The sequence below is a fragment of the Pseudomonas sp. Ma2-10 genome (assembly GCF_054330215.1).
Genome location: NZ_JBTEYL010000018.1, coordinates 1 through 109,576, shown reverse-complemented (window position 1 = coordinate 109,576; position 109,576 = coordinate 1). Strand labels below are relative to the sequence as shown.

Annotated in this window: 104 protein-coding genes, 2 tRNA genes and 2 pseudogenes; 41 read left to right on the top strand and 67 right to left on the bottom strand. The window is 58.7% G+C overall.

The features are described from left to right. The 4 genes from ACXPVS_RS20000 to ACXPVS_RS19985 all read right to left on the bottom strand — a co-directional run. The coding region (locus ACXPVS_RS20000; RefSeq protein WP_458511470.1) for a beta strand repeat-containing protein at positions 1 to 4,935 on the bottom strand (4,935 nt) is incomplete at its 3' end. Continuing rightward, positions 4,932 to 5,789: a filamentous hemagglutinin N-terminal domain-containing protein gene (locus ACXPVS_RS19995; RefSeq protein WP_458511469.1), complete on the bottom strand. Its 858-nt coding sequence runs from the start codon at positions 5,787 to 5,789 to the stop codon at positions 4,932 to 4,934. The genes ACXPVS_RS20000 and ACXPVS_RS19995, both read right to left, overlap by 4 nt. A 25-nt stretch (positions 5,790 to 5,814) precedes the next feature. Further along, positions 5,815 to 7,521: a ShlB/FhaC/HecB family hemolysin secretion/activation protein gene (locus ACXPVS_RS19990; protein WP_458511468.1), complete on the bottom strand. Its 1,707-nt coding sequence runs from the start codon at positions 7,519 to 7,521 to the stop codon at positions 5,815 to 5,817. A 198-nt stretch (positions 7,522 to 7,719) separates the two neighbouring features. Next, entirely contained in the window at positions 7,720 to 9,066 is a 1,347-nt protein-coding gene (locus ACXPVS_RS19985) for a DEAD/DEAH box helicase (protein WP_458511467.1), read from the bottom strand. Positions 9,067 to 9,258: 192 nt separating this feature from the next. Between ACXPVS_RS19985 and ACXPVS_RS19980 the strand changes: the two genes are divergently transcribed. After that, entirely contained in the window at positions 9,259 to 10,557 is a 1,299-nt protein-coding gene (locus ACXPVS_RS19980; RefSeq protein WP_458511466.1) for a mechanosensitive ion channel family protein, read from the top strand. Positions 10,558 to 10,585: 28 nt separating this feature from the next. Here the strand turns inward: ACXPVS_RS19980 and ACXPVS_RS19975 are convergent, their stop codons facing one another. From ACXPVS_RS19975 to ACXPVS_RS19960, 4 genes are all read right to left on the bottom strand, one after another. Beyond that, positions 10,586 to 11,086 carry a MepB family protein gene (locus ACXPVS_RS19975; RefSeq protein ID WP_458511465.1) on the bottom strand — a complete coding sequence of 167 codons (501 nt, stop codon included), beginning with the start codon at positions 11,084 to 11,086 and terminating at the stop codon, positions 10,586 to 10,588. Beyond that, on the bottom strand, positions 11,083 to 11,961 hold the full coding sequence (locus tag ACXPVS_RS19970) for a carboxylate/amino acid/amine transporter (RefSeq protein WP_458511464.1): 879 nt from the start codon (positions 11,959 to 11,961) through the stop codon (positions 11,083 to 11,085). The genes ACXPVS_RS19975 and ACXPVS_RS19970 overlap by 4 nt, the downstream gene beginning before the upstream one ends. Before the next feature lie 211 nt (positions 11,962 to 12,172). After that, the gene (locus ACXPVS_RS19965) at positions 12,173 to 12,772 is read right to left on the bottom strand and encodes an FMN-dependent NADH-azoreductase (RefSeq protein ID WP_458511463.1); all 600 of its coding nucleotides are present in this window, start codon (positions 12,770 to 12,772) and stop codon (positions 12,173 to 12,175) included. Between the two features lie 150 nt (positions 12,773 to 12,922). Then, positions 12,923 to 13,252, bottom strand: a complete 330-nt coding sequence (locus tag ACXPVS_RS19960; RefSeq protein ID WP_458511462.1) for a 3-phosphoglycerate kinase — start codon at positions 13,250 to 13,252, stop codon at positions 12,923 to 12,925. Between the two features lie 49 nt (positions 13,253 to 13,301). Here ACXPVS_RS19960 and ACXPVS_RS19955 point away from each other — a divergent pair, with 49 nt between their 5' ends. The 4 genes and pseudogenes from ACXPVS_RS19955 to ACXPVS_RS19940 all read left to right on the top strand — a co-directional run bounded on the left by ACXPVS_RS19955 (position 13,302) and on the right by ACXPVS_RS19940 (position 17,521). Then, a complete protein-coding gene (locus tag ACXPVS_RS19955; protein ID WP_458511461.1) occupies positions 13,302 to 14,225 on the top strand; it encodes a LysR family transcriptional regulator in 924 nt (307 codons plus the stop codon). 14 nt (positions 14,226 to 14,239) lie between these two features. Further along, positions 14,240 to 15,045: pseudogene (locus ACXPVS_RS19950) on the top strand (alpha/beta fold hydrolase). Positions 15,046 to 15,048: 3 nt separating this feature from the next. Beyond that, entirely contained in the window at positions 15,049 to 15,606 is a 558-nt protein-coding gene (locus ACXPVS_RS19945; protein WP_458511460.1) for a peptidylprolyl isomerase, read from the top strand. Between the two features lie 82 nt (positions 15,607 to 15,688). Beyond that, complete coding sequence (locus tag ACXPVS_RS19940; protein ID WP_458511459.1) at positions 15,689 to 17,521, top strand: ABC transporter ATP-binding protein; 1,833 nt, start codon at positions 15,689 to 15,691, stop codon at positions 17,519 to 17,521. Positions 17,522 to 17,536: 15 nt separating this feature from the next. Here the strand turns inward: ACXPVS_RS19940 and ACXPVS_RS19935 are convergent, their stop codons facing one another. Further along, positions 17,537 to 18,661, bottom strand: coding sequence for a GNAT family N-acetyltransferase (locus ACXPVS_RS19935; protein WP_458511458.1), 1,125 nt, complete (start codon positions 18,659 to 18,661; stop codon positions 17,537 to 17,539). A gap of 280 nt (positions 18,662 to 18,941) precedes the next feature. On the opposite strand from ACXPVS_RS19935, the gene ACXPVS_RS19930 reads away from it, so the two are divergent. Beyond that, positions 18,942 to 20,258: a putative porin gene (locus ACXPVS_RS19930; protein ID WP_458511457.1), complete on the top strand. Its 1,317-nt coding sequence runs from the start codon at positions 18,942 to 18,944 to the stop codon at positions 20,256 to 20,258. A gap of 145 nt (positions 20,259 to 20,403) precedes the next feature. Here ACXPVS_RS19930 and ACXPVS_RS19925 read toward each other — a convergent pair whose 3' ends face one another. The 3 genes from ACXPVS_RS19925 to aceK form a co-directional block, all read right to left on the bottom strand. Further along, positions 20,404 to 21,525, bottom strand: coding sequence for a beta-ketoacyl-ACP synthase III (locus ACXPVS_RS19925; protein ID WP_458511456.1), 1,122 nt, complete (start codon positions 21,523 to 21,525; stop codon positions 20,404 to 20,406). A 209-nt stretch (positions 21,526 to 21,734) separates the two neighbouring features. After that, positions 21,735 to 25,646: an ATP-dependent RNA helicase HrpA gene (hrpA, locus tag ACXPVS_RS19920; protein WP_458511455.1), complete on the bottom strand. Its 3,912-nt coding sequence runs from the start codon at positions 25,644 to 25,646 to the stop codon at positions 21,735 to 21,737. Between the two features lie 113 nt (positions 25,647 to 25,759). After that, entirely contained in the window at positions 25,760 to 27,478 is a 1,719-nt protein-coding gene (aceK, locus tag ACXPVS_RS19915; RefSeq protein WP_458511454.1) for a bifunctional isocitrate dehydrogenase kinase/phosphatase, read from the bottom strand. 129 nt (positions 27,479 to 27,607) lie between these two features. Between aceK and ACXPVS_RS19910 the strand changes: the two genes are divergently transcribed. Further along, positions 27,608 to 28,516 (top strand): DMT family transporter, encoded by a 909-nt coding sequence (locus ACXPVS_RS19910; RefSeq protein WP_458511453.1) that lies wholly within the window; start codon positions 27,608 to 27,610, stop codon positions 28,514 to 28,516. A gap of 137 nt (positions 28,517 to 28,653) precedes the next feature. Here the strand turns inward: ACXPVS_RS19910 and ACXPVS_RS19905 are convergent, their stop codons facing one another. The 3 genes from ACXPVS_RS19905 to cysK all read right to left on the bottom strand — a co-directional run bounded on the left by ACXPVS_RS19905 (position 28,654) and on the right by cysK (position 32,086). Next, a complete protein-coding gene (locus ACXPVS_RS19905; RefSeq protein WP_458511452.1) occupies positions 28,654 to 29,517 on the bottom strand; it encodes a DMT family transporter in 864 nt (287 codons plus the stop codon). A 435-nt stretch (positions 29,518 to 29,952) separates the two neighbouring features. After that, complete coding sequence (locus ACXPVS_RS19900; protein ID WP_458511451.1) at positions 29,953 to 30,891, bottom strand: aspartyl/asparaginyl beta-hydroxylase domain-containing protein; 939 nt, start codon at positions 30,889 to 30,891, stop codon at positions 29,953 to 29,955. Positions 30,892 to 31,111: 220 nt separating this feature from the next. Further along, a complete protein-coding gene (cysK, locus tag ACXPVS_RS19895; protein WP_458511450.1) occupies positions 31,112 to 32,086 on the bottom strand; it encodes a cysteine synthase A in 975 nt (324 codons plus the stop codon). 125 nt (positions 32,087 to 32,211) lie between these two features. Here cysK and ACXPVS_RS19890 point away from each other — a divergent pair, with 125 nt between their 5' ends. The 3 genes from ACXPVS_RS19890 to ACXPVS_RS19880 all read left to right on the top strand — a co-directional run bounded on the left by ACXPVS_RS19890 (position 32,212) and on the right by ACXPVS_RS19880 (position 35,467). Next, a complete protein-coding gene (locus ACXPVS_RS19890; protein ID WP_458511449.1) occupies positions 32,212 to 33,288 on the top strand; it encodes a DUF748 domain-containing protein in 1,077 nt (358 codons plus the stop codon). 143 nt (positions 33,289 to 33,431) lie between these two features. Continuing rightward, positions 33,432 to 34,277 carry an AAA family ATPase gene (locus tag ACXPVS_RS19885; protein ID WP_140677330.1) on the top strand — a complete coding sequence of 282 codons (846 nt, stop codon included), beginning with the start codon at positions 33,432 to 33,434 and terminating at the stop codon, positions 34,275 to 34,277. An 11-nt stretch (positions 34,278 to 34,288) separates the two neighbouring features. Then, positions 34,289 to 35,467 (top strand): vWA domain-containing protein, encoded by a 1,179-nt coding sequence (locus ACXPVS_RS19880; RefSeq protein ID WP_458511448.1) that lies wholly within the window; start codon positions 34,289 to 34,291, stop codon positions 35,465 to 35,467. Between the two features lie 35 nt (positions 35,468 to 35,502). On the opposite strand, the gene ACXPVS_RS19875 is transcribed toward ACXPVS_RS19880, so the two are convergent. From ACXPVS_RS19875 to ACXPVS_RS19860, 4 genes are all read right to left on the bottom strand, one after another. Then, on the bottom strand, positions 35,503 to 36,429 hold the full coding sequence (locus ACXPVS_RS19875) for a 5-oxoprolinase subunit C family protein (protein ID WP_458511447.1): 927 nt from the start codon (positions 36,427 to 36,429) through the stop codon (positions 35,503 to 35,505). Next, on the bottom strand, positions 36,426 to 37,130 hold the full coding sequence (locus tag ACXPVS_RS19870) for a 5-oxoprolinase subunit B family protein (protein ID WP_458511446.1): 705 nt from the start codon (positions 37,128 to 37,130) through the stop codon (positions 36,426 to 36,428). The genes ACXPVS_RS19875 and ACXPVS_RS19870 overlap by 4 nt, the downstream gene beginning before the upstream one ends. Then, positions 37,127 to 37,879 carry a 5-oxoprolinase subunit PxpA gene (locus ACXPVS_RS19865; protein WP_134422161.1) on the bottom strand — a complete coding sequence of 251 codons (753 nt, stop codon included), beginning with the start codon at positions 37,877 to 37,879 and terminating at the stop codon, positions 37,127 to 37,129. The genes ACXPVS_RS19870 and ACXPVS_RS19865 overlap by 4 nt, the downstream gene beginning before the upstream one ends. Before the next feature lie 75 nt (positions 37,880 to 37,954). Further along, a complete protein-coding gene (locus ACXPVS_RS19860; RefSeq protein ID WP_458511445.1) occupies positions 37,955 to 39,241 on the bottom strand; it encodes an MFS transporter in 1,287 nt (428 codons plus the stop codon). A gap of 158 nt (positions 39,242 to 39,399) precedes the next feature. Between ACXPVS_RS19860 and ACXPVS_RS19855 the strand changes: the two genes are divergently transcribed. Next, a complete protein-coding gene (locus tag ACXPVS_RS19855) occupies positions 39,400 to 40,329 on the top strand; it encodes a LysR family transcriptional regulator (protein ID WP_458511444.1) in 930 nt (309 codons plus the stop codon). Positions 40,330 to 40,512: 183 nt separating this feature from the next. Here the strand turns inward: ACXPVS_RS19855 and ACXPVS_RS19850 are convergent, their stop codons facing one another. Genes ACXPVS_RS19850 through ACXPVS_RS19840 form a run of 3 tightly spaced genes read right to left on the bottom strand, consistent with a single transcriptional unit; the run spans position 40,513 to position 42,371 of the window. Further along, entirely contained in the window at positions 40,513 to 41,055 is a 543-nt protein-coding gene (locus ACXPVS_RS19850) for a DUF2937 family protein (RefSeq protein ID WP_458511443.1), read from the bottom strand. Positions 41,056 to 41,067: 12 nt separating this feature from the next. Further along, on the bottom strand, positions 41,068 to 41,844 hold the full coding sequence (locus ACXPVS_RS19845; RefSeq protein ID WP_458511442.1) for a class II glutamine amidotransferase: 777 nt from the start codon (positions 41,842 to 41,844) through the stop codon (positions 41,068 to 41,070). A gap of 32 nt (positions 41,845 to 41,876) precedes the next feature. Further along, on the bottom strand, positions 41,877 to 42,371 hold the full coding sequence (locus tag ACXPVS_RS19840; protein WP_458511441.1) for an MFS transporter: 495 nt from the start codon (positions 42,369 to 42,371) through the stop codon (positions 41,877 to 41,879). A gap of 100 nt (positions 42,372 to 42,471) precedes the next feature. Here ACXPVS_RS19840 and ACXPVS_RS19835 point away from each other — a divergent pair, with 100 nt between their 5' ends. Together ACXPVS_RS19835 and ACXPVS_RS19830 are read left to right on the top strand one after the other, a co-directional pair. Next, on the top strand, positions 42,472 to 44,526 hold the full coding sequence (locus tag ACXPVS_RS19835; RefSeq protein WP_458511440.1) for a S9 family peptidase: 2,055 nt from the start codon (positions 42,472 to 42,474) through the stop codon (positions 44,524 to 44,526). A gap of 126 nt (positions 44,527 to 44,652) precedes the next feature. After that, positions 44,653 to 45,126, top strand: a complete 474-nt coding sequence (locus ACXPVS_RS19830; protein ID WP_458511473.1) for a cyclic nucleotide-binding domain-containing protein — start codon at positions 44,653 to 44,655, stop codon at positions 45,124 to 45,126. Here ACXPVS_RS19830 and ACXPVS_RS19825 read toward each other — a convergent pair. Continuing rightward, entirely contained in the window at positions 45,123 to 45,413 is a 291-nt protein-coding gene (locus ACXPVS_RS19825) for a hypothetical protein (RefSeq protein WP_458511439.1), read from the bottom strand. The two genes, ACXPVS_RS19830 and ACXPVS_RS19825, sit on opposite strands and share 4 nt — an antisense overlap. Before the next feature lie 98 nt (positions 45,414 to 45,511). Here ACXPVS_RS19825 and ACXPVS_RS19820 point away from each other — a divergent pair, with 98 nt between their 5' ends. The 4 genes from ACXPVS_RS19820 (at position 45,512) to ACXPVS_RS19805 (ending at position 47,663) form a co-directional block, all read left to right on the top strand. Beyond that, positions 45,512 to 46,198 carry a spermidine synthase gene (locus ACXPVS_RS19820; RefSeq protein WP_458511438.1) on the top strand — a complete coding sequence of 229 codons (687 nt, stop codon included), beginning with the start codon at positions 45,512 to 45,514 and terminating at the stop codon, positions 46,196 to 46,198. A gap of 49 nt (positions 46,199 to 46,247) precedes the next feature. Further along, on the top strand, positions 46,248 to 46,622 hold the full coding sequence (locus ACXPVS_RS19815) for a YajD family HNH nuclease (RefSeq protein ID WP_458511437.1): 375 nt from the start codon (positions 46,248 to 46,250) through the stop codon (positions 46,620 to 46,622). A 100-nt stretch (positions 46,623 to 46,722) separates the two neighbouring features. Then, on the top strand, positions 46,723 to 47,193 hold the full coding sequence (locus ACXPVS_RS19810) for an RNA methyltransferase (protein WP_007944014.1): 471 nt from the start codon (positions 46,723 to 46,725) through the stop codon (positions 47,191 to 47,193). 92 nt (positions 47,194 to 47,285) lie between these two features. Then, positions 47,286 to 47,663, top strand: coding sequence for a YgaP family membrane protein (locus ACXPVS_RS19805; protein WP_046046102.1), 378 nt, complete (start codon positions 47,286 to 47,288; stop codon positions 47,661 to 47,663). 47 nt (positions 47,664 to 47,710) lie between these two features. Here the strand turns inward: ACXPVS_RS19805 and ACXPVS_RS19800 are convergent, their stop codons facing one another. Both ACXPVS_RS19800 and ACXPVS_RS19795 read right to left on the bottom strand, forming a co-directional pair. Further along, entirely contained in the window at positions 47,711 to 48,940 is a 1,230-nt protein-coding gene (locus tag ACXPVS_RS19800) for a hypothetical protein (protein ID WP_458511436.1), read from the bottom strand. A gap of 36 nt (positions 48,941 to 48,976) precedes the next feature. Then, positions 48,977 to 49,426, bottom strand: a complete 450-nt coding sequence (locus tag ACXPVS_RS19795; protein ID WP_007898698.1) for a YcgN family cysteine cluster protein — start codon at positions 49,424 to 49,426, stop codon at positions 48,977 to 48,979. A 165-nt stretch (positions 49,427 to 49,591) separates the two neighbouring features. Between ACXPVS_RS19795 and ACXPVS_RS19790 the strand changes: the two genes are divergently transcribed. Beyond that, complete coding sequence (locus tag ACXPVS_RS19790) at positions 49,592 to 50,185, top strand: nitroreductase family protein (RefSeq protein WP_458511435.1); 594 nt, start codon at positions 49,592 to 49,594, stop codon at positions 50,183 to 50,185. 51 nt (positions 50,186 to 50,236) lie between these two features. Here the strand turns inward: ACXPVS_RS19790 and ACXPVS_RS19785 are convergent, their stop codons facing one another. The 6 genes from ACXPVS_RS19785 to ACXPVS_RS19760 form a co-directional block, all read right to left on the bottom strand. Next, positions 50,237 to 51,169, bottom strand: coding sequence for a D-2-hydroxyacid dehydrogenase (locus tag ACXPVS_RS19785; protein WP_458511434.1), 933 nt, complete (start codon positions 51,167 to 51,169; stop codon positions 50,237 to 50,239). A gap of 120 nt (positions 51,170 to 51,289) precedes the next feature. Next, a complete protein-coding gene (locus ACXPVS_RS19780; protein WP_007898694.1) occupies positions 51,290 to 51,583 on the bottom strand; it encodes a YcgL domain-containing protein in 294 nt (97 codons plus the stop codon). Then, positions 51,580 to 52,713 (bottom strand): ribonuclease D, encoded by a 1,134-nt coding sequence (gene rnd / locus ACXPVS_RS19775; RefSeq protein WP_458511433.1) that lies wholly within the window; start codon positions 52,711 to 52,713, stop codon positions 51,580 to 51,582. Before rnd ends, ACXPVS_RS19780 begins: the two co-directional genes overlap by 4 nt. Before the next feature lie 123 nt (positions 52,714 to 52,836). Further along, positions 52,837 to 53,499 (bottom strand): class I SAM-dependent methyltransferase, encoded by a 663-nt coding sequence (locus ACXPVS_RS19770; protein ID WP_458511432.1) that lies wholly within the window; start codon positions 53,497 to 53,499, stop codon positions 52,837 to 52,839. Between the two features lie 74 nt (positions 53,500 to 53,573). Beyond that, positions 53,574 to 55,223 carry a phosphoethanolamine transferase gene (locus tag ACXPVS_RS19765; RefSeq protein ID WP_458511431.1) on the bottom strand — a complete coding sequence of 550 codons (1,650 nt, stop codon included), beginning with the start codon at positions 55,221 to 55,223 and terminating at the stop codon, positions 53,574 to 53,576. 179 nt (positions 55,224 to 55,402) lie between these two features. Next, positions 55,403 to 56,785: a glutamine synthetase family protein gene (locus ACXPVS_RS19760; protein ID WP_458511430.1), complete on the bottom strand. Its 1,383-nt coding sequence runs from the start codon at positions 56,783 to 56,785 to the stop codon at positions 55,403 to 55,405. 405 nt (positions 56,786 to 57,190) lie between these two features. On the opposite strand from ACXPVS_RS19760, the gene ACXPVS_RS19755 reads away from it, so the two are divergent. The 3 genes from ACXPVS_RS19755 to ACXPVS_RS19745 all read left to right on the top strand — a co-directional run bounded on the left by ACXPVS_RS19755 (position 57,191) and on the right by ACXPVS_RS19745 (position 60,377). Then, entirely contained in the window at positions 57,191 to 58,375 is a 1,185-nt protein-coding gene (locus ACXPVS_RS19755; RefSeq protein WP_458511429.1) for a cyanate transporter, read from the top strand. A 16-nt stretch (positions 58,376 to 58,391) separates the two neighbouring features. Next, on the top strand, positions 58,392 to 59,309 hold the full coding sequence (locus ACXPVS_RS19750; protein WP_458511428.1) for a DMT family transporter: 918 nt from the start codon (positions 58,392 to 58,394) through the stop codon (positions 59,307 to 59,309). Between the two features lie 132 nt (positions 59,310 to 59,441). Next, a complete protein-coding gene (locus ACXPVS_RS19745; RefSeq protein ID WP_458511427.1) occupies positions 59,442 to 60,377 on the top strand; it encodes a LysR substrate-binding domain-containing protein in 936 nt (311 codons plus the stop codon). 3 nt (positions 60,378 to 60,380) lie between these two features. Here the strand turns inward: ACXPVS_RS19745 and ACXPVS_RS19740 are convergent, their stop codons facing one another. The 4 genes from ACXPVS_RS19740 to ACXPVS_RS19725 form a co-directional block, all read right to left on the bottom strand. Beyond that, positions 60,381 to 60,746, bottom strand: a complete 366-nt coding sequence (locus tag ACXPVS_RS19740) for a 5-carboxymethyl-2-hydroxymuconate Delta-isomerase (protein WP_458511426.1) — start codon at positions 60,744 to 60,746, stop codon at positions 60,381 to 60,383. A 54-nt stretch (positions 60,747 to 60,800) separates the two neighbouring features. Continuing rightward, the gene (locus tag ACXPVS_RS19735; protein WP_458511425.1) at positions 60,801 to 61,727 is read right to left on the bottom strand and encodes a LysR substrate-binding domain-containing protein; all 927 of its coding nucleotides are present in this window, start codon (positions 61,725 to 61,727) and stop codon (positions 60,801 to 60,803) included. 171 nt (positions 61,728 to 61,898) lie between these two features. Further along, entirely contained in the window at positions 61,899 to 62,090 is a 192-nt protein-coding gene (locus ACXPVS_RS19730; RefSeq protein ID WP_008074435.1) for a YegP family protein, read from the bottom strand. A 239-nt stretch (positions 62,091 to 62,329) separates the two neighbouring features. Beyond that, positions 62,330 to 62,662 carry a hypothetical protein gene (locus ACXPVS_RS19725; RefSeq protein ID WP_458511424.1) on the bottom strand — a complete coding sequence of 111 codons (333 nt, stop codon included), beginning with the start codon at positions 62,660 to 62,662 and terminating at the stop codon, positions 62,330 to 62,332. Between the two features lie 222 nt (positions 62,663 to 62,884). On the opposite strand from ACXPVS_RS19725, the gene ACXPVS_RS19720 reads away from it, so the two are divergent. Beyond that, positions 62,885 to 64,051: an MFS transporter gene (locus tag ACXPVS_RS19720; RefSeq protein WP_458511472.1), complete on the top strand. Its 1,167-nt coding sequence runs from the start codon at positions 62,885 to 62,887 to the stop codon at positions 64,049 to 64,051. A 145-nt stretch (positions 64,052 to 64,196) separates the two neighbouring features. Here ACXPVS_RS19720 and ACXPVS_RS19715 read toward each other — a convergent pair. The 5 genes from ACXPVS_RS19715 to dapA all read right to left on the bottom strand — a co-directional run bounded on the left by ACXPVS_RS19715 (position 64,197) and on the right by dapA (position 67,886). Next, positions 64,197 to 64,286: transfer RNA gene (locus tag ACXPVS_RS19715), tRNA-Ser, on the bottom strand. Positions 64,287 to 64,369: 83 nt separating this feature from the next. Continuing rightward, positions 64,370 to 65,083 (bottom strand): phosphoribosylaminoimidazolesuccinocarboxamide synthase, encoded by a 714-nt coding sequence (gene purC / locus ACXPVS_RS19710; RefSeq protein WP_458511423.1) that lies wholly within the window; start codon positions 65,081 to 65,083, stop codon positions 64,370 to 64,372. A gap of 28 nt (positions 65,084 to 65,111) precedes the next feature. After that, a complete protein-coding gene (locus ACXPVS_RS19705; protein WP_008153089.1) occupies positions 65,112 to 65,870 on the bottom strand; it encodes an MBL fold metallo-hydrolase in 759 nt (252 codons plus the stop codon). A 4-nt stretch (positions 65,871 to 65,874) separates the two neighbouring features. After that, positions 65,875 to 66,990, bottom strand: a complete 1,116-nt coding sequence (bamC, locus tag ACXPVS_RS19700; protein WP_458511422.1) for an outer membrane protein assembly factor BamC — start codon at positions 66,988 to 66,990, stop codon at positions 65,875 to 65,877. Between the two features lie 17 nt (positions 66,991 to 67,007). Beyond that, positions 67,008 to 67,886, bottom strand: a complete 879-nt coding sequence (gene dapA, locus ACXPVS_RS19695) for a 4-hydroxy-tetrahydrodipicolinate synthase (protein ID WP_458511421.1) — start codon at positions 67,884 to 67,886, stop codon at positions 67,008 to 67,010. A 329-nt stretch (positions 67,887 to 68,215) separates the two neighbouring features. Between dapA and ACXPVS_RS19690 the strand changes: the two genes are divergently transcribed. Together ACXPVS_RS19690 and ACXPVS_RS19685 are read left to right on the top strand one after the other, a co-directional pair. Further along, positions 68,216 to 68,776, top strand: a complete 561-nt coding sequence (locus tag ACXPVS_RS19690) for a glycine cleavage system transcriptional repressor (RefSeq protein ID WP_017336973.1) — start codon at positions 68,216 to 68,218, stop codon at positions 68,774 to 68,776. Positions 68,777 to 68,786: 10 nt separating this feature from the next. Then, the gene (locus ACXPVS_RS19685) at positions 68,787 to 69,260 is read left to right on the top strand and encodes a peroxiredoxin (RefSeq protein WP_033054060.1); all 474 of its coding nucleotides are present in this window, start codon (positions 68,787 to 68,789) and stop codon (positions 69,258 to 69,260) included. Positions 69,261 to 69,297: 37 nt separating this feature from the next. On the opposite strand, the gene ACXPVS_RS19680 is transcribed toward ACXPVS_RS19685, so the two are convergent. Beyond that, on the bottom strand, positions 69,298 to 70,368 hold the full coding sequence (locus tag ACXPVS_RS19680) for an AI-2E family transporter (protein ID WP_458511420.1): 1,071 nt from the start codon (positions 70,366 to 70,368) through the stop codon (positions 69,298 to 69,300). Between the two features lie 31 nt (positions 70,369 to 70,399). After that, the gene (locus tag ACXPVS_RS19675) at positions 70,400 to 70,639 is read right to left on the bottom strand and encodes a sulfurtransferase TusA family protein (protein ID WP_458511419.1); all 240 of its coding nucleotides are present in this window, start codon (positions 70,637 to 70,639) and stop codon (positions 70,400 to 70,402) included. 98 nt (positions 70,640 to 70,737) lie between these two features. Here ACXPVS_RS19675 and ACXPVS_RS19670 point away from each other — a divergent pair, with 98 nt between their 5' ends. Continuing rightward, positions 70,738 to 72,171, top strand: coding sequence for a M48 family metalloprotease (locus tag ACXPVS_RS19670; RefSeq protein WP_458511418.1), 1,434 nt, complete (start codon positions 70,738 to 70,740; stop codon positions 72,169 to 72,171). Positions 72,172 to 72,248: 77 nt separating this feature from the next. On the opposite strand, the gene ACXPVS_RS19665 is transcribed toward ACXPVS_RS19670, so the two are convergent. The 4 genes from ACXPVS_RS19665 to rpoE all read right to left on the bottom strand — a co-directional run bounded on the left by ACXPVS_RS19665 (position 72,249) and on the right by rpoE (position 76,025). Next, positions 72,249 to 73,679 (bottom strand): DegQ family serine endoprotease, encoded by a 1,431-nt coding sequence (locus ACXPVS_RS19665; RefSeq protein WP_458511417.1) that lies wholly within the window; start codon positions 73,677 to 73,679, stop codon positions 72,249 to 72,251. A gap of 181 nt (positions 73,680 to 73,860) precedes the next feature. Further along, positions 73,861 to 74,817 carry a MucB/RseB C-terminal domain-containing protein gene (locus tag ACXPVS_RS19660; RefSeq protein WP_458511416.1) on the bottom strand — a complete coding sequence of 319 codons (957 nt, stop codon included), beginning with the start codon at positions 74,815 to 74,817 and terminating at the stop codon, positions 73,861 to 73,863. Positions 74,818 to 74,825: 8 nt separating this feature from the next. Beyond that, complete coding sequence (locus ACXPVS_RS19655; protein WP_458511415.1) at positions 74,826 to 75,413, bottom strand: sigma-E factor negative regulatory protein; 588 nt, start codon at positions 75,411 to 75,413, stop codon at positions 74,826 to 74,828. Positions 75,414 to 75,443: 30 nt separating this feature from the next. Beyond that, positions 75,444 to 76,025 carry an RNA polymerase sigma factor RpoE gene (rpoE, locus tag ACXPVS_RS19650; protein WP_007944079.1) on the bottom strand — a complete coding sequence of 194 codons (582 nt, stop codon included), beginning with the start codon at positions 76,023 to 76,025 and terminating at the stop codon, positions 75,444 to 75,446. Positions 76,026 to 76,581: 556 nt separating this feature from the next. On the opposite strand from rpoE, the gene nadB reads away from it, so the two are divergent. Then, positions 76,582 to 78,198 carry an L-aspartate oxidase gene (gene nadB, locus ACXPVS_RS19645; RefSeq protein WP_458511414.1) on the top strand — a complete coding sequence of 539 codons (1,617 nt, stop codon included), beginning with the start codon at positions 76,582 to 76,584 and terminating at the stop codon, positions 78,196 to 78,198. On the opposite strand, the gene ACXPVS_RS19640 is transcribed toward nadB, so the two are convergent. Together ACXPVS_RS19640 and ACXPVS_RS19635 are read right to left on the bottom strand one after the other, a co-directional pair. After that, positions 78,167 to 78,619: a protein YgfX gene (locus ACXPVS_RS19640; RefSeq protein ID WP_458511413.1), complete on the bottom strand. Its 453-nt coding sequence runs from the start codon at positions 78,617 to 78,619 to the stop codon at positions 78,167 to 78,169. The two genes, nadB and ACXPVS_RS19640, sit on opposite strands and share 32 nt — an antisense overlap. Next, positions 78,603 to 78,857, bottom strand: a complete 255-nt coding sequence (locus ACXPVS_RS19635) for an FAD assembly factor SdhE (RefSeq protein WP_169353350.1) — start codon at positions 78,855 to 78,857, stop codon at positions 78,603 to 78,605. The genes ACXPVS_RS19640 and ACXPVS_RS19635 overlap by 17 nt, the downstream gene beginning before the upstream one ends. Before the next feature lie 149 nt (positions 78,858 to 79,006). Here ACXPVS_RS19635 and ygfZ point away from each other — a divergent pair, with 149 nt between their 5' ends. Both ygfZ and ACXPVS_RS19625 read left to right on the top strand, forming a co-directional pair. Continuing rightward, entirely contained in the window at positions 79,007 to 79,948 is a 942-nt protein-coding gene (gene ygfZ, locus ACXPVS_RS19630) for a CAF17-like 4Fe-4S cluster assembly/insertion protein YgfZ (protein WP_458511412.1), read from the top strand. Between the two features lie 34 nt (positions 79,949 to 79,982). Next, the gene (locus ACXPVS_RS19625; protein ID WP_458511411.1) at positions 79,983 to 80,804 is read left to right on the top strand and encodes an HDOD domain-containing protein; all 822 of its coding nucleotides are present in this window, start codon (positions 79,983 to 79,985) and stop codon (positions 80,802 to 80,804) included. 60 nt (positions 80,805 to 80,864) lie between these two features. On the opposite strand, the gene ACXPVS_RS19620 is transcribed toward ACXPVS_RS19625, so the two are convergent. Together ACXPVS_RS19620 and ACXPVS_RS19615 are read right to left on the bottom strand one after the other, a co-directional pair. Continuing rightward, entirely contained in the window at positions 80,865 to 82,253 is a 1,389-nt protein-coding gene (locus ACXPVS_RS19620) for a sensor histidine kinase (RefSeq protein ID WP_458511410.1), read from the bottom strand. Then, positions 82,246 to 82,917 (bottom strand): response regulator, encoded by a 672-nt coding sequence (locus ACXPVS_RS19615; protein ID WP_123366793.1) that lies wholly within the window; start codon positions 82,915 to 82,917, stop codon positions 82,246 to 82,248. The genes ACXPVS_RS19620 and ACXPVS_RS19615 overlap by 8 nt, the downstream gene beginning before the upstream one ends. A gap of 220 nt (positions 82,918 to 83,137) precedes the next feature. On the opposite strand from ACXPVS_RS19615, the gene ACXPVS_RS19610 reads away from it, so the two are divergent. From ACXPVS_RS19610 to ACXPVS_RS19590, 5 genes are read left to right on the top strand one after another with little or no spacing between them, the layout of a single operon-like run. Further along, on the top strand, positions 83,138 to 84,430 hold the full coding sequence (locus tag ACXPVS_RS19610) for an OprD family porin (protein WP_458511409.1): 1,293 nt from the start codon (positions 83,138 to 83,140) through the stop codon (positions 84,428 to 84,430). 39 nt (positions 84,431 to 84,469) lie between these two features. Next, positions 84,470 to 85,447, top strand: coding sequence for a Bug family tripartite tricarboxylate transporter substrate binding protein (locus tag ACXPVS_RS19605; protein ID WP_458511408.1), 978 nt, complete (start codon positions 84,470 to 84,472; stop codon positions 85,445 to 85,447). A 58-nt stretch (positions 85,448 to 85,505) separates the two neighbouring features. After that, positions 85,506 to 85,964: a tripartite tricarboxylate transporter TctB family protein gene (locus ACXPVS_RS19600; protein WP_458511407.1), complete on the top strand. Its 459-nt coding sequence runs from the start codon at positions 85,506 to 85,508 to the stop codon at positions 85,962 to 85,964. Between the two features lies 1 nt (position 85,965). Further along, positions 85,966 to 87,480: a tripartite tricarboxylate transporter permease gene (locus ACXPVS_RS19595; protein WP_458511406.1), complete on the top strand. Its 1,515-nt coding sequence runs from the start codon at positions 85,966 to 85,968 to the stop codon at positions 87,478 to 87,480. Then, positions 87,473 to 88,513 (top strand): AbrB family transcriptional regulator, encoded by a 1,041-nt coding sequence (locus ACXPVS_RS19590; RefSeq protein ID WP_458511405.1) that lies wholly within the window; start codon positions 87,473 to 87,475, stop codon positions 88,511 to 88,513. The genes ACXPVS_RS19595 and ACXPVS_RS19590 overlap by 8 nt, the downstream gene beginning before the upstream one ends. Positions 88,514 to 88,556: 43 nt before the next feature. Here ACXPVS_RS19590 and ung read toward each other — a convergent pair whose 3' ends face one another. Then, the gene (gene ung / locus ACXPVS_RS19585; protein WP_458511404.1) at positions 88,557 to 89,249 is read right to left on the bottom strand and encodes a uracil-DNA glycosylase; all 693 of its coding nucleotides are present in this window, start codon (positions 89,247 to 89,249) and stop codon (positions 88,557 to 88,559) included. A gap of 132 nt (positions 89,250 to 89,381) precedes the next feature. Here ung and ACXPVS_RS19580 point away from each other — a divergent pair, with 132 nt between their 5' ends. Continuing rightward, positions 89,382 to 90,485: an enoyl-CoA hydratase/isomerase family protein gene (locus tag ACXPVS_RS19580; RefSeq protein WP_458511403.1), complete on the top strand. Its 1,104-nt coding sequence runs from the start codon at positions 89,382 to 89,384 to the stop codon at positions 90,483 to 90,485. Positions 90,486 to 90,544: 59 nt separating this feature from the next. On the opposite strand, the gene ACXPVS_RS19575 is transcribed toward ACXPVS_RS19580, so the two are convergent. After that, positions 90,545 to 90,940, bottom strand: coding sequence for a hypothetical protein (locus ACXPVS_RS19575; protein ID WP_458511402.1), 396 nt, complete (start codon positions 90,938 to 90,940; stop codon positions 90,545 to 90,547). A 341-nt stretch (positions 90,941 to 91,281) separates the two neighbouring features. Between ACXPVS_RS19575 and ACXPVS_RS19570 the strand changes: the two genes are divergently transcribed. From ACXPVS_RS19570 to ACXPVS_RS19545, 6 genes are all read left to right on the top strand, one after another. Next, a complete protein-coding gene (locus ACXPVS_RS19570) occupies positions 91,282 to 92,769 on the top strand; it encodes a sensor domain-containing diguanylate cyclase (protein ID WP_458511401.1) in 1,488 nt (495 codons plus the stop codon). Positions 92,770 to 92,775: 6 nt separating this feature from the next. Next, the gene (locus ACXPVS_RS19565; protein ID WP_458511400.1) at positions 92,776 to 92,991 is read left to right on the top strand and encodes a cysteine-rich CWC family protein; all 216 of its coding nucleotides are present in this window, start codon (positions 92,776 to 92,778) and stop codon (positions 92,989 to 92,991) included. After that, positions 92,981 to 93,673 (top strand): pseudouridine synthase, encoded by a 693-nt coding sequence (locus tag ACXPVS_RS19560; RefSeq protein ID WP_458511399.1) that lies wholly within the window; start codon positions 92,981 to 92,983, stop codon positions 93,671 to 93,673. The genes ACXPVS_RS19565 and ACXPVS_RS19560 overlap by 11 nt, the downstream gene beginning before the upstream one ends. Positions 93,674 to 93,986: 313 nt before the next feature. Continuing rightward, complete coding sequence (locus ACXPVS_RS19555) at positions 93,987 to 94,871, top strand: alpha/beta fold hydrolase (protein WP_458511398.1); 885 nt, start codon at positions 93,987 to 93,989, stop codon at positions 94,869 to 94,871. A gap of 180 nt (positions 94,872 to 95,051) precedes the next feature. Beyond that, positions 95,052 to 95,125, top strand: a tRNA-Gly gene (locus ACXPVS_RS19550). Positions 95,126 to 95,371: 246 nt separating this feature from the next. Then, positions 95,372 to 95,899 carry a DUF1523 family protein gene (locus tag ACXPVS_RS19545; protein ID WP_458511397.1) on the top strand — a complete coding sequence of 176 codons (528 nt, stop codon included), beginning with the start codon at positions 95,372 to 95,374 and terminating at the stop codon, positions 95,897 to 95,899. A gap of 61 nt (positions 95,900 to 95,960) precedes the next feature. Here ACXPVS_RS19545 and ACXPVS_RS19540 read toward each other — a convergent pair. The 15 genes and pseudogenes from ACXPVS_RS19540 to tam form a co-directional block, all read right to left on the bottom strand. Further along, positions 95,961 to 96,107: pseudogene (locus ACXPVS_RS19540) on the bottom strand (IS4 family transposase); the annotation flags it as partial. A 91-nt stretch (positions 96,108 to 96,198) separates the two neighbouring features. Further along, positions 96,199 to 96,777: a TerD family protein gene (locus ACXPVS_RS19535; RefSeq protein ID WP_458511396.1), complete on the bottom strand. Its 579-nt coding sequence runs from the start codon at positions 96,775 to 96,777 to the stop codon at positions 96,199 to 96,201. A 30-nt stretch (positions 96,778 to 96,807) separates the two neighbouring features. Then, positions 96,808 to 97,383, bottom strand: coding sequence for a TerD family protein (locus ACXPVS_RS19530; protein ID WP_458511395.1), 576 nt, complete (start codon positions 97,381 to 97,383; stop codon positions 96,808 to 96,810). A 32-nt stretch (positions 97,384 to 97,415) separates the two neighbouring features. Next, complete coding sequence (locus ACXPVS_RS19525) at positions 97,416 to 98,414, bottom strand: TerC/Alx family metal homeostasis membrane protein (RefSeq protein ID WP_458511471.1); 999 nt, start codon at positions 98,412 to 98,414, stop codon at positions 97,416 to 97,418. 44 nt (positions 98,415 to 98,458) lie between these two features. Beyond that, positions 98,459 to 98,908, bottom strand: a complete 450-nt coding sequence (locus tag ACXPVS_RS19520; protein ID WP_458511394.1) for a tellurite resistance TerB family protein — start codon at positions 98,906 to 98,908, stop codon at positions 98,459 to 98,461. A gap of 46 nt (positions 98,909 to 98,954) precedes the next feature. Continuing rightward, positions 98,955 to 100,130, bottom strand: a complete 1,176-nt coding sequence (locus ACXPVS_RS19515) for a TerD family protein (RefSeq protein ID WP_458511393.1) — start codon at positions 100,128 to 100,130, stop codon at positions 98,955 to 98,957. Then, a complete protein-coding gene (locus ACXPVS_RS19510) occupies positions 100,130 to 100,714 on the bottom strand; it encodes a TerD family protein (protein ID WP_458511392.1) in 585 nt (194 codons plus the stop codon). The genes ACXPVS_RS19515 and ACXPVS_RS19510 overlap by 1 nt, the downstream gene beginning before the upstream one ends. Positions 100,715 to 100,716: 2 nt before the next feature. Beyond that, positions 100,717 to 101,475: an HAD family hydrolase gene (locus ACXPVS_RS19505; protein WP_458511391.1), complete on the bottom strand. Its 759-nt coding sequence runs from the start codon at positions 101,473 to 101,475 to the stop codon at positions 100,717 to 100,719. Continuing rightward, complete coding sequence (locus tag ACXPVS_RS19500) at positions 101,472 to 102,422, bottom strand: HpcH/HpaI aldolase/citrate lyase family protein (protein WP_458511390.1); 951 nt, start codon at positions 102,420 to 102,422, stop codon at positions 101,472 to 101,474. Before ACXPVS_RS19500 ends, ACXPVS_RS19505 begins: the two co-directional genes overlap by 4 nt. Continuing rightward, positions 102,422 to 103,516 (bottom strand): cysteine protease StiP family protein, encoded by a 1,095-nt coding sequence (locus ACXPVS_RS19495; RefSeq protein ID WP_458511389.1) that lies wholly within the window; start codon positions 103,514 to 103,516, stop codon positions 102,422 to 102,424. The genes ACXPVS_RS19500 and ACXPVS_RS19495 overlap by 1 nt, the downstream gene beginning before the upstream one ends. Beyond that, entirely contained in the window at positions 103,509 to 104,267 is a 759-nt protein-coding gene (locus ACXPVS_RS19490) for a trehalose phosphatase (protein ID WP_458511388.1), read from the bottom strand. Before ACXPVS_RS19490 ends, ACXPVS_RS19495 begins: the two co-directional genes overlap by 8 nt. Then, the gene (locus tag ACXPVS_RS19485) at positions 104,257 to 105,384 is read right to left on the bottom strand and encodes a phosphoribosyltransferase domain-containing protein (RefSeq protein ID WP_458511387.1); all 1,128 of its coding nucleotides are present in this window, start codon (positions 105,382 to 105,384) and stop codon (positions 104,257 to 104,259) included. Before ACXPVS_RS19485 ends, ACXPVS_RS19490 begins: the two co-directional genes overlap by 11 nt. A gap of 72 nt (positions 105,385 to 105,456) precedes the next feature. Next, the gene (locus tag ACXPVS_RS19480) at positions 105,457 to 106,590 is read right to left on the bottom strand and encodes a trypsin-like peptidase domain-containing protein (RefSeq protein WP_458511386.1); all 1,134 of its coding nucleotides are present in this window, start codon (positions 106,588 to 106,590) and stop codon (positions 105,457 to 105,459) included. Between the two features lie 85 nt (positions 106,591 to 106,675). Further along, positions 106,676 to 107,674, bottom strand: a complete 999-nt coding sequence (locus ACXPVS_RS19475) for an ATP-grasp domain-containing protein (protein WP_458511385.1) — start codon at positions 107,672 to 107,674, stop codon at positions 106,676 to 106,678. A 340-nt stretch (positions 107,675 to 108,014) separates the two neighbouring features. Continuing rightward, positions 108,015 to 108,785 (bottom strand): trans-aconitate 2-methyltransferase, encoded by a 771-nt coding sequence (gene tam / locus ACXPVS_RS19470; protein ID WP_458511384.1) that lies wholly within the window; start codon positions 108,783 to 108,785, stop codon positions 108,015 to 108,017. A gap of 446 nt (positions 108,786 to 109,231) precedes the next feature. Here tam and ACXPVS_RS19465 point away from each other — a divergent pair. After that, positions 109,232 to 109,576 (top strand): transposase (locus ACXPVS_RS19465; RefSeq protein ID WP_458511383.1); only part of this gene is annotated, 345 nt, incomplete at its 3' end.

Below are 109,576 nucleotides of genomic sequence, written 5' to 3'. Positions count from 1 at the left end.
GTTGGCGTTGGCCAGGTACAGCACTGGCACCAGCACTTGCTCGCCGTTCACTTCGGCGTTTTCCATCCAGACAATGTCGTGGGTCAGGGCCGCGACTTGTTCGGAGGTCAGGCTGACGCCCAGCGACAGGTTGAGTTCCTGTTTGCTGGCGATGGCGTTGTTCATCAGGTATTTGAACAAGCCTTCGTCGCTGGTCTGGCCGTCGATGAAGCGTTGGCCGGTGCGGGCGACCACGGCTTGCTGGATCAGGCGTTGTTCATAAAGGCCATCGCCCAGGCGCTTGGCGCTTTGGTCGGGGTCGTAACCCAGGTTCGACAACAGATAATCCGAGCTCATGAATTGCTTGAGGTCGGTGAGTACCGGGTTGGTTTCGATCAGGTACTTGTGTGGCTGGGATTTGCCGGCATTGCTCGGCAGGCCCTGCACGCGATTGATGGTGAATGGGGCACTAGCAGATGAGGTGACGGTGGCCCCTGTGAGGTTCCAGCTCTGCGGGCCGGTACCGGTCGGGTTTGCACTGCCTTCCTGACTCAAACGGAACAGGCCGTTCTGGCCGGTGGGCAGGCTGAAGCCGGGCAGGCTGACCGGGTTGACCTGCTGTTGCGCCAGGTCCGGCGGTAGTTGTTGGTTCAGGGTGATGCGGGTGGAGAACTGGCTGCCCGAAGCACCGGTGCCCGTGCGGGGACCACTGCCCACGTAGGTGTAGCCAGGGCGTACGACGCTGTTGTCGATGTTGTTCTGGGCGTTGATGTTGACCGCACCGGCGGCCTGGATCACGGCGGCGTAGCTTTGGTCGCCGGAGGAAATTTTTGTGGTCGTGCCGAACTGAGGCAGTTCAGCTTCGGTCATGCCGATAAAATTGGCCATTCCGGCCTCAAGACCGCCCAGATCATTGGGGGTGTAGCCCGCGCTTTCGAACCAGTACTGGTCGGTAAAATTACCGGCCGCGTTGTACAACCCGCCTGCGTTGCGGGTTCGTTCGGAGCGAAATACTCGGGTGGTTTCGGTTTCGCCAGTCTGGATACCGCTGTTGGTCAGGTTGACCAGCGAAGCCGTCAGATTGCCGCCGGAGGCGATGGTGCTGCTCTGGTTCAGCAGGTCGCCGCCGTTGACGCTCAGATTGCCGCCCGCCGTGATACTTGAAGCGGCACTGGCAGCGGTGACTTCAAATTTGTCGCGCTGCACGATCTCCCACACGTGGTTTTGCTTGCCGCTGCAGTCACCGGCATTGACCCCTTCGATACACTCGATCTCACCAATCCGGGCGGTGTAAATGCCCTGGTTGTTGGTAGTCAGCACGGCGCGGATGTTCTGAATCGTGCTCGCCGCCAGGCTCATGCTGCCGTCGCTTTGAATCGACGCCGAACTGTTGACGATGCTGTCGGCCTGGGCGCCTTGCCCGTTACGGTCAATCGTGAGGTTGCCCAGGCTGTAGATGTTGGCGTAGCTGTTGTTCAGCGCATTGACCCGCAGGCCCATGTTGCCGCCGCTGAAGATCAGCCCGTGATCATTGACCAGCGAGCCGGTGGTCACGGTCAGCGCTTGACCACTGCCCAGGGTTCCCGTGTTATAGAGGCCGCCGGCGTTCACGGTCAGGTTGGCAGCCGACGTCAAGCGACCGGCGTTGTTCAGTTGGCCACCCACTGATACGGAGGTGTCCCCCCCACCGGCAATGCTGGCGACCGCGCTGAGGTTCAGTTGTGCAGCACTTACGCCGAGCGCGCCCAGGCTACTGACCCGGCCATTGCCCGAGTACGTGCCACCGAGCGTCAGGTTCAGTCTGCCGTCACTCGCGATCAGGCCATCGTTGTTCCAGTTACCGCCGCTACCGGTCAGTCGGCTGACAGCCAAGAGCTGACCATTGGCCGTCTGATTAAGGTTGTTGATGTTGACGGTCAGGCGATCAGCCTGAATCACGCTGCTGTTGGTCCAGCCGTCAGCGCTCAGGGTCAGGCCACCGCGAGTGACGAAGCTGCCGCCGGCACTGCCCAGTTGTCCGGTAGCAATGTCGAAGATACCGGTGCCGACGTGCAGCACGTTGCCGCCGACGTTCAGCAAACCACCGGCGCCGAGGCTCAGGTCGCTGTTGGCGCTTTCAACGATCCCGTTGCGGTTGTCGAACACGCCGCCGATGGTGAAGGCGGTTTTGCCAGTGCTGCCCAATGCGCGCAATTGGCCAGTCTGGTTGTCGAGGCTCGCTGCCGTGATGGTCAGGGTGCTTTCGCTTTCGATGATGCCCAGACGGTTGTTTAATGCACCGCGCAGGCTCAAGTCGATTTGTTGCCCGGCAATCTGCCCATCGGCATCGCCGCTGTTGTCGAAGTCTTTGCCGGTGACGCTGACCCGGCCCTTGGCGTAAAGGCCGCCGTTGCGGTTGTCGAAGTTGCCGTTCGTGCCCATGTCGACGATGGCGTCACCGGTTTGCGCAGTGATCCGTCCGCCATAGTTGTCGATACCGGCCAGTGCCTTGAGGTTCAGACTCTGGGCCTGAATCACCCCGCCCTGGCGGTTGTTGTTCAGGTCATAGCCGTTGCGCAGTACGCCAGTGATGTGACTGCTGAAGGCGCCTTGCAGGCTCGAGAGCACACCGCCGCGGCTGTCGAGGCTGGCGGCGGTGATGTCGAGGTTGCCTTCCTTGGCGACGATGCGCCCGCTTTGGTTATCGATGGCAGTATTGGTTTCGACAGTCAGATCGCCTTGGCTTTGCAGAGTGCCCTTGGCGTTGTCGAGGCTGGCCGCGCTGAGCGTCAGGCCTGCATCGCGACTGAAAATCAGACCGTCCGCGCTGTTTTGCACAGCGCCGCTGGCCGTGATCGTCAATAGATCGTTGGCAGCGACGGTGCCGCCATTGCGGTTATCGAGGCCGCCCGTTACCAGGCTCAACACCCGCTGGCTAACCAGTCGGCCGCCCTGGTTGTCGATCTGCAACGCGCGTTGAATCACCAGCGGGCCGTTGCTCGCCAGTTGGCCGCTGGTATTGGTCAGGGTACCGAGTAGGTCAAGGGTGACGGCGCCATTGCCGGCCAGAGTACCGGCACTGTTGTTCAGATCGGTGCCGGAGAAGCTGATGGTCTTTTGCGCATTGATGGTGGCGCTGGCGTTGCGGAGAGTTTTGGCCTGGATGTCCAGACCGTCACCGCTGTCGATCAAGCCTCCCTGACTGTTATCCAATGTCCCGGCAATAACGAAGGTTTGCGCATCGCCGCTGGAAAGAATGCCTTGGTCACTGTTGTCGAGGCTGTCCGCCGTGACCTTCAGCGTGCCGTGACTGACCAGCGCCCCGGCGTTGCTGTTACGCAGCGCGCCAGTGAGGTCTACCAGCACGTCACCGTCACGGCTCGATAAGGTACCCTCGTTACGGTTGTCCAGGCTTGCGCCCAGCAGGCTCAAACCCTGCCAGCCGGAGATCAGGCCATTGAGGTTGGTGGTGGTATCGGCAGTGAGGTCCAGTTGCTGACGGCTGATGAGTTTGCCGTTGCTGTTGTCCAGGTTACGCCCCACTAGCGTGTAGCTCTGACTGCTGGAGAGTTCGCCGCCCTGGTTGTTCAAGTCCCGCAGGTTGCGGATGCTCAATTGTCCGGTGGTGGTGATCAGGCCTTTGGCGTTGTTCAGGTCGCCCATGGCGCCACTGAAATCGATGGCAATCGCGCTACCCAGCAACGAACCACCGTTCTGGTTGTTCAAACTCGCGGTGTTGATGCTCAGGTTGTCGGTGGCGTTGATCAGCCCTTGGTCCTGATTGTCGAGCTGGCCATTAACCCGAAGGTCGAGGCCAGTACGACTGGTGAGGGTGCCGCCGTTGTTGTTCAGGCTGCCGGCCTGTACGTCGACATTTGCCGCAGCGATCAGGCCTTTGATATTGGTCAGCGCCTGCTGCACGCGTAGGGTCACTGCCTGATTGCCGAGCAGTTTGCCGTTGCTGTTGTCCAGGCTGTCGGCCGCCAGCGTGAAGGCCTGGGCGCTGGAAATTTCGCCATGTTGGTTATCGACCTGCTGGAGGTTTTTCAGCACCAGCAAAGGAGCATTGATCAGGCCACTCTGGTTATTCAGGGCTCCGTGGTTTAGATCCAGGGTCAGGGACGTGCCACTGGTGAGTTGCCCGCCGTCGTGCTGATCGAGACTGCTGACGCTGGCCGTCAGGGCCTTGTTGCTGGCGATTCGGCCGTTGCCGCTGTTATCGACCGCCCCGGCGTTGAAGCTCAGGCTGTCGAGGCTGGTCAGCTTGCCGCCCTGGTTGTTCACCGCCCTCGTGGCGGTGATGCTCAAGGCCTTGCCGGCGTTCACCAGCCCAGCCACGTTATCCAGCGTTTGCATGCGCAACGTCGCGGCGGCCAACGTCGACAGTTCGCCATGACTGTTGTTCAAGTGGCCGACGGTCGCGCTGAGTGTGCCGGTACTGGTGATCAAACCTTTCGAGTTCACTACCTGATCAGCAATAACGTTCAGAGCGCCACTGCTCAACACCCGGCCCTTGTTCTGGTTGTCCAGGGTGGTGACGGTGAGGTTGGCGATCTGTCCAGCGCTCAACGTGCCGCCCTGGTTGCTCAGGGTCTGGCTCGTGTTCACCGTCAGGCTGCGGCTGGCGATCACGCTTTTGCCGGTGTTGTTGAAATTCTGCGCCGTCAGGCTCACATCGCCGCTGGCATTGCGACTGGTGTCAGCGTTGACTCCGGCTTCGATGATGCCGTTGTTGGTCAGAACCCCACCGGCCGTCAGCGCGATGCTGTCCCTTGCGGCAAGGGTTTGCTGGTTGGTCAGGTTGCCTTGGGTTTGCACATTCAGGGCAGAGCCGGCATAGACCGGTCCCTGGGCGTCGAGGCTGGCTGCTTTGACATTCACCGCGCCCGCAGCAGAAGTCTGCGCCAGGCTGAGATGCCCACTGGCGTCAATCTGGATATCACCGCCGCTGGCGGCCAGGTTGCCGGCCAGTTTCACCCCGACCCCGGCTTCGGTCCCACCAGTTTGATCGCCCCGGCATACATGCCGCCCAACGCCGAGCTGTCGATGGCCAGTTGCGGTTTGACACTGCCGTCATCGGCGCGCGCGGTAGCATTGAGGGTCTGTGCGTTGACGTCGTTACGACCAGCCACAATCGTCAGGTTCTTCGCCTGAATCTCGGCATTGATCTTCGCGCTGCGGGTGATGATTTCGAAGCTGTCGACGTTGTTGGCATTCAACCCGGCACCGTCGATGGACACGCTGCCCTGATCCACCTGAAAGCGGTCCAGTCGACCGTTGTCCAGCACTGGCTTGCCGGTGGTCAACGTCACGCGCGGGGTGTTGATGAAGCCGCAACCGTTGCAGCTGATGCCATACGGATTGGCGACGATCACCCGCGCCGCCTGCCCCGCCACTTCGGTGTAACCGCGCAACTGACTCGGGCTGCCACCGATGACTTCGTTGAGTATCGTTTGCGCCGCGATCCGGTTGGTCAGGTTGGGGTTGCCGACGATGATGCCGCCTAACTGCGTCGCGCCGGTCTGGTTGGCGACGTTGTTGAGGATCACGCCCTGATTGCCGACGTTGTAGTCGTGAAACTGGTTGTGCGACAGCCCGGTGCCATTCGGCGTAGCGATTTGGATAATCGGTACACCGTTGCCCGCCTGGCCGAGGCTGGTGCCCGGCGTGGCGACCACAATCCCGTCGGCCTGGGCCCATATCGGTTGCCAGAACATGACGTTCGCCAACAGGAACGCCAACCCGCGTTTGGGCATGCCCCAGAAGTGTTCGCGGGTTTTCAGGTCCGCAGAAGGCTGGCGCGCGAGGAAGGCGTGATGGCGAACGTCCATGATTTGAATCTCGCTAGAGCAGAATTTAAAGGAAGAAATCCACGCGGAAATAAATCGGTGCTTCGCGCTCGGCCAGGGTGTCCGGGCGTTCCAGGGAATGAGCAAAGGTCACGCTGGCGGCCACATGCTGACCGCGAGCAAACAGCTCCACCGCGTTGCTGGACATGCGCCCGTGCTGATCGCCGTTGTAGCGGTCGCCACGGATCACGCCCTGGTCGTAGCCGAGGCTGGTGCCGTATTCGGCGAACGCCGGACGCAGCCATTCCAGGGTCACCGGGCGGGTCCAGCGCAGGTCGTTGCGCCAGTAACCGCCGCTGTCGCCGGACAAGGATTGATCCTTGTAACCGCGAATCGACGACTGCCCGCCGAGGCTGGTGCGCTGCGGGCTGAACAGCACGTCTTCACTGCGCTGGCCGGTCATCAGGCTGCTGAAACTGAACGACTCACCCCACACCTTGAACGGTTGCAGGTAGCTCGCGGTGGCGGTGTATTTGCGGTAGCGCGCGTTCGGTTCGCCGGGGCCTGGATCGCCGTTGCCCTGAGCGTCGAACGCGCCGATGCCTTGCTGCATACCGAGGTCAATGTTGACGAACGCGCTGCCAACTCGCCGACCGTGGTTGATGCCGAACTGCGCTTCGCTGATGCGGTTGCTGCTCAGCTTGAGCTTGCTGTCTTCGATGAAGTTGTTGGTGCGCAGGTAAGAGACACCAGTGCTGAGGGAGGTCTTGCTCACGGCGTCGCGATGGATCACCCGCTCGGCGCGCAACTGATGGTTCTGGCTATCGCCGGTCTGCTTGAAGTTGTAACCGTTGGCCGCGACCTGCGAGCGGTATTCGCTCTGGCTGTAGGTGTAACTGAAGTTCCACCAGCCCCATGGCAGGTTGTAATAGAGCAGCGCGTTGTTGGACGTGTGCTGGTGATCAGTCATAGCATCGCGACCGCCGCGCAACATCAGTTGATCGGCCAAACCCAGCGGGCTGTCCCAATCAAACGTCGTGCCCCACTGCTGCTCGCCGGTGCTGCGCTGGCCATCGTTGCTGCGGGACAACCCGGCACGCCAAGGCTTTTGTGGGGTGTTCTTGACCAGCACCTCGCTGCCACCGACGTTCTTGCCCGGCGCCAACTCCATCTGCGCCTGATTCGATGGCAAACGGTTGAGCTGATCGACCAGTTGCTCGATTTCCCGCAGGTTGACCAACTCGCCGGTCTTGCCGGGAAAAGTCATGCCCAACTCGCGGTCCGACAGCTGGCTGCCCTCCGCGCCTTTCAAGCCTTCGAGCTTGCCTTCGACCACCAGCACCTGCAAATGCCCACCGGACAAATCCTGCTGCGGCAAGTAGGCACGGCTGGTGACCAGGCCTTTTTCGATGTAGTGGTCGGTGATGACTTTCAGCAACTCGTTGAGCTGGGTGACGCCCAGGCATTGGCCGATGTAAGGCTTGAGCAGACGATTTTTCTCGCTCTCGGAGAGACTGTCGGCACCTTTGAGTTCGATGTCCTTGATGGGGAAGCAACGCGCGTCGGCCGGGGCCGCCGGTTGCGTGGGTTTGGCTTCCTTGCCGGGTAATTCCTTGAGCTCTTCAAGACGCCGGCGCTGCTCTTCGAGCAGGCGATCCTGACGTTCGCGGATCAGATCGGTTTCACCGGGGGTGGGGGCGGCGTGAGCAAGATTCAGCGGAGAAAGGCACAGCAAAGCCAGGCACAACCTCGCCACGAGGGCGGGTGGGTACATGTTCGATCCCTCGAAATGGAGACTGATAGCACAATAGTGGCGCGATATTAGATGGCCATTATTCTGGCGTCAATGAATGATTGGATCCAGAAAGCGCAATCGACAAGGGGCAACACCTGAACCGGATGATCACGAGGAATCCCAGGCATAAAAAAACCGGACATTTTTGTCCGGTTTTTTATGGGTCGCTACAACGGCTTATTCAGCAGCCGGCGCTTCCGGCTTGCGGCGCTTGAGCGGCGCCATGCCGTCCTTGCTGACCAGCGACAGGGCGTCGGTCTTCGGACGGTTGGCGATCTTGCGCTTGGTTGGCGCCTTGGCGCCGGTTTTCTTCTTGTCGCCTTTGGCGTCGACCTTTTTCTTCTTCACGCCAACCGCTTTGCCCGAAGCCTTGACCTTTTTCGGTCCGCCGTAGGTGCCTTTGATTTCCTTGATGGTGCGGCGCTCGAAGCTCTGCTTGAGGTAGCGCTCGACGCTCGACATCAGGTTCCAGTCGCCGTGGCAGATCAGCGAGATGGCCAGGCCATCGTTGCCGGCGCGACCGGTACGACCGATGCGGTGAACGTATTCGTCGCCGCTGCGCGGCATGTCGAAGTTGATCACCAGGTCCAGGCCATCCACGTCGAGGCCGCGAGCAGCGACGTCGGTGGCGACGAGGATTTTCACGCCGCCCTGCTTCAGGCGGTCGATTGCCAGTTTGCGGTCCTTCTGGTCTTTGTCACCGTGCAGGACGAACGCTTTGTAGTCCTGCGCCACCAAGCGGCCGTAAATACGGTCGGCCATGGCCCGGGTGTTGGTGAACACGATGGCCTTCTGATAGGTCTCGTTAGCCAGCAGCCAGTTCACGATCTGTTCTTTGTGCTGGTTGTGGTCAGCGGTGATGATCTGCTGACGGGTGGTCGCATTCAGATCGCTGACGTTGTTGAGCTGCAGGTGCTCAGGGTTGTTCAGCACCTTGGCGACCATCTCGCGCAGGCCCGAACCACCGGTGGTGGCGGAGAACAGCATGGTCTGCTGACGGTTGGTGCACTCTTGCACCAGACGCTGGACGTCTTCGGCAAAGCCCATGTCGAGCATGCGGTCGGCTTCGTCGAGGACCAGTACTTCAACTTCTTTTAGGTCGAGGTTGCCGGCGTTCAGTTGCTCGATCATCCGGCCCGGCGTACCGATCAGGATGTCCGGCACCTTGCGCAGCATGGCAGCCTGGACCTTGAAGTCTTCACCGCCGGTGATCAGGCCGGACTTGATGAAGGTGAACTGAGCGAAACGCTCAACTTCCTTGATGGTTTGCTGGGCCAGCTCGCGGGTCGGCAGCAGGATCAGGGTCTTGATGCTAACGCGGACTTTAGCCGGGCCGATCAGACGGTTGAGGATCGGCAAAACGAACGCAGCGGTTTTGCCGCTACCGGTTTGCGCTGTCACCCGCAGGTCACGCCCTTGGAGCGCCAGCGGAATAGCCGCTGCTTGCACAGGCGTTGGCTCGACAAATTTAAGCTCGGCCACGGCTTTGAGCAGGCGTTCGTGCAGGGCGAATTGGGAAAACACGGGTGCTACCTCGAAGAAATACAAAAAAACAGCTGCATAGGGTAACGGTTTCGAGCGCTGAGGCCGAGTTTCTTTATACAAACGGCGCTAAACAGTGGTTTTTTTGTTGCCTCTTTTTTCTTCAAGCGTCATCCAAAGCGTCTTAAATGCTCTAATCGCCCGTCGCGTCCTACAGAAGAACCGTTTTCGCCCATGGATATCAAACAGCTCTGGCTCAACGTCCAAGACCTCTGGGGTGCCCTTGATCAGCACCCGCTCCTGCATTCCAGCCTGGCATTGGTGCTATTGCTGGTGATTGCGCTGGTCCTCGGACGGGTGGCGCGCTACCTCATTCTGCATGCGACCAAAATGCTCGGTCGCCAGCCCGCGTTGCATTGGGTCAACGACTTGCGGCACAACAAGGTCTTCCATCGCCTGGCACAGATGACCCCGTCGCTGGTGATCCAGTTCGGCTTGCACCTGGTGCCGGAGTTGGGCAAGACCAGTCTGATCTTCCTCGGTAACGTCGCGCTGGCGTTCACCATTCTGTTCCTGATGTTGGCGGTCAGTGCCCTGCTCAGCGCCCTGCTCGACATCTACGCGCGCACCGAACATGCCCGCACCCGCTCGATCAAAGGCTATGTGCAGTTGACGAAAATGGTCTTGTACGTGTTGGGCGCGATCATCATCGTCGCCACGCTGATCGACCGTTCGCCGCTATTGCTGCTGTCGGGGCTGGGCGCCATGTCGGCAGTGATTCTGTTGGTCTACAAAGACACCCTGCTGTCGTTCGTCGCCAGTGTGCAGCTGACCAGCAACGACATGTTGCGGGTCGGCGACTGGATCGAGATGCCGCAAGTCGGCGCCGATGGTGACGTAGTCGACATCACGTTGCACACGGTCAAGGTGCAGAACTTCGACAAAACCATCGTTTCGATTCCGACCTGGCGCCTGATGTCCGAGTCGTTCAAGAACTGGCGCGGGATGCAGCAGTCCGGTGGGCGACGGATCAAGCGCTGCCTGTTCATCGACGCCAGTGGCGTGCGGTTCATCCGTGATGACGAAGAGCTGAAGCTATCCCAGGTGCATCTGCTGACCGACTACATCAGCCGCAAGCAGGCCGAACTCAAGGCCTGGAACGAAGCCCAGGGCAATGTGGCGGCAATGTCGACCAACCGTCGACGGATGACCAATATCGGGACCTTCCGCGCCTATGCACTGGCGTATTTGAAGAGTCACCCGCAAATCCAGCCGAACATGACCTGCATGGTCCGCCAGATGCAGACCACGGCACAGGGCATTCCGCTGGAGCTCTACTGTTTTACCCGCACCACGGCATGGGCCGATTACGAGCGGATTCAGGGGGATATTTTTGATTACCTGCTGGCGGTGTTGCCGGAATTTGGCTTGAGCCTGTATCAGCAGCCCAGTGGCGGTGATTTAAGGTCCGGGTTGGTGCCGGCGCTGCTGGGTGCAAGCCACATCCCCCAAGCCGAAAAACACATCATGTAGCACCACATCTCCCACAGGGGTCAGTTGTCTACTTTCCAAAAAGTCGGCCTACCTGAACCGCATCGGCGCTCCCGTTCTGTTCAAGTGCGAGGAAATACTTCAGCTGCCATTGCTGCGTCCTGATCGCCTGTTTTGCGACAGGCCTGACCCAGGGCGGATAGACGCGAATGGCGCGTTTGCCGCCGTCACCGTCAATCGACATGACCCCTTTGGCCGCCAGTATTTTCTGGTCAAACACAAACTGTCCCCAGTGCGTTTCATCAGCAACGCTCACCACCACAAAGGCAACCCCATCGCCGGTGTCTAGCGGTGCAATTTCGCCGGCCGGCGTCGGCCGTTTCCACAACGTGACGAACTGGCCGATCTTGGTCGGCGTGGTTTTCGCCACACGGTAGACAATCGTCTGGCCATCGAGGCCAAAACGGCAGGCGCCGTATTCGGCACTCTCCTCCTCACGCCGAACTTCATCCGTTAATGTCATGCCTGCGGGCTTGTAGATCCGCTCGATGGCGGCGATCAGGTCCGTCATGGCCGTTCCCGCAACGGCAGCACTTCTCGCCTGACACCCAATCGGCTGATCCACACCGCCAGCAAAATCACCGACCCGCCGAGGAACAACCGCCCCAGCGCTTCATGCTGATTCCAGATCAGCAGATTGATCAGCAACCCAAGCGGCACATGCAGGTTGTTCATCACCGCGAGCGTCCCTCCATTCACCAGGCACGCGCCTTTGTTCCACCAGTACAGCCCCAATGCGGTCGAGACCAGGCCGAGGAACACCAGCACGCCCCATTGCAGTGGTGCTTCGGGCAGGAAGTTCTGTTTGCCGAACAGCAGAAACGCTGGCAACGCCACCGCCAATGCGCCGAGATAGAAGTAACCGAAGCGTCGATAATGCGGCAGATCGCTTGGATGACGGGCGACCAGATGTTTGTAGAGCACCTGCCCGGCGGCGTAGGTGAAGTTGGCCAGTTGCAGCAGCAGGAACCCCATGAGGAAATCCGGGTTGATCCGGTCGTAGCGAATCACGGCCGCGCCCATCACCGCCACCAATGCTGCGATCAATGCCCAGGGGTTGAAGCGTCGGTTCAGCGCGTCTTCGATCAAGGTCACGTGCAGCGGCGTGAGGATGGTGAACAGCAACACCTCCGGCACTGTCAGCACCCGAAAGCTCAGGTACAGGCAGACGTACGTCACGCCGAACTGCAATGCGCCGATCAGCAGCATGCCGCGCATGAATGCCGGTTCAACCGAACGCCAGCGGGTCAACGGAATGAACACCAGCCCCGCCAGCACCACTCGCACCAGCACCGCAAAGTAACTGTCGACATGACCGGCCAGGTATTCGCCGATCAAGCTGAAGGAAAACGCTTGAATCAGCGTGACAAAAAGTAGATAGCCCATGCTCGCCTCGTTTCGAATGGCGGCGACGATAGCGGTTTTTGTCGGCCTTCGCTAAATCACAGGCAAAAAAAAGCCCGATCTCGCTAAAGCGTTCAATCGGGCTACAGCACTCAGGAGCAATAAGTGCAAAGGGAGGTTTGATGCGCGTAAAGCCTTGAAGGGGTTGCGCCAGGACACTTGAACATCAAGGGATTATCTGGCGATTAAAGCCTCAGGCGACGAGGAAAAGCTTTGCATTAGCCTGGCTCAGGCCTTTCGCCTGGAAGTCACCGCCCAGGTTCATGCCTTCGGCATGAATGAACGTGACGTCGTGGATCCCGATGAACGCCATCACCTGACGCAGGTACGGTTCCTGGTGATCCGCCAGGCCGCCGGCGTAGATCCCGCCGCGGGCGGTCAGCACGTAGGCACGCTTGCCGCTGAGCAAGCCTTGCGGGCCGGTGTCGGTGTACTTGAACGTCACGCCGGCACGCAGCACATGGTCGAGCCAGGCTTTGAGGGTGCTCGGGATGGCGAAGTTGTACATCGGCGCGGCCATGACCAGTACATCCGAGGCCAGAAGCTCGTCGGTCAACTGGTTGGAGCGCTCCAGGGAGGTCTGTTCGATGTCGTTGCGCTGCTCGGCAGGTTTCATCCAGCCGCCCAGCAGGTTGATATCCAGATGCGGCACCGGGTTGACGGCCAGGTCACGAACGGTGATGGGGTCGTTCGGGTGCGCGGTTTGCCACTGGCTGATGAAGGTCTGGGTCAGTTGACGCGAAACCGAGTCTTGCTGACGAGCGCTGCTTTCGATGATCAGAACGCGGGACATGGGATGTAGCCTCCATCTGAGAATGCTGTAAGTCGATGGAGTGAAGGTTAAACAGAGTCAAATCGATGAAAAAGCGCAAATAACTGCTATAACCCATCAACAAATTCGTTTACAAGCGGAGCATGCCTGGCGGGCGTACTCCGCTGGAGGTCATTTGGGGGTGCACGTCAGTTTGATACGCATCTTGATGATGCTTCGGTTGAACTTGGCGGTGGCATTTCGGTGTTTACCAGCGGCCACTTCGATATTGCGGGTGCGCGGCGCTTCCGGGCCATTGTTGAAAACCACCTTGCAGGCCGCATCGGTGGTGCCGTAGTTGTTCACCCGAAGGGAGGCGATGTCGCTATCCGTGTCATACGCGTTGTAGTCGATGCTCAAGCCGTTCAGCTGTTTTTCAACGTCGATCGGATAGGCAAACGCCGTCAGCGGCAGCATCGCCAGCAGCACACAACCCGATACCACACAACAAAGCTTTTTCATTCAGCAGTCTCCAGAAAGGACTGCCAGCTTAGGACAAGAGGAGCTATTCATGAAAGCGCCCCGCGTGACCCTTGATCAATGGCGAACGTTACAGGCCGTGGTCGACCACGGTGGTTTCGCTCAGGCCGCCGAAGCGCTGCACCGCTCTCAATCATCGGTGAGCTACACCGTGGCCCGCATGCAGGACCAACTCGGCGTGCCGCTGTTACGCATCGACGGCCGCAAAGCGGTGCTGACCGAAGCCGGTGGCGTGCTGCTGCGCCGTTCGCGGCAACTGGTGAAACAGGCCAGTCAGTTGGAGGACCTGGCCCATCACATGGAACAAGGCTGGGAAGCGGAAGTGCGGCTGGTGGTTGACGCCGCCTACCCGAGCGCCCGCCTCGTTCGCGCCTTGACCGCCTTCATGCCACAGAGCCGTGGCTGCCGGGTGCGTCTGCGTGAGGAGGTGTTGTCGGGCGTTGAAGAAGTACTGCTCGAAGGTGTGGCTGATCTGGCCATCAGTGGTTTCAGCATTCCGGGTTATCTGGGCGCGGAATTAAGCGACGTCGAGTTCGTCGCGGTCGCCCATCCCGAGCATCCCTTGCATCGCCTCAATCGCGAACTGAATTTCCAGGACCTGGAAAGCCAGTTGCAAGTGGTCATCCGCGACTCCGGTCGCCAGCAACCACGGGACGTCGGCTGGCTCGGCGCGGAACAGCGCTGGACCGTCGGCAGCCTGGCCACGGCGGCAACTTTTGTCAGCAGCGGTCTGGGTTTCGCCTGGTTGCCTCGGCACATGATCGAACGGGAACTCAAGGAAGGTCTGCTCAAACGGCTACCGTTGGACCAGGGTGGCAGCCGCAACCCGAGCTTCTACCTGTACTCGAACAAGGACAAACCCTTGGGTCCGGCCACGCAGATTCTCATCGAACTGCTGCGCACTTTCGACACGGCGCCGCTGGATGCACCTTTCGCCGCCCCTGAACAAGCCTGACACGGAGAGCACGCATGGCCTATTTCGAACACGAAGGTTGCAACCTGCACTATGAGGAATATGGCCACGGCACGCCGTTGCTGCTGGTCCACGGGCTGGGTTCCAGCACCCTGGACTGGGAAAAGCAGATCGCGGCGTTGTCGGCCCGCTACCGAGTGATCGTTGCGGATGTACGCGGCCACGGTCGCTCCGACAAACCTCGCGAGCGCTACAGCATCGCCGGCTTCAGCGCCGACCTGATCGCCCTCATTGAACACCTGAACCTTGGCCCCACTCATTACGTGGGCCTGTCCATGGGCGGCATGATCGGTTTTCAACTGGCCGTGGACCAGCCGCATTTGCTCAAAAGCCTGTGCATCGTCAACAGCGCGCCCGAGGTCAAACTGCGCAGCCGCGACGATTACTGGCAGTGGTTCAAGCGCTGGAGCCTGATGCGCGTCCTCAGTCTCGGCGCCATCGGCAAGGCCCTGGGCGGCAAACTATTCCCCAAACCCGAACAGGCCGACCTGCGTCAAAAAATGGCCGAGCGCTGGGCAAAAAACGACAAATATGCTTATCTCGCCAGCTTCGATGCAATCGTTGGCTGGGGGGTTCAGGAACGACTTTCGAGGGTTTCCTGTCCAACCCTCATCGTCAGCGCCGACCGCGACTACACACCGGTCTCGCTGAAAGAGACCTACGTAAAACTGCTGCCCGATGCGCGGCTGGTGGTGATCGCCGATTCGCGTCACGCCACCCCGTTGGATCAACCCGAAATTTTCAACCAAACGCTGCTCGAGTTTCTAACCGCAGTCGACACCACCTCACTCAGGATCACTGACCCATGCTGAAAAAAATCGCCCTCGTCGCTGGCTCCGTGCTGTTTGCCGCCAACCTGATGGCCGCAACGCCCGCCAAGGCGCCGCACGTGCTGCTGGAAACCACTAACGGCCAGATCGAGATCGAACTGGACCCGGTCAAAGCGCCGATCAGTACCAAGAACTTCCTTGAATACGTCAACAGCGGCTTCTACAACAACACGATTTTTCACCGTGTGATTCCAGGTTTCATGGTCCAGGGCGGCGGTTTCACTCAACAAATGCAGCAGAAAGAAACCAAAGCACCGATCAAGAACGAGTCCAAAAACGGTCTGCATAACGTCCGTGGCACGCTGTCCATGGCCCGCACCTCTAATCCTGATTCGGCCACTAGCCAGTTCTTCGTGAACGTCAAAGACAATGACTTCCTCGACAGCGGTGATGGCTATGCGGTCTTCGGTAAAGTCGTGAAAGGCATGGACGTGGTGGATGTCATCGTCAACTCACAAACCACCACCCGTGGCGGCATGAAAGATGTGCCAGCCGACCCTGTGTTCATCAAGTCGGCCAAAGTCATCGACTAAGCTACACAGGAAGTCTTGAGCGGCTGCCGGACTGCGCCGCTCACACTGTTCAAAGGAGAGCCCGTGCGCGGGCGGAGAACTGATGCTTTATCGCCGTTTTGAGAAACTGATCGATATTTTCCGCGATGCCCCGACGGCCGCTCCGCCGGATCGGGTTCTCCCTTTCTATACCTATTACCTGAAACAGGTCTGGCCGAGTTTCGCCGTCCTGCTGTTCGTCGGTCTGATCGGTGCGCTGATCGAAGTGGCGCTGTTCAGTTACCTGAGTCGCATTATCGACCTGACCCAAGGCACGCCTAACGTCGATTTCTTCAAGGAACACGGCATCGAACTGGCCTGGATGGCAGTGGTAGCCCTGGTTTTCCGACCGATTTTTGTTGGCCTGCATGACCTGCTGGTGCACCAGACGCTGAGCCCCAGCATGACCAGCCTGATTCGCTGGCAGAATCACAGTTATGTGCTCAAACAGAGCCTGAATTTTTTCCAGAACGACTTCGCCGGGCGCATCGCCCAACGCATCATGCAAACCGGTAACTCACTGCGCGATTCGGCCGTACAAGCCGTGGACGCGCTGTGGCACGTGCTGATCTACGCGATCAGTGCGCTGGTGCTGTTCGCCGAAGCCGACTGGCGCCTGATGATCCCGCTACTGACCTGGATCGTGGCCTTCCTGAGTGCCCTTTGCTACTTCGTGCCACGGGTCAAGGAACGCTCGGTCGTGTCCTCCGATGCGCGCTCCAAACTCATGGGGCGGATCGTCGACGGCTACACCAACATCACTACCCTGAAGCTGTTCGCCCACACCAACTTCGAGCAGCAATACGCTCGCGAAGCGATCAAGGAACAAACCGAAAAAGCCCAACTGGCCGGCCGAGTGGTCACCAGCATGGACGTGGTCATCACCAGCATGAACGGCTTGCTGATCGTCGGCACCACCGGCCTGGCTCTCTGGCTGTGGACGCAGTCGCTGATTACCGTAGGCGCGATTGCCCTGGCTACCGGCCTGGTGATCCGTATCGTCAACATGTCCGGCTGGATCATGTGGGTGGTCACCGGGATTTTCGAAAACATTGGCATGGTTCAGGACGGTTTGCAGACCATTTCTCAACCGGTCAGCGTCACCGATCGCGAGCAGGCCAAACCGCTGGCGGTCACCCGTGGTGAAGTGCGTTTCGAGGACGTGGATTTCCATTACGGAAAGAAGCGCGGGATCATCGGCGACCTCAACCTGAGCATCAAGCCCGGTGAAAAAATCGGCCTGATCGGTCCGTCCGGTGCCGGCAAGTCAACCCTGGTCAACCTGCTGCTGCGCCTCTATGACGTGGAGGGCGGACGCATCCTCATCGACGGCCAGAACATCGCCGAAGTCGGCCAGGAAAGCCTGCGCGAGCGCATTGGCATGATCACCCAGGACACGTCTTTGCTGCATCGCTCAATCCGCGACAATTTGCTGTACGGCAAACCCGACGCCACCGACGCAGAACTCTGGGAGGCAGTGCACAAGGCCCGCGCCGACGAGTTCATCCCGTTGTTGTCGGACGCCGAAGGCCGCACTGGTTTCGATGCCCACGTCGGTGAACGCGGGGTGAAACTCTCCGGCGGTCAGCGTCAGCGGATTGCGATTGCTCGCGTGCTGCTCAAGGACGCGCCGATCCTGATCATGGACGAGGCCACCTCAGCGCTGGATTCAGAGGTCGAAGCAGCGATCCAGGAAAGCCTCGAAACCCTGATGCAAGGCAAAACCGTGATCGCCATCGCCCACCGGCTCTCGACCATCGCCCGCATGGACCGGCTGGTGGTGCTGGAAAAAGGCAACATCGCCGAAACCGGCAGCCACGCCGAACTGCTGGCCCATGGCGGGTTGTATGCGCGGTTGTGGCAGCACCAGACGGGTGGATTTGTCGGGATCGATTGAAGCGATCTTGCCCCCTCAGCCTTGCCGGTAAGGCAAGGCCGTCCTCGCTTCCTCGGCGTACGCCAACACGCCAACGCGCTCTTGTCGCAGGAAGTCTTTGACGGCGGCTTTCAGCCCGGGATGACGCAAATAGTGCCAAGAGTGAGTAATCACGGGTTCGAACCCGCGAATCAACTTGTGCTCGCCCTGGGCACCGGCATCGAAACGCTGGAAGCCATTGGCAATCGCGTAGTCCATGCCCTGGTAGAAACAAGTCTCGAAGTGCAAACGGTCGAACTCCGCCAGACAGCCCCAATAACGGCCGTAAAAACTGTCGCCCCCCATCAGACTGAACGCCATGGCCACCGGCCGTGAGCCTTGCTTGGCCAGCACCACGCGAATCGACTCTGGCATGCGCTCGGCCAGCAAACTGAAAAACTCCCGCGTCAGATACGGCGCTTGCCGACGCACTGCGTAGGTGTTGGCGTAGCAGGCATAGACAAAATCCCACTGCGCCTGATCGAGTTGCCTACCTTCAAGCCATTCGAAATCAATGCCCTGGCCCGCTACGTGTTCGCGTTCCTTGCGCATCTGCTTGCGCTTGCGCGAACTGAGAGCGTCGAGGAAGTCCTGAAAGTCCCGATAGTCACGATTCTGCCAGTGGTACTGACAGCCGATTCGCTGTAACCAGCCTGGCTGCTCGGCCAAGGCGGCGTCAGTGAACGGGTCGGTGAAGTTGATGTGGGCACTGGAGAGTTGTTCGATTTCAAGGTAGCCCGGCAGGCTTTTCAACAGTTCGAAACCGTCCTCGCGCGTGGCCGCCAGCAAACGCGGGCCGCTGACCGGACTGAACGGCACAGCCGTCAGCAGCTTGGGGTAGTAATCGATACCGGCACGCTCACAGGCATCGGCCCAGGCGTGATCGAACACGTACTCGCCATAGGAGTGCCATTTGCGGTAACTGGGCAGCGCGGCAATCAGGCGGTCGCCTTCGATGTGCAGCAAATGCTCGGGTTGCCAGCCCGAATGAGGGCCGACGCTGCCGCTGTCTTCCAGTGCGCTGAGAAAGGCGTGGCGCAGAAAGGGTTGATTCTCGGGTACCAGGGCATCCCACGTCTGCGACGCGATTTCGGACAGGCTTTCCAGACGTTGCAGCGGCATCAGTTCTTCCCTACTTCTTTGTGTGAAAGCCCGGCGAGTATCGCCCATCGCCAAAAAATCCACACGAGCAATCCGCCGACAGGGCTCTGGATAAGGGTTTACCCCATATTCATATCGTCATCGAGACGCCATCACTTTGCCACTGCCCTGTCATAAACCATCGCGATACTGGCGTCTGTTTTTAGAACGTCGGGTTCTAGCCCGGCCACTGCTTTCCGCCCATAAAGGTCGGTTGTGTCCTGGATGGCTCAGTCATCCTCTTTCATCTTCGGAGATTGATATGCGTCTTGCTTCCACGAAAACTGCGGCGGCCTTGTGTGGTGGGTTGCTGCTGGCCATGAGTGTTCCGGCCAGCGCCGCAGTCGACGCCAAACTGCTCGATATGCTCAAGGCAAACGGCTCGATTTCGCCTGCGCAGTACACCGAACTGCAAACCGAGCTGGCCAGGGATCAAAAAGACCAGCAAATCGCCCGCCAGGCTCAACAAGAGACCAACGAACAGATCGCGGCGACCGCGAAAAAAACCAATGAACTGAGTACCTTCGACCAGAAACTGGCGTGGGCTGCCAAGACCCAATTCAAGGGTGACGTGCGCTTCCGTCAGGAAAACGTGCACAACGATGGCGTCTCAAACAACAAAGACCAGGATCGTCAGCGCATTCGTGCCCGCCTGGGTGCCTACAGCGAGATCAACCCGCAAGTCGACACCGGTATCCGTATCGCCACCGGTAACAACGACGACGCTCGCTCCACCAACCAGAGTCTGGACAATTACTTCGACAAGAAGCAGATTTGGCTGGATCAGGGTTACGTCGACTACCACCCGGACGCCATCAAGAACCTGCACATCGTTGGCGGCAAGATGCCGCAGCAATGGGTGAGCATGGGCGACATCATCTGGGATAGCGACATCAGCCCGGAAGGTCTGTCGGTGGCTTACAAATACCCGCTGGGCGCCAGCACCGAGCTGTTCGGTAGCGCCGGTCACTACACCCTCAAGGACAACGTCGACGGCGACGGCGTGCAGTTCAAACACGACTTGCGCCTGTACGCTGGCCAGTTGGGTGCGCGCTTCGCTATCACCGACAACCTGAAACTGACCCTGGGTGGCAGCGTCTACGGCTACGACAACGACGACGACATCAGAGCCGGGGGCACCAGCATTCCAGCTGCACTGGCCATCAACGGCAACAGCCCGAACGAGCAATTCAAACTGTACGAAGGCTTTGGTCAGCTCGACATCGGTGGCCTGCCGATGCCGCTCTCGCTATACGGTCAGTACGTGAACAACAAAGACGCCAGCAACGATCAGGACTCTGCCTGGTTGGCCGGTGTAAAGACCAAGTTCTACGGCTTCGCCGTGGACTACAACTACCGCGACGTGCAGCGTAACGCAGTGGTCGGCGCCTTCACCGACTCCGACTTCGCCAACGGTTTCACCGGTTCGCGTGGCAGCAAGTTGAAAGTGAGTTACGAACTGGACAAGAACTTCGCCCTGGGGGCGACGTATTTCATGGCTAACTCTGACTACACTAACGCCACTCTCAGGGATTCGGACATCAACACCCTGCAACTGGATGCCGAAGCGAAGTTCTGATTCCCCGCTACACGACTCGGGCAAGGAAGCCCGAGCCGCTTTTACAAACTCGCGCTGTGGTATCGGTCCCCATCATCCGTCCGATACTGCAGCGCGAGTTTTTTTTGGCGCAAAAAAAAAGATCGTAGCTACTGCGACAAGCAGATCAGCGCTTGCGCAGAATCACGCTGCCAATCGAGTAACCGGCGCCGAACGAGCTGAGGACGGCCAGCGAACCGGCGGCCAGATCGTCCTGGTTCTTGTGAAACGCAATCACGGAACCGGCGGAGCTGGTGTTGGCGTAGGTGTCGAGAATCACCGGGGCTTCTTCTTCGCTGGCTTCGCGGCCCAGCAGCTTCTTGACGATCAGGTGGTTCATGCTGAGGTTGGCCTGATGCAGCCAGAAGCGTTTCACGTCGTTGATGTTGAGCGTGTTCTCTTCCAGGTGCGTAGCGATCAGCTCGGCGACCATCGGGCAGACATCGCGGAACACCTTGCGGCCTTCCTGCACGAACAGTTTGTCCTTGGCACCGATGCCTTCTTGCGCCGCGCGGTTAAGGAAGCCGAAGTTGTTGCGGATGTTGTTGGAAAACTTGGTCAGCAGCTTGGTGCTGACGATGTCGAACTGGTACTTGGACGTTGCCAGGTCAGCACGCTCGATGATCACCGCAGTCGCGGCGTCGCCGAAGATGAAGTGGCTGTCACGGTCGCGGAAGTTCAGGTGACCGGTGCAGACTTCCGGGTTGACCATCAAAATCGCCCGGGCCTGGCCCAGTTGCACGCTGTTGGCCGCAGCCTGAATGCCGAAGGTCGCCGAGGAGCAAGCGACGTTCATGTCGAAACCAAAACCCTGGATGCCCAAGGCTTCCTGGACTTCGATGGCGATGGCCGGGTAGGCCCGTTGCAGGTTGGAGCAGGCGACAATCACGCCGTCGATGTCCGCGGCGGTTTTGCCGGCACGCTGCAAGGCTTGCTCAGCGGCGCCGATGGCCATTTGGCAAAGTACCGACCACTCGTCATTCGAGCGTTCCGGCAGGCGTGGCGCCATGCGTTGCGGGTCGAGGATGCCTTCCTTGTCCATGACAAAGCGGCTTTTGATGCCCGACGCCTTTTCGATAAACGCCGCGCTGGACTCGGTCAACACTTCGATTTCGCCGCGCGCGATGGCATCCGCATTGTCGGCGTTGAATTGCGCGACGTAAGCGTTGAAAGACTGCACCAGCTCTTCGTTGGAGATGCTGTTGGCCGGGGTGTACAGGCCGGTGCCGCTGATGACGACGTTATGCATGGTCGTTTCTCTAATCTGTTCAGGCAGAAAGTATTGGTACCGACGTACCAACACACAAAGGATCTGCTCCCGTCAGGGGACGCAAACCTGGCATCGCTTTATTCCGATCCGCCCAGACCTGCGAAGGCTCAAAACCACGGGACCGGCGTTTATAGGCGCGAAGTTTGCCATAAACATTGGGTTTTGGCGCCTTCTGCGAGATCGAAGATCTACGGCTCCACGAGTGTCCATTGTTTGTTCAGGCGCTTGTCGGAGATCGGCACCTTGGTCCCCAATTGTTGGGCGAACAGGGAAACCCGGTATTCCTCCAGCCACCAGCGATAGAGTTCCAGCTGCGGATCGCGTTTGCCTTCCTGGGCATGTTTGTTGGTGCGGGTTTGATATTGCGTCCACAGCCCAGTCAACTCCCCGCTCCAGACCCGGTCCCTCTGCACCTGAGCGCCGATTTTCTCGAAGCGCTGCTCGACCGCTTTCAGATAACGCGGCAGGTCTTTGAGCCACTGCATCGGGGTTTCCCGGACGAAACCCGGATACACCAGATGACTGAGCTGCTGCTTGATGTCATTCAGGGCCACGGCTTGCGCCAGATCGATCTTGCCCTTGAAGCGTTTTTGCAGGCCGTGCCAGAGTTTGAGAATCTCCAGCGTCAGCTTGGCCAAGCGCTCGGCGTGCTCGGTCCAGCCACCGCGTTTGCGTTCGGCCAGTGACGCCAACCCGGCGCCATCCCGTGGCAACGGGTCTTCGCCGTCGAGAATGCAGCTGTCGAGGCTGGCCAGCAGAATGTCTTCGACCAGACTGTCGATGCGGCCCATGTCGCGGTACATCAAGCCCAATTCGGTCAGCCCCGGCAACTTGCTGCGCAGAAACTTCGCCGGTTCGGCCAGTTGCTGCATCAGCAAACGCTGCAAGGCGCGGCGATGTTGAAACTCTGCCTCGGCCGGCGTCGAGAAACGTCCTTCCTTGACCGTGCCGCTCTCTTCCACCAGCGCCGGATACACCGTCATCGATAGCCCGGCGATCTTCTGCTGGGTTTTCTCGGCGACGGCGGCAAACACTTTCGGCTCCACCGGGTGCTGGTTTTTCGCGGTTTGCGGCACGGCCAACGCCGCTTGACTGGCTTGGGCAAAGCGTGCGGTCAGTTCCGCCAGATCACGCCCTTCGCCCAGGAACTTGCCTTGGCCGTCGACGATTTCCAGGTTCATCCGCAAATGACTGTCGACCTGCTGCGACGCTTCGGCCCAGGCTTCATCGCTGACCCGCGCACCGGTCATGCGCAACAGTTCACGGCCCAGCGCTTGAGGCAACGAGCCCTCGGCGAAAGTCATGCGTTGCAATGCGGCTTTGACGAAGTCCGGCACCGGTACGAAGTTCTTGCGCAGGACTTTGGGCAGGTTGCGCACCAGCGCGATGCACTTGGCCTCGATCACGCCCGGCACCAGCCATTCCAGGCGCTCCGGCGGCAGCATCGGCAACAACGGCGCCGGCACACGCAGGGTCACGCCGTCACGCGGGTGGTTCGGCTCGAAGTGGTAGCTCAGCGCCAACTCCAGATCACCGATGTGCAAGGTGTCGGGGTAATGCAGCGCGGTGACTTCACTGGCCTCGCGAGCCAGTACGTCATCTTCGCGCATGATCAGCAGTTGCGGGTCTTTCTGGCTGTTGACCCGGTACCAGCTGTCGAAGGTCGCGGTTTGGTGGATCTCCGCCGGCAGTCGTGCATCGTAGAAGGCGAACAGGGTTTCTTCGTCCGCCAGAATGTCGCGACGGCGAGCCTTGGCTTCCAGTTCGTCGAGCTGCTCCAGCAATTGCGCATTGGCCGTCAGGCACTTGGCCTTGGACTGAATCTCGCCGCGTACCAGGCCTTCACGAATGAAGAATTCACGAGACACCAGCGGATCAATCGGCCCGTAATGCACCGGCCGGCGACCGACCACGATCAGCCCGAACAAAGTGATCTGCTCGAACGCCACGACTTGACCGCGCTTCTTCTCCCAATGGGGTTCGAAGTGGTTTTTCTTGATCAGGTGCCCGGCCAAGGGTTCGATCCAGTCGGCGTCGATCTTGGCGACCATGCGCGCGTAGAGCTTGGTGGTTTCCACCAGTTCGGCAGCCATCAGCCATTGCGGACGCTTTTTACCGAGGCCCGATGACGGGTGAATCCAGAAACGCCGCTGACGGGCACCGAGGTAGTCACCGTCTTCGGTTTTCTGACCGATCTGACTGAGCAGCCCCGAGAGCACAGCTTTGTGCAGTTTCGGATAATCCGCCGGCTCTTTATTGAGGCTCAACTGCATGTCGCGGCAGATCAGGCTCAGCTGACGGTGAGAGTCGCGCCATTCGCGCAGACGCAGGTAATTCAGGAAGTTCTTGCGGCACCAATTGCGCAGCGGGCTGGCGGTCAGCGCCTGGCGCTGTTCTTCGAAACCACGCCACAGATTGACCAGCCCGGCGAAATCCGAGTCCACGTCTTTCCATTGCGCGTGGGCCTGATCGGCCGCTTGCTGACGTTCCGGCGGACGCTCGCGCGGGTCCTGAATCGACATGGCGCTGGCGACAATCAGCACTTCCTGCAAGCTGCCGAGTTTCGCCGCTTCCAGCAGCATGCGGCCCATGCGCGGGTCCACTGGCAAGCGCGCCAACTGGCGGCCAAGCGGCGTCAGCTGGCTGTTGCGGTCGACCGCCGAGAGTTCTTGCAGCAGGTTGAAACCGTCGCTGATGGCTTTGCCATCCGGCGGCTCGATAAACGGGAAATCGGTGATCTCGCCAAGGCGCAGATGCAGCATCTGCAAAATTACCGCCGCGAGATTGGTGCGCAGGATTTCCGGGTCGGTAAATTCCGCGCGACCGATGAAATCTTCTTCGCCGTAGAGGCGGATGCAAATGCCCGGTTCGACCCGCCCGCAACGACCTTTACGCTGGTTGGCGCTGGCCTGGGAAATCGCTTCGATGGGCAGGCGCTGGACCTTGGCGCGGTAGCTGTAACGGCTGATGCGCGCGGTGCCGCTGTCGATCACGTAACGAATGCCCGGCACGGTCAGCGAGGTTTCCGCGACGTTGGTCGCCAACACCACGCGTCGGCCCGGATGCGACTGGAAAATCCGCTGCTGTTCGGCCGGCGACAGTCGCGCGTAGAGCGGCAGAATTTCGGTGTGCTTGAGCTGGGCCTTGCGCAGCATGTCCGCCGCGTCGCGAATCTCACGCTCGCCGGGCAGGAACACCAGCACATCGCCGGGGCTCTTGCGCTCGCTGCGTTCGAACGCGGCGATTTCGTCGAGGGTCGCGAGAATGGCCTGATCCACCGTCAAGTCATCCTCGACGCGGTTACCCTCTTCGTCCTGCTCCAGGGTCAGCGGGCGATACCAGGTGTCCACCGGGAAGGTGCGGCCGGAGACTTCGACAATTGGCGCGTCATCGAAGTGTTTGGAGAAACGCTCCAGGTCGATGGTCGCCGAGGTGATGATGACTTTCAGGTCCGGGCGACGTGGCAGCAGGGTTTTGAGGTAACCGAGCAGAAAGTCGATGTTGAGGCTGCGTTCGTGGGCTTCGTCGACGATGATCGTGTCGTAGCGTTCGAGGTAGCGGTCGTTCTGGGTTTCCGCCAGCAGGATGCCGTCGGTCATCAGTTTGATCAGGGTATTGGAATCGCTCTGATCCTCGAACCGTACCTGATAGCCGACCAGCGCACCCAACGGCGTCGCCAGTTCTTCAGCGACCCGGCTGGCCACGCTGCGGGCGGCGATTCGACGGGGCTGGGTGTGGCCGATCAGGCCATGCTGGCCGCGACCGATTTCCAGGCAAATCTTCGGCAACTGGGTGGTTTTACCCGAGCCGGTTTCGCCGGCAATGATCAGCACCTGATGCTTGAGCAGCGCTTCTTTGATTTCGTCGCGCTTGGCGGCGATCGGCAGGCTGTCGTCATAACGAATCACCGGCAGGCTGGCCCGCCGCGCCAACACCTGATCACAGGACGCCTGCATGCGCGTTACCCACTGGGCCAGCTTGGCTTCGTCAGGTTTTTTACGCAGCTCAAGCAACTGCCGCCGCAGCCGGTGGCGGTCGGCGAGCATGGCGTGATCGAGGTTTTTCAGCAGTTTGTCGATGGAAGGCGATTCGTCAGTCATCAGGTACGCAATAAGTCGTCTAGTGGCGCAGGGGGCGGATTGTCGCAGATTTGCGCCCTGCTGTGATCGTTCCCGCGCGGGGGAACGATCAGTGTCAGGTGTGGCGGTGTGAGCTATTCGTTGTCGAGGCCTTTGCGGCGATATGGGAACACATCAATCACCTTCCCCGCGCGAATGGCTTCCTGAAGGCTTTTCCAGTAATCGGCGTTGTACAACTCACCATGCAACTGATCAAACAACTTGCGCTGCCCCGAATCGGCAAACAAAAACGGCGGAAACTCTTCAGGAAACACATCCAGCGGCCCAATCGAATACCACGGCTCGGACGCCATCTCATCTTCCGGTGTGCGCGGTTGCGGGATATGCCGGAAGTTGGCCTCGGTCAGAAAGCAGATCTCGTCATAGTCATAAAACACCACCCGCCCGTGACGCGTGACGCCAAAATTTTTCAACAGCATGTCGCCGGGAAAGATGTTCGCCGCCGCCAGTTGCTTGATCGCCAGGCCGTAATCTTCCAGCGCCTCGCGGACCTGAGCGTCGTTGGCGTTCTCCAGATACAGGTTCAACGGCGTCATCCGCCGTTCGGTCCAGCAGTGACGGACAAGCACGGTGTCATCCTCTACCGACACGGTGGACGCGGCCACTTCGAGCAATTCTTCCAGGCACGCCGGGTCGAACTTGCTCAACGGGAAACGGAAGTCGGCAAATTCCTGGGTGTCAGCCAGACGCCCGACCCGGTCGACGCTTTTCACCAAACGGTACTTCTCGACTACCGTGGCGCGGTCGACGTTCTTTGACGGCGAGAAGCGGTCCTTGATGATTTTGAATACGGTGTTGAAGCCCGGCAGGGTAAACACGCTCATCACCATGCCGCGCACGCCCGGGGCCATGATGAACTGATCGTCGGTGTTGGCCAGGTGATTGATCAGCGCCCGGTAGAACTCGGATTTCCCGTGTTTGTAAAAGCCGATCGAGGTGTACAGCTCGGCGATGTGCTTGCCCGGCAGGATGCGTTTGAGGAAACCGATAAACTCCGCCGGCACCGGCACATCGACCATGAAGTACGAACGGGTGAACGAGAAAATGATCGAGACGTCCGCTTCATCGGTAATCAACGCATCGATCTGAATCCCGCGCCCTTCGCGGTGCAGCAGCGGAATCACCAGCGGCCATTGCTCGTCCTGGGTGTAGATGCGCCCGACCAGGTACGCGCCTTTGTTGCGGTACAGCACTGAGGAAAACAGCTCGACGGACAGCTGCGGGTCTTTGCACACCCAGTCCGGCAGGTTCTCGCGCAGTTGCGCTTCGAGGCGGCGCAAGTCGCCGGCCAGGTCGGCGTAATCTTCGCTGAAGCGGTAGTCGGCAAAGATGCTCGCCAACATTTGCGACAAATGCCCCTGGGGCTTGTAGGTGCGGGTTTGCGCCGCCCGGGCCCGGCGCAGGCTCGGCCGGGTGGTGTGGATGAACATGCAGCCGTCGCTGATCAGGTCGTGACTGAACAGTCCGCAGAAGATCGAGTTGTACCAGGTTTCGGACAGTTCATCGTCGAAGCGCAGGTCGATCAGCGTGATGTAAGCGCTTTTGACCAGCGGCCAGCAGCTGACATCCAGCGTGCCGGCGTCGAAAGCGATGCGCAGCCGCTCCACCGTTTCGCTGACTTTCTCTTCGTAGAGATTAATCCGCGCGGCCGACGCCGATTGCGTCTCCTGCCACTTGGCCTGCTCGAAACGAGCCCGGGCGCCGTCGGTGATCTGGCGGAAATGCTCGCGGTAATCGTCAAAGCCGTCGAGGATCATTCGGGCGATGTCGGCGGCTGGCCATTGCTGCGGCATAGGTAAAACCTCGGCGGCTGATGCTTATCGTGGGGCCTGAGCTTAGTGGCCCTTTGTTACGCAACGCAACCATTGCCTTGCGTCCTGACTGGCGCGACACTTGCGCGCTAATCAAGGAAGGAACGTGCTGTGAACCCCGTCGATACTCTGCGTTTGTTGTCGCTTGCCGCCATTTGGGGCGCGAGCTTTCTGTTCATGCGCATCATCGCCCCGGTGATTGGCACAATCCCCACTGCTTTTTTCCGCGTGTCGATTGCCGCGGTCGGGCTGCTGGTGATTCTCGGGCTGATGCGCATCAGTTGGGATTTCAAAGGCAAGCTCAAAACCGTGATGCTGCTCGGGGTGATCAACTCCGGGATTCCGGCAACGCTTTATTCCGTTGCAGCCCAAGTGTTGCCGGCCGGTTATTCGGCGATTTTCAACGCCACCACGCCGTTAATGGGCGTGCTGATCGGCGGTCTGTTCTTTCATGAAAAACTCACCGCCGCCAAGCTTGGCGGTGTGTTCCTCGGGTTGTTTGGCGTGGGCATCTTGACCCGTGCCGGTCCGGTGGCGTTCGACACGGAACTGCTGATGGGCGCCCTCGCCTGCCTGCTCGCCACGACTTGCTACGGTTTCGCCGGATTCCTCGCACGGCGTTGGCTTGATCAGGCCGGTGGTCTCGACAGCCGTCTATCGGCGGTGGGCAGCATGCTGGGCGCCACGTTGTTTCTGTTGCCGCTGTTTGGGTACAGCGTGATCAGCCAGCCACCCGAGAGCTGGGGCGGCTGGAGTGTCTGGTTGTCGCTGCTGGGGTTGGGGCTGGTGTGTACGGCGTTTGCGTACATTATTTACTTCCGCTTACTCAGCTCGGTTGGCCCGGTGAAGTCGATGACCGTGACCTTCATGATCCCGCCGTTCGGGGTGTTGTGGGGGGCGATGTTGCTGGATGAGCCGTTGTCGATGGCGCACATCTATGGCGGGGTGTTGATTGCGGCGGCGTTGTGGTTGGTATTGAAGACGGCGGTGGTGAAACCGCTGGAAGTCGCTGCGCGGTAGTGGTGCTGCGCGGCTGATACGGTGATCCACCAACCGACATTCCCCGCGACTGCCGAGGACGGTCTGATGTTTCGCGGCGAGCATGCACTGGCCAAATAAACAAGGCCTGGGGCTCATGCCTCAGGCCTTGCTTTGCTTCAAGCGTTTTTACGGAATACGAACACCAGACCGATGATGATCAGCAACATGCCGAGCATGCTCAACGCTGCCAGTTTATTGCCAAAAATCAGGTAGTCCATGACCGCTGTCACCGCCGGCACCAGGTAAAACAGACTGGTGACATTGACCAGGTTGCCCCGTGCAATCAGGCGATACAGCAACAAGGTCGCCAGCACCGACACGACCAGTCCCATCCACAACACCGGCACGATGAAACCGGTGCTGTGTTCGAAATGAAAGGGCTGGAACGGCACGAAGACTGCGCAGAGCAACAGCCCCGCCAGGTACTGCACTGGCAGCGTGCCCAGGGGATTGTCGGTGATGCGCTTCTGCATGATCGAACCCATCGTCATGCTCGCCAGCGCCAGCAAACCAAAGAGCATACCGGCCAGCGACATACCGGCCAGACCGATGCCCTGGTAAACCACCATGATCAACCCGGCCAAACCCAGTGTCAGACCAAACATTCTGCTGGCTGATCGCTGACGCTCCATGATCACCACCGTAAGAATGGGCTGCACGCCCATGATCGTCGCCATTACTCCCGGGGTGACTTTCAGGTCGAGGGCCAGCAGATAGAAAATCTGGTAAGCCCCCAGCAACACCACACCCGTGGCCATCGCATACAGCATCGGCTTGCCGCGCTTGGGCAGCTTCAACTTGAGCAACGGCACCAGCAGCATCAATCCGCAGATTGCGATGGCGAAACGAATCAACAGAAAAGCAAAGGGTGACGCGTGGGCCAGGCCCCATTTGGAGAAGATCGCCCCGCTGCTCCACAGCAGAACGAACAGGCTCGTGGACGCCGCCGCGAGCGCGGATTGTTTCGAAAGGACAAACATGAATACCACCTGTAGTCAGGCAAAAAGCCAACTCAGCCGAAGCTGAAATTCAGTAGTTTTTCAAGCGGACGCTTTTTCAGACGGGCGTGAGAACAGCAGAAAAAAGCTGATCAGCCCGAAAAGCCAACGCTTGGCGGTGATACGACTGCGCACACCGGCGAGCTACTGACAGGTGGAGGGTAATGACTGATCTGCACAGGCTGCTGATTCCCGCACGGCACGACGCCAGCGTTGACCGCTGAATCGACTACCGCGTTGATGAGGGAAGCTGGCATGGGCTGATCTTTTCTTGATGAGGGGGAACGTTGGATGGAAAACATCGAGCGCCGACTATAACCAGCGTGTGAGATGGATTGCAATGGCTTGGCTCAATTACCAATAAACAAGAGCCTTACACCAATCGCCAGTGGCGAACAGGTGCATAAAAAAACGGTATCAGCCAAACACCCAATACCCCAACAATGTCAGCACCACCAACGCCAACACTGGACGCAGCACGCGGTACACCTTGGGATTGCGACGCTTCCACTGTTTGATCCCACCACTGAACTTGTCACTGGAGTTCTTGCTCCATGCGTAAACATGGTTAATCCCGCCGACACGTTCATCATCAAGATTCTGCGGTGCAGTGGCGCGCCCCAAAAAGCCACTGACCCAGCGGTTGATGCGGGTCATCAGGCGGTTGCTCAGCGGTCGCTCGATGTCGCAAAAAAGAATGACCCGAGTCTTGTCGGTTTCATTCTTGACCCAATGAACGTAGGTTTCGTCGAACATTACGTCTTCGCCATCCCGCCAAGCGTAGACCTGACCGTCGACGAAAATCCGGCAATCGTCGGAGTTTGGCGTCGACAGCCCCAGGTGATAACGCAGGGAACCGGCGAACGGATCGCGATGCGGGTTGAGGTGGCTGCCACCTGGCAACAACGCGAACATGGCGCCTTTGACGTTGGGAATGCTGCTAACCAAGGCCACGGTTTTCGGGCACAAGGCTTCAGCTGAGGGCAGCGGTTTGTCGTACCACTTGAGGTAGAAACGCTTCCAGCCTTTTTTGAAGAACGATCCGAAACCCGCGTCGTTGTTCCTTTCGGCGGCGCGGATGTAACCCTCGTCGAACAAATGCATCGCTTCGTCGCGGATGACTTCCCAGTTGTCCTTGAGCACATCCAGTTCCGGGAACTTGTTGCGGTCAAGATAGGGTTTGGATGGCACGCTGGAGAACAAGTACATCAAGGCGTTATAGGGCGCGAACAAAGCCGAGTGATTGACGAACTGACGCAAGACCGGCAAACGCGCCTTGCCGCGCAAATGCACATAAAGAGTGCTGCCGAAAAACAACAACAAAAGCGACGCCTTTGCGGCAAGGGAAACGGTCATCAACAACTCCTTGACAGTAGACAACGTTGCACAACGCCATTTTCTGTTTGCTTACCCGACGTGGCAGCTGGCTATGATAAACATTACCGACCTCGGGAAGAACCCGTGTATCTCGACATTCAGTGTTAAAGATTGCGCAATAAAGCACTTCTTAACATAAGGACCCTGAACGGGGGCTGACCGGAATCAACCCCTTCCACTGGATCAAAAAACGCAACGCCTATTGCTGATTCTCCAGCTCGGTAAACAGATCACTGAACAGCGTGCTCGACAGGTAGCGTTCACCGGAGTCCGGCAGGATCACCACAATGGTCTTGCCCTGCATTTCCGGGGTTTGCGCCAGACGGACGGCCACCGCCATGGCGGCGCCGCAGGAAATGCCGCTCAAAATCCCTTCTTCCTGCATCAGGCGCAGGGCCATGGCCTTGGATTCGTCATCGCTGACCAACTCAACCCGATCAATCATCGACAGGTCAAGATTCTTCGGCACAAAACCGGCACCAATACCCTGGATCTTGTGAGGGCTGGGCTTGATTTCTTCACCGGCCATTGCCTGAGTGATGACCGGCGACACCGCGGGCTCCACCGCCACCGAAATAATCGGTTTGCCCTGGGTATTCTTGATATAGCGCGAAACCCCGGTGATGGTTCCACCTGTTCCGACGCCCGCCACCAGTACGTCGACTGCACCGTCGGTGTCGTTCCAGATTTCCGGCCCCGTCGTTTTTTCGTGGATAGCCGGGTTGGCCGGGTTGTCGAACTGTGCCGGCATGAAGTACCTGGACGGGTCGCTGGCGAGAATGTCAGCCGCTTTCTCAATCGCTCCTTTCATGCCCTTGGCCGGTTCGGTCAGTACCAGTTCAGCCCCCAGAGCCTTGAGCACTTTGCGTCGCTCGATACTCATGGATGCTGGCATGGTCAGCATCAACTTGTAACCGCGAGCCGCCGCGACGAACGCCAGGCCGATACCGGTATTGCCTGAGGTCGGTTCGACGATGGTCATGCCAGGCTTGAGTTTGCCGGTGCTTTCGGCGTCCCAGATCATGCTCGCACCGATCCGGCACTTAACCGAGTATCCGGGGTTACGCCCTTCGATCTTGGCCAGGATGGTCACGCCGCGCGGGGCGATACGGTTGATCTGCACCAGCGGCGTATTGCCGATGGAATGGGCGTTGTCAGCGTAGATACGGCTCATGGCTGGGTCCTTGTACAGCGTTAAATAAGCTCTCCAAGGTATGCTTGTTGCACGTGGTCGTCCAGTCAGTCGAACGTCCCGTAACCTCAGCAGTCAATGGTTTACATCGCCAGAGATTTGCCATCATGAAACGCAGATACAGTTGGCCCCTATGGACCCTCACCGGCCTCGTTGTGCTGCTGATTGCCCTGCACATCGCCTTGCCCTACATGGTGCGCGACTACCTGAACGACAAGCTCGCGGACATGGGCGACTACCGTGGCCAAATCACCGATGTGGACCTGGCCCTGTGGCGCGGTGCCTACAAAATCAACGGACTGAAAATCGTCAAGGTCGACGGCAAGGTCCCGGTGCCTTTCGTCAACGCGCCCTTGATCGACCTTTCCGTCAGCTGGCACTCGCTCGTGTACGACCATGCCGTCGTGGCCGAGGTGCAGTTCTTCAAACCCGAGGTGAACTTCGTCGACGGCGGCGCCAACAAGCAAAACTCGCAGACCGGTCAGGGCACCGACTGGCGTGCGCAGTTGAGCAAACTGGCCCCCATTACCTTGAATGAAGTGCGGATCAACGATGGCAAGATCAGTTTCCGCAACTTCAATTCCAAGCCCCCCGTGAACATGGACGCCACTCAGGTCAACGCCAGCATTTACAACCTGACCAACGTGGTCGACACCAAAGGCAAGCGCGGCGCTCGTTTCGAAGGCAAGGCGCTGTTGTTAGGGCATGCGCCACTGGAAACCACTGCAACCTTCGACCCGTTGAGCAATTTCGAAGACTTCGAATTCCGTCTGCGGGCCAAGGACATCGAACTCAAACGCATGAACGACTTCGCCTCGGCCTATGGCAAGTTCGACTTCAATGCAGGTCACGGTGATGTGGTCATTGAAGCGCAGGCTAAAAAAGCGCAGTTAACGGGTTACATCAAACCGCTGCTAAAGGACGTCGACGTGTTCAATTGGCAGCAGGACGTCGAGAACAAGGAGAAAGGGATTTTCCGCTCCATTTGGGAGGCCATCGTCGGTGGCTCCGAAACGGTGCTGAAAAACCAGGGCAAGAACCAGTTCGCCACTCGCGTGGAACTGAGCGGCAATGTGCATCGCCAAGATATCAGCGCGTTCCAGGCGTTTTTGCAGATTTTACGCAATGGTTTCATTCAGGCGTTCAATGCCCGCTATGAGCGGTCAAAGCCGGACGCGGGCTGAGTCAAGATGTGACGCCCCATTCAGAGACTGAATAAGCCGTCTGCGTTCACAGTCGACCGGGCACCGCGTTATAGTCGGGCACTACAATTATTGCGCCCCGCCCTGCCTCGTTCAGGTCGGCATTACCGTTCGAGGATTAGCAGATGAAGTTCGAAGGCACCCCGGCCTACGTCGCCACCGATGACCTGAAACTGGCAGTCAACGCCGCCATCACCCTGGAGCGTCCGCTGTTGGTCAAGGGCGAGCCGGGCACCGGCAAGACCATGCTCGCCGAGCAATTGGCCGAGTCCTTCGGCGCCAAATTGATCACCTGGCACATCAAGTCCACCACCAAGGCGCATCAGGGCCTGTACGAGTACGATGCGGTCAGCCGTCTGCGCGACTCGCAACTGGGCACGGAAAAGGTTCACGACGTTCGCAACTACCTGAAAAAGGGCAAGTTGTGGGAAGCCTTCGAATCCGAGGAGCGGGTGATTCTGCTGATCGACGAAATCGACAAGGCCGACATCGAATTCCCGAACGATCTGCTGCAAGAACTCGACAAGATGGAGTTCTACGTTTACGAGATCGACGAGACCATCAAGGCCAAGAAACGCCCGATCATCATCATTACCTCCAACAACGAGAAAGAGCTGCCGGACGCCTTCCTGCGTCGCTGCTTCTTCCATTACATCGCTTTTCCTGACCGCGTCACGCTGCAGAAAATCGTCGACGTTCATTACCCGAACATCAAGAAAGACCTGGTCAGCGAAGCGCTGGACGTGTTCTTCGACGTGCGCAAGGTACCGGGCTTGAAAAAGAAGCCATCGACCTCCGAACTGGTGGACTGGCTGAAACTGCTGATGGCCGACAACATCGGCGAAGCCGTGCTGCGCGAACGCGATCCGACCAAGGCCATTCCGCCGCTGGCCGGCGCTTTGGTGAAGAACGAACAGGACGTGCAGTTGCTTGAACGTCTGGCGTTCATGAGCCGTCGCGGCACTCGATAAGGGCAAACGCCATGCTGCTCAACCTGTTCAATGAAATGCGCGCAGCCAAAGTGCCGGTCTCGGTACGGGAGCTGCTGGACCTGATCAACGCGTTGAAACAGCGCGTAACCTTCGCCGACATGGACGAGTTTTACTACTTGTCCCGGGCGATTCTGGTGAAGGATGAAAAGCATTTCGACAAATTCGACCGGGCCTTCGGTGCTTACTTCAATGGCCTGGAAAAACTCGACGATCACCTTCAAGCCTTGATCCCGCAAGATTGGCTGCGCAAGGAGTTCGAGCGTTCGCTGAGCGACGAAGAGCGGGCCGCGATCCAGTCCCTCGGCGGCCTGGACACGCTGATCGAAGAGTTCAAGAAACGCCTCGAAGAACAAAAAGAACGCCATGCCGGCGGTAACAAGTGGATCGGCACCGGCGGCACCAGCCCGTTCGGCTCCGGGGGCTTCAACCCGGAAGGCATTCGCGTCGGCGATGCCGGCAAACGTCAAGGCAAAGCGGTCAAGGTCTGGGATCAGCGCGAGTACAAAAACCTCGACGATTCGGTGGAGCTGGGCACGCGCAACATCAAGGTCGCCCTGCGACGGCTGCGCAAATTCGCGCGCCAGGGTGCGGCGGAAGAGCTGGACATCGATGGCACCATCGACCACACCGCGCGCGATGCCGGGCTGCTGAACATCCAGATGCGTCCGGAGCGGCGCAACACCGTCAAGCTATTGCTGTTGTTCGACATCGGCGGCTCGATGGACGCCCACGTGAAGATCTGCGAAGAGCTGTTCTCGGCCTGCAAGACCGAGTTCAAGCACTTGGAGTATTTCTACTTCCACAACTTCATTTATGAGTCGGTGTGGAAGAACAATATGCGCCGCACCTCCGAACGCACCTCGACCCAGGATCTGCTGCACAAATACGGCGCCGACTACAAAGTGATCTTCATCGGTGACGCCGCCATGGCGCCGTACGAAATCACCCAGGCCGGCGGCAGCGTCGAGCACTGGAACGAAGAAGCGGGTTATGTGTGGATGCAGCGGTTCATGGAGAAGTACAAGAAGGTCATCTGGATCAACCCGTATCCGAAAGATACGTGGGGCTATACGTCGTCGACCAATATCGTGCGGGACTTGATTAACGACCAGATGTACCCGCTGACGTTGCGGGGTTTGGAAGAAGGGATGCGGTTTCTTTCCAAATAGCGCGCGGATCGTTCCCACGCTCCGAGTGGGAACGATCAGTGTGAGGCAAACCGGCGTAGATACTCGACTTGCTCCCGATGCGCGACATCCTGCACCACCGGTTTCAACCGTACCTGCGTCCCTGGCAGACACTGCGCCAGTCGCGCCAGCGCCAACGGCGTCAAGGCGCCCAATCGCGGGTAGCCACCAATGGTCTGCCGATCATTGAGCAATACAATCGGCTGCCCGTCCGGCGGTACCTGAACCGCGCCCAGCGGGATGCCTTCGGAAATCATCGGCTTGCCCTGGTACTGCAACGCCGGTCCCAGCAAGCGTATGCCCATCCGGTCGGCACGGCTGTCGAGGGTCCAGACGCTGTTGAACGCGTCGAACAAACTCTGTCCACTGAACTCGCCGATCTGGGCACCGAGCACAAGGTCCAGCGGCGCGTTGCGTTTGAAATCCGGTACCTGTTCGCGCGCCAACTCCCGCAGCAGGAGCAGTGAGCTGCCCGAGTAGCTCAACTGCGCATCTTTGGCCAACGCCCGGCCCATGCCATCCAGCCCGCCGAGTTCCTCACGAACCACCGTTGCGCTGCTGCCCAACACCTTTGGCGCATCAAATCCGCCCGGGGCCGCCAAATAAGCCCGAGCACCAAGCAGCGGCTGAGTGAATTGCAATTGCTGACCTTTGTTCAGCCTGAAACTGCGCCACGGCGCCAACGCCTTGCCATCCACCTGCGCCCCCAGATCCGCCCCGGCCATCGCCAGCACGCAATCCTCTTCGGCAACGACAGTAAACGCGCCAAGGGTGATTTCAATCACCGGTGCATCCAGGCCATTGCCCAGCAACCAATTAGCCCATGACATCGATCGCCAATCCGCCGCCCCGCCCTGGGTCACGCCCAGATGCCGCACGCCGAAACGGCCAGCGTCCTGCAACAGGCACAACGGCGTACTCGCTTGTATTGATAGACGGCTCATGCCTGTGCCTCCAACGGCGTGTCATCACCGTCCAGATTGATGAATTCTGCATGGCTGACGGCTTCGAAACGCACCGTATCGCCTGGTTGCATCAGGCTGTAGCCGTCGCGTTCGCGGTCGAACAATTTGGCCGGGGTGCGGCCGATCAGATTCCAGCCACCGGGAGACACCACCGGGTAGGCGGCCGTTTGGCGTTCGGCGATGCCGACACTGCCCGCCGCCACCTTGTTGCGCGGGGTATTCAGACGCGGCGCCGCCAGCGCTTCTTCCACCAGCCCCATGAAGGCGAAACCTGGCGCGAAACCCAAGGCGAACACCTGATATTCGCGCTCGCTGTGGAGGCGGATCACTTCATCCACTGCCAATCCGCTGCGATGGGACAACAGGCTCAACTCCGGGCCAACGCTCAAGTCATACCAGACCGGCAGCACATGACATTTGCCGCGGGTGCAGGCGCTGGGCGACAGATCGTTCAAGGCCTCGGCGATCAGCGCCCGAGCCTGGGCCGGACTCAACGCGGTCAGATCGTAATGCACCATCAACGTCGTATAGGACGGCACCAGATCGATCAGATACCCGGCAAATGCCGCACGCAGACTTTCACTGGCGGCGAGCATCCATGGCATGTTGACCTCGCAGATCTCATCAAACAGACGGACCATCAAGCAATCCAGTGCCACCACTTCTACCCGCAGGTTCATGGCGCGCTCTGCTGATCAAGGGCTTCGCGAATACGCCGCACGGCAGCTACCGAGCTGGCATTGTCGCCGTGTACGCAAAGCGTGTTGGCTTGCAAGTGCAAGGCACTGCCATCGCTGGCCGTAAGGTTGCCACCGCGAGCAATGGTCAGCGCCTGCTCGATGATGGTCTCGGGATCGTGATGCACTGCGCCCGGCAGTTGCCGCGAGACCAGCATTCCCGCACTGTCGTAAGCGCGATCGGCGAAGGCTTCGAACCACAGGGTGACGCCGTACTCATCGCCCAACTGTTGGGCTGCGCTGTTGTCGCGAGTGGCCATCAACATCAGCGGTAACTCACGATCATAGGACGCCACAGCCTGAAGCACTGCGCGCAATTGCGCCGGGTTGGCCATCATGTCGTTGTACATCGCGCCGTGCGGTTTGACGTAACTCACCCGCCCGCCCTGAGCGCGGCAAATGCCGTCGAGAGCGCCGATCTGGTAATGCACAATGTCCTGGAGTTCCTGGGCGGTGTAGGCCATGGAACGGCGGCCGAAGCCAACCAGATCCTGATACGCCGGATGTGCGCCGATCTGCACACCGTTGCTCAAGGCCAGGCTGACGGTCTTGCGCATGATGCTCGGGTCGCCGGCATGGAAGCCGCAGGCGATGTTGGCGCAATCGATGAAGGGCATGACCTCGGCGTCCAGACCCATGGTCCAGTTGCCGAAGCTCTCGCCGATGTCGCAGTTCAATAGCAGGCGGTTCACGGTGAACACTCCTGTAGGTTTTATTCTTTTAACTGTAGGCATTTGCCCGCAGATTATCAGTTGCTGGGCATTAAGTTATTGGGCTTCGAGTTGTTTGCCACGGGTTTCTGGCAGGCTTAAGGCCGCAAGGATCACCACCCCGTAGGACATCGCCGCAAAAGCACCGATTCCCACACTCAATGGCACCTTCTGGCTCATCAAGCCGATCAACAGCGGGAACAACGCCGCCAGCGCCCGGCCGATGTTGTAGCAAAAGCCCTGACCCGAACCGCGAATCCGCGTCGGAAACAGCTCGGTCAAGAACGCGCCCATGCCACTGAAAATCCCCGAAGCGAAAAAGCCCAAAGGAAAGCCCAGCCAGAGCATCACGCCATTGCTGACCGGCAATTGGGTGTAGAGCAAAACAATGGTGAACGAGCCGACCGCGAACAGAATGAAGTTCTTTTTACGCCCGAGGATGTCAGTCAAATACGCGCTGATGACGTAACCGACGTAGGAACCGACGATCACCATCGCCAGATAACCGCCCGTACCGAGTACGCTCAAACCGCGTTCGTTCTTCAGAAAGGTCGGCAACCAGGAGGTGATCGCGTAGTAACCGCCCAGAGCACCGGTGGTCAACACCGACGCGCGAATCGTGGTGAAAAGGATGCCGGGAGCGAATATCTCGTAGAATTTTGCCGGATTGCTGGGTTCTTGCTTAGCCTTGGCCTCGCGATAGATTTCCGGGTCCTTGACCAGTCGGCGGACGAAAATCACAAAAATCGCCGGCACGATGCCAAGGATGAACAGTGCGCGCCAGGCGTCTTCCGGTGGCAGCACCGAGAACAGCAGCGCATACAAGATTGCCGTCAGTCCCCAACCCAATGCCCAGCCGGATTGCACCATGCCAACAGCCTTGCCACGGTCCTTGGCGCGAATCACTTCACCCATCAGCACCGCGCCGGCGGTCCATTCACCACCGAAACCGAAGCCCATCAGCGTGCGGCTGATCAGCAGTTGTTCGTAGTTCTGGGCGAAGCCGCAGAGGAAGGTGAAGAAGGCGAACCACAGCACGGTGAGTTGCAAGGTGCGTACGCGACCGATGCGGTCGGACAGAATCCCCGCCACCCACCCGCCGATGGCAGAGGCGATCAGCGTGCTGGTGTGAATCATCCCGGCCTGGCCGGTGGTGATACCCCACATCGCAATCAGGGTCGGCACCACGAAGCTGAGCATCTGCGTGTCCATGCCGTCCAGGCCATAGCCAATCTTGCAGCTCCAGAACGTGCGGCGCTCCTGCTTGTTGATGTTGCGGTACCAGTCGAAAGGTCCCGGGCGAACCGTGGCTTTTGGGATGTCGAGCGTGTCGGGCGCACTCATGGAAAATCTCCGCGCAAATTTTATTGGTATTGTTCTGAGCCCCGACGACGCCTATCGTGGGAACCGGATGGCCTGATTTTTGGGCTGCCGGCCCTGCTGCGTCCAACTAATAAAACCCCGCCCTAGACATAAGAATTCTTTATCCCCGAGCAGACCCCATGAACCTGAAGTTTCTCGAGACCTTTGTCTGGGTCGCCCGACTCAAGAGTTTTCGCCTGACGGCAGACAAGCTTTTCACCACCCAGGCGTCGATATCCAGCCGCATTGCCGTGCTCGAAGGCGAGCTCAGGGTCAAGCTGTTCCTGCGCGACTCACGTGGCGTGCGCATGACGCCCGAAGGCTTGAAAGTGCTCGAGTACGCCGAGCAAATGATGGACACCATGCAAGCCCTCAAGCAGTCGATCGAAACCCGTTCGAGCAAGGTCGGACGAGTTCGCATCGGCGTGATGGATACGGTCATCCATACCTGGTTGAGCCCGTGGGTGGCGCAAATGACGGATAACTATCCGCGGGTGGAAATCGAGTTGGTGGCCGATACCGCGCTCAACCTCTGCGATCAGCTGCAAAAAGGCTTTCTCGATCTGATCCTGCAAACCGATCTGTTGCGTCAGGAAAGTGTGCGCAGCCTTGAGCTGGCCAGTCACCCGATGGGCTGGATTGTGGCTACCCATTCGATCTACAACCGTGAGTATTCAGGCATTGCCGACCTGGCGCGGGAACGGATCATTACCTATTCGAAAAACTCCCATCCGCATCAGGAGATTCTCGCCCTGATGCAGGCCAACGGCATCATGACGCCACGGTTGAACTGCGTGAACTCGGTCTCGGCAATCACCCGATTGCTGCGGGACGGTTTCGGTATTGGCGCGCTGCCGCCGGTGCTGGTCGCCGAGGAACTGGCGCGGGGGGAATTGACCTTACTGGCCATCGATCAACAGCCACCGAATTTGCAGGTGGTGGTGTCGTGGCGGGTTGGCGTGGAGTGGGTCGAGGAAATCGTGGCGTTGTGTCAGCAAGTCGTGGAGCGCTATGCGCAGAAAGTGGGCGAACACTACATCGTTTTGAGCAAGCCGGCGAAAATGGCCTGATCAAACAGCTCACCAAGATGCTGGTTGAGCGGGCCAACGCCAGAGCGCCGTACGCCAATGCCGAAGGTCGCACGTTGAGCATGAGCTACTCGGTCGACTGGTAAAAACAGGAGCCGGCTTGCCAGCGATGCGATCTGCCGGGCATACCGTGTCGCGGCAATCGCCGGCAAGTCGCCTCCAGTGTTACAGCCCGCGAACATTCCGATCCTCGATCGGCCGGCTCTGGCGCAGGCGTTTGCCGCCCAGCACCACCCAGTCGATCAGACGGAACAGGCATTCAATACCGAACGACAACAGCAACGCCCCGCTCATGCCCCAGATCATCGCTTGCGGGGTCAGCAAAATCTGGTAGCTGTAGCCGCTCCAGGTTTCCTTGCGAATATCCGGATCGGCAGCCAATGCCACTTGCAAGAAGCGGATGTACCACGGGCCTTGCATGGCCTGGAACTGTTTATCGAGGGCCAATTGACGGGTCAGCAAGGTGCTCAGGCTGTCGGCATCGCTGCGAAAAATCGGATCTTCACTGGCGCGGTAATGGGCCACCAACGCTTGCATGTCACCCTTGAAGAACTGATTTGCCGTGCCCTGAAAACCGCTCAAACCGGTCTGCGCCTCAATCAGATGCGCTTCGACCCGTTTGGCATAATCGCTGACGAACCCGGGCACCTGGACACCGATCAACAGGCCCGCCGCGAACAACACCAGCCGTAGATAACTAAGCAACATGAAGGGAAGTCCTTATTCGGTCTTGCCCTGGCTGACGCATTCACCGCGTCGCCAGAGGCTCCATTGGCCCGGTTCGTAGCGGGTCCAGGTTTCGTTTTCGGTCAAGGGGTCGGTGGCGATCACCGTGACCACGTCATTGGGCGTGGTTTCGGCCTGAAAATCGACGATCACATCGACGTCCTTCAAACGCGCCGGACCAAATGGCGCGCGACGGGTGATTTGCGCCAGTTTGGTCGAGCAATAGCAGAACAACCAGTCGCCATCGCTGAGCAGGCAGTTGAACACGCCATTGCTACGGTACTCGGCGCAGGCAGCCACCAGTTCTGGCAGCAGCTCTTCGACCTCTACCGGTTCCGGGAACGCGGTGCGCACGCGATTGAGCAAATCGCAGAACGCTGCTTCGCTGTCGGTATCGCCGACCGGGCGGTAAAAACTCTTGATCGGTTGAAACTCCGCGAGCTGGCCGTTGTGGGCAAAACACCAGTTACGTCCCCACAGCTCACGCACAAACGGATGGGTATTGGCCAGGCAGACCTTGCCGACATTGGCCTGGCGGATGTGCCCGATCACCACTTCGCTCTTGATCGGATAGCGTTGCACCAGATTCGCGACTTCGGACTCACAGCTCGCCGCCGGGTCCTGAAACAGACGCAGGCCACGGCCCTCGTAAAAGGCGATGCCCCAGCCGTCACGGTGCGGGCCCGTGCGGCCGCCGCGCTGCATCAGCCCAGTGAAGCTGAACACGATATCGGTCGGCACATTGGCGCTCATGCCCAATAACTCACACATGCTCGGATTCTCGCTGAAAGGCAGGGGCAAGGTTACAGACGCGGCTCGACCCGCAATCGCTGGGGGTTGCTCGGCACCGGTGAACGACCGTAACGATCATTGCCCGCACCGCCGAAAGGTTGCGCCTCCTCAGGTTCATCGGCCCGGGTCGCCTTGGCAGCAGCAGCCCGTTCCTTGCGAGCGCTGGACGCACGTTCGATAGGGAAACGGATCGCCACGAACACCAAGTAAATACCGAAGGCGATCATGCTGTACATGAACAGGTCGGAAATCGCGCGCCAGGCGTTGTTGCCGACCTTGAACAACAGATCAAGGGCAGTGATGGCGATGGCCGGAGCGACCTTTTCCTTAACCGGATCAATGATGGTCGGGCAGAACAGCAACACGGCCACTAACAGCCGCAGCGGCTCGCGCAGCCAGCGCCACATCCAGCGGGTCAAGCGCATCCACACCAACAGGCAGCCTAAAGCGGCAAAGGCGTAGAGGCCCCAAGCGATCAGATAGTCGTTCTCGGTCATGGTGTCCATGGCAAGGCAGGCAAAGAGGCGCTTATAGTAACGACTTTTCGCACGTCAGGCTTGCCCGCCTTCTGCGAACACCATTTCGTCAAACGATCGAGAGCCCTTCATGCCCCTATCCGTCAACGTTTCCGACGCGCCCATTGCCCACAAGGCCGACGGCGACGACCCGTATGCCTGGCTGCAGGAGCGCGACACCGACGCGGTGCTCGACTACCTGAAAGCGGAGAACCGCTACCAAGAGGCGCAAACCGCCGATCAGGCCCGGTTGCGTGAAACGCTGTTCGAAGAGATCAAAGCCCGGATTCTCGAAACCGACCTGTCCTTGCCCTCCCCTTGGGGTCCGTACCTGTATTACACGCGCACCACGGCCTGTGATGAATATGCCCGCCACTATCGCTGCCCACGTCCTGCCGATGACAGCCTGCAGCTCGACGAAAGCCAGGAACAGCTGCTGCTGGACCCGAATGAACTGGCTAACGGCGGCTTCTTTTCCCTGGGCGCCTTCAGTATCAGCCCGGACCACCAGCGTCTGGCCTACAGCATCGACGCCACGGGCGATGAGATTTTCACGCTGTTCGTGAAGGAGTTGTCCAACGGCCGTGTCAGTGAACTGGAGTTCCAGGATTGCGACGGCAGCATGACCTGGGCCAATGACAGCCTGACGCTGTTCTTCGGCGAACTGGACGACACCCATCGCCCGCACAAACTGTTTCGCTATCGGCTGGACGGTACGTCGGCCGAAGAAGTGTTCCATGAGCCGGACGGTCGATTCTTCATGCATTGCTACCGCTCCAGTTCCGAGCAGCAATTGCTGCTGTCCCTGGGCAGCAAGACCACCAGCGAAGTCTGGGTGCTTGACGCGCTCCAGCCGCAGCAGGCTTTTACCTGCATCGCACCTAGGGTTGAAGACCATGAGTACGAGGTCGACCACGGCGCGCTCGACGGTCAATGGACCTGGTTCATTCGCACCAATCGCGACGGCATCAACTTTGCCCTGTACCACGCCGCAGACACCGGCGTGGCGCCGACCGAGGCCGACTGGCAGAACCTGATCCCCCACAGTGACACGGTGATGATCGAAGGCATGAGCCTGAATGCCGGCGCCCTGACCCTGAGTTTGCGTGAGGGTGGCTTGCCGATCATCGAAGTTCATCCGCAAGACCTGCCGAGCTACCGCGTGCAATTGCCGGATGCGGCCTACAGCCTTCACGTGCAGAACAGTCTGGAGTTCGTCAGCGACAAGATCCGCCTGCGCTACGAAGCCTTGAACCGCCCGGCGCAAATCCGTCAGCTAGAGCTGGGCGGCGGCGAGCAGAAAGTCCTCAAGGAAACCCCAGTGCTCGGCCCGTTCGACGCCGACGCCTACGTCAGTCAACGCCTGTGGGCGACGGCACCTGACGGTACGAAAGTGCCGATCAGCCTCGTCGTCAAACGCGAAGCACTCGGCAAGCCGACGCCGCTTTATCTGTACGGCTATGGCGCTTACGGCGAAAGCCTCGACCCGTGGTTCTCCCACGCCCGCTTGAGTCTGCTGGATCGTGGCGTGGCGTTCGCCATCGCTCACGTGCGTGGCGGCGGTGAGCTGGGCGAGGCCTGGTATCGCGCGGGCAAGCAGGAACACAAACACAACACCTTCAGCGACTTCATCGCCTGCGCTGAACACCTGATCGCCAACGGTTTCACTACTTCACAGCAACTGGCGATCAGCGGCGGCAGCGCCGGTGGTCTGCTGATCGGCGCGGTACTCAATCAGCGGCCAGAGTTATTTGCTGCTGCAATTGCCGAAGTGCCGTTCGTCGATGTGCTGAACACCATGCTCGACCCGGATCTGCCGTTGACCGTGACCGAATACGACGAGTGGGGCAATCCTGAAGAACCGGACGTCTATGAGCGGATCAAGGCCTACGCCCCGTACGAAAATGTCACCGCGCAAGCCTATCCGGCGACCCTGGTGATCGCCGGCTACAACGACAGTCGCGTGCAGTACTGGGAAGCAGCCAAGTGGGTGGCGAAATTACGCGCGAGCAAAACCGACACCAATCCCCTGCTGCTCAAGACCGAATTGGGCGCCGGGCATGGCGGGATGAGCGGTCGTTATCAGGGGTTGCGTGACGTAGCACTCGAATACGCATTTGTTTTCAAGGTTTTGGGCATCGTCTGAGGAACTTGGCCCGGCGTGTCGGTCTTAACACCGAACACCGAACACCGGGCTAAGGCAGCTACAGAGAATCGCGAAATGCTTGCCAGACCGGAACAGCAACAGACACAAGAAAAAGACCGTGACGACATGTCAGAACCGACCTTACTGAACAACGAAATGCGTGACTGGCTGATGGACTGTGGCCTGTTCGATCAATTGCTGCCGGCTGACTTCGCCACGGCCTCGGGCTACTTCAGCATCAGCACCATTGCTTCGGGCGAAGAGATTTTCCATGAAGGTGATGCCGGCAGCTTTATGTGCATCATCCACACCGGCCAGGTGGCGGTGCAAAAAACCAACAGCGACGGGCACCTCGTGACCATGGCAACGCTACGCAGCGGGCGGGCATTCGGCGAAATGGCCGTACTCGACGGTGAGCGCCGCTCGGCCAGTTGCAGGGCAGCGAGCAATTGCCAGTTGCTCAACCTGGGCAAGGATTCGCTGGAAAAAATGCTCAACGATGCGCCGAAAATCGCGGCCAAAATCATCCGCGCCCTCGCCGTCTCCCTCTCAAAACGCTTGCGCATGGCCGATGGGCAACTGCTCTCGCAGCAGGTTTAACCGCCCGGTGATTTGGCTTTCGACGGGGTTGGCTCCAGCCCCGGCAGTGGCTGGTCCTTGGTGGGCGGGCTAGGCATTTCAATGGGCACCAACGGCGGACCGCCACTGCCGGGCCCGATCGTGGGCACGCTGGTCGGGGTGATTTGCGGGTACGGTGTCGGGGTCGCGGTGCCGGGTGAACCGGGCAGCGGCGCAGGACTGGTCGCAATGGTTTGCAACTGCTGGGCCTGCACTGCAGTTATCGAGAGCGCGGCGAAGGCAATGACCGTTAGAATGGTGCGCTTCATCAATGGCTCCGTTGGCCTTGTTGTCTTTTTGCAGGCTACTCCCAACGGCGCGTGTTTGCCCTCTCCCTCTTATGCCAATTTCTCCTCAAGTGAGTCCCATGAAACGTTTCGTTCTGCTCGACACCACTCCAATTCCTGAAAATGGCGGTGCCTTGTGCCTGTTCGAATACGGTGAGGATTTCGTCATCAAGATCCAGGGCGGCGACGGCGGGCAACTGATGAACACCCGCATGCACGGCTCCGAAGATGCGCTGGCCGAGATCCCGTGCCGTAAAGTGGCCGGCCGGCCGAATTCGCGCGTGCTGATCGGCGGCCTGGGCATGGGTTTCACCCTCGCCTCGGCCCTCAAGCACCTGGGCAAGACTGCTGAAGTGGTCGTTGCCGAACTGGTGCCGGGGGTGGTGGAGTGGAACCGTGGACCGCTGGGCGAGAAAGCCGGGAACCCGCTGCTCGACCCGCGTACGGTCATTCGCATGGAAGACGTGGCCAACGTGCTGCAAGCCGAGCCACAAGGTTTCGACGCGATCATGCTCGACGTCGACAACGGCCCCGAAGGCCTGACCCAGAAGGCCAACAGCTGGCTGTACTCCACTGGCGGCCTCAGCGCCTGCGCCAAAGCGCTGCGGCCCAAAGGTGTGCTGGCCGTCTGGTCCGCGAGCGCTGACCGACAGTTTTCCGACAAACTGAAGAAGGCCGGCTTCAAGGCCGAGGAAGTCCAGGTCTTCGCCCACGGCAACAAAGGCACCCGTCACACCATCTGGATTGCCGAGAAGCTCAAGGGCTGAGCTAAACTCACGCCATAACCGTCATTAGTCTTTTTACAAAGGTGAACCCATGAGTTCGTCAACGCCTGCGACCAACACGTCGAAACTGGACCGTATCCTTGCTGACAACCAGCGCGACAAGGAAATGGGTTATCGCGACAAGGCCCTGAAAATGTACCCGCACGTGTGTGGCCGCTGCGCCCGTGAGTTTTCCGGCAAGCGCCTGAGCGAACTGACCGTGCACCACCGCGACCACAACCACGACAACAACCCACAAGACGGCTCCAACTGGGAATTGTTGTGCCTGTATTGCCACGACAATGAACACTCGCGGTACACCGACCAACAGTACTTCAGTGAAGGCTCGCTGAGCTCGCCGAAAATCGCCAAGGCGACGCATAACCCGTTTGCCGCATTGGCCGGCCTGATGAAGAAAGACGAGTAACCCGCTGACTGATCGTTCCCTCGCGGAGTGGGAACGATCACTGAACACCCCTCCCTCAATCCCCGTATAATCGCCGTTTTTTCCCCGAAGGCACCCGCTCGTGGCAGACAAACGGTACAGCTGCATTGGTTTGTATAACCCCAAATCACCGGAGAACGTCGGTTCGGTGATGCGCGCCGCTGGCTGCTATGGCGTGGCGTCTGTGTTCTACACCGGCAAACGTTATGAGCGCGCGGCCGACTTCGTCACCGACACCAAGCGCGTCCACTACGATATCCCGCTGATCGGCATCGACGACCTGAAAAAAATCCTGCCACTGGGCTGCGTTCCGGTCGCTGTGGAACTGGTGGACGGCGCCCGTTCACTGCCGGAATACACCCACCCGGACCGCGCGCTGTACATCTTCGGCCCGGAAGACGGTTCACTGGATAAAGAGATTCGCGACTGGTGCGAAGACGTGGTCTACATCCCGACCACCGGTTGCATGAACCTGGCGGCCACCGTCAACGTCGTGCTCTATGACCGCATGTCCAAGGGGCTCAACACCCGGTCCGGGGCGAAATTTCGCTGACTCACCACACTTCTGATGGAACAAGCCGCCCGCCTTGGCAGTCAGCTTAATTATCTATTGTTGAAGCAGCCATTCCAGCCAGGAGACAGATCATGAGCGAACTCAAACGCGTAGAACGCATCGAATCCACCCCGTTCCAGACTCACACGGAGCAGAACGTGCAGGGTTGGGAACGCATCGGTTCCCTGGCCGGCGGCGTAGTGATGGTCGGAAAGGGCCTGCGTCGCGGCGGTGTGTTCGGATTGATTCAAGTGGCGATCGGCGGTGTGGCCCTGGCGCGTGGTATTACCGGGCACAGTTCGGCGAAAAGCCTGCTGGAGAAAAGCCGTCAGGACATGAACAACGTGCGGGCGAAGATTCAGCGGGCCGGTGAAGAGCTGAACCGGTTGAAGGCGAATGCCGAAGCGGCGACCAATACCGCTACCGTGACCGGTAATGATTCGTTGAAGTCGCCTAAAACCGGGGTTTAACTTTTCAAGATCAAAAGATCGAGCCGCATCGGACGATCTTTTGATTTTTACTGCAGCAACTCGGTATCGAGGACCTTGGAAGATTCACCGATGATGCTTTCTGCAAGCTGAACAAATTCCTTGGTGTCCACACTCTCCAAATGCATCACCCCGCGCAACACATCATCCAGCGAACGCTTGTTGCCGGTCTTCAGGCGAATCTCGCGATCCAGCTCCTGCAATAACACGACCGCTTTCGACACCTGCGCCGGGCTGACCTGCTCACCACGCAAGGTCGTGACCTTCCGGCTGTCATTGGCCAACTTCTTCTGCAAACGCTCATACCGTTCATCGCTCATGCCGCCGGCGCGGCGCACCAGTTCGATGGCGTAATACTCGGCAAAGCCTTCGCTGATCCAGTCACTGCGCTGCTGATCGTTGATCCGCCCGAATACCTGCGCCAGTTCCCGCACCAGTGCACTGCTGCCGCTTTCGCTGACCAGCGGCAGACGGGTGTTCAGATAAATCGATTCGCGCGCGCCCAGACTGCCACGCCACATCGGGTCGTTGGCGCCGACAATCAGCAGTTTGACGGGATGACGGGGATACACCGCCTGCACTTGCGGCCAGATAAAGGTCAACAGCGTCAGCACATCCATGCGGCGCATGCCCTGGCCTTGAGGCGAGGCGACGGTAACCTCGGTCTCCCCAAGCCGCGTGCGACGGCTGCCCAGGCGGCCGGCGAGCATCCAACCCGTGGGCCGGTCGAACAAGCGAGAAACGTTATCGACCCGAAATTTGTTCTTGCCGATTCGCGGCCAGGCGGTTTCAACGCTTTTCCAGCCGGCAGGCAATTCGAACTCAAGGCGTGAAACCAGCTCAATGCCGTCCTGCTGATCGAGTTTGGCCGCCGGCACCAGGTCGTCGCCGCGCATCAGCGCCCACATTGGCGTCATGCGCGCATCGAAGCTGCCGCTCTTGCGCCCGTGGCTGATGCGTACGCGGTAGGTCAGGCTGGCCTTGTCGGCGGCCGGACGCCAGACACCACGAGCCTGTTTGCCCGGCGTGAACTGCCATTGGCCGTCGGCCTTGAAGTCGCTGTAGTGACTGCCATCGCCCAGGTCGAAATCCAGACTGCGCACCGCGGCTCCCCGAGCCAGGGTCAGCCGCACTTCGGCCTGATCGCTTTGCGGCAACAGGCGCACGTGATAATCCAGATCAACCTTCTTCGCCGCCCACGCGGGTGAACTCAGGGCCAAAAGCCCAAAGGCCAACGCCAGCCGCAATCCCACAGCCATACACACTCCTTCGTGAAACGTTAAAACGCTCGGCGTTTAACCCGCCCGAAAAATCAGATGATCTTCCCAATCATCTTCGGCCACGCTGCCTTCAGCGAGCATGCGCCCGGACTGGGAAATTCGCTCGTGGTGCACCGCATCGCGATCACCGCACACCAGATGGTGCCAAAGCGGCAGGTCCTTGCCTTCGCTGACCAGTCGATAGCCGCAGGTCGGTGGCAACCATTTGAATTCGTCAGCCTTGCCCGGTGTGAGCTGGATGCAGTCGGGGACAAAATCGCGGCGGTTCGGGTAATCGGTGCACTGACAGGTTTTCAGGTCCAGCAGTTTGCAGGCGATACGCGTGTAATAGACGCTGTTGTCGTCTTCATCTTCGAGCTTTTGCAGGCAGCACAGGCCACAGCCGTCGCACAGCGATTCCCATTCCTCTTGATCGAGTTGATCGAGGGTTTTGCGTATCCAGAACGGTTCGACTTTGGCGGCCATGGCTCAAGCATCAACATCAGGTGGTGAAAAGGCCGCCAGTCTAGTGCCAAGGCTCTTGTGGGCCAAGCGCTGGCGACTGCCGGTAGAACAAGCTTGTCAGTTATTGCGCCGCCCAGTAGGGTTTTGCCTCGCCCCTCACGTTCACACGTAGCAAGGAATCTCTTGATGAGTGCTAATCCACGCGTTGCCGACTATGCCATCCACCCTCAGTTCACCGATCGCTGGTCGCCCCGCGCCTTCACCGGAGAAACCATTTCCACCGAAACCCTGCTGAGCTTCTTTGAAGCTGCACGTTGGGCACCATCGGCCTACAACTCGCAGCCTTGGCGGTTTCTGTATGCGCGTCGCGATACGCCAAACTGGGAGCGCTATCTGGGACTGTTGAACGAATTCAACCGCAGCTGGGCCCAACACGCCTCGGCATTGGTGATCGTGATCTCCAAAACCACCTTTGCGGTGCCTGGCGCCACCGAAGAGACCCCGGCCTTGTGGCACAGCTTCGACACCGGTTCGGCTTGGGGGCATCTGGCGCTGCAAGCGAGCATCAGCGGCTGGCACACCCACGGCATGGCCGGTTTTGATCAGGAACTGACCCGCAAGGAGCTGAACATTCCTGAGGGTTATGCACTGCACGCAGCGGTAGCGGTGGGCAAACTGGGCGATAAAACGACGCTGGCGGATTACCTGCAAGCGCGGGAAGAGCCAAGCCCACGTCGTCCGCTGAGCGAGTTGGCCGCCGAAGGCGACTTCACCCTCTAAGCGTTCTACCCGATCGTTCCCACGCGCGTGGGAACGGTCAGTGTGGTGGGTTCAATACCCGCGATTGAAATCCACTTCCCCGCGCAACGCCTCACCCGCCTGATACGCCCGAAGGTTTTCGACAAACAGATTCACCATCATCGATGGCGAGGTCGGTGCCGAGCTGTGACCCGTCAGTAACAAGCCCCAGGCGGTCCAGAACGGATGACGTTGCGGCAGCGGCTCCTGGCGGCAGACGTCGATCACCGCACCGGCCAGATGCCCTTCTTTCAAGGCTTCCACCAGATCCGCATCGACCACTGCCACGCCGCGCCCGACGTTGATGAACAACCCGGTCGGCTTGAACTGCTTGAACAGCGCCGCGTCGTACAGGTCATGGGTGTTCGGTGTATTGGGCAGCAGATTGATCACGTAATCAACTTCACCGACCAGACGCGGCAGATCAGCCAGCGCCCCGACTTCGGCAAACGGCGCCTGCTCACGGGCTTCGCTGGCGATGCCATACAACTCGACACCAAACGGCACCAGGAACTGCGCCACGGTCTGGCCGATGTCACCGGTGCCGACGATCAACACTTTGCGGCCGGCCAGGCTTTGGCCCTGGCGACTGTCCCACTTGCGCTCGACCTGGCTGACCAGGCGCGGCAGCACTTCGCGCTCGTGGCCGAGCATGTAGGTCAGCACGTATTCGGCCATGACCTGACCGAAAATGCCTACCGCACGAGTCAGGCGATAGTGCCGAGGCAAGCCATCGGCCAGCAGCGGTGTAATGCCCGCCCAGGTCGATTGCAGCCATTGTGGCTCGTGGCCCTGACGCAGCAAGGTCGCCAGCAGGTCCGGCTGACCGAGCCAAATCGGACAGTCAGCGGCCTGGCTGGCCAGTTCGGCGGAATCGCCGCTGGTCAGCACTTCCAGGTCGGGCGCTGCTTGACGCAACAGCTGGGCGTATACCGGGTGGTCGTGTTCAGCAATCAGAACGCGCATGGTTCAAACCTTTCAAAAACAGTGCAGGCGGCCGCCGATGGAGTACCGCTCCATCGCCCAGGCCATCGCCAAAATCATTCCAGTGATTCATAAAGGCTCTGAACAGAGCCTGTCTGTCGATTACATCGGGTCGTTGCGGCGCAGCAACTCTTCCGGCAAGTGTTCGATGTACTCGTCTTCGGCCGGCGGCATTTGCAAGTGATAACCCTGCTTCTCAAGGTTTTCCAGCACCACGGTGATGTCCTCGCGCGACAGTTTACGCTCGGGGGTCAGTACCAGGTCGAAGGCGTGATGCGGCTTGCCGAAGGCGGCCATCAAACTTTCCGGGACGCGCTCCAGTGCATCGCTTTTGAGCACATAGAGGTACATCTCGTTTTTCTTCAAGCTTCGATAGATGGAGCAAATACGTTTCAAAGCTGTTCTCCGGCGGTGGCCAGGCTGTCGAGCAGCGCCTGGCCCATCAATTCGCGGCGCCAGCCACGCAGCGAATCAGGCAATTGGTAAGGACCGTTGGGATAGCCGCTCTTGAGCAGCGCTTCCAGGGTTTTCTTGCGTAGCATCAGCTCTGGCGCAATGTTCAGGCGCTCGGCTTCGGCCTGGCCGATCGCACGCAGCTGTTTGACCCGCGTGGCGGCGTCCACCGGCAACGGCTCCGGCACTGCAGCCGGCCATTGATCAGGCGACACACTGCCTGAGCGTTTGATCAGATCAAGCAGAAACTCGCCATCCTGACGCACGGTACGCGGGTGCATGTCTTCGATTTTCGCCAACGCGCCGAGGTTATCCGGCTGAGTACGCGCCAGCGGCCACAGGGAATGCTCACGCACGATGCGGTTGCGCGGCAGATCACGGGCGCGGGCTTCGCGCTCGCGCCAGGCGCACAGTTCACGCAATACGACGAGTTGGGCACGGGAGAGCTTCCAGGCCAGCTTGGCTTCGCGATAGACCTCATACGGATCAACCTCGCGGCGCAGGTTGGCCACCAGCTCGGCGCCGTCTTCCAAGACCCAAGCGTACTTGTCGTCAGATAGTTTCGGACGAAGCTGTACGAAAACTTCCGCCAAGTGCAAAGCATCTTCGGCGGCGTAGCTGATTTGGGTGTCGGAAAGTGGACGTTGCAGCCAGTCGGAACGGGTCTCGCCCTTGGGCAGGTCGATGCCGAGCACTTCCTGCACCAGCCGCGAGTACCCCATGGAAAAACCGAGGTTCAGGTAAGCGCCGGCCAACTGAGTGTCGAACAACGGGGCCGGCAGGCTGCCGGTCAGGCGCAGCAGGACTTCGAGGTCTTCGCTGCACGCATGGACGACTTTGACCACGGCCGGATTTTCCAGCAACGCGGCCAGCGGCTGCCAGTTATCGATGCTCAGTGGATCAATCAGGTAAGCGCGTACGCCATCACCGATCTGCAGCAGGCCTGCGATCGGATAAAAGGTGTCGACCCGCATGAATTCGGTGTCGAGGGCAACGAATGGCAGCTGTTGCCACTCGGCGCAAAACTGACCGAGGCTATCGTTGTCGCGAATCCAGTGAATATCGATGGCCACACGGCTCTCCCTTGAAGAATGGCGCGCAGTATATATCGCCCCCGGCGATTTCCGCGCATCCACTGAACAAGAGCTTTAGCGAAAATGCCTGCCAAACAGCAAGAAATGTCTGACAAGCGGAGACTAGCCGGCCTTACGCAGTACGTAGACGCGCATCCGCGCACAGCCGGGCAGGAAGTCCTGATGACTGAGCACGTGCAAACCTGCGCGCTTGAACTCGGCTTCCACGTCGGCCTTGTTGGCCAACGGTCGGGCCGCAACACCCGGTTCACCCGTGCATCGGCCTTTGAAATGAGCATCAAGCCGTACCGCCACAATCACCGTATCGCGACTGACCCGATAGAACTCCTTAAGCATGGCCAAGCGATGCTCGGGGCAGGCGATGTGTTGAAACAGTTGCATGCAAAAAATGCAGTCAACCGCATTCGCCGACAAGCCAATGGTGAATGCTGAACTCTGAAAGGTCTTGACCCGTTTCAGCAGATTCTGCGGATGGTGAGTGCGGGCATGATCGAGTATGTCCTGCGACGGGTCGGCTGCGAGAATCACCCGGTTTGCATGCTCAGCCAGTACTGGCCAGAAGCGCCCGACACCGCAGGCCAAATCGAGAACCAGGCCCGGCTCGCCAGCAGCCTTGAGCGCATTACGCACCAGTTGCTCGTCACGCCAGAACGTCAACCGCCCTGCCAGGCCACGCGATCGCGGCTGAAGACAGACGCGGGCGTGCTCCTGATCGTAGCGCCGGGCGATCTCAAGCTCGATGGCGGATAGGGGTTGAGCGGACATGTGCAATGGCTCTAGGGGAAAACTCTAACCCACCGCAGGTTAGCGGCGGGTGCGTTAAAAGAAGGTTGAAGCACTCACTCTTTGGCCAACACGCCGTCGGTCACCGCGCCGCGACATCCGGCAAACATATCCAAGTCCTGGTTGTAGACCTTGCTCTTGACCTCCAGCAAACCGAGCATCGAATGGAACAGGTTGTCCTGGCTCAAGGGCTTCTGGCGACTCAGTTGCAGGCAGTGGGTGTCCACTGAGAGCGACTTTTGATAGTTGTCGGAAAACCAGGCGAACATCGCGACATGTTTTTGTTGTTCCGGTGCCAGCATGTAAGGCGTGCCATGCAGAAACAAGTTGTACTCGCCCAGGGATTCGCCGTGGTCCGACAGATAGAGCATCGCGGTATCGACTTTGTCCTGATTGTTACGCAACAAATCGATCAGGGTGGACAGCACGTGATCGGTATACACCAGGGTGTTGTCGTAGCCATTGATGATACTTTCGCGGCTGCAATTGTTCAGGGCGTTGCTTTCACAAACCGGGGTAAAGCGCTCGTATTCTTTCGGGTAGCGCTTGAAGTATTCCGGACCGTGACTGCCCATCTGGTGCAACACCAGTACCGTGTCTTTATCCAGGGTATCGATGAAGTGCTGCAACCCCTGCAGCAGGATTTCATCGCGGCATTCGCTATTGGCGCACAGTACCGGGTCTTTCAGGTTACTGACGTCATCTAGGGTGACCCGATCGCAAGTGCCCTTGCAGCCCGATTGGTTATCGCGCCAGATCACGTCGAGCCCCGCGCGTTTGAGTACATCCAGCAGGCCTTCCTGGTTCTTTGCCTTGCTGGCGCTGTAATCCTTGCGGCCCATGTCGGAGAACATGCACGGCACCGACACGGCTGTTTCCGTCCCGCAGGAATGCACGTCGGTGAACGCGATCAGGCCGGCTTCTTTACTCAGTTTGGGGGTGGTGTCACGGCCATATCCCAGAATGCCGAAGTTCTCGGCCCGGGCACTTTCGCCCACCACCAGCACGGTCAGGGATTTGCGGCCATGGGTTTGCAAGGCGGGGTTTCGCTGGGCATCTTCACCCAACGTGACGAAGGGTTGCCGCGCAGACGCGACCTGCTCACGCAGATAGCCGACCGAGGCGCCAATGTAGTTGCTCGGCACCACCATCAGGCGCAACTCATGGTGATTGCGAAACAATGAAGACAAGCCTTGATAATTAACCAGTGCGACACCACCGATCACCGCAACTGATGCGACGCTCACCAGAACTTTACTGAGCAGCTCACGGTGCCAGCGACGGTAACTAACCGGCGTCTTCCACAATAAAAATGATGGCAAAATACCGAGCAAAACAATATAAACAAGCAATTTTATCGAGAGTAAGTCACGTACTTCCGTCGCATTAGTTTGAGCAAAGTTACGCAACATCCCGGTGTCAATCAAAACACCATATTGGCTCATGAAGTACGTCACCCCGGCGCTGATCATAAAGATCAGGGTCAAGACCGGTTTGAGCACAGGCCGGAACGCCAACAAGGTCAGCACCGTGTTGAAGGCAGCCAGAACCATCAAGCCAAAAGCCAGACGCATGACGATACCTTTACCGTCAGATGCCGTGATTTCGAACAGGTGCTGCCAGAGAACAGGATTGAAGCCCATTAATAGAAAGGTGCTGGCAATCAGTGTCACCCACTCGGGGCGCAAGGCTTTAATCTTCAACATGATGATCGGCTGTTCCTGAAAAGAGGTGCCTTCGGCAAATGTGAAAATTTCATTGCCCGAGAGAGCACTGATCTTAGGCAGCCAACCATCAATTTTTTGTGAAAAATAAGCCAACGATTAGTTGGCTCATGGCACTAGGCCAAAACTTTTAACTTATTTGAGAACGGTTCAGGTTCTGTTCAAGCTTGATTCAAATACCAGCGCCAGTCCTGCTCGCCGACTTCGCCCATGAACTGTCGATACTCGGCACATTTTACCGCCAGGTACACGCCGAGGAACTCACCGCCGAACGCTTCCCGTGCCCAGCTCGAACCTTCCAGCGCTCGCAACGTGGTCAGCCAGTCCGTCGGCAACAGTTCCGTGGCCTGGGCGTACCCATTGCCCTCCACCGGCGCGCCAGGATCGAGTTGTTCACGTATACCGCGATGGATCCCGGCCAGAATCGCCGCGGCCGCCAGATACGGGTTGGCGTCGGCGCCACAGATACGGTGTTCAATATGCCGGGAAAACGCCGGCCCGCCGGGCACGCGCAAACTCACGGTGCGATTGTCCACGCCCCACGTGGGTGCCAGCGGCGCATAGCTGTTGGTCTGAAAGCGACGGTAAGAGTTGGCGTTCGGACAAAACAGCAGCAATGAATCGAGCAGCGTACTGAGCATCCCGCCGACCGCCTGTTTGAGCAACGGCGTACCGTCCGGAGCTTCGCTGGCGAACAGGTTGTTGCCGTCCTTGTCCGCCAGGCTGACGTGCATGTGCATGCCCGTGCCTGCTAGGTCATCGAACGGTTTGGCCATGAAGCACGCCGTCATCCCGTGCTTGTGCGCCACGCCCTTGACCAGCCGTTTGTAGCGCACCGCTTCGTCCATCGCCTGCAAGGCGTCAGTGCGGTGTTCGAGGGTGATTTCCACTTGCCCCGGCGCGTATTCGGAAATCGCCGTGCGCGCCGGAATGCCCTGGAGTTTGCAGGCGCTATAGAGGTCGGCCAGAAACGGCTCGATCTGTTCCAGTTCACGCAATCCGTAAACCTGAGTCCCTCGCGGCCGCCCGTCATCGACATCCCGCGCCGGTTGCGGTCGACCGTTGCTGTCGCGCTGCTGATCCAGCAGGTAGAACTCCAGCTCCGCCGCCATCACCGGGTAATAACCATCGGCCTGCAAGCCTTCGATGACGTTCGCCAGCAGATGCCGTGGATCGGCAATCGTCGCGGGCATCCCCTCCTTCGGGTGCATGCTGACCTGCACCGCCGCCGTAGGAATCAGCCGCCATGGCATGCGCGTCAAACTGCCGCTGATCGGGTACGCCCGGCAGTCGATATCGCCCACGTCCCAGACCAGGCCGGAGTTTTCCACGTCATCGCCGTTGATGGTCAGGCCAAGAATGGTGCTCGGCAATGGCCGCCCGCTGTCGTACACCGCCAGCAGTTCATCCCGATGCAGCAACTTGCCCCGCGGTACACCGTTGTTGTCGAGGATGAACAACTCGAACATCTCGATATCCGGGTTCTGTTCCAGAAAGGTCAGGGCTTCTTGCTTGGAGGCAAAAGATGTCGTGGCAACATTCATGGGAATTCTCTTATTTCCGCGTCAGGCAAACGCACAGGCGCCGCCGGTTTGATCCCGGCGCATAGCGCGGGACCTGTAAGAACAATCAACGGGAAATGCAGACATCCGGTGGACGCGCGTGACGGCAGTGCCACAGCGCCCAAAAGGCTAGTTCGCAGGGAAGTGCAACGGGACAACCGTCCATAGAAATAACCGCAGGAAACAGATGAGCCGCAGCGTCACACGGGAGGTTAAGTCGTTAAATCAGGATTTGAAGAACTTTGGTTGTGGGCTGGCTAAACATTCACATAAGGTTTCACGGCGCAGCAGAGCTATTTAATTTCTAAATACTGCTCCAGACTTTCTGATTTGCGGCCCGCAGGCCTCGCGCGCCTAATCGGCTCCTTGTCATTCAAGGTCCGACCGATGGAAAACGTTCGCGCAACCTCCCGCCCCGCCCTATGGCTGATGTTCAGCATCATCCTGGTCGCCCTGAACCTGCGGCCATCCATGGCCGCCGTTGGCCCTTTGCTGTCGGCGATTCGCGGCGACATTGCACTGAGTTTCAGCCTGGCCTCGCTGCTGACCATGCTGCCAGTGATGGCGATGGGGCTGGCGATGTTCTTTGGGCTGGGCGTCAGCCAACGAATCGGCGAACAACGCACCGTGGCGCTCTCGCTACTGATCATCGGCGCGGCCACGGTGTCGCGGTTATTCCTCGATTCGGCGGCCGAACTGATCCTCAGCGCCGTGCTGGCGGGTATCGGTATCGCGCTGATCCAGGCATTGATACCGACGCTGATCAAATCCCGCTTCAGCGACAACGTTTCCGTGTGCATGGGGCTCTACGTCACGTCGATCATGGGCGGCGCAGCGATTGCGGCGTCATTTGCGCCGCTGGTGATGATCCGCACTGGTAGCTGGCGCGTAGGCCTGGCGATCTGGGCGGCGCTGGCGCTGGTAGCGCTACTGTTTTGGTGCATGCAACGTGAACGGATGCCAACGCAGCCTGCTCAGACGCAACGCAATGGCTCCTTCTTCGGCAATTCCCGCGCCTGGTTACTCGCAATCTTCTTCGGCCTGGGCACGGCGTCCTACACCTGTGTGCTGGCCTGGCTGGCGCCGTACTACGTGGAAAGGGGTTGGAGCGAACAAAACGCCGGGTTGCTGCTGGGTTTCCTGACCGCCATGGAAGTGTTGTCTGGCCTGCTGACACCCGCCATCGCCAACCGCAGCCCTGACCGGCGCGTGGTGCTGATGGTGTTGCTGGCGCTGATCATGGCCGGTTTCTGCGGGCTTATTCTCAGCCCGCAACACCTGACTCTGTTGTGGCCATGTCTGCTAGGGCTCGGCATCGGCGGACTGTTCCCGATGAGCCTGATCGTGTCCCTGGATCATCTGGACAATCCCCAGCGTGCCGGTGGCCTGACCGCGTTCGTGCAAGGCATCGGCTACCTGATCGCCGGTCTCTCGCCGCTGATTGCCGGGATAATCCGCGATCAGCTCGGCAGCTTCGAATGGGCCTGGTGGTCACTGACCGGCGTTATGGCACTGATGATCCTGATGGTCTTGCGCTTCGATCCGCGGCATTACGCTCAACACATTCACTGACCCAGGAACCCACATCATGAAACACACCGGTTTCGCCGCCGCTCACGTCGGCATGCTGCTCTGGGCACTGTTGATCGCTGCATCGTTTTCTGCCGCAGCACAGGTCAGCCAGGCCATCGACCCGATCCTGCTGACCGGCTTGCGTCTGCTGTTCTGCGCCTTGGTGTTTTTGTCGCTGCTGCTGATCAAAGGCGATACCACGATGACCGCCCGCGGACTGTTCGGCCATGCCGTGCTCGGCTTGCTGCTGGCGGTGTATTTTGGCTCGCTGTTCGAGGCACTGCGTTACACCTCGGCCGTCAATACCGGAACGATGTTCACCTGGGTGCCACTGCTGACATTGCTGTTCGAAGCCGTATTGATGCCCGACAGCAACCTGAAACAGCGGGTGCTGCCGATGCTGATTGCCGCTGCCGGGGCCGTTTTGCTGGTGTTGAAAGGCGCAAGCCCTGGTGAGCTGCCTTCGCTGTATGCAGTGGCGGTGTATGGCGTCGGTTGTCTGGCGATGGCGCTCTACTCGCCCCTGAGTCAACGACTCAAGGCCAGCAGCCTCAAGGGTCGTGGACCGGTGGGCATGACGTTCTGGAACATGCTGTTCGGCGCGCTGTTTCTGCTGACATTCTGTGGGCTCAGCGGCGGCTGGCGATCGGGGTCATTGCTGACCGCGAGCGATTTTTGGTGGCTGATTTACCTGGCGGTGTTCGCCACGCTGGCGACCTTCTGGTTGCTGCATCGGGCCATCGGCGTTATCGCCCCTTCCTCGGTCATGTCCTACATTTACCTCAGCACGCTGTTCCTCACATTGTTTCACTGGTTCTGGTTACGTCAGTCGCCACTGCCGCTGGAAATCCTCGGCGCGCTGCTGGTGGGAGTCGGTATGTGGGCACTGCTGATGTCCAGCCGCCGTGGGGTGCCTGCAGCCGTTCAGGGCTGAAGGCCTCTGGAACTTCCCCACAACTTTCCACGAAAACTCCTACAAGGCATTCTCCTGGCACCATCGTTCCGTTAGGATCACTCGCACTAGTTTGCGCACAGCCAGCGCAAGGAGCACAGCGAGACGAAACGGATGTTGAACAGTAACTTGCTTAGAAAGCTCGATATGCAGGACCTCATGGTATTTATCGCCGTGTATGAGCAAAGCAGCGTCACGGGCGTATCCGAGGCACTCTGCGTCAGCCAGTCCACCGTGAGTTACTGCCTGAAAAAGCTGCGCACCAGTTTCGAAGACGAACTGTTCATCAATACCCGCGCGGGCATGCGCCCCACCTACAAAGCCAGCACCATGTACGCCCACGTGCTGAAGATCCTCGAAAGCATCAATCTGTGTCACGCCGGTGCGCCAGCATTCGACCCCACCCTGCAACCAGTCACCTTCAATATCTGCGCACCTGAATACTTCGAGCAGTTGATCCTGCCGCGTCTGTTGAAAAGCTTCGATTTCGCTGACCTGCCGGTCATGGTCAACATGCACAAGTTCGAAACCGACATCCCGGCCGAAGAACTGCGCGATGGCAGCCTCGACCTGGTGATTTGCTTCGCCCCGAACTTTCATCGCAGTCACGGCGATTTCAAATCCCGGATGCTGCTGGAGGACGACCTGGTCTGTGTCTTCGATAAACGCGCCACACCGCCGGAGCCGCGTTTAAGCCTGCAAGCCTTTGTCGAACGCCGGCACGTGTTCCCGACACCCTGGACTTCCACCACCAACATGGTCGACGGCTGGCTGGCGCAGCAGGCGCAAAAACGGCAGATCGTCGCGCGCGCCAACAGCTACAGCGCGGCACTGAAGATGATCACCGGCACCGACTTCATCCTGACCCTGCCTCGGCGTATCCAACAGTTGCTGGCCAACCACACGATCTTCAATCATTGCGAAGCGCCCAACGGCTTGCCGGGTTTCAGCCTAGACATGCAGTGGAGCCAAAATGTCGATCAGGACAACGCCAACACCTGGCTGCGCGAGCAAGTGGTCAAGGCCTGCACCGAGCAGGAGATGGCCTGAAACTCAGTTATTGATGGCAATCTTGGTGTAGGAGTCCCGATCGATGTCGAGGATTTCCACGGCCAACTGGACTTCAATGTCCGTCGGCCAATCACACAGTTCCTGCACCACAGCCAGCAAACTTTCGGACAACTGCTTCTTGATCTGCGGTGAGCGACCGCTCAACAGTGCCAGTTTCACATGCACAAAGGCTCGCTCACCTGACACCGTGCCGACCTTGAACGTCTCAACCCTCACCGCTCGGCTCTTGATGTCGTATTCGGCAGCGAACTGACCGGAAGCCACCAACGCATTGTTGAGCCGGATCAACGCCACCTCAGCATTGAGCTCGGGCAGGTTGGCGGTGTATTCCATGTGCAGGTGAGGCATGACTGAGTTCCTGAAAGTGGGCAGAAAGGCCGTACATATAACACAGCGCTGCCCTCACTCGGGCAGTGCTAACTGCGCACGTTCACTCATGAACGCCTCCAGCCGCGACCTCAACCAGCGCTCGGCGGGGTCGGTATCGACATGACTGAGCCAGACCATGGACAGATCCAGGGTCGGCGTCTTGAACGGGAATGGCTCCTTGAACAGCTGACCGGACGCCGCCATCGCTTCGGCGGCGTAGTCCGGCAGACTGGCGATCAGATCGGTCCCGGCGAGTAAGGCCGGTAGCGAGCTGTATTGCGGCACGGAAAGGACGACTTGGCGCGTACGACCAATCTCTGCCAGCCACTCATCGGCGTAACCACTGACATTGGCGGTGTGGGAAACCAGCACGTGTGGTCGCGCGCAATACTCATCGAGCGTCAGCGGTGTGTCCGATGCGTCCGCGCGCAAAACGTTGGGCAGGATGTGCCGCAACAACTTGCGCTTGGCGTTGGCCGGCAGCCCGCGAGTCTGGCTGATACCAACGGTGATATCGCCGGACGCCAGCAAATCCGGGATCCGCCAGTAATCAACATGCTGCACCACGAACACGACCTTCGGTGCTTCATGGCGCAAGGCTCGCAGCAACGGCGGCAGCAGGCCAAACTCGACATCGTCCGATAGCCCGATACGAAAGGTCATGGTGCTGCTGGCGGGATCGAAATCATGGGTCAGGCTCAACGCCACCGACAACGAATCCAGTGCCGGAGACAGATGCAGAATAATCTCCTCGGCCCGCGCCGTTGGCTCCATACGATGCCCGACACGTATGAACAGCGGGTCGTTGAACATCGTGCGCAAGCGATTGAGCGCCGCACTGATGGTCGGCTGGCCGAGGAACAGTTTCTCCGCCACCCGGGTGACGTTGCGTTCAAGCATCAGCGTTTCAAACACCACCATCAGGTTGATGTCGGCCTTGCGTAGTTCGTTACGATTCATCCACTGACCCCGCTCCCCAAATCTGCTGACAGTTTAGGAAGGTGTCGCAATCGGCGTCTATGCGACTCAAGCAGTGTGCGTTTACACCAGATTAAGGCAGCGGCACTCATAACCGTAAGACCGCCCGTTGAAACGAAGCCGCTCTGACTGAGCAGCTTCGCCGCCTGAAGCCTAGATTTCCTTGACCGGGGTCTGATCGTGAGTCCCCTTGATCAAACTGATGGCATGCACACAATCAGACTTATTGACGTAAGCCTCCCCGCTGGCAATCGTTTCATGGTTTCCCGCCCTCAAACGCCACCGCCATTGACCTTTGCCGGTCTGTGCGATGCCACGGGTTTGCCTGTAAATCTCAAAATACATTGCTCGCTCCTTGCGATTGCTGATGACGGCAGATCAGTGACCTGCGAAACGAGAGTAGATGAGGTTTTTTTGCCGCAGGGTCTTTCAATGTCAGGGGATGTTTCGCAGATACAGCCTTGAGTGGAGGGACGACCAATAGATTCGGGGGACGGTAAATTGGGTGACTGCGCTGAGTAACTTTTCCCTTGAAGAGGTATATTTTTCTTACGCTGCGGTGCTGTCTAGTCCGACGCGACTGTTCACTGATTTTTCTGCTGAGTTGGATTATCAACTGACAGAGCCAAAGGCTGTTCTTCCGTCAGCACGGCATCTTCCTCAAGTTCTGTTTGAGCTTGAGCTTGAGCCGGGTCAGGATGCGGCAGAAAACCCCGTACGGCCCTTTCAATCAATGAAAGGGTTCCATAGGTAATGAAGCCAAAAATCAGTCCAACAACCAAAATGCTCAAAGGGTGAATTTGCACTGCATCAGGGCTTTCCAACAGGTAGCTAAAAGCCTGAACAGCAACGGCCAGGCATGCCGAAAATGCTGCCACCAGCTTCACAAACACCCAAATCCGTCGCCAGCTGTTCATGCATTCTCCCGTCATCGGGTGATTTGCTCTGTATTGCATGATAGCTAATGACCAGGGTTACACCGAAAGCCAGAAAATGCTGATGTGCAATCGCGAGGCGCTATTAAGCTGCCTTATACAAACAGGCTTTCGAGGCTCATGATGAAAACCACTGACAAGCCAGGTGGCACTTCGGATACTGCGCCAATCGAGAAGGCGTCAACCGGCAACGTCTGGCGCACCATGCCTCGCGGCATCTGGGCGTTGGGCTTCGTCTCGATGCTGATGGACATCTCCTCAGAGATGATCCATGCATTATTGCCGCTCTATATGGTCACAGTACTGGGTACCTCCGTTCTGGCGGTGGGCCTCATCGAAGGCATAGCCGAGGCTACGGCCTCGATCACCAAGGTATTCTCCGGGGCTCTCAGCGACCGATTGGGCAAGCGCAAACTGCTCGCGGCGCTGGGCTATGGATTGGGGGCACTGTCCAAACCGATCTTTCCTTTGGCGGGCTCGCTGGACTGGCTGATCGGGGCTCGCTTTATCGACCGCATTGGCAAAGGTATTCGCGGCGCCCCGCGCGATGCGTTGGTGGCCGACATCACGCCGCCCGCGATACGGGGAGCCGCTTTCGGCCTGCGTCAAACGCTGGATACCGTTGGTGCATTCCTGGGGCCGTTGATGGCGATCGGATTGATGTGGCTAACCGCGAACCACTTCCAGACTGTGTTCTGGGTGGCCGTCATCCCGGCCTTCCTCGCCGTCGCGGTGCTGCTGGTGTTCGTCCATGAGCCCAAACAAGGGGACGGGACGCACCGGGTGCGTGCGCCTTTGAGCCGGCGGGAGTTAGCCCGACTGGGCGTGGGCTACTGGTGGGTGGTCGGTGTCGCTGCCGTGTTCACCCTGGCGCGTTTCAGCGAAGCCTTTCTGATTCTGCGAGGTCAGGCCGTCGGGCTCTCGCCGATGTGGGCGCCAGCGGTGCTCGTGCTGATGGGGGTGGCGTACTCACTGTCAGCTTATCCCGCCGGAGCCTTGTCTGATCGTGTCAGCCGCGTAGCAGTGCTCGGCGCAGGCCTGATATTGCTGATTGCGGCCGACCTGACTCTGGCGTTCGCGCCGGGCATCGATGGCCTGGTCGTCGGCGTCGTTCTGTGGGGGCTGCACATGGGGTTGACCCAAGGGATATTCGCCGCCCTAATCGCCGATTGCGCGCCGGCTGAACTGCGCGGGACGGCATTTGGCATGTTCAATCTGTTGACTGGGTTGACCTTACTGCTGGCCAGCGTCATCGCTGGGGCGTTGTGGGACACGGTAGGCTTCCAAGGCACCTTCTTGATGGGTGGGGGCTTTGCTGCTCTGACTTTGCTGGGATTGTGGGTGATCCAGGCGAGAGTTCTGATTCGATAGCAAAGAGCGACACAGCCTGTGTTTCGCGAGAAAGTCGTACCGCTCGCCGAGAAAACAAGCGGCAAATTTGCCCTAAACGAAACGCCAGAAACGAAAAAGCCCCTGAAATCTTTAAAAATTTCAGGGGCTTAGTCTTATTCAATAATGGCGGAGAGATAGGGATTCGAACCCTAGGTACCGGTGAAGGTACAACGGATTTCGAATCCGTCCCATTCGGCCACTCTGGCATCTCTCCAACGGCGCGCATCATAACAACACTTTTGCCGGAAGCGAACCCCCTAAGCGAAATTTTTCCGTGCTATCAGATGCTTGCGTCGATTAAAGCGGTACGCCCAGACGATTGGCGACTTCTTCGTAGGCTTCGATGACGTCACCGAGGCCCTGACGGAAGCGGTCTTTATCCATTTTCTTGCCGGTGGCCTTGTCCCACAGACGGCAGCCGTCCGGGCTGAATTCGTCGCCCAGGACGATGGAGCCGTCGGAGAACACGCCGAATTCCAGTTTGAAGTCGACCAGCAACAGGCCGGCGTCGTCAAACAGCTTGCTCAAGACTTCGTTGACCTTGAGCGACAGTTCTTTCATACGAACCAGTTGCTCGGCAGTGCCCCAACCGAATGCCACGACGTGGGATTCGTTGATGAACGGATCGCCCTTGGCGTCGTCCTTCAGGAACAGCTCGAAGGTGTACGGATTGAGCTTCATGCCCTCTTCGACACCCAGACGCTTGACCAGACTGCCAGCAGCGTAGTTACGCACGACGCACTCGACCGGGATCATGTCGAGCTTCTTCACCAGGCATTCATTGTCGCCCAGCAGTTTGTCGAATTGGGTCGGCACGCCGGCTGTTTCGAGTTTCTGCATGATGAAGGCGTTGAACTTGTTGTTCACCATGCCTTTGCGGTCGAGCTGCTCGATGCGCTTGCCGTCGAACGCCGAAGTGTCGTTGCGAAACAGCAGGATCAAGCGGTCAGCGTCGTCGGTCTTGAAAACCGATTTGGCTTTGCCGCGGTAGAGTTCTTCACGTTTTTCCATGATGGGCTCCGCTTGCTAAGTAGGTGGGCTAGGCGATGTGTCGCCAGTCGAGCCCTGAATCTTGATCGGCCAGTTGCAGCCAGTCCGGGTCGCACCCGAGGGTGTCGACAAAACATTGCCGGGCCAGCTGCGGCAGGTTGTTCTTGCTGCTCAGATGGGCCAGGACCAGGTGTTGCAGGCCTTGCCAGCCCAACTCGGACACCAGGAATGCCGCCTGATGGTTGTTCAAATGCCCCAGCTCACCGCCTACCCGCTGCTTGAGAAAGTACGGGTAGTGACCGCGAGCCAGCATGTCACGGCAATGGTTGGACTCGATCATCAACGCATCGAGATCCCGATAGCCGTCCAGCACCTTGTTGCAATACGAGCCCAGGTCGGTCAACAGGCCGAAACGTCGCTCACCGTCACTGAAGACGTATTGCGTCGGCTCCTGTGCATCATGGGCCACGGCAATGACGCCGATGCTCAGTGCGCCGATCTGCAGTTGCTCGCCGCCGGCCAGAAGGCCGGCCGGTTCAATTGGTTTGCGCATCCCGCGCAGGGTGCCGCGACTGAGGTAGACAGGCAGATTGTAGCGCCGAGACAGTAAACCCACGCCATGCACGTGGTCGGCATGTTCGTGGGTCACGAGTATCGCGCTCAGCTGCGCAGGGTTCACACCCAGGCGCAGCAGGCGTTTTTCGGTTTCTCGCAGGGAGAAACCACAATCCACCAGCACATACGTGTCAGCGCTGGCTATCAGCGTGCCGTTCCCCTGGCTACCGCTGCCGAGAACGGCAAAACGCATGTGATCAGCCCAGGTTGTCCTGAATCACGCTCAACACTTTACGCGCCACGTCAGCCGGCGCTACGGTGTTGATGTTCTTCTCGACGGTGACCTGGACGTTGTCACCCACCTTGCTCAGGCGAACCTGAAAACGTTCGGCACGGGCTTCAACTTCTTCCTTGCTCGGCGCACTGCCGAACAGACTGCTGAAGAAACCTGGCTTCTCGTCCTTCTTCTCGGCTTTTTCGGCCAAGTTGATGTAGTACAGACCCAGACTGCGGTTGATGTCTTCTACGCGCCATTCGCCCTGCTCCAGCGCACGACCGACGCTCGACCAGGCACGATTCAGGTCGGTGCCGACGTTCAGGACAGGGTTACCGCTGCCGTCTTCGCTCAGGCTGACACGACTTGGCGCATCAGAGTCACGCGACGCCAGCATGGAGACCGAACCGCCCTTCTCCGAGATGCGGCTCATGCTGGCGAGCATGTCGTCGATCAGTGCAGCGTCCAGGCCAGTGTTGACCGAACGGTTGGTGAAGGCCACGTCGGAGGTGCTACCGGCAGGACGCTCGGCGCTGACCACGTAGACTTCACTGGTGTTGCGCTGCACGCCTGGCTCGATGCGGACCCGCACGCGGGTTTCGCTGTCAGCGCCGACACCGGCTGCGCTCAGACGCTTGGCCATCGCGGCGGACAGTTCGTCGGAATGCTGCCAGGTGGTGGTGAATTCGCCGGTTTGCGGACGCTGTTCGTCCAGACGGAAACCGTTGTCCTGGAAGAACTGCACGGCCACTGGCCAGACTTCGGCTGGCGGGTTCTGAGCGACGATCCAACGCGAATCACCGGTCTTTTGCAGGGAATAGGCGCTGGCGTCAGCCGCTGCTGACAACGGTTGTGGGCGAGGAACGATGTACTCGCCCTTGGCGGTGTCATCGGCCACGTTGCGCGGGATTGGCAACAGCGGATCCAGACGTTTGGCGGTGCTGACATCCGACGGCAGTTGCATGGGTGCAGTTTGTTGAGCTTCCAGGTAATCGCTACCGCGGTCACGGAAATAACCTTCCGGGCCCCAGACCCATCCACAGCCACTGGTGCTGGAGATGATCAAGGCAAGTGCGGAAAGTCCGGCCAATCGCTTCATGCGTAGTACTTCCTCAATTAAACCAGGACGCCGGACTGGCGCATGGCCTGCCGCAGCGGTTCGTGACAGGCAGCACTGAGCCAGGTGAGCGGCAGACGGATACCGTCCGGCATCAAGCCCATTTCATGCAGTGCCCATTTCACGGGGATAGGGTTGGATTCGATAAACAGGGTTTTATTGAGCGGCATCAGCTTTTCGTGAATCGCGCGGGCCGTCACGGCATCGCCTTTCAGAGCAGCGTTGCACAGGTCGGCCATGTCGCGCGGCGCAACGTTGGCGGTCACCGAGATGTTGCCCTTGCCGCCAAGCAGAATCAGCTCGACTGCGGAGGCATCGTCCCCAGAGATCACCAGGAAGTCTTTGCTCACACCATCGATGATGGCCTTGGCACGGGCCAGGTCGCCGGTGGCTTCCTTGATGCCGATGATGTTTTTCACGGTCGACAGGCGGATCACGGTTTCAGCCAGCATGTCGCACGCCGTACGGCCGGGCACGTTATATAGAATCTGCGGGATGTCGACGGCTTCGGCGATGGCTTTGAAGTGCTGGTACAAGCCTTCCTGGGTCGGTTTGTTGTAATACGGTGTCACCAGCAGGCAAGCGTCGGCGCCAGCGGTCTTCGCATTGGTGGTCAGCTCGATGGCTTCGCGTGTCGAGTTGGCGCCAGTACCGGCAATCACCGGAATGCGCCCTGCAACCTGCTTCACCACGTAACGAATCACTTCGATGTGTTCGTTCACGTCAAGGGTGGCCGATTCACCTGTAGTGCCGACCGCCACGATGGCGTGGGTGCCGTTTTGCAGGTGAAAGTCCACCAGTTTGCTCAGGCTGTCCCAGTCGAGACGACCTTGTGCATCCATGGGTGTGACCAGTGCCACCATACTGCCCGCAATCATGCAACCGCTCCTGCCGGAAAAAGAGAGCGGTAATGGTACTGGCGCCAAGATGCTTGTACAAGCGAAGTACTGCGCTGCTGCCATTCCCCTTGGCGCCGCTTTTCGCTACCCTCCAGACTTTGATCGGTACTGATAAGCTCGTACGCCGGGTTCCAGCCTCCATTTTCGGCATCACAAGCCCCGATCCAGCGTTGCCACCCCTCGCTCTTGCCACTCTGGAGCACGTTGCAACCTTGCGGCTCGGGTTTTTTGAATTCGCATCCGCAGGCTCGCTCCCGGTAAAAAAAGCCCGTAGAAGTATCGACCGCTCATCGCTTTAGGAATGTTGCATGTCCACCCCCACAGTTCGCGAACAATTCCTTGTCATCAGTGCCCTCGGCGCCAACCCCATGGAGCTGACTAACGTCCTGTGCCGCGCCAGCCATGAAAACCGCTGCGCCGTGGTCACCTCTCGCCTGACGCGTCATGGCGAGTGCAGCGCGTTGATCCTCGAGATCTCCGGTAGCTGGGACGCCCTGGCGCGCCTCGAAGGCAGCCTGCCGACCCTCGCAAAAAAACACGCCTTTACGGTCAATGTGGTGCGCAGCGCAGCGCTGGAGAATCGTCCCCAAGCCCTGCCATACGTCGCTTATGTCAGCTCGGCTTACCGCTCGGACATCATTAACGAGCTGTGTCAGTTCTTCATGGACCACAACGTCGAGCTGGAGAACCTGACCTGCGACACCTATCAGGCCCCGCAAACCGGCGGCACCATGCTCAATGCCACGTTTACCGTGACCTTGCCGGCCGGTGTGCAAATCAGCTGGCTGCGCGATCAGTTCCTGGATTTCGCCGACGCGTTGAACCTGGATGCCCTGATCGAACCGTGGCGCCCACAAAACCCAATGTAAGGAAGCTTTCATGGCCGTTGCCATCGACCAACCGGTTGCCGACTTCGAAGCACCCGCCACCAGCGGGCAGACCGTCAGCCTCGCGAGCCTCAAAGGCAAGCAGGTGGTGATTTACTTCTATCCGAAGGACAGCACGCCAGGCTGCACCACTCAGGGCCAGGGCTTTCGTGACCAACTCGACGCCTTTAAAGCCGCCAATACCGAAGTCTTTGGCGTGTCCCGCGACAGCCTTAAATCACACGAAAACTTCAAGGCCAAGCAGGCGTTCACCTTCGAGCTGATCAGCGACAAGGAAGAAGCACTCTGCCAGCAGTTCGACGTGATCAAGCTGAAAAAACTCTATGGCAAGGAATACATGGGCGTTGATCGCAGCACGTTCCTGATCGACAAGGATGGTGTGCTGCGTCAGGAATGGCGTGGCGTGAAGGTGCCGGGCCATGTGGATGCTGTTCTGGCTGCCGCTCAGGCGTTAAACAAAGCCTGATCGTTGGCGTCTGTGGGAGCCCGCTCCCACAGACGCCTCACAACAACGGCGCCACCACCGGCTCTTTGCGCGGCCACGCGTCCAGTACAGCCTTGAACAGGGTTGCTAGCGGAATCGCAAAGAACACGCCCCAAAAGCCCCACAGCCCGCCAAACAACAATACCGCGCAGATGATCGCCACCGGATGCAGATTGACCGCCTCCGAGAACAGCAGCGGCACCAGCACGTTGCCGTCCAACGTCTGGATGATCCCGTAGACCGCCATCAAATAGATGAACTGATCGCTCCAGCCCCACTGGAACAGGGCAATCAGCATGACCGGCACGGTCACCACCACTGCGCCGACGTAAGGCACCACCACCGACACGCCCACCAGTAATGCCAGCAGCGCCGCGTAGTTGAGGCCCAGAACAACGAAGCCGATGTAGGTTACGCCACCGCAAATAAAAATCTCGATGACCTTGCCGCGAATGTAATTGGCTATCTGGCGGTTCATCTCGTGGGCGACGCGGGTGATCAGCGCCCGCTCACGGGGCAAGTAACCACGCACCCACTGACCGATCATCTCCCGGTCCTTTAGAAAGAAAAACACCAGGATCGGCACCAACACCAGGTAGATCATGATGTTCACCAGCAGCGGCAGACTCGACAGCGAAAACGTCAGCGCCCACTGACCGAACTTGCCAATCTCGCCCCGCGCCACTTCGATGGCCTGCAGCACCTGCTCGTCGGACACCAGATGCGGATAGCGTTCGGGCAGCAGCAAAAACAGCGACTGCCATTTGGCGAGCATGCCGGGTAACTCGTTGAACAGCGTAATCAACTGATGCCAGAGCAACGGCACCACAACCACGATGAACACCAGCAATAGCCCCATGAACAACGCAAAGACCAACCCCACCGCCACCCCGCCCGGCATGCGCAGGCGTTCGAGGGTGACGACCAACCCTTGCATCAGATACGCCAGCACCATCCCGGCCAGCACTGGCGCAAGCATGCCGCCCAGCGTTAGCACGGCGGTAAACGCCAGAAACAGCAGGACCGCCAGCACAACGGCCTCTTCATCAGAGAAGTAGCGCTGAATCCAGTCGCGTAACACTTTGAACATCAATAATCCTTAGAAACGAACGCAGCACAATTCAGGCTTTTTTCAACCAGTAGCGGTAAACACCCGCTTCATCTTCTTCACGAAGCAGCGTATGACCGGCCAATCGGGCAAAGGTGCGAAAATCGCGCTGCGAGCCCGCATCGGTGGCGATTACCTTCAGCACTGCGCCGCTGGCCAGTCGATTGAGCTCCAGCTTGGCCTTGAGCAACGGCAAGGGGCAATTCAGGCCGCGGGCGTCGAGCTCGGCGTCATGGGCTACAGCGTCGGTCATTGCATCACTCCGGGGTCAGGTGGTCGAGCGGCTAGAATATCTGGTCCGAAGCGTAGTGTCCGGCTACAGTAAGGTCTTTGTCGACTAAGGCTTTGTGCATGACTTTTTTGCGCCCTACCCTGCTGACGCTCGCTTGCCTGCTCGCCTCACCGAGCTTCGCCGACGACCTGCCGTCACTCGGCGACGCCAGTTCTGCCATCGTCTCGCCGCAACAGGAATACCAGTTGGGCCGTGCCTGGCTGGCACTATTGCGCAGCCAGGTCTCCCAGCTTAACGATCCACAGCTCAAGGACTACGTCGAGTCCAGCGTCTACCGGCTGGTAGAGACCAGCCAGGTCAATGACCGGCGCCTGGAGTTCATCCTGATCAACAGCCCGCAACTCAACGCCTTCGCAGCACCGGGCGGCATTATCGGGGTTAACGGCGGCTTGTTCCTCAATGCCCAGACCGAAGGCGAATACGCCTCGGTACTCGCTCACGAATTGGCTCACTTGTCGCAGCGCCACTTCGCCCGTGGCGTCGAAGCCCAACAGCGCATGCAGGTGCCGATGATGGCCGCGCTACTGGCCGGGATCGTAATTGCCGCAGCGGGCGCCGGCGACGCCGGGATCGCGGCCATTGCGGGCACACAGGCGGCAGCCATTCAGGAACAACGGCGCTTCTCTCGCCAGAACGAACAGGAAGCTGACCGCATCGGCATCCTCAATCTGGAAAAGGCCGGCTACGACCCGCGTTCAATGCCGAGCATGTTCGAACGATTGGCCCGCCAATACCGCTTTGACGCCAAGCCACCAGAGTTTCTGCTGACTCACCCGGTGACCGAGTCGCGGATCGCTGACACCCGCAACCGCGCCGAACAGGCAAAACCTGGCGGCATCGAAGACACTATGCGTTATCAACTGATTCGTGCGCGGGTCCAATTGATCTATGAAGGAACCACAGGGCTGGGCGCCAAACGCTTTCGCGCCCAGCTTGATGAAAACCCGAAAAATGATGTCGCTCGCTATGGCCTGGCCATCGCCCAGATCAAGGGCGGCCAGTTGAATGAAGCACGGGAAAACCTCAAGTTGCTGCTGGCCAAGTCACCGAACGAGATCATCTACAACCTGGCGCAGGTGGATCTGGACATTACCAACAATCGTCTGCCGGACGCCCAGTCCCGGGTTGACCGGATGTTGACGCAGTACCCCGGTAACTATCCACTGAATTCGGTGCGAGTCGATCTGCTGCTCAAACAAAACCGTGCGCCCGACGCAGAAAAGGCACTGGAGACCCTGCTCAAGAGCCGTCCTGACGATCCCGACGTCTGGTACATGGTGGCCGAGACTCGCGGTCTGTCAGGCAACATCATTGGCCTGCATCAGGCCCGTGCCGAGTATTTCGCCCTGGTTGGGGATTACCGTCAGGCCATTCAGCAACTGGACTTCGCCAAGCGCAAGGCAGGTACCAACTTCCCTCTGTCATCGCGGATCGATGCACGGCAACGTGAGTTGATGGAGGAAGAGCGCATGATCAAGGACATGATGGGCTGATCAGCTCATCAAACAACAAGACAGGTACAAAAAAACCGCCTCTTTCGAGGCGGTTTTTTATTTAACCGACAACCGGATTATTCAGCCAATTTGAAGGTAATGAAACTGGCGCGACCTTGACGCAGAACCCGCATCGACACCGAGCGGTTCTTCGGCAGCGCCTTGGCGATATCCGTGAACTCCTTGGTGGAACCGATTGCCTGATTATTCAGGTGAGTGATCACATCGCCTGGCTGCAAGCCAATCAGAGAAGCAGGACCGTCCTGGACTTCCTTGATGACGACGCCGCCTTTGAGGTCGTAAGCTTTCTTCTGTTCATCCGTCAGCTCGACCACGGAAACACCCAGCCGGTTGCTGCTGCGTTCGGTGGTCGATTTCGACAGCGCTTCCAACTCTTTGCCTTCATCCGGGATAGCGCCGACTGTCAACTCGACATTCTTGCGCTTACCTTCGCGAATCACTTGCAGATCAGCTTTCGAGCCGGCCTTCAGCGCGCCCACCAGGTGTGGCAGATCGGCGGACATGACGATCGGTTGGCCATTCATGCTCAGGATTACGTCCCCTACTTGCAGGCCACCCTTGGCAGCCGGGCCGTCATCCTGGATCTGAGCCACCAGCGCACCGGCTGGCTTCTCCAGACCGAACGACTCGGCCAGGTCCTTGTTCACTTCCTGGATGACTACACCCAACCAGCCACGGCTGACTTTGCCGCCGTTTTTGAGCTGATTGGAAACGTCCATGGCTACATCGATAGGGATCGCGAAGGACACGCCCATGAAGCCGCCGGAACGGGTGTAGATCTGCGAGTTGATCCCAACCACTTCACCAGCCAGGTTGAACAGCGGACCACCAGAGTTACCCGGATTGATCGGCACATCGGTCTGGATGAACGGCACATAGTTTTCGTTCGGCAGGCTGCGACCAATGGCGCTGACGATACCTTGGGTCACGGTATGGTCGAAACCGAATGGCGAGCCAATAGCCACGACCCACTGGCCGGCTTTCAGATCCTGGGATTTGCCGAGCTTCAGGACCGGCAGATCCTTGCCTTCGATTTTCAACAGCGCCACGTCGGAACGTGGATCGGTGCCGATCAGCTTGGCCTTCAATTCGCTGCGATCGGCGAGACGAACGAGAATTTCGTCGGCATCGGCGATTACATGGTTGTTGGTCAGGATGTAGCCATCCGGCGAGATGATGAAACCCGAACCCAGGGACTGGGCTTCGCGTTGACGATCCTTGCGTGGTGTACGAGGCTGTTGCGGCATGCCGCGCTCGAAGAACTCGCGCAGCATCGGCGGCAAGTCATCAAGGTCAGGCATCTGCTGGCTCGACACTTTACGGTCTGGCAGTTTCTGCGTGGTACTGATGTTCACCACCGCGGGCGAGGCCTGCTCGACCAATTGAGTGAAGTCAGGCAACTCGGCCGCCTGAACAGCGACCGCCTGACCAAGCACCAGCACGGTGGCAAAAATAGAGAGATAAGACTTCAAACGTGGTATCGACATACGGCTCCCGTTACGACGAGCATGGTTAAGCGATATGGAGCAAGGAACACCGGGAACGATACGCCGGTATTTTTGTTCCGGGGACAACAAACAAGGCCAGAGCCGAGAGGTTCTGACCTATAGAAAAAATCGGGGATATTTGCAAGTTGAAATGCTCACCAAACATTTCGATCTCGGCTCACTACTTGGTTGCAGTGGCGTCGCTGCGCATGGATAGCGCAATCCGCTCAGCGGTGCCAATCGGAATCTCACCGACCACAGTCACCATCATCTCGCCTTGCGGGGTAGTCAAGCGTCGGGAAACTGCAACGGTCGGCCCCAACTGGGTGCGAGTGTCAGTAATTGTTGCTCCATTCAACGGCTCAAGGAACACCGAAAAACGGGCCAGACCATCGTAATACATCAGACTGTTGACCTGGGTTTTGGTCTCTGGATCCTTGCGGGAGGTACTGCTGGTCAGCTCGAAACCAGGAGGTAACCAGTCCGAACGCCAGACGTGGGCCGCTTTGATTGCAGATGCCTTATCGCTGTAGAGGGCAACCGTTTTGCAATCGGCGCCAGGCTGCAAGTCACTGTCGGACGGAACATCGGCGGTATCCAGTTGCGTGAACTGGAATCGCTCCAGCAACTGCCCTCGTTCATTCAGAAGCAATGACTTGAGAGGCAGGCCGGTTTCTTTATCCAGATGCAATTCAAAACCGTAGCGGTGTTGATCGCGAGGTGTCAGTGAAACGATCACCGCCGCACGCCCGGCCACACGCGACTTGCCAATGACGGCAAGGTCATACCAATTCTTTAGCTTTTGTGGATCGAGTGTACGAGCAGCGGAGCTGGGGGAATCTCCAAGCCCTGCTATCAGAATGCCGCTGACGCATTGAGTACGCCCATCAGTCCGCACGACTTCCTGTGCCGAGCCGTCGAGCTGAAGTAACCGCTCCTGGACCTTGCCATCCTGGACGCGATGCCAGATGTTGTGGGTCGAAAAACTACCGTTACGCTCGTAGACGAATGTACCGTGAAAGCTTTGCTGTTGCTCGGCTTGGCCCAGACGGGTCAGCCAGTCTTGGGCTTCATCAGCATGGGCTGGAACAACAAACCAGCCACCGAGCAGAAGCGTAAGTAGAGGGATGGCGCGCATGATCCTCCTTAACGGTTTTCCAGACTTGCTGCACGAGCGTAAGGCAGAGCGCTCTCAGTGCCTTTCAGTGCAGCCTGTTGAGCATGTTGGCGCAAGTAGCCTGGCAGACGCTGATCGTGCCAGCCTGGTTGACCTTGCAATACGCCGTTGGCCATAGGGCCATTGGCTTCCGAACTCTCATTGTAGCCTGCTAATACAGCTGGACCCTTGACCTGAGGAACGGCCAGGCCTGGTTGACTGGATTGTTGAGCCAGTTCGACCCCAGCGATCTCGTCCTGGTTATACAGACGAACACCTGCCAATACGGCGAGGGTTACCGAAGCAGCGACCGCCAGACGACCCAGGCTACGCCATGGACCACGGGAGGCTTTTGCAGGTACAGCTTCGTCAGCCAGCGCAGCAGAGACTGCCGCAGCGATATCCAGGCGTGGAAGCAGTAAGTCCTTGTGCATAACTGCCCGAGCGATTTGATAACGAGCCCAGGTATCACGGGTTTCAACATCGTCAAAGGCATTCAATACCCGACGCAATTCCAATTCGTCCGCTTCGTTATCCATCACTGCGGACAGCGATTCCTGCAGGGCTTCACGACTCATGGCGTTCCTCTCTTGGCTGTCGCCGCTGTCTCAGTTTTCCTGCAACAACGGCTGCAGGGCTTTATCGATGGCTTCCCGAGCGCGAAAAATCCGGGAGCGCACGGTACCCACCGGACACTGCATAACGGCCGCAATGTCTTCGTAACTCAGACCATCGAATTCACGTAAAGTTAAAGCCGTACGCAAATCTTCTGGCAGTTGCTGAATGGTTCGATGGACGGTGCCTTCGATCTCATCCCGCAGCAATGCACGCTCTGGCGACTCGAGATCCTTGAGGCCGTGATCGCCATCGTAGAACTCTGCATCCTCGGAGCTGACATCGCTATCCGGCGGCCGGCGGCCGCGTGAAACCAGATAGTTTTTCGCCGTGTTGATGGCGATGCGGTAAAGCCACGTATAAAACGCGCTGTCTCCGCGAAAATTTCCAAGTGCACGGTACGCCTTGATAAAGGCTTCCTGCGCCACATCCTGGGCTTCATGGGTGTCGTGCACGAAACGCACGATCAACCCGAGAATTTTGTGCTGGTATTTCAGCACTAGCAGATCGAAAGCTCGCTTGTCGCCGCGCTGAACGCGTTCAACCAGCTGCTGATCCTCTTCCTGGGTTAGCATGAACACTCCTCGATAAGCTCGGAGGAGGCTTGCATAACTAAACAACCAGACTTGCAAACATAGACTCGGGCTTTTCGCAAAAGTTCTCCCCCTCCAAGCAAGTTTCCTGCGGGCTCTGATTTGGCACGCACGAAAAGCGCAGCGCGGGTCAGCCCGGCTGCGCCAATAATCTTGTCATCGGATTCGCCGGCAAGGATCAAATCACGATCCCGCGTTGAAGCCGACACTGTCCCTTGAATCAGGCAACGGTCTATTGAGCTTGGCCCTTTGGCAAAAGTTCCAATTATTTATAGCTGCGCCAGACTGACACTGTGCAACCGTGAAGAGAAAAAGGCTGTTAAATCGTTGATACAGTCGTCTCGTCGCCGAACCGGCGAAAAACCATCCGACGAAACGTCAGGTATTTTCCGTCACAGCAGTTTCACAATGCCATGTGTGCTCGCTATTGTGCCGCTCCCCCCCTCTATATACTAGTGGGCTGTGTGGCTGTCTTGACTCGCCGATCCAGGTGTCTTGCGCCAACCCCGACCCGGGTCGCTTTGAGCGGAATCCTGAAATGAGCCAACAGTTTCAACACGATGTTCTGGTAATTGGCAGCGGCGCTGCCGGCTTGAGCCTTGCGCTGACCTTGCCCGGTCATTTGCGCATCGCCGTACTGAGCAAAGGCGACCTCGCTAATGGCTCGACCTTCTGGGCCCAGGGCGGCGTCGCTGCCGTCCTGGATGACACCGACACCGTTGAATCACATGTCGATGACACCCTCAATGCTGGCGGCGGACTGTGCCACGAAGACGCCGTGCGCTTTACCGTCGAGCACAGTAGAGAGGCGATTCAATGGCTGATTGACCAAGGCGTGCCCTTCACGCGCGATGAACAGTCCGGCACCGAAGATGGCGGATTCGAGTTCCACCTGACCCGCGAAGGCGGTCACAGCCATCGGCGCATCATCCATGCCGCCGATGCCACGGGCGCAGCGATTTTCAGAACGTTGCTCGACAAGGCCAGACAACGGCCGAACATCGAACTGTTGGAGCAGCGCGTCGCGGTCGACCTGATCACCGAAAAGCGCCTGGGCCTTGAAGGTGATCGCTGTCTGGGCGCCTATGTCCTCAATCGCGCCACCGGTGAAGTCGACACCTACGGCGCTCGCTTTGTGATCCTCGCATCGGGTGGCGCAGCAAAGGTTTATCTCTATACCAGCAACCCCGACGGCGCCTGCGGTGATGGAATTGCCATGGCCTGGCGTTCGGGCTGCCGGGTAGCGAATCTGGAATTCAACCAGTTCCACCCCACTTGCCTGTATCACCCGCAAGCCAAGAGTTTCCTGATCACCGAAGCCCTGCGCGGCGAAGGCGCACACCTGAAGCTGCCCAACGGCGAACGCTTCATGCACCGCTTCGACCCTCGCGCCGAACTGGCCCCGCGCGACATCGTCGCCCGGGCCATCGACCATGAAATGAAGCGACTGGGCGTCGATTGTGTCTATCTGGACATCAGCCACAAGCCGGAAGCATTCATCAAGACTCACTTCCCGACGGTGTACGAACGCTGCCTCGAATTCTCCATCGACATCACCAAGCAACCGATTCCAGTGGTTCCAGCGGCGCACTACACGTGCGGCGGCGTGATGGTCGATCAGCAGGGTCGCACCGACGTGCCGGGGCTATATGCCATTGGCGAAACCAGCTTCACCGGCCTGCACGGTGCCAACCGCATGGCGAGCAACTCGTTACTCGAGTGTTTCGTTTACGCGCGCTCCGCGGCGGCGGACATTCTTGAGCAACTGCCGCAGGTTTCGATTCCGATCACCCTGCCCGTCTGGGATGCGAGCCAGGTCACCGACTCCGATGAGGACGTAATCATTGCGCACAACTGGGACGAGCTGCGGCGATTCATGTGGGACTACGTCGGCATCGTGCGCACCAACAAGCGCTTGCAACGGGCACAGCACCGCGTGCGTCTGTTGCTGGACGAAATCGACGAGTTCTACAGTAACTACAAGGTCAGCCGGGATTTGATCGAACTGCGTAACCTGGCCCAAGTGGCCGAGCTGATGATCCAGTCAGCCATGAAACGCACCGAGAGTCGCGGCCTGCATTACACCCTCGACTATCCAGACATGCTGCCGGTCGCCCTGGACACTATTCTGGTGCCGCCCACCTACGTCGACTGAACGTGAGCCGAACCCGCAGGCGCCGGTGCAGATCCGCCGCCTGCGAGTCATGAGGCACACAAATCGCCCTGACTCGTCGTTCGCTTCGCAGACGAAAACGCAGCACCACGAGAAAAGGTAGCGCCAGGCTGTCCGGTTGTAGCTGCACCGATTGCCAACCTTCTTCCTGATTCCACAGCTGCCAGCCATCGGCATTGCGACGCAAGCCGCGAAATGCCCTTGGGTGTGTCAGCCGGATCTGCCGTGGTAACAGCCAAAAGCCGTGAACCACGCACAACGCAATGCCGAGCAGACTGGCCCAGACCGGTATAGAGAGAAGACACAGCGAACCCAGCGCGAACAGCTGAGCCAGAAGATACGCCGCCAGCAATTGCCGTGAGGCATGCCAGCGGCATTCGAACACATTACTTGGGCTGGACACGATCCAGAATCATGCGAACCATGCGCTGAAGCTCCGGATCTTCCGATTCGGCCCGCTCCATGAACCAGCCGAACATGTCCTGATCTTCGCATTCGAGCAGCTTGCGGTAGCAATCGCGGTCGACATCATTGAGGTGCGCATAGACCTCTTTCACGAACGGCACCAGCAACACGTCAAGCTCAAGCATGCCGCGGCGGCTGTGCCAGTAGAGGCGATTCAGTTCAACATCTTCGACCATGGAGCGCTCCTCAAATAGGCGGCAAGTATACAGCCCCGTGCGGAGTCGAACACTCGGCTTTGGTCGGCTACCAACGATCCTTTGTGAACTACCCATTTCGAGAGCGCCCCCTTATGATGTCCCCCAGACTCTTTACCCTGCGATGACCCATGGCCGATTCAGCTTTTTTCTGCACCCTGTCTCACGAAGGCGTTCTCGCAGTACGCGGCGCGGACGCCGGCAAATTCCTGCAAGGCCAATTGACCTGCAACCTCAACTATTTGAGTGACACCCAGGCCAGCCTCGGCGCCCGCTGCACGCAGAAGGGCCGGATGCAGTCGAGTTTCCGCATCCTGCTGGAAGGCGACGGCGTTCTGATGGCCATGGCCACCGAACTGCTGGAACCGCAACTGGCGGACCTGAAAAAATATGCGGTGTTTTCCAAGTCCAAACTGACCGATGAAAGCGCTGCCTGGGTCCGCTTCGGTATCGATCATGGCGATACGGCACTGATCAGCCTCGGTCTTGAGCTTCCGGCCGACACCGACAGCGTCGCGCGCAATGACGGCTTGATCGCCATTCGCATCTCGCCGGACCGCGCCGAACTTTGGGTCATCGCCGACCAGGCCAACCTGATCAAGGGCCAGCTGTCCGTCGTATTGGCCGAAGGCGATCTGAATCAATGGCTGTTGGGCCAGATCCGCGCAGGGATCGGTCAGGTCATGTCGAGCACTCGCGAGTTGTTCATTCCGCAGATGCTCAATCTGCAAGCCGTGGGTGGCGTGAGCTTCAAGAAAGGCTGCTACACCGGCCAGGAAATCGTCGCGCGCATGCAGTACCTGGGCAAACTCAAGCGCCGCTTGTATCGCCTGAAACTGGATGCCAACGAGTTGCCTGAACCTGGCACACAATTGTTCTCCCCTACCCACGGCAGCTCTATCGGCGAAGTGGTGCTGGCCGCCCGCGCCGAGCAAAACATTGAACTCCTGGCCGTGCTGCAAGCCGAAGCAGCGCAAGGGGGTGATATCCATTTGGGCGCGCTCGAAGGGCCAGCCCTGCACCTGCTCGACCTGCCTTACGAACTGGATCGCGATCGCGAAATCCAGCGTTAACAGCAGCATTTGTCGCAATACCTAGAGAAACGAAATGAGCAAGCTGGCGGAAAAGATCCAACAGGATTTGGTTGAGGCCATCGATAACGATGACCTGGTTCTGCCAACGTTACCGGAAGTGGCCCTGCAGATTCGCAAGGCTGCTGAAGACCCGGAAATCAATGTCAGCACCCTGAGCAAAGTGATCGGCCGCGATACCGCCCTGTCGGCGCGGCTGATCAAAGTGGTCAATAGCCCGCTGTTGCGCGCGACCCAGGAAGTCACTGACCTGCACACGGCCATCACTCGACTGGGCATCAATTACAGCAGCAACCTGGCCATCGGTCTGGTCATGGAACAGATTTTCCATGCCCGCTCCGAGGTGGTGGAACACAAAATGCGCGATGTCTGGCGCAAAAGCCTGGAAATCGCCGGGGTCAGCTATGCATTGTGCCGCAGGTACACGCCACTCAAGCCCGATCAGGCAGCCCTTGGTGGACTGGTGCACCAGATCGGTGTGTTGCCGATCCTGACCTACGCCGAAGATCACTATGAACTGCTGGCTGATCCGGTCAGCCTCAACCATGTGATCGATCACATTCATCCACTGCTCGGCGACAAACTGCTCAGGGTCTGGGAGTTTCCGGAAATGCTGGTGCAGGTGCCGGGGCTCTATCTGGACTTCAATCGACAGTCCGAGCGGGTCGATTACGTCGATCTGGTGCAAGTGGCCAGCCTGTATTGCCACAAGGACACCGATCATCCCCTTGCAAGCATCGACGCATTTAGCGTGCCGGCGTTCAAAAAGCTGGGGATTGATCCGGAGAACGAGGCGATGTGCCGCGATCTGGAAGAGTCGCGGTCGATGTTCTATTAGTCGAGAGACCGTGTCGCACCCATCGCGAGCGTTCGGACGATGGGGCCATAACAAACACCATCACTCTCCCGCAATAAAACTCACCCGCACCTTCAACCCCGCCTGTTCGCCATCGTGCAGGCTGATCTGAGCTAGGTGCGCGCGGCAGATCTCGCCAACAATCGCCAGCCCTAACCCCGAACCGGCCACCTGTTGGTTGCGCCGGTAAAAGCGTTCGAATACCCGATCGCGCTCTTCAAGAGGAATGCCTGGGCCGTCGTCCTCGACCTCCAACACGGCCGGTGCCGTGACCCGAAGAATCACGTTGCCACCCGACGGCGTGTGCGCCAGCGCGTTATCCACCAGATTACTCAACAGTTCATTCAACAGCGTTGGCTCGCCGCGCAACCACACTGGCTCGTCCGCCTCCAGCGCCAGCGCCACACCGCGTGCGTGGGCCAGTGGTGCCATGGCCATACCGAGTTCCCGAGCCAACTGGCTGAGGTCAAGTAACTGAGCGCCGCCCTCGGCGATGGCCCGGGCACCATTTTCGACCCGTGCCAGCGAGAGCAATTGATTGGCAAGGTGAGTCAAACGATCCGTGCCTTGGGCGGCGGTTTCCAATGTACTGCGCCAGGTTTCAGGTTCGGTCGAGCGTAAACCCAGTTCCAGTCGTGCCTTGAGCGCCGCCAGGGGAGTACGCAGTTCATGGGCGGCATCGGCGATGAACTGCGCCTGGCGCTCGAACTGCCCGCGCAAGCGCTCGGTAAAGTGATTGAGCGCGCGTACCAGAGGCCACAATTCGTGCTGCACTTCCACCAACGGTAATGGCCGCAGATCGTCCGACTGACGTTCTTCCACCGCAGTGCGCAAGCGCTCCAGCGGACGCAACGCGGCGCTGACCGCAAACCACACCAATAACAACGCACCAATCGCCAGCATGCCCAGACGCAGCAACGTGTCCGCTGCCAGGCTGCGGGCCATGCTGACCCGCGCCTCATCGGTTTCTGCCACGCGTATTTCCGCCATGCCGTTCATGTTCGGCTCGCTCACGGGTTTGAGCAGGCTCACCACACGTACGTTCTGCCCCTGGTATAGGGCGTTATAGAAACGCGCCAGTGCCGGATAGTCATCGGTGCGCGGCGTTCCCGGCGGCGGTGGCGGAAGGTTTTCGTAGCCCGAAATCAGCTTCTGATTGATGTCGTTGACCAAGTAAAAAATCCGTCCTGCGCTGTCGTAGGCGAAGGTATCGAGGGCAACGTACGGTACGTCGGCGCTCAGCGTGCCGTCACGCTGGGAGACGCCCGCAGCGATGGTCCTCGCGGAGGCCAGCAAGGTCCGGTCATAGGCGGTATCGGCCGCTTCGCGACCGTTCCAGTAAGCGCTCAACCCACTGGCCAACATCAACACCACCAGCAACAGCGCCAGATTCCACAACAACCGCCAACGCAGGCTGCTGGGCTTATGCATCGCGGCTTTCCAGCAAGTAGCCGAGACCGCGGAAGGTCACGATCACGACCGGTTGGCCGTCCAGCTTTTTGCGCAGGCGATGGACATAGATCTCGATGGCGTCGGGGCTGGCCTCTTCGTCCAGTCCGAAGACTTGCGAGGCCAGTTGTTCCTTGCTCATCACCCGGCCAGGTCGGGCGATCAGCGCTTCAAGAACAGCCTGTTCGCGGGAGGTCAGGGTCAGCAACTCTTCGCCGAGGGTGAAGCGCCGAGTGTCCAGGTCATAGGCCAGCACACCGCAGCGCTGCTGGCGCTCACCACCGAGCACACTGCGGCGCAGCAAGGCTTTGACCCGGGCTTCGAGTTCGGTCAGTTCGAAAGGTTTGGCCAGGTAATCGTCAGCGCCAAGGTTCAGGCCGTGGACCCGATCCTTGACGTCGCTGCGAGCGGTCAACATCAACACTGGCAGGTTCTTGCCCCGCGCCCGCAGGCGCGCCAGCACTTCGAAGCCATCCATGCGCGGCAGGCCGACGTCGAGGATCGCCATGGCGTACTCCTCGCTGCTCAACGCCAGGTCCGCCGCGACACCGTCGTGCAGTACATCCACGGTCAGCCCGGTGCTCTTGAGCGCCTGGGCGACACTTTCGGCGAGCTGAAGATGGTCTTCGACGAGCAGAACACGCATGGAGCTTTACCTCGTTCAGGGATGGTCGGCGCCATTCTTTGGCGCGGAGTTTACAGCCGCAACCGCCGCTGTGAAGCCCGAAAACCGTGAAAGCCCTCTGAAAGGTTAGCGAAAGGTTGGCCGGTTAGAGTCCAGCCACGGACAGCTTCGACTGCCGTGCGATACGAAAAACGCCTCGAAGCGTTTTCGCCAATAAGAACAATAAACGGAGTACTTCAAGATGCTGTCCATGCAGCTTCAGGCTTGCCCGCCTACCCGCTTTTCCCGCCTCAGCCACACCGCCCTTGCCAGTGCCGCCGCCCTCGCCGGATTTTCGCCGTTGAGCCAGGCTGCCTTCTTCGAAGACAGTACGGCAACCCTCGAAACCCGCAACATGTATTTCAACCGTGACTTTCGCAGCGGCACCAGCGCCCAACAATCCAAGCGTGACGAGTGGGCTCAAGGGTTCATGCTCAACCTCCAATCGGGTTACACCGATGGCACCGTAGGGTTCGGTATCGATGCGCTGGGCATGCTGGGGGTCAAGCTCGATTCGAGTCCAGACCGCACAGGCACCGGCCTGCTGCCAACCCACGACGACGGCCGCGCGGCCGATGAGTACTCCAAGCTTGGCCTGACCGGCAAAGTGAAAATCTCCGCCACGGAACTTAAAATCGGCAGCCTGATTCCGGAACTGCCGATCCTCAAGTCCAACGACGGGCGCATCCTGCCGCAGACCTTCGAAGGCGGCATGCTGAGCGCCAAAGAGATCAAGAACCTGACCTTCACCGGCGGGCGTCTGGAGAAAGCCAAGGACCGCGACAGCACCGACTTCGAGGACATCGCCCTCAACAACAAGAACAGCCGCTTCGCGGGCACTGTTTCCGGCAAGCATTTCGACTTTGGCGGCGTGGACTACAAGTTCACCGACAAAATCACCGGCAGCTACCACTTCGCGCAACTTGATGAAGTCTACAACCAGCACTTTCTCGGTGTTGTCGCCTCGCAACCGTTCGGTCCCGGCACTTTCGGCACTGATCTGCGCCTGGCCATCAGTGATGACCAGGGCGCGGCCCGTGGCGGCAAAATCGACAACAAATCCCTCAACGGCTTGGTCAGCTACGCCTTGAGCGGGCATAAATTCAGCGCCGGCTATCAGCACATGTCCGGCGACAGCGCGTTCCCTTATGTCGATGGCAGCGACCCGTACCTGGTCAACTTCGTTCAGATCAACGACTTCGCCGGCGCCGAAGAACGCTCCTGGCAGGCACGTTACGACTTTGATTTCGCCAGGCTTGGGGTTCCCGGCCTGAGTTTCATGAGCCGTTACCTGAGCGGTGACAACATCAAGCTCAAGAACGGTGACGAAGGCAAAGAGTGGGAACGCGACACCGAAATCAAATACGTCGTACAAAGCGGCGCGCTCAAGGATGTCGCCGTGCGCCTGCGTAATGCCACTTACCGTTCCAACTACTCCGCTCGCGATGCCGATGAAGTGCGTCTGCTGGTGAGCTATAGCGTTGCCCTTTGGTAATTCAGTACACCCATAACAACAACTCCCAAGGACACTTGAATGAACTTATCACTGCGTAAAGTTGCTCTCACCGCCAGCGCCCTGCTGTTCGCTGGCCAATTGCTCGCCGAGCCCAAACGCCCGGAATGCATCGCCCCGGCCTCGCCCGGCGGCGGTTTCGACCTGACCTGCAAGCTGGCGCAAAGCGCGCTGGTGAACGAAAAACTGCTGACCAAACCGATGCGCGTGACCTACATGCCCGGCGGTGTCGGCGCGGTGGCGTACAACGCGGTGGTCGCTCAGCGTCCAGCCGACGCTGGTACGTTGGTGGCGTGGTCCAGCGGTTCGCTGTTGAACCTGGCCCAAGGCAAATTCGGCCGTTTCGATGAAAACGCCGTGCGCTGGCTGGCGGCGGTTGGAACAAGCTACGGCGCCATCGCGGTGAAAAGCGATTCGCCTTACAAAACCCTGGACGACCTGGTTAAGGCGTTGAAGAAAGATCCGAGCAAAGTGGTGATCGGCTCCGGCGGCACCGTCGGCAGCCAGGACTGGATGCAGACCGCTCTGATCGCCAAGGCTGCCGGGATCAACCCGCGCGACCTGCGTTACGTCGCCCTCGAAGGCGGCGGTGAAATCGCCACCGCCCTGCTCGGCGGCCATATCCAGATCGGCAGCACCGACATCTCCGACTCCATGCCGCACATCCAGAGCGGTGACATGCGCCTGCTGGCCGTGTTCTCCGAGAACCGTCTGGACGAGCCGGAAATGAAAGACATTCCGACTGCCAAAGAACAAGGCTACGACATCGTCTGGCCCGTGGTTCGCGGCTTCTACCTCGGGCCAAAAGTCAGCGACGAAGACTACGCATGGTGGAAAGACGCCTTCGACAAACTGCTGGCCTCCGAGGATTTCGCCAAGTTGCGCGATCAGCGTGAATTGTTCCCGTTCGCCATGACCGGTCCGGAACTGGACACGTACGTGAAGCAGCAGGTCGCGGACTACAAAGTGCTGGCCAAAGAGTTCGGCCTGATTCAGTGATCGCCTCTGTCTAGCGGCTACGGCCCCATTCTGCGGGGTCGTGGCACAGGAGTTCCGCATGCTCTTACAACGCATTTTTGCTTCGATGCTGTTACTGGCCTGTGTTGGCCTGGCGCTGATGGCGTGGCCGTATCAAGCGCCTTTTTCCTACGAACCGGTGGGGCCGCGAGCTTTTCCACTGTTGATGCTCGGCCTGATGGGGCTGGGATTGTTGTACATGGTGTTCCGGCCGACGCCCATCGTGCACAGCGACGAAGACCCGAAACTGGACCGCGCAACCCTGATCAAAATCGGCATCTGCGTACTGCTGTTGCTGTTGTTCGCAGGGACATTCGAACCCCTTGGTTTCATCGTCGCCAGCATTCTGATTGGAATTCCTATGGCACGCCTGTATGGCGGCCGCTGGCTGCCCAGTACGGTGATCATCAGCCTGATGGCTATCGGTCTTTATCTGCTGTTCGACAAGGTGATGGACGTGCCACTGCCGCTGGGCGTGCTCGACGTTCTGGAGAACTGATATGGATACTCTTGGCTATTTGGGACAAGGGTTTGGCGTTGCGCTGACCCCGTACAATCTGGTGACCGCGCTGTGCGGCACCCTGATCGGCACCGTTGTCGGGCTGTTGCCAGGCTTGGGCCCGATCAACGGCGTAGCGTTGCTGATCCCGATCGCATTCGCCCTCGGCCTGCCACCGGAGTCGGCTTTGATTCTGCTGGCGGCGGTGTACCTGGGTTGCGAATACGGCGGCCGGATCAGTTCGATCCTGCTGAACATTCCGGGCGAAGCCTCCACCGTCATGACCACCCTGGACGGTTACCCGATGGCCCGCAAGGGTCTGGCCGGTGTAGCGCTGTCGCTGTCGGCGTGGAGTTCGTTCATCGGTGCATTCATCGCGACTTGCGGCATGGTGCTGTTCGCCCCGCTGCTGGCGAAATGGGCGATTGCCTTCGGACCCGCGGAATACTTCGTGCTGATGGTGTTTGCGATTGTCTGTCTCGGCGGCATGGCCGGCGACCGACCACTGAAGACCTTTATCGCCGCGCTGATCGGTTTGTTTCTATCGACCGTCGGGATCGATGCCAACAGCGGCGTGTACCGTTTCACCGGGGATAACATCCATTTGACGGACGGCATTCAGTTCGTTGTGTTGGTACTGGGCTTGTTCTCCATCAGTGAAATCCTTCTGCTGCTGGAAAAAACTCATCGCGGCCAGGAAGCGGTGAAAGCCACCGGGCGCATGATGTTCAACTTAAAGGAAGCCTCGGCGGTGTTCATGGTGAACATCCGTTGCGGTTTGCTGGGCTTCATCATGGGCGTGTTGCCGGGTGCGGGCGCGACGCTCGCCAGTGCCGTGGCCTACATGACAGAGAAACGTATCGCCGGCGCCAAGGGTACGTTCGGTCAGGGTGACATGCGCGGCCTCGCCGCGCCGGAAACCGCCATCGGTGGCGCGGCCTGCGGCGCGCTGGTACCAATGCTGACCCTCGGAGTGCCAGGTTCGGGCACCACGGCGGTGATGATTGGCGCTCTGTCGCTGTACAACATCACCCCGGGTCCGCTGCTATTCCAACAGCAACCCGACATCGTCTGGGGCCTGATCGCTTCGTTGTTCGTCGCCAACATCATGCTGGTGATCCTCAACATCCCGATGATCCGCATCTTCACCCGCATCCTTTCCGTGCCGAACTGGGCGCTGGTGCCGGTGATCGCGATCATTACCGGGATCGGCGTCTACGCGGTGCACGCCACCACTTTCGACCTGTTCCTGATGATCGGTATCGGCACCTTCGGTTACATCCTGCGCAAGCTGGATTTCCCGTTGTCGCCGGTCCTGTTGGGCTTCATCCTTGGTGGCCTGATGGAGCAGAACTTGCGTCGTGCCCTGTCGATTTCCGACGGTGCGCTGGAAATCCTCTGGTCGAGCCCGATCACCTTGGGCTGCTGGGTACTGACCACCATCATGCTCCTGATGCCGATCATCCGGATCTGGCGCAAACGGTCGGTCGCCCGTCGCGCCATCGCCGATGTCTGATCGAGTGCCCTTCAAAGCCTGGTGGGGAACTCCGCTGGTCGGTCTGCTGGGCGGTTACCTGGCCAGCCAGATCGACTGGCCACTGCCGTGGATGGTCGGCTCGTTGCTGGCGATCATCCTGGTGCGTTGCCTGACACCCTGGCAATTGGCGCAAATCCCTGGCGGCCGCAAGTGCGGCCAGTGGATGGTTGGCATCGGTATCGGCCTGCACTTCACCCCAGTGGTGATGGAGCAGGTCCTGAGCCACTTCGGTCTGATTTTCTTCGGTGCGTTGGTCACCAGCCTGTCGGCCGTGGTCGGGGTCTGGTTGATGCGGCGCACCGGTGAAGATCGCGCCACCGCGTTCTTTTCCAGCATGCCGGGCGGCTCCGGGGAGATGGTCAACCTCGGCGCGCGTAACGGCGCGGTGCTCAGTCGTGTTGCGGCGGGGCAAAGTCTGCGGGTGTTGGTGGTGGTGCTTTGTGTGCCGGCGGCGTTCAAGTATCTGTTGGGTGACGGTGCACCGCTGTCCCATGCCACTTCCGTTGACTGGCGCTGGCTGGCGCTTCTGTTTCCGGCGGGAGCCCTCGCCGCCTGGCTCTGGGAGCGTCTGCGTCAACCCAATCCGTGGCTGTTCGGACCCTTGCTGGTGAGTGCGGCGGTGAGCATTGGCTGGGATCTGCACATCAGTTTGCCCAATGGCGGCAGCCAAATCGGCCAATGGCTGATTGGCAGCGGGTTGGGGTGTCACTTCAATCGACAGTTTTTCCGGCGGGCGCCTTCTTTTATGGGACGGACCTTGATCGGCACGGTGCTGACCATGTTGATCGCCACGTTGGCAGCATTGGGGTTGAGTGCGCTGACGCATCTGGATTTGCGTTCGCTGACCTTAGGCATGATGCCCGGCGGGATTGCGGAGATGAGCCTGACGGCAGAAACATTGCAGTTGTCGGTACCGTTGGTGACGGCGATGCAGGTGATGCGACTGCTGTTTGTGTTGTTTCTGGCGGAGCCGTTGTTCAAGTATTGGAATCGGGTGCCGGATTCTGTCTGACTAGACCGAGTCGACCCCATCGCGAGCTTGCTCGCGATGCTTTTTAGACTGGCGGCAACCGCCATTCGATCGGCATTTCGCCATTCTGCTCCAGAAACTTATTGGTTCGACTGAAGTGCCCACACCCGAGAAAGCCACGATAGGCGGACAGCGGTGACGGATGCACCGAGGTCAGCACCAGATGCTTGGTGGCATCAATCAGCTTCTGCTTGCCCTGGGCATGCGCGCCCCACAGCATGAACACCAGATGCGGCTGGTGTTCGCTGACCACTTCAATAATCCGATCGGTGAAAAACTGCCAGCCCTTGTCCTTGTGCGCATTGGCGTTGGCGCGTTCCACGGTCATGGTGGTGTTGATCATCAGCACGCCCTGGTCAGCCCAGCTTTGCAGGCAACCGTGGGGCGGGATGTCGATGTTCAGATCGCGCTTCAACTCTTTATAGATGTTCGCCAGCGACGGCGGCGTTGGTACGCCCGGTTGCACCGAGAAGCACAAGCCGTGAGCCTGCCCCGGACCGTGGTACGGGTCCTGGCCGAGGATGACGACTTTGACTTTATCCAGCGGCGTCGAATTGAGCGCGTTGAAAATCATCGGGCCTGGAGGGTAGATTTCCTTGCCGGCCGCACGCTCCTCTTGCAGGAAGTTACGCAACTCTGCCATGTAGGGCTGGTCGAATTCGGCACGCAACGCGTCCTTCCAGCTCGGTTCGAGTTTGATACGGTCTTCAGCAGTCATGGTTACATCCGGCAAAAACAATGGGGCGAACCCTAGGAAAGCCCATCACGCTTGTCAATTGATCTGACGCAGATCCGGCACTTTCCTGTACAGCGATCATACTGAACGCTCAAATTCCCTATCGAGGTCACGATGAATCTGCACTTCGAAGAACTCACTGGCACCGACGGCGCACGCATCGGAGTCGCCAGCCTGGATGCCGAAAAGTCCCTCAATGCCCTGTCCTTGCCGATGATCAACGCATTGCGCGATCAACTCGACGTCTGGGCCAAAGAACCGCAAATCGTCTGCGTAGTGCTGCGCGGCAACGGCACCAAGGCCTTTTGCGCCGGTGGCGAGGTACGAAGCCTGGTGGAAGCCTGTCGCGCCCATCCCGGCGAAGTGCCGCCGCTGGCTGCGCATTTCTTTGCGGCGGAATATCGCCTGGACTTCAATCTGCACACTTACCCTAAACCGCTGATCTGCTGGGGGCATGGCTACGTACTCGGCGGCGGCATGGGGCTGCTGCAAGGGGCGGGCATCCGGATTGTTACGCCGAGCAGCCGGTTGGCGATGCCGGAGATCAGTATCGGTTTGTACCCGGATGTCGGGGCCAGTTGGTTTCTGTCTCGTCTGCCCGGCAAGCTCGGGTTATTCCTCGGCCTGACCGGCGCCCATATGAACGGTCGCGATGCGATCGATCTGGACCTGGCCGACCGTTTCCTGCTCGATGAACAACAGGAAGAGCTGATGGAAGGCCTGCTGCAGTTGAACTGGCAGGAACAGACGCCGATGCAGCTGAACAGCCTGCTCAAGGCCTTGCAGCAGGAAGCGATCGCGCAAATGCCTGAAGCCCAGTGGCTACCGCGACGCCAGCAGATCGATGAGCTGCTGGATGTCAGTGACGTGCGCTGCGCCTGGAAGGCCATCAGCCAGTTGCGCGACAACACGGATCTGCTGCTCAGCCGTGCCGCGAAAACCATGAGCGAAGGGTCGCCCCTGACCGCTCATCTGGTGTGGGAACAGATCGCCCGCGCCCGGCACATGTCCCTGGCTCAAGTCTTTCAGATGGAATACACCATGAGCCTCAACTGCTGCCGTCATCCTGAGTTCAGCGAAGGCGTGCGCGCACGGTTGATCGACAAGGATCAAAAACCGCATTGGCACTGGCCAGACATCAATAATTTGCCGGACGCAGTGGTAGAAGCGCATTTCCACAAGGCCTGGGAAGGTCGGCATCCTCTGGCCGACCTCTAGGAATGCTGAAATCCGGGCATAAAAAAGCGGCGCTTCATGCGCCGTTTTTTCATGAGTGTTTAACGGTGGTCGCCTCGTCCGCCGTGATTATTGCGTCCGCCATTGCCACGGTAATCGTTGTGCCGTCCGTCGCGATTACGACCGTCCCGACCGTGACTCTGATGGGCCCGATAGTTGCCTCGTTGCGACGGGTAATAGCGTGGTGCCGGTTGATAAACCCGCGGTTGGTGGTAATACCGCGGTGTTGGCTGGTAATACCGCGCTGGCGGTGCGTAGTACCGGCGTGGTTGCGTGTAATAACCGCTGCCACCTGAGTAGTATGGCCCGCCACCGGAATAATAGGCTGGCGAGGTGTAGACCTCGGAACGGTAGTCGCTGGCTCCTCCATCGGAATAGGGCACGCAAGCACCCAGTAACAATCCCAATACAGCAATCAGAAAAATTCGGCGATACATAGCGGCCTCCTGGACCGCGAGTGAGCCACACCAGCGACGCTGGCAGGCGACCGTCAATTATTCGGTGACTGTCGAAAGATCAGACATCGAATTCGAAATCTGGTGCGCCCGTGAAACACATTGAAACAAGTCGTCAATGAAAGGTTTTTCATCCATTTAAATGAGGGGCCCTGGGTCACCGAGCGCTACAGCGGCGCTGGCGAATTGATGGAGCAAAACCCTGAAGCCGTACTACCGGTGATCCGCGCGGTGCTGGCCAAGACGCCCCTGCACATAGAACAGTTATTTCCCGGCGGTGCCATTAGAATGCCTGCCATCGGGTCACTGCCAACGGAATCGTCATGCCGCTTCGCTCGCCGCTGTATTCGCAACGTTCGTTGGCCCTCACGTTGATCGCGCTGCTGGGTGCAGGATTTCTCGCCACGTCTTTCCTCAGTTACTACGCCTCGCGAGCGTCGATACGCGACAGCATCATCAACACCGAACTGCCGCTGACGTCGGACACGGTCTACTCGGAAATCCAGAAAGACCTCGTCAGACCGATCCTGATTTCCTCGATGATGTCCCGCGACACCTTCATGCGTGACTGGGTGGTAAACGGCGAGCAAGATCCCGAAAAAATGACCCGCTACCTCAACGAGGTCATGACCCACTACGGCACCTACACCGCATTTTTCGTCTCCAACACCAGCCTCACCTATTACCACGCCAAGGGCGTACTCAAGCAGGTCAAAGCCACTGAACCCCGCGATGCGTGGTATTTCCGCGTACGAGACATGGCCGACCCCTACGAGATCAATGTCGACCCGGACCTTGCCAACAAGGACAACCTGACCTTCTTCATCAACTACAAGGTCTACGACTACAACAACCGTTTCATCGGCGTGGCGGGCGTCGGTCTGACAGTCGATGCGGTGATCAAGCTGATCGACAAGTACCAGCAGCGCTACCAGCGCAGTGTTTACTTCGTCGACAACTTCGGACGCCTGGTATTGACGGGGGCCGAGGGTGGCCCAGAAGGCGCGAGGATCGGTCGGACCCTCAGCGAGCTCGACAGCATGAAGGACCTGGTCAGCCAACTGCCCAAACCTCACGTCGGCAGCTACGAATATTCCGTCCAGGGCCAGGGACATTTTCTCAACGTACGGTTCATCCCGGAGCTGAACTGGTACTTGTTCGTCGACAAGCGCGAAGACGGCGCCCTCAGTGAAATCCGCCAGTCGCTGTACCTCAACCTGCTGATCTGCCTGATCGTCACGCTAATTGTACTGGCCCTGCTCAACCGGGTGATCAAGCGCTACCAGGGCAAGATCCAGACCCAGGCGATCCTCGACAGCCTGACCGAGTTACCGAATCGCCGCGGTTTCGACCTGTTGGCGGCGCAAGCCATGCATGAAGCCCAGCGCGAGCCCAAACCACTGACCGCGTTGCTGCTGGATCTGGACCACTTCAAGGTTTTGAACGACACCTACGGCCACCTTGCCGGCGATCAGGTACTGATCGGCTTTGCGCGGGATCTGGAGAGTTGCCTGCGGCACTCAGACATCGTCTGCCGTTGGGGTGGAGAGGAATTTATCGTGTTGCTCAAGGACACTGATGGTGAGACCGGTCTGATGATCGCAGAGAAAATTCGTCAGCATGTCGAGCAACAGCGTTATGCCTACAACGATCAGGCCTTGCAGCTGACCGTGAGCATCGGCCTTACCACCCTGCAGACCGATGACACCTTGCACACGCTGCTCTCGAGAGCGGATCATGCGATGTACCGGGCCAAGCAAGCCGGCCGTAACCGCACCTGCGTGGAAATGCCTCACTCCAGCTATGAATAACCCTACATGAATAAGCCAGATTTCTGCCCGGCCTGCGGCGCTTCCAACGACTGCACTCTGGCCGACCCGCGAACCGCCGATCGGGCCTGCTGGTGCTACGGCGTCAGCATCGACCCGGCGGTGCTCGAAGCACTGCCGCCCGAACGGCGCGACAAATCCTGTTTGTGCCCACGCTGCGCGCAAGTCGAGGCGCAGTTGCCGATCCCTCGTCATGCGCATTGACCGTTTCCTCAGCAACCTGCCTCGCTTCAACCGTAAGCAAGTACGTCTGTTGTTGGTGGAAAAGCGCGTCAGGATCGACGGAAAAGTCGTCAGCGACCCTCACGCCAACGTACTGGAATTCAGCCGCGTGGAAGTCGACGATGAGCTGCTGCAAGTCGGCAAGCCTGCACGCTACTTCATGCTGAACAAACCGTCTGGCTGCGTCAGTGCCACCCGCGATCCGCAACACCCGACTGTGCTCGACCTGATACATGAGCCGGACAAGGAGGACCTGCACATCGCCGGGCGCCTGGACTTCAACACCACCGGCCTGATGCTGATCACCAATGATGGCAGCTGGTCGCGACGCCTGACCCAGCCGCAAACCAAACTACCCAAGGTCTACTACGTCGAGACCGAGCAAGAGATTGGCCCGCAATACGCTTTGAAATTCACCGAAGGCCTGTATTTCGCCTTCGAAGACCTCACCACCCAACCCGCCGAGCTGGCCGTACTCGGAGCGACATCCGCACGACTGAGCATCGTCGAGGGCCGTTATCATCAGGTGAAGCGGATGTTCGGCCATTTCGACAACAAGGTGCTGCACCTGCACCGCGAAAGCATGGGCCCGCTGGTGCTGGACAGTGCCCTGAAACCGGGCGAGTACCGCGCATTACGCACCGAAGAGATTCAATTGATCTAAGCAGTCGACCGCTCAGCAGAAGTTGTCGAACAATTTGCCAAAGATACTTGCGCGATGACGTGCCCCCTGCTTGAATCAGGACGTCGGCCGAAATGTGACCGACCAGTCACAACATGCATCCAAGAAACTTTTTGCCGGAAGAGAACCCTCAGGTTCCGCTTTCTCCCGGCAGACTGCCCGCCAATAACAATACCCGTCGACCGGACTGCAATGGATCGACATGGGCCTCTCAAATTCCAGGCGTATGCCTACCTGTCACAAAGCTCGTGCAATCTGATTTGCACGCATACCCGCTTGCCAGGAGTCTTATGACATGAGGCCAGAAATCGCTGTGCTGGATATACAGGGTCAGTATCGGGTTTACACGGAGTTCTATCGCGCAGACGCCGCAGAGAAGACCATTATTCTGGTCAACGGCTCGATGGCCACGACTGCGTCGTTTGCACAAACCGTGAAAAACCTTCACCCGCAGTTCAATGTGGTTTGCTACGACCAGCCCTACGCGGGCAAGTCGAAAGCCCACAACCTGCACGAGAAATTACTGACCAAGGAAATCGAAGGGCAGATCCTCCTGGAGCTGATCGACCACTTCGCCGCCGAACACGTGCTGTCGTTTTCCTGGGGTGGCGCCGCGACCCTCGTCGCCCTGGCCGACCAGCCACGACGCATCGAAAAAGCCGTGATCAGCTCGTTCTCTCCGCAGATCAACGCGCACATGCTCGACTACCTCGAGCGCGGCATCGATTACCTTGGCAGCCGGGACGGTGACCGGGTTGGCAACTTGGTGAACAGCACCATCGGCAAACACTTGCCGACTCTGTTCAAGCGCTTCAATTACCGGCACGTCAGTTCCCTGGCCGAGCATGAATACGGGCAGATGCACTTCCACATCAGCGATCTGCTGCACAGTGATCGCCAGTACTTCTTCAAAGCCGCGGAGAAAATCAACGTGCCGGTGCTGTTCATGAACGGCGAATGGGACGAGTACACCGCTGCCGACGGCGCTCAACTGTTCGCCAACCATGTGCAACACGCGACTTTCACCACCCTGCAGGCCACCGGCCATTTTCTCGACATGGAACACAAAGCTGCTTGCCGAGATAGCCGCAACGCATTGCTGGGCTTTCTGAAACCGTCGCAACACGAAAGTCGACCGCGTTATCACCACGTCCAGGACCAACATGCATTGGCCATCTGAAACAGCATCATCGCGAGCAGGCTCCGCCCTACAGCACTAACGCAATGCTGTACGAGCGAGGCTTGCCCGCGATAGACCGTCATGCGGTCACTGCTTTTGTTTCATCTGCGCTAAAGCCGTCCCACGCAAAGAAAAACTTCATTTCCATGCGCACATCTGGTACAAAGTCAGCCGCTCTAAGCGGGTGTCGTATAATGGCATTACTCCAGCTTCCCAAGCTGATAACGAGGGTTCGATTCCCTTCACCCGCTCCACTTCCTTATTCCAGCATGTTCCCGCATAGTCCGGCGAGCAGCTGAAACCCAGACAAACCGGCCTATATGGCCGGTTTTTTTGTGTCTGCATGTTTTCCATTGCCGCTCCATATAACCCCCATACCTGCTTGAGCCAGAACATCCCGCCTTCCCATAGTTTTAGACCCGTTCACCGTCGAGACCAAAATTCCCCATCAATCGACTGAATTGGGGCAGAATTCCGACGATCTAAAATGGAGCATCGACATGAAGTGGTTCAAGGGTTTGGTTCTGGGGGCGATCTTCCTGGTGGCCGGTGCTGGCGCACTGGGTCTTTACTATGTGCTGCCTCAACACGAGGTGGTGCTGGTCACAGGTGTTGAAGTCAAACGGGTCGACCATGACGGGGTGATCAATGCAGAAAATCCAGCCGACGGCCCTACCAGGGACGTGTATTTCATCAACACCGAGGACCCTGACTCAAAGGAAGTAACGGTCTATCGCAACGAAGATACCGGTTGGAGTTTTCCCTGGTATTTCAAGTTTGACTCGGCCGACGTACAGGCGAAGGCTCAGGGTTACTCCCGTGATGCACAGCAATTGGCACTCATCCGCTATTACGGTTGGCGCATTCAGATTTTGTCGGTATTCCCAAATATCACGAACATCGAGGCAACGACGAGCCGTGACCAGCCTTTCCCCTGGTTCAACACAATATTCTTCGGTGTGACCTCATTAGTACTTCTGCTTTTAATCATTGTCGTAAGGCGACGTCTGAAACGGCGCAGTGTGTGACACGGTCATAAACACCGGCATTGTCCAGTCACGAAAAGCCCGGCATTGGCCGTAATGCTGTTCACTTAAGCGGAGCAGCCTTACGACCCACGGGAAAACGGGGCTTTGATATCTTCACTGTCCTTGGTTTCGAAGGACTTGGACGGTGATCCAGAAACAGTTCTCCTATCCCTGCTCTTAACTCAGCTAAACGTCTTCCTGCGGCTGAAATCGATCTGTAGGCCGTCGCCATCAGGCTTGATCGTGACGACAGAAAAAAGCCCCCGGCAAACGCAGGGGGCTTTCTCAACCCTTTCGGGTTAGGCGATGCTCACGCCGTGAGCTTCAGCCAAAGGCTTCAGACCGCCGGCGAAACCTTGACCGATGGCCTTGAACTTGAACTCTTCGCCAGCGCGATAGAGTTCACCGAAGATCATGGCCGTTTCGGTAGAAGCGTCTTCGCTCAAGTCGTAGCGAGCCAGTTCTTTACCGTCAGCCTTGTTGACTACACGGATGTAAGCGTTGGCAATCTGGCCGAAGTTCTGCTTGCGTTCAACCGAATCGTGGATGGTCACAGCGAAAACGAGTTTCTTCACTGCGGCAGCCAGACCAGTCAATTTGACGGTCGCTTGTTCATCATCGCCTTCGCCTTCGCCCGATTGGTTGTCACCCAAGTGTTCAACCGAACCGTCGGTAGACTTTTTGTTGTTGTAGAAGATGAAGCTATTGTCGTCGAGCACTTTACCGTTCTCGCCGACGATGAAGATCGACGCGTCGAGGTCAAATTTAGCGCCATCGGTAACGCGCGCATCCCAGCCCAGGCCAACGATGACTTCGGTCAGGCCCGGGGCCTCTTTCGACAGCGAGACGTTACCGCCTTTAGAAAGACTTACAGCCATTGCAAGATTCCTTTTTTCGGGGGGGGGGGGTTAGAAGTTCATGCCGTAGTTGTTCGCCAGGGCTTTCAGGCCGCCAGCATAGCCTTCACCAATGGCGCGGAATTTCCATTCGCCATTGCTGCGGTACAGTTCTGCGAAAACCATTGCGGTTTGGGTCGAGGCATCCTCGGCCAAGTCGTAGCGAACGACTTCGGCACCGGACACTTCATTGACGACGCGAATGAACGAGCCGCCAACCTGGCCAAAGTTCTGCTTGCGGCCGTCTGCATCGTGAATGGTGACGATGAATACGATTTTGTCGACGTCGGCCGGAACGCGGTTCAAGTCAACCTTGACCACTTCGTCGTCGCCATCACCGGCACCGGTACGGTTGTCGCCAGCGTGTTCAACGGAGCCGTCCACGCTCTTCAGTTGGTTGTAGAAGACGAAATCGGCTTCGCTACGTACTTTGCCGTTCGCACCCAGCAACAGAGCGCTGGCGTCCAGGTCAAACTCAGCGCCGTCAGTGGCGCGTGGGTCCCAGCCCAGACCGACCAGGATCTTGGTCAGGTTCGGATCGGTTTTCGAGAGGGACAGGTTGCCGCCTTTTTGAAGAGTCAGTGCCATTGGGTATTTCTCCTTGGGGTGGGTGCTTTAATTCAGTTTTTTTCGGGTTGAGTTTCTTCTTTTCCCGGGTAGACCAGACTCGCCACAACACCAATAGCCAGGACGATCATAACGATCAGCAGGCTGGTGTTAGCGTCAATGGTGTAGCCGTGGTGGAACATGTGGTCGGTCGCATTCAAGCCGAGCTTGACGGCGATGAAGAACAGCAGCGCAATGACCGATTTCTCCAGATGGACCAGATAGCGTTTCAGCGCTTCGAGGACGAAGTACATGGTCCGCAAGCCCAGAATGGCGAACAACATCGCCGAATAGACAATCAGTGGTTCACGACTGACAGCGATGACCGCCGGAACGGAGTCAAATGCGAACAGCACATCAGAGACTTCAGCAACCACCAGGCACAGGAACAGTGGAGTAGCAAAAAAAGTGCCTTTTGCAGCCAGTGTCATGCCTTTGTTTTCAGGCTTCTGGAGTTCTACCTGAAGGGTCTTGCGAGTCACGAAAAAGTTGTGCCCGTGCAGCTTTGGCCACACCGGGAACAGCTTCTGTGCGAAGCGATAAGCCATGTGCTTGGAGTAGTCTTCCTCCTCATCGCCATCTCCGCCGGCACGCAGCATCATGACGGCAGTCCATGCAACGATCAGCGCGAAAACAATCTCGACCCACGGACCGAACGCCAAGAGGCCGGTGCCGATAGCAACGAACACGCCACGAAAAACGATCGCGCCGATGATGCCCCAGTACAGAACACGGTGACGCAGGCCATCCGGCACTTTGAACCAGGCGAAGATCGCCATGAAGACAAAGAGGTTGTCCACGCTCAGGACTTTCTCCAAGGCGTAGCCCGTCACGAACAGGCTGGCGACTTCCGGCCCATGCTGTACGTACAGAAAACCTGCGAACGCCAACGATATGGCGATCCAGAAGATCGACCAGATCGAGGCTTTAGCCAGCGAAATGGGTTTGTCGCCACGGTGAGTGACCATGTCCAGCAGTAGGGCGCCAACCGCGAGCCCTACAAATACCGCCATGGTCAACGGAGGAAATCCGATGTTCGTTTCCAAGGTACAGCTCCTTAAAGGTCGAAATCAGCTGGGTTCAGGCCCAGCTCGGCACAGATCAAACGGCATGCCGCCTTTTCTTTTTCGTCGAAATTGCCATCCGACGCACCAATGGAGCATCCAACTCGAACCAATAGTCGTGCAGCACCCGGATCGCTTTTGATCTTGCCGATAACCTTCAGCGCTTCCGCTTGACCGATCTGATAGTCGAACTCGAACTTCTCGCAATGGGCGCTGAAGGACTTGATCACATCGGCCATATTGAAGACTTTCAATTCCGGCGAGTTGCTGATGAAACCGCTCATCTTCTGCTTTTCAGCAGAGGAGATATCACCATCGGCTGCAGAGATCACTGCGCAAGTAGCCGTCATTGCTTCCATGAACTTCTGGTTCTTGAATTTCCCGACCTCAGTGGTCAGTTTGTCGCGTGCCAAAGCCGCGTTTTCTTTAAGCCATGCCAGCATTTGAGTTCCCCTCAAAAGGCGGGATCAAGGGACCCCGCCAAAATTACTATTTCGAACCGGCGCGCCAGCTCATACCCCAACCGTAGGCCTTGTCTACCGCCGAATGCCCCCGGTGGAAGTCGACCCGCCGCGAGACCTTCACGGCGCCGTTCACATTTTCAAGCATGGCAATCGCACACATTCCGTCACGCCCGCCCTCTTCGTTGAGGCGCACCTCAATGTCCGGCTGGCCAGGGATGTAGATGGTCACCACACCATCGGTTTCTTTCCAGTTCGGCGCCCCTTCGTAGATGAAGGCGAAGATCAGAATGCGGCGGACTTCACTCCACTGCGTTCCGTTAATGTGCAGCCACTCGCCACCGGCAACAGAGCCCGTGCGGTCATCACCCATCAACTGGACGTAAGGCTCCTGCTTCAGACTGCCGAAGCAATTGCCCAAGGCTTGAACCACACCCTTGTCACCGTTCTGAAGCTCGTAGAGGCAACCCACGTCGAGGTCGATCGATTTACTACGGCTGAAGAAACCGCCAGAACCACCCTTGTTCCAGTTCAGGTTCACCTTGATCTCGCCGAAACCGGCCGAGGTCTTCTCGAGACTGATCGATGTGCGTGTCTTGTCGAGGGTGACCTTGCTCAAGCTGACCGTCGACTTGGGTGCTGCCGACGGAGTTGGAGCAGGCGCTGGTTGAGGCGTAGCCGGTACCGGCGCAGGCGGCGGCGTCGCTACTTCAACGCCAAAGTGCTTGGCCAAAGGCTCCAGGCCCCCGGCGAATCCTTGAGCCACGCAACGGAACTTCCACTCACCCTGACGGCGATAAAACTCGCCGAGGATGAGCGCAGTTTCCTTCATGCCACCGGTAGGCAACTGAGCTTCAATCCCACCCGACACCGCGACCGACAGCTGCGAGACGCGCTCAAAGCTGGCCTTGTTCTCATGAATCGTGGCCGTCAGCGCCACTTTCTCGACAGCTGGCTCCAGACGGCTCAGGTCCAGCGTGAACACGGCGAGGCCGGCAGACGACTCAGTCATCTGCACCGCGCCACCCAGCACACTGGTTTGACCGTAGAAGCACATATCGCCGTCGCCGCGCACTTTGCCCGAAGCGCCCAGAACGAAGGCCGAGACATCAATGTCGGCCCCGGGAATCGGCGAGTAGTTGATATCGACGCGTAGCTGGCCGCTGGCAACCGGCGCATTTCCACCAGGTACGAGAGTCGGCATTAGCGCAGCGCCTGGACAGCCAGATTCACCAGATCATCGGCGGTGCGCCCGTTGGTGGTTTTACCGATGGCCTTGAACTGCCAGTCACCGTTTTCACGCGACAGACTTGCCATCACGATGCCGGTGTGGCCGCCACGTTCGGACAGATTGAAGCGCGCCAACTCCGATTTATTGCCGGCATTCACGATACGGCAGTAGGCATTTTCAACTTTCTCGAACGTCTGCCCGGTAAAGCTGTTTACCGTGAACACCAGATGTTTGACTGCCGCAGGAAGGCGCTGCAGGTCAACATGAATAGTTTCATCGTCACCATCACCGGCACCGGTGCGGTTGTCGCCGGAGTGATTGATCGAGCCGTCCTGGGACTTGAGTTGACGGAACCAGACCAGATCAACAGGTTGCAGGTCGCTGTCCAGCAGGATGCAAGAAGCGTCCAGATCGATTTCGCCGCCATTGCCCATCAACTTGCCGAGAAAGCCCGCTTTCACCGGGTCCCAACCCAGGCCCAGGCTGATGCTGGACAAAGCGCTGCCGGCGGTTTTTTCCAGGGAGATGGATTGTTGTTTGCTCAGGGTAAGTGCCATCGTTACGCTCCTTGTTTATCGTCAGTGTTCGCGTGGCGATCAGGTTTGATCGCTACTTGCAGGTGGGTGAGTGCTACGTCGCTCACGCCCGGATTCTCGCTTTTTGTTCCCCGCAAGCGTCCACGACGCCATGCAGGATGAAAGTGACGCCAATGTGCTTCTTGTGCCGCGGCCAACAATTCATGGTCCCCGCGGGTGTCGCCCCAGGCCTTGAGGCGGTATTGACTCAACGGTCCATAGACCGCCTCAAGTCGGAGCACCTTGTTCTCGCACCTGCAGTTGTTCCCCGTGATACGCCCGGTCAACAGACCGTCGACCACTTCAAGCTCTGTGCCGATCAGCTTGATGCCCAAGCGATCAGCGAATGGTTGGAGTACCACGGCTGGGGATGCGGAGCAAAGCGTCACGACTGCCCCCGCCTCAATCTCGGCGGCGATCGAATTCACCCCCGAAGGGCGCATGAGCTGGAGCCAATACCTTGAGCAAAAATTCTCGGCTTGCTGGCGCACCCAAGCAGCCTCCACTCCCGTCAGAAAGGTACTGACCAATTGTGCTTTGAGTTCGTCTCGGCTCATTCGTCGAATGAGGAAACGAATGCCAGGCAACACCAGCATCAGCACACGTCGACAGAACTCGCGCCTTCCGAAGGCAAACTTCAGGAAGGGGACGAAGCTGTCATGCCGGGTCAGGGTGCCATCGAAATCAAACACCGACAGCACCTTTTTGACGTCTGCTTCTGCTCCGAGTATGACCTGTGTCATCGAACCGCCTCCGCCAAACGAATCGGTGCATCGCCACTGCCGGCATCTGCTTGCCGCACGCCATGCCACTGTGCTCTCTCGAGGATCTTCACTGCCCACTTATAATGGGTCGCCGGCTCACACATCACATCGTTGTGTTTGAACACGGCAGGGGCAACGTCGCTGACGATCAACTTAGCGCTGTTGAAGTCTTCGAGGCTAACGCGCAGCGAATCCTGGATGATGTTGATCTGGCCTGGATGAATCGCTGTCTTGCCCACCAGACCGTGGGCAATGTCGAGATCCAACTCTTCTTTGAGCAAATGCGGAGTAGCAAGCTGCTCGAATACTGGCGCGGTGAGCGCAAACCCCAACGACCCCATCACCCCGGCCAACATCGGGATGACATAACCCATCGGCGTGCTGTAGAGCGTTGTGGTCGGGTTACGACGAACACCCAGACACCCCATCAAATCATTCCCGCCAATGCGCAGAGCGATGATGCGGTGGTTCAAGTTCACCTTAAGCGCCTGGCCCAACTCAACCATCGCGCCAGGGTTGAAAACGTCGATGGTTTCAAGCGTCGGCATGAGAAACAAAGCCGGGTTCGTGACCGCCTGCTCCCATGCATCAAGGTTGCGCAGTGTAAGCTTCGGGACGACAAACCCATCAACGTGCTCCATCAATGACCATTCATTCAGCACGGCCGCCATCGTCGAATCCCGGGGGCGCACGAACAACAAGGGACCATCCACCGGGCGCCCGCCGCGCTCATTGATTGCCGTCAGCAGGACGCGCAAGTTGCCAAGCGCCGTATCGACATCAATGTCCGCCACGGCGTCTTCCAGGCAAACCACCAGGGAGCGCAGCTCCGGTAGCTTGGTACGAAAAACCACATCGAGCAGATCCGCTCGCGTAGCCGGCATGTAGAGCGTGGCCCCAAGGGCATAAGGAGAAAGGACCTTCATCAGCTCACGCTCCGAATGATGGTCACGGCTCTGTAGGGCCCTAAATCGGCACCGACCTCTTCCACCGAAACGCCAGCACTCTCAGTCAGGTGCATCAGCAACTGAACATCACTGTCGTTACGATCCCGGACCAGGACATGGTCGGGTACACGGCGCAAAACGGCGCGGGTAGCCTCGGCGATACCGGGTTTGACCCGGTTCATATTGGTGATATCAAATCGTGCAGCCAGCGACGCAACTACCTGATTGGCGGCGCCCTGAAGTGCCAGTCGTTGAGTGTCAGTCCACGGTGAAGCTTGAGACACCGCCCCCACAGCCTTGCGCTGTGCCTCAATCTGCTCGATGAATTCACGGGTCACATCGTGTTCATGCAGGTGGTCGTAGACCACACAGCCATGCAGCCCGCCATTGGCAGGCCAGATAGAGCGAGAAACCAGGCCCGATACGGTGGCACCCAGGATGCCGGACGGAATGACCCAGTCTTCTGCTGAAGCGGCCAGCCAGGCTCGGCCGCAGGGATCAGCCAGCACGACCAGTCGCGGCTCGACCGGGAAACGCGAGTCGCCGTTCAGGCATCGTTTGATCTCACCAGAGATCGCCCCCTTGCCGGTCCAACCGTCGACAAAGACAATGTTCTCGGCACCGTGTGCCTGGATGATAGCTTCCAGTGCAACGGTGTCGATTCCGCGATCGCGAACGATACTGATCCCGTAGTGACAGGCATCTCGGCCCATGTCGATCAGCGCACGGCGCAGCAGTACACCGAGCGGAAGTCCTGCACGAACAAAGGACACCAGAACAATCGAAGAGCCGGTACAAGCTTCATTCAACGCCAGCGCCAGGGACTGGACGTCCTTGGCCATACGGGCGCCATTCTGCGCAAGTGCCCGCGCATAGAGCGCCTTGTGAACGTCCGTCGGAGCGCTTTCCAGACTGATCATCTCGGAATAGTGCTTCTGCTTCGTTTGAATCAGCCGCTCTTTCTCTTCGACATCGGTCACTTCCATCTGAACGGGCTGAAGCAGAAAGTGAACGTCGTCAGATGCATAGCTTGCGCTACCCACTGTTTTGAGGTCAGCAAAGGTATTAATCATTGATTGTGCAGCCCACAAGCTTCGCCAGTTGGCTGCGCGCCGGGGTGGCCCACATGTGACACTTATCCATGAAGCCAAGGTCAGTGATGCTGTCGCCAAACCCCAGTAGCGGACGTTCACCATTGATTTCGCGATCTCGGCGCAACCATTCCTGAACGGCCGCCTGCTTCGACAAACCCGCTGGCAGGAAGGCGAGATTGTTGCTATTGGCGTGGATGTGCATACCGTCCAGCAACCCCCGGGCCTGGACTTCAGCCAGTACCGTGTTCAGGACTTCGTCATTGGATTCGTTGTGCTTGGTCACCACGTAATTGCGCAGGCCTTCCTCTTCGACCACCCACCCACGCAACGAAATGCCAAGCGCTTTGCCGATGGCGAGCGTTTCGTTGCTCAGTTCGGGAAGACGACGCTGGAAGTCGGCCAGTATGGCGCGCATGTGCGATTGCCATTGCTGATCGAGTTTTCCATCAGGACCAAGAATTACCCCGCCGTGGGAGCAGATAGCACCGTAGGTAAAGGGCAGTTTCACTCGACTGAAGGCTTCGACGCTGCGAGCAGTGACCGGTACAACATCGGCCGACGACAACAGCCATTCGACAAAGGACTTCTGAACCGGGCTCATGTAGCCGTTGGGTTGTCCATCGACGTCGAAGGTTGCAGGATGGCGCGGCATACCTTCCTGCATTTTGCGTGCGGTCTGGAACAGGGTGTCGTCGAGGTCGGCCAAAGCCAGTGGGCGATTACTGAGCATCGACAATCACCTGCGCGTCCAGGGCTTCAACAAGCTCGGCGGGAATGGCCTGCGCAGGAGTCTCCGAGCAGATCAACACGCGATCAAACTGACCAGGGCGCACGTTGTAGAGGAAGTTGGGGATGCCGAGGCCGTAGTTATCCGAGAACGACAATGCGTGCTCGATGGCATGGCCCAGCGCAATGGGCGAACGACTGGTTGAACTGAAATGCACGTCAGCACCTGCACGCTCCAGGCGCTCGGCGAGCAGGAATGGACGCCAAACGAACTCACTGGTTCCGACCACCAGAATGCGCTCACCCGCCTTGATCTGCAGATCGGGTGCCAGGGTGTCCTCAACCTTGCGAACGCCAAGACGGCCCCAGTCATTCTGCGGCGACAAAGGCCACTCGCCAGCGGCGACAGTGCCCACCGAAGGCATTTGCGGCAAAGGGGCGTCAGTGTCTTCAAGGAACGTGTACGCGCCCTGCAACAAGGAAACTTGATGTGCCGATGCACCGATGGTGTTGCGGACTGCGCCAGCGGACCAATCCGTCAGCACACACGTCACAACGCGCTCGACTTGGGTCAGACCCGCATCGACCAGCGCGCGATGCAGATTGATAAACGTCTTGCCGGTGGAAGCCTCGTCGTCGACCAACACCAACGAACGGGCATTCAGCATCATTTCCCGAACGTCGAGATCGACAGGCATGTGGATCAAGTGCGCGCTGGCGTGGCTGTGTTCTTCTTCGAATCGAGCGAACAGTTCAGTACCCGTCGGGTGCCGCGTGCTGACCATGTAAACCGAATCAGGGCGGGAGGCGCTGTAGGCGCGATGAACACCGGCACCCAGGCCCACCGCCGTCTCCGCCATGCCGATAACGAGCACCGGGCCTGGCAAGTCAGCAGGGATTTGCGCGGCCAGGCTTTCGAAACTTGCGTCCATCGTGGACGGACGCACAGGGATATGCCGGCCCAGCACTTTTGACACGAACAGAAACGCACGCTTAGGGTTGCGGCGCTCGGCAAAGCCGAACAGTGAGTCCGGGTCGATAAGTGAATTATCAACTTTGACATCGAGTCGACCGCGCATCAGTTGCGCGCTGAGCGTTTGTGTAGCTGCGTTACTTGCCATGTACAACATTCCTAAATTGGCGTGAGGTCGATGACCTACCGCCTCTTTCGTGGGATTCAAGTCAAAATCGGGTCAGGCGTTTCTGGCGTCGATACGCCACATAGAGGACTGGGCATCTCGAGCCAACTGCGCCGTTGTGAAGGTCTTGCCGATAGGCGTTTTGCAAGCCTCGACACGACACGCGTCAAGGAAAGACAGCAGAAGCGAAGATTTGACCGCAAAATTCATATTTTGCGCGTCTGGCATTGTTGACGTAACCAGACCGACTACAGCCCCAGAACAATCAAATAGGGGACTGCCGCTGGAGCCTGGTTGAATGGGGGCAGTAAACTGCAACAGGCTTGCATCGTTGTGCAGGCCAAATAAAGCAGACACACCGCCCTGAGTGACGTGAACACCACCACCGGCAAAACCAGCGAGTGGAAAGCCCAAGGCGACAATCGTTTCGCCAAGGTCACAACCGAATCCTTCCTTGAATGACACCGGCTTCAACGGTGGAGATTCCAGCACCCTGAGCAGGGCAATGTCGTTGCGACGATCGACCACTACGGACTCGGCGCGGTACCGCCCCTCAAAGGAAGAGATGTGAATTTCACGCATGTCTTCGATGACATGGGCGCAGGTCAGGACGTGGGCCGGGGAAACAGCAAAGCCGGTACCTGTCGCACCGCTACGACCGGAGTCCGAAGGATTAGAGCGCCCTTTGGGATGAGCATCATTGATATCGAGCCCGATCCGACGACCGAGTGCAGACAAGCCATAGGCGGAGCCTTCAGCCAGAGCGCGGAACTTCCATTGCTGGAGGCGGCAGTAGAACTCGCCGATGATGATTGCAGACTCGCCGTTATCGCGAAGGTCGAGGCTGTATTCGATCTGGCCATCAACCTGCAAGCGCAGAGTCCCAAGGTCACTGACAGGGCCAGCGGCAGAGAAGGTGTAGACAATGAGAAGTACCCGATCACTCCCCTCTGGGAGATCTGCCAGGTTCAACGTACAGCCGATCTTTTCCTGAGCCCCACTCCACTCCATCCAGGCACGTGAAGTCTGGAACAGCGCCGGCTCTCCAATCGGACGGCGTTTTTCATCTACCGGCAATATGGCAACCGCTGCGTACTCTCCGAAGGCCGAAGAGCTACCGCATTCCAGAGTCCACTCACTCCGCGCGCTCGATACCGCGGTGTTTGCGCCAGGCGCTAGCACCATCATTCCTTAATCTCTCCTCGACTGCTAACCGCTTACTTCTTCGGTGCAGCCACGCAAATGGTATCAAATTTCTGATATTTCTTTAACATCAGGATGATGCTACAGCCGCAACGGTGATGCCCTTCACACGAACATTTGACCGCCAGACGGTCGCGGGCTCCGGCAGGCCCAGCCGGCGCGTGGCAAATATGCCAGGCAGGTTCGTGCCGGTCGCCCGGGTGTAACCGATCCCACCCGAGTATCGTGCGTTGATTTCCAGCAAATGCGGCTTGCCGAGTGCGTCATCACGGGTCTGAACATTGATAATCCCGTCACACTGGAAGTGCTCTGCGGCCTTCAGGGCCAGTTCCACTGCCGCGCTGTCTCGTTCAAACGTTTGATGCAGACCCTCTTTGCGGCGACCGACAAACGCAACGGGTCGACCCGACTCACACACCATGTCGACCGAGCATTCGCTTCCGGCCATGTACGGCATCATCAGCATCGGTGGCGGAGTAGCCCCTTCGCCGTAAGCCCGCATGTAGGTTTCGAAGCTCGCTTCGCGCGCATCAGGGTTAGCGAAGCAACGGAACGGATCAGCATCCGCCTTGAATCGCCAGAAACCCTGGCCATAGATCCCGACAGCAGGTTTGACGCAGACCTCTCCAAACGCCGAGAGGGTCTTGTAAGCGCTGAACATCTCCTCCGCGCTGGATGCAGTGATTGCAGGTACGCAGGCCAAGCCAATCCGCTCTGCCTCTGCGGTAAATTTGCTCTTGTCGTCGACCATGTCGAAGGTGTGAACGGACATGCCGCCGGTGACCAGCTCAAGACCTGCATGCTCGAAGCGCCCGCGCGCATGCTCAAATACATGGCCGACACGACCGGCAAGGATGACCTTGATGTTGTGCGCTTGCGCGGTCGCGATAACCCACTCGATGCGCGCCTGGTTGTCCTGCGGTTCCGTGAAACCAACATCAGCAAGCGACGTTATTTCAGGGCGGTCCTGGCGATGTGAGGCGAAGACTTTCACTTCTGCCGGCAACGCTTCGCGCGCGCCCATGATGACGTCGCGCTGACTGGATTGCCCTTCGAGAAACCAGATCACAATCGTTTACCTCGCGTGTAGATGCAGCTGCGGCGATATCTTTTTTGATAGGGAGGCTGCCAGATTCCGCTGGACCGGAAAACAATGTCTCCGGGTGTAGATTCAAGGCAAAACATTGCGGACAGTTCCAAAGAACTCGAGCTGAGCCTCGTGAGAGCGGGCCAGCTTAACCAGATGCTGCACGCCACATTGCAGTTCACGTAATGTGGCGCAACCATTAAGCGCGTCTCTTCTCATTCTGCGGGTGCCAGCAAAGGTCCGTCCACACGCTAAACCATTTCAATATATGACGATAGCCATACGGCCAGACGGGCCGCGCCACTGGCTCGACCTTTTTGCACTAGCGAGTCGCGACGATGAACACGCGCGGGAACGGCAGTAGTACTGAACCATCGCTCAGCGCTGGGTACGTCCGCTCGATCGCAGCTTGATACTGCTTGAGGTATTGCGCCCGTTCCGCCTCATCCAGCGGATCAAGGAAAGGTCGCAAACCGCTGCCCTTGAACCACTCGACCACGCCCGCTGCGCCGCCCACGAGCGGGTGATGGTAAGTCGTGCGCCATACGTCGACACGAGAACAGTGAGCGCGCAGCATCGAGTAATAACCGCAGGCATCCGCCATCTCTGTTCGCTGCCCTGCGGCGCCAGCAAGTTTATCGACCCAAGGCCCACCAGCTGCCACCTCTCGCATCAATCGATGGGAGGGTTCATTGAGGTTATCCGGCATCTGAATGGCCAGACTACCACCGGGAGCAAGCTTGCTCGCCAATGCAGGCAGCAATGTCGCGTGATCAGGAACCCACTGCAATACCGCGTTGGCGAAAATCACATCGAACAGGCCGCTATCGTTCCAGGTATCGATGTCAGCGGTGTCGAACTGCACCTGCGGTAAGCGCTTGCGGGCGGCTTCGATCATATCGGTCGAACTGTCCAGTCCTCGCACCGTGGCGCTGGTAAAGCGTTCCAGCAGCAACTCGGTCGAGTTACCCGGGCCACAGCCGATGTCGATTGCCAAGCGCACGTCCGTGTCCGGTATGGCGGCCAGCAAGTCCCGCGCGGGACGGGTGCGTTCATCTTCAAAAGCGACGTATTGTTTGGCGGACCAACTCATTGCGTTCTCCTGTCGGTGCGTTTTCTTCAAAACGGGTAAAAAGCCCCGACCGTTAAGATACAGCGCCCCTGTCGATCTGCCCTCCCCTGAAGGTGTACATGGCAATTGCAGAGCAAATCCCTGCCAGGCAACTCAGCGCTCAATGGTCATTCTTATCGCCTAATCCGTGAAAGCCATAACCAGAAGCATCGTTCCCCAAGCCCAAGGAAAAGCAGCTTTGACAGTATAAAGATGGCACCTACAGTCCAATCGCGACCTGTTAAAAGGAACCCTTTCCGTCATTTTCAAGGCAAGGAACAAGGCCATTAATAATTCTTCGCGCTGTTTTTACACACGCTGGGCCGATTGCAGTCCATGGTGACGGGTAGAAATCGGCCCAGAGTGTGTAAAAACATTCCGGTAAACCCTTGCTATGATTTCCGAGAATCTCATCGCAAGGGACGCCCATGAAACGGTTTATCCAGGGTGAACACCGAGGTCAAAGCACCTTACTTCCCGAAAGCCTCGACGACTACGTCAGCGATACCAATCCGGTTCGGGTGGTTGATGTTTTCGTCGATGAACTCGATTTGGCCAAGCTAGGTTTTGATGGCGTCATTCCAGTCGAAACCGGCAGACCTGCCTACCACCCGGCGATCCTGCTGAAGATCTACATCTACGGTTACCTAAACCGCATTCAATCGAGCCGGCGTCTTGAGCGAGAAGCCCAGCGCAACGTCGAACTCATGTGGCTAACCGGGCGTTTGATGCCCGATTTCAAGATCATCGCCAACTTCCGAAAAGACAACAGC

Coding starts and splice junctions, on each gene's coding strand:
- ACXPVS_RS19755 (WP_458511429.1), top strand. CDS start 57,191: ATGGAAAACGTTCGCGCAACCTCCCGCCCCGCCCTATGGCTGATGTTC.
- ACXPVS_RS19575 (WP_458511402.1), bottom strand. CDS start 90,940: ATGTATCGCCGAATTTTTCTGATTGCTGTATTGGGATTGTTACTGGGT.
- ACXPVS_RS19635 (WP_169353350.1), bottom strand. CDS start 78,857: ATGGTCGAAGATGTTGAACTGAATCGCCTCTACTGGCACAGCCGCCGC.
- ACXPVS_RS19945 (WP_458511460.1), top strand. CDS start 15,049: ATGCTGAAAAAAATCGCCCTCGTCGCTGGCTCCGTGCTGTTTGCCGCC.
- ACXPVS_RS19485 (WP_458511387.1), bottom strand. CDS start 105,384: ATGGCAAGTAACGCAGCTACACAAACGCTCAGCGCGCAACTGATGCGC.
- ACXPVS_RS19595 (WP_458511406.1), top strand. CDS start 85,966: ATGGATACTCTTGGCTATTTGGGACAAGGGTTTGGCGTTGCGCTGACC.
- ACXPVS_RS19690 (WP_017336973.1), top strand. CDS start 68,216: ATGTCCACCCCCACAGTTCGCGAACAATTCCTTGTCATCAGTGCCCTC.
- ACXPVS_RS19825 (WP_458511439.1), bottom strand. CDS start 45,413: ATGAAGCGCACCATTCTAACGGTCATTGCCTTCGCCGCGCTCTCGATA.
- ACXPVS_RS19820 (WP_458511438.1), top strand. CDS start 45,512: ATGAAACGTTTCGTTCTGCTCGACACCACTCCAATTCCTGAAAATGGC.
- rpoE (WP_007944079.1), bottom strand. CDS start 76,025: ATGCTAACCCAGGAAGAGGATCAGCAGCTGGTTGAACGCGTTCAGCGC.
- ACXPVS_RS19555 (WP_458511398.1), top strand. CDS start 93,987: ATGAGGCCAGAAATCGCTGTGCTGGATATACAGGGTCAGTATCGGGTT.
- ACXPVS_RS19480 (WP_458511386.1), bottom strand. CDS start 106,590: ATGATGGTGCTAGCGCCTGGCGCAAACACCGCGGTATCGAGCGCGCGG.
- ACXPVS_RS19625 (WP_458511411.1), top strand. CDS start 79,983: ATGAGCAAGCTGGCGGAAAAGATCCAACAGGATTTGGTTGAGGCCATC.
- tam (WP_458511384.1), bottom strand. CDS start 108,785: ATGAGTTGGTCCGCCAAACAATACGTCGCTTTTGAAGATGAACGCACC.
- ACXPVS_RS19720 (WP_458511472.1), top strand. CDS start 62,885: ATGCCTCGCGGCATCTGGGCGTTGGGCTTCGTCTCGATGCTGATGGAC.
- ACXPVS_RS19655 (WP_458511415.1), bottom strand. CDS start 75,413: ATGAGTCGTGAAGCCCTGCAGGAATCGCTGTCCGCAGTGATGGATAAC.
- ACXPVS_RS19845 (WP_458511442.1), bottom strand. CDS start 41,844: ATGTGTGAGTTATTGGGCATGAGCGCCAATGTGCCGACCGATATCGTG.
- ACXPVS_RS19570 (WP_458511401.1), top strand. CDS start 91,282: ATGCCGCTTCGCTCGCCGCTGTATTCGCAACGTTCGTTGGCCCTCACG.
- ACXPVS_RS19505 (WP_458511391.1), bottom strand. CDS start 101,475: ATGACACAGGTCATACTCGGAGCAGAAGCAGACGTCAAAAAGGTGCTG.
- ACXPVS_RS19600 (WP_458511407.1), top strand. CDS start 85,506: ATGCTCTTACAACGCATTTTTGCTTCGATGCTGTTACTGGCCTGTGTT.
- ACXPVS_RS19790 (WP_458511435.1), top strand. CDS start 49,592: ATGAGTGCTAATCCACGCGTTGCCGACTATGCCATCCACCCTCAGTTC.
- ACXPVS_RS19900 (WP_458511451.1), bottom strand. CDS start 30,891: ATGACCGTTTCCCTTGCCGCAAAGGCGTCGCTTTTGTTGTTGTTTTTC.
- ACXPVS_RS19605 (WP_458511408.1), top strand. CDS start 84,470: ATGAACTTATCACTGCGTAAAGTTGCTCTCACCGCCAGCGCCCTGCTG.
- ACXPVS_RS19875 (WP_458511447.1), bottom strand. CDS start 36,429: ATGAGCCGTCTATCAATACAAGCGAGTACGCCGTTGTGCCTGTTGCAG.
- ACXPVS_RS19955 (WP_458511461.1), top strand. CDS start 13,302: ATGAAAGCGCCCCGCGTGACCCTTGATCAATGGCGAACGTTACAGGCC.
- hrpA (WP_458511455.1), bottom strand. CDS start 25,646: ATGACTGACGAATCGCCTTCCATCGACAAACTGCTGAAAAACCTCGAT.
- ACXPVS_RS19935 (WP_458511458.1), bottom strand. CDS start 18,661: ATGCCGCTGCAACGTCTGGAAAGCCTGTCCGAAATCGCGTCGCAGACG.
- ACXPVS_RS19835 (WP_458511440.1), top strand. CDS start 42,472: ATGCCCCTATCCGTCAACGTTTCCGACGCGCCCATTGCCCACAAGGCC.
- ACXPVS_RS19750 (WP_458511428.1), top strand. CDS start 58,392: ATGAAACACACCGGTTTCGCCGCCGCTCACGTCGGCATGCTGCTCTGG.
- ACXPVS_RS19680 (WP_458511420.1), bottom strand. CDS start 70,368: ATGTTCAAAGTGTTACGCGACTGGATTCAGCGCTACTTCTCTGATGAA.
- ACXPVS_RS19870 (WP_458511446.1), bottom strand. CDS start 37,130: ATGAACCTGCGGGTAGAAGTGGTGGCACTGGATTGCTTGATGGTCCGT.
- ACXPVS_RS19615 (WP_123366793.1), bottom strand. CDS start 82,917: ATGCGTGTTCTGCTCGTCGAAGACCATCTTCAGCTCGCCGAAAGTGTC.
- ACXPVS_RS19800 (WP_458511436.1), bottom strand. CDS start 48,940: ATGGCTGTGGGATTGCGGCTGGCGTTGGCCTTTGGGCTTTTGGCCCTG.
- bamC (WP_458511422.1), bottom strand. CDS start 66,990: ATGAAGCGATTGGCCGGACTTTCCGCACTTGCCTTGATCATCTCCAGC.
- ACXPVS_RS19535 (WP_458511396.1), bottom strand. CDS start 96,777: ATGGCTGTAAGTCTTTCTAAAGGCGGTAACGTCTCGCTGTCGAAAGAG.
- ACXPVS_RS19565 (WP_458511400.1), top strand. CDS start 92,776: ATGAATAAGCCAGATTTCTGCCCGGCCTGCGGCGCTTCCAACGACTGC.
- ACXPVS_RS19675 (WP_458511419.1), bottom strand. CDS start 70,639: ATGACCGACGCTGTAGCCCATGACGCCGAGCTCGACGCCCGCGGCCTG.
- ACXPVS_RS19490 (WP_458511388.1), bottom strand. CDS start 104,267: ATGCTCAGTAATCGCCCACTGGCTTTGGCCGACCTCGACGACACCCTG.
- ACXPVS_RS19815 (WP_458511437.1), top strand. CDS start 46,248: ATGAGTTCGTCAACGCCTGCGACCAACACGTCGAAACTGGACCGTATC.
- ACXPVS_RS19905 (WP_458511452.1), bottom strand. CDS start 29,517: ATGTTTGTCCTTTCGAAACAATCCGCGCTCGCGGCGGCGTCCACGAGC.
- ACXPVS_RS19840 (WP_458511441.1), bottom strand. CDS start 42,371: ATGGACACCATGACCGAGAACGACTATCTGATCGCTTGGGGCCTCTAC.
- ACXPVS_RS19730 (WP_008074435.1), bottom strand. CDS start 62,090: ATGTATTTTGAGATTTACAGGCAAACCCGTGGCATCGCACAGACCGGC.
- ACXPVS_RS19525 (WP_458511471.1), bottom strand. CDS start 98,414: ATGGCGGTATTTGTAGGGCTCGCGGTTGGCGCCCTACTGCTGGACATG.
- ACXPVS_RS19515 (WP_458511393.1), bottom strand. CDS start 100,130: ATGCCGACTCTCGTACCTGGTGGAAATGCGCCGGTTGCCAGCGGCCAG.
- ACXPVS_RS19795 (WP_007898698.1), bottom strand. CDS start 49,426: ATGGCCGCCAAAGTCGAACCGTTCTGGATACGCAAAACCCTCGATCAA.
- ACXPVS_RS19885 (WP_140677330.1), top strand. CDS start 33,432: ATGAAGTTCGAAGGCACCCCGGCCTACGTCGCCACCGATGACCTGAAA.
- ACXPVS_RS19760 (WP_458511430.1), bottom strand. CDS start 56,785: ATGAATGTTGCCACGACATCTTTTGCCTCCAAGCAAGAAGCCCTGACC.
- ACXPVS_RS19545 (WP_458511397.1), top strand. CDS start 95,372: ATGAAGTGGTTCAAGGGTTTGGTTCTGGGGGCGATCTTCCTGGTGGCC.
- ACXPVS_RS19590 (WP_458511405.1), top strand. CDS start 87,473: ATGTCTGATCGAGTGCCCTTCAAAGCCTGGTGGGGAACTCCGCTGGTC.
- ACXPVS_RS19660 (WP_458511416.1), bottom strand. CDS start 74,817: ATGCGCGCCATCCCTCTACTTACGCTTCTGCTCGGTGGCTGGTTTGTT.
- ACXPVS_RS19745 (WP_458511427.1), top strand. CDS start 59,442: ATGTTGAACAGTAACTTGCTTAGAAAGCTCGATATGCAGGACCTCATG.
- ACXPVS_RS19805 (WP_046046102.1), top strand. CDS start 47,286: ATGAGCGAACTCAAACGCGTAGAACGCATCGAATCCACCCCGTTCCAG.
- ACXPVS_RS19765 (WP_458511431.1), bottom strand. CDS start 55,223: ATGTTGAAGATTAAAGCCTTGCGCCCCGAGTGGGTGACACTGATTGCC.
- ACXPVS_RS19685 (WP_033054060.1), top strand. CDS start 68,787: ATGGCCGTTGCCATCGACCAACCGGTTGCCGACTTCGAAGCACCCGCC.
- ACXPVS_RS19995 (WP_458511469.1), bottom strand. CDS start 5,789: ATGGACGTTCGCCATCACGCCTTCCTCGCGCGCCAGCCTTCTGCGGAC.
- dapA (WP_458511421.1), bottom strand. CDS start 67,886: ATGATTGCGGGCAGTATGGTGGCACTGGTCACACCCATGGATGCACAA.
- ACXPVS_RS19880 (WP_458511448.1), top strand. CDS start 34,289: ATGCTGCTCAACCTGTTCAATGAAATGCGCGCAGCCAAAGTGCCGGTC.
- ACXPVS_RS19980 (WP_458511466.1), top strand. CDS start 9,259: ATGGATATCAAACAGCTCTGGCTCAACGTCCAAGACCTCTGGGGTGCC.
- ACXPVS_RS19495 (WP_458511389.1), bottom strand. CDS start 103,516: ATGATTAATACCTTTGCTGACCTCAAAACAGTGGGTAGCGCAAGCTAT.
- ACXPVS_RS19735 (WP_458511425.1), bottom strand. CDS start 61,727: ATGAATCGTAACGAACTACGCAAGGCCGACATCAACCTGATGGTGGTG.
- ACXPVS_RS19670 (WP_458511418.1), top strand. CDS start 70,738: ATGACTTTTTTGCGCCCTACCCTGCTGACGCTCGCTTGCCTGCTCGCC.
- ACXPVS_RS19530 (WP_458511395.1), bottom strand. CDS start 97,383: ATGGCACTGACTCTTCAAAAAGGCGGCAACCTGTCCCTCTCGAAAACC.
- ACXPVS_RS19830 (WP_458511473.1), top strand. CDS start 44,653: ATGTCAGAACCGACCTTACTGAACAACGAAATGCGTGACTGGCTGATG.
- aceK (WP_458511454.1), bottom strand. CDS start 27,478: ATGCCGCAGCAATGGCCAGCCGCCGACATCGCCCGAATGATCCTCGAC.
- nadB (WP_458511414.1), top strand. CDS start 76,582: ATGAGCCAACAGTTTCAACACGATGTTCTGGTAATTGGCAGCGGCGCT.
- ACXPVS_RS19705 (WP_008153089.1), bottom strand. CDS start 65,870: ATGCGTTTTGCCGTTCTCGGCAGCGGTAGCCAGGGGAACGGCACGCTG.
- ACXPVS_RS19960 (WP_458511462.1), bottom strand. CDS start 13,252: ATGAAAAAGCTTTGTTGTGTGGTATCGGGTTGTGTGCTGCTGGCGATG.
- cysK (WP_458511450.1), bottom strand. CDS start 32,086: ATGAGCCGTATCTACGCTGACAACGCCCATTCCATCGGCAATACGCCG.
- ACXPVS_RS19855 (WP_458511444.1), top strand. CDS start 39,400: ATGAACCTGAAGTTTCTCGAGACCTTTGTCTGGGTCGCCCGACTCAAG.
- ygfZ (WP_458511412.1), top strand. CDS start 79,007: ATGGCCGATTCAGCTTTTTTCTGCACCCTGTCTCACGAAGGCGTTCTC.
- ACXPVS_RS19770 (WP_458511432.1), bottom strand. CDS start 53,499: ATGTCCGCTCAACCCCTATCCGCCATCGAGCTTGAGATCGCCCGGCGC.
- purC (WP_458511423.1), bottom strand. CDS start 65,083: ATGGAAAAACGTGAAGAACTCTACCGCGGCAAAGCCAAATCGGTTTTC.
- ACXPVS_RS19500 (WP_458511390.1), bottom strand. CDS start 102,422: ATGAAGGTCCTTTCTCCTTATGCCCTTGGGGCCACGCTCTACATGCCG.
- ACXPVS_RS19740 (WP_458511426.1), bottom strand. CDS start 60,746: ATGCCTCACCTGCACATGGAATACACCGCCAACCTGCCCGAGCTCAAT.
- ACXPVS_RS19930 (WP_458511457.1), top strand. CDS start 18,942: ATGCGTCTTGCTTCCACGAAAACTGCGGCGGCCTTGTGTGGTGGGTTG.
- ACXPVS_RS19665 (WP_458511417.1), bottom strand. CDS start 73,679: ATGTCGATACCACGTTTGAAGTCTTATCTCTCTATTTTTGCCACCGTG.
- ACXPVS_RS19620 (WP_458511410.1), bottom strand. CDS start 82,253: ATGCATAAGCCCAGCAGCCTGCGTTGGCGGTTGTTGTGGAATCTGGCG.
- ACXPVS_RS19785 (WP_458511434.1), bottom strand. CDS start 51,169: ATGCGCGTTCTGATTGCTGAACACGACCACCCGGTATACGCCCAGCTG.
- ACXPVS_RS19975 (WP_458511465.1), bottom strand. CDS start 11,086: ATGACGGACCTGATCGCCGCCATCGAGCGGATCTACAAGCCCGCAGGC.
- ACXPVS_RS19890 (WP_458511449.1), top strand. CDS start 32,212: ATGAAACGCAGATACAGTTGGCCCCTATGGACCCTCACCGGCCTCGTT.
- ACXPVS_RS19510 (WP_458511392.1), bottom strand. CDS start 100,714: ATGGCACTTACCCTGAGCAAACAACAATCCATCTCCCTGGAAAAAACC.
- ACXPVS_RS19860 (WP_458511445.1), bottom strand. CDS start 39,241: ATGAGTGCGCCCGACACGCTCGACATCCCAAAAGCCACGGTTCGCCCG.
- ACXPVS_RS19520 (WP_458511394.1), bottom strand. CDS start 98,908: ATGCTGGCATGGCTTAAAGAAAACGCGGCTTTGGCACGCGACAAACTG.
- ACXPVS_RS19990 (WP_458511468.1), bottom strand. CDS start 7,521: ATGTACCCACCCGCCCTCGTGGCGAGGTTGTGCCTGGCTTTGCTGTGC.
- ACXPVS_RS19970 (WP_458511464.1), bottom strand. CDS start 11,961: ATGGGCTATCTACTTTTTGTCACGCTGATTCAAGCGTTTTCCTTCAGC.
- ACXPVS_RS19725 (WP_458511424.1), bottom strand. CDS start 62,662: ATGAACAGCTGGCGACGGATTTGGGTGTTTGTGAAGCTGGTGGCAGCA.
- ACXPVS_RS19925 (WP_458511456.1), bottom strand. CDS start 21,525: ATGCATAACGTCGTCATCAGCGGCACCGGCCTGTACACCCCGGCCAAC.
- ACXPVS_RS19560 (WP_458511399.1), top strand. CDS start 92,981: ATGCGCATTGACCGTTTCCTCAGCAACCTGCCTCGCTTCAACCGTAAG.
- ACXPVS_RS19850 (WP_458511443.1), bottom strand. CDS start 41,055: ATGTTGCTTAGTTATCTACGGCTGGTGTTGTTCGCGGCGGGCCTGTTG.
- ACXPVS_RS19610 (WP_458511409.1), top strand. CDS start 83,138: ATGCTGTCCATGCAGCTTCAGGCTTGCCCGCCTACCCGCTTTTCCCGC.
- ung (WP_458511404.1), bottom strand. CDS start 89,249: ATGACTGCTGAAGACCGTATCAAACTCGAACCGAGCTGGAAGGACGCG.
- ACXPVS_RS19940 (WP_458511459.1), top strand. CDS start 15,689: ATGCTTTATCGCCGTTTTGAGAAACTGATCGATATTTTCCGCGATGCC.
- ACXPVS_RS19580 (WP_458511403.1), top strand. CDS start 89,382: ATGAATCTGCACTTCGAAGAACTCACTGGCACCGACGGCGCACGCATC.
- ACXPVS_RS19965 (WP_458511463.1), bottom strand. CDS start 12,772: ATGTCCCGCGTTCTGATCATCGAAAGCAGCGCTCGTCAGCAAGACTCG.